The 98508-nt window shown below is 39.1% G+C and carries 78 protein-coding genes and 1 pseudogene; 32 read left to right on the top strand and 47 right to left on the bottom strand.

Annotated elements, in window-relative coordinates; translation table 11 throughout:
- The first annotated feature begins 44 nt into the window (after positions 1 to 44).
- From LNTAR_RS17510 to LNTAR_RS27305, 10 genes are all read left to right on the top strand, one after another.
- The gene (locus LNTAR_RS17510; RefSeq protein WP_337998509.1) at positions 45 to 1409 is read left to right on the top strand and encodes a Gfo/Idh/MocA family oxidoreductase; all 1365 of its coding nucleotides are present in this window, start codon (positions 45 to 47) and stop codon (positions 1407 to 1409) included.
- The gene (locus LNTAR_RS17505) at positions 1406 to 2485 is read left to right on the top strand and encodes a pyridoxal-phosphate-dependent aminotransferase family protein (protein ID WP_007280085.1); all 1080 of its coding nucleotides are present in this window, start codon (positions 1406 to 1408) and stop codon (positions 2483 to 2485) included. The genes LNTAR_RS17510 and LNTAR_RS17505 overlap by 4 nt, the downstream gene beginning before the upstream one ends.
- A complete protein-coding gene (locus tag LNTAR_RS17500; RefSeq protein ID WP_007280084.1) occupies positions 2485 to 3267 on the top strand; it encodes a LicD family protein in 783 nt (260 codons plus the stop codon). Before LNTAR_RS17505 ends, LNTAR_RS17500 begins: the two co-directional genes overlap by 1 nt.
- A 186-nt stretch (positions 3268 to 3453) precedes the next feature.
- Positions 3454 to 5220 carry an Hsp70 family protein gene (locus tag LNTAR_RS17495; RefSeq protein ID WP_007280083.1) on the top strand — a complete coding sequence of 589 codons (1767 nt, stop codon included), beginning with the start codon at positions 3454 to 3456 and terminating at the stop codon, positions 5218 to 5220.
- Between the two features lies 1 nt (position 5221).
- Positions 5222 to 7918 (top strand): hsp70 family protein, encoded by a 2697-nt coding sequence (locus tag LNTAR_RS17490; protein WP_007280082.1) that lies wholly within the window; start codon positions 5222 to 5224, stop codon positions 7916 to 7918.
- A 322-nt stretch (positions 7919 to 8240) separates the two neighbouring features.
- The gene (locus tag LNTAR_RS17485) at positions 8241 to 8930 is read left to right on the top strand and encodes a DUF1670 domain-containing protein (protein WP_007280081.1); all 690 of its coding nucleotides are present in this window, start codon (positions 8241 to 8243) and stop codon (positions 8928 to 8930) included.
- A gap of 155 nt (positions 8931 to 9085) precedes the next feature.
- Positions 9086 to 9871: a DUF1670 domain-containing protein gene (locus tag LNTAR_RS17480; RefSeq protein ID WP_007278865.1), complete on the top strand. Its 786-nt coding sequence runs from the start codon at positions 9086 to 9088 to the stop codon at positions 9869 to 9871.
- 670 nt (positions 9872 to 10541) lie between these two features.
- Positions 10542 to 12089, top strand: a complete 1548-nt coding sequence (locus LNTAR_RS17475; RefSeq protein ID WP_007280080.1) for a DUF1214 domain-containing protein — start codon at positions 10542 to 10544, stop codon at positions 12087 to 12089.
- Positions 12090 to 12555: 466 nt separating this feature from the next.
- Complete coding sequence (locus tag LNTAR_RS17460) at positions 12556 to 12987, top strand: hypothetical protein (RefSeq protein WP_007280077.1); 432 nt, start codon at positions 12556 to 12558, stop codon at positions 12985 to 12987.
- 14 nt (positions 12988 to 13001) lie between these two features.
- Positions 13002 to 13145, top strand: coding sequence for a hypothetical protein (locus LNTAR_RS27305; RefSeq protein ID WP_007280076.1), 144 nt, complete (start codon positions 13002 to 13004; stop codon positions 13143 to 13145).
- Positions 13146 to 13689: 544 nt separating this feature from the next.
- Here the strand turns inward: LNTAR_RS27305 and LNTAR_RS27300 are convergent.
- The 13 genes from LNTAR_RS27300 to LNTAR_RS17405 all read right to left on the bottom strand — a co-directional run bounded on the left by LNTAR_RS27300 (position 13690) and on the right by LNTAR_RS17405 (position 33637).
- Positions 13690 to 13863 (bottom strand): hypothetical protein, encoded by a 174-nt coding sequence (locus tag LNTAR_RS27300; RefSeq protein WP_007280075.1) that lies wholly within the window; start codon positions 13861 to 13863, stop codon positions 13690 to 13692.
- Positions 13864 to 13932: 69 nt separating this feature from the next.
- Positions 13933 to 14280 (bottom strand): cupin domain-containing protein, encoded by a 348-nt coding sequence (locus LNTAR_RS17455; protein ID WP_007280074.1) that lies wholly within the window; start codon positions 14278 to 14280, stop codon positions 13933 to 13935.
- 306 nt (positions 14281 to 14586) lie between these two features.
- The gene (locus LNTAR_RS17450; protein WP_157473663.1) at positions 14587 to 17571 is read right to left on the bottom strand and encodes a glycoside hydrolase family 2 TIM barrel-domain containing protein; all 2985 of its coding nucleotides are present in this window, start codon (positions 17569 to 17571) and stop codon (positions 14587 to 14589) included.
- Positions 17572 to 18183: 612 nt separating this feature from the next.
- On the bottom strand, positions 18184 to 19653 hold the full coding sequence (locus LNTAR_RS17445) for a sulfatase family protein (protein ID WP_007280072.1): 1470 nt from the start codon (positions 19651 to 19653) through the stop codon (positions 18184 to 18186).
- A 328-nt stretch (positions 19654 to 19981) separates the two neighbouring features.
- Positions 19982 to 20359: an IS3 family transposase gene (locus LNTAR_RS26020; RefSeq protein ID WP_007280071.1), complete on the bottom strand. Its 378-nt coding sequence runs from the start codon at positions 20357 to 20359 to the stop codon at positions 19982 to 19984.
- Complete coding sequence (locus tag LNTAR_RS26015) at positions 20352 to 20705, bottom strand: IS3 family transposase (protein WP_007280070.1); 354 nt, start codon at positions 20703 to 20705, stop codon at positions 20352 to 20354. The genes LNTAR_RS26020 and LNTAR_RS26015 overlap by 8 nt, the downstream gene beginning before the upstream one ends.
- A gap of 173 nt (positions 20706 to 20878) precedes the next feature.
- The gene (locus LNTAR_RS17435; protein WP_007280069.1) at positions 20879 to 21964 is read right to left on the bottom strand and encodes a hypothetical protein; all 1086 of its coding nucleotides are present in this window, start codon (positions 21962 to 21964) and stop codon (positions 20879 to 20881) included.
- Positions 21965 to 22677: 713 nt separating this feature from the next.
- A complete protein-coding gene (locus LNTAR_RS17430; protein WP_007280068.1) occupies positions 22678 to 24228 on the bottom strand; it encodes a sulfatase family protein in 1551 nt (516 codons plus the stop codon).
- A gap of 106 nt (positions 24229 to 24334) precedes the next feature.
- The gene (locus tag LNTAR_RS17425) at positions 24335 to 27622 is read right to left on the bottom strand and encodes a DUF7133 domain-containing protein (RefSeq protein ID WP_007280067.1); all 3288 of its coding nucleotides are present in this window, start codon (positions 27620 to 27622) and stop codon (positions 24335 to 24337) included.
- Between the two features lie 54 nt (positions 27623 to 27676).
- On the bottom strand, positions 27677 to 29173 hold the full coding sequence (locus tag LNTAR_RS17420) for a sulfatase family protein (RefSeq protein WP_007280066.1): 1497 nt from the start codon (positions 29171 to 29173) through the stop codon (positions 27677 to 27679).
- 17 nt (positions 29174 to 29190) lie between these two features.
- Positions 29191 to 31005, bottom strand: a complete 1815-nt coding sequence (locus tag LNTAR_RS17415; RefSeq protein WP_007280065.1) for a right-handed parallel beta-helix repeat-containing protein — start codon at positions 31003 to 31005, stop codon at positions 29191 to 29193.
- Positions 31006 to 31017: 12 nt separating this feature from the next.
- Complete coding sequence (locus LNTAR_RS17410; RefSeq protein ID WP_007280064.1) at positions 31018 to 32529, bottom strand: arylsulfatase; 1512 nt, start codon at positions 32527 to 32529, stop codon at positions 31018 to 31020.
- A 364-nt stretch (positions 32530 to 32893) separates the two neighbouring features.
- Complete coding sequence (locus LNTAR_RS17405) at positions 32894 to 33637, bottom strand: 3-keto-disaccharide hydrolase (protein WP_007280063.1); 744 nt, start codon at positions 33635 to 33637, stop codon at positions 32894 to 32896.
- Between the two features lie 538 nt (positions 33638 to 34175).
- On the opposite strand from LNTAR_RS17405, the gene LNTAR_RS17400 reads away from it, so the two are divergent.
- A complete protein-coding gene (locus tag LNTAR_RS17400) occupies positions 34176 to 34928 on the top strand; it encodes a type II secretion system protein (RefSeq protein WP_007280062.1) in 753 nt (250 codons plus the stop codon).
- Between the two features lie 181 nt (positions 34929 to 35109).
- On the top strand, positions 35110 to 36630 hold the full coding sequence (locus LNTAR_RS17395) for a hypothetical protein (protein WP_157473661.1): 1521 nt from the start codon (positions 35110 to 35112) through the stop codon (positions 36628 to 36630).
- Positions 36631 to 37602: 972 nt separating this feature from the next.
- Here the strand turns inward: LNTAR_RS17395 and LNTAR_RS17390 are convergent.
- The 14 genes from LNTAR_RS17390 to LNTAR_RS17330 form a co-directional block, all read right to left on the bottom strand.
- Positions 37603 to 37905: a hypothetical protein gene (locus LNTAR_RS17390; protein ID WP_157473659.1), complete on the bottom strand. Its 303-nt coding sequence runs from the start codon at positions 37903 to 37905 to the stop codon at positions 37603 to 37605.
- Positions 37902 to 38219 (bottom strand): hypothetical protein, encoded by a 318-nt coding sequence (locus LNTAR_RS17385; protein ID WP_007280058.1) that lies wholly within the window; start codon positions 38217 to 38219, stop codon positions 37902 to 37904. The genes LNTAR_RS17390 and LNTAR_RS17385 overlap by 4 nt, the downstream gene beginning before the upstream one ends.
- 83 nt (positions 38220 to 38302) lie before the next feature.
- Positions 38303 to 38488, bottom strand: a complete 186-nt coding sequence (locus LNTAR_RS17380; protein ID WP_157473657.1) for a hypothetical protein — start codon at positions 38486 to 38488, stop codon at positions 38303 to 38305.
- Positions 38489 to 38649: 161 nt separating this feature from the next.
- The gene (locus LNTAR_RS27295) at positions 38650 to 38796 is read right to left on the bottom strand and encodes a hypothetical protein (RefSeq protein ID WP_157473655.1); all 147 of its coding nucleotides are present in this window, start codon (positions 38794 to 38796) and stop codon (positions 38650 to 38652) included.
- Between the two features lie 59 nt (positions 38797 to 38855).
- A complete protein-coding gene (locus tag LNTAR_RS17375) occupies positions 38856 to 39224 on the bottom strand; it encodes a hypothetical protein (protein ID WP_007280055.1) in 369 nt (122 codons plus the stop codon).
- A gap of 33 nt (positions 39225 to 39257) precedes the next feature.
- Entirely contained in the window at positions 39258 to 39626 is a 369-nt protein-coding gene (locus tag LNTAR_RS17370; RefSeq protein WP_007280054.1) for a hypothetical protein, read from the bottom strand.
- Positions 39627 to 39792: 166 nt separating this feature from the next.
- Complete coding sequence (locus tag LNTAR_RS17365; protein ID WP_007280053.1) at positions 39793 to 41310, bottom strand: M56 family metallopeptidase; 1518 nt, start codon at positions 41308 to 41310, stop codon at positions 39793 to 39795.
- The gene (locus tag LNTAR_RS17360; protein WP_007280052.1) at positions 41307 to 41675 is read right to left on the bottom strand and encodes a BlaI/MecI/CopY family transcriptional regulator; all 369 of its coding nucleotides are present in this window, start codon (positions 41673 to 41675) and stop codon (positions 41307 to 41309) included. The genes LNTAR_RS17365 and LNTAR_RS17360 overlap by 4 nt, the downstream gene beginning before the upstream one ends.
- Positions 41676 to 41927: 252 nt before the next feature.
- Positions 41928 to 42242 (bottom strand): hypothetical protein, encoded by a 315-nt coding sequence (locus LNTAR_RS17355; RefSeq protein ID WP_007280051.1) that lies wholly within the window; start codon positions 42240 to 42242, stop codon positions 41928 to 41930.
- Between the two features lie 51 nt (positions 42243 to 42293).
- The gene (locus LNTAR_RS17350) at positions 42294 to 43649 is read right to left on the bottom strand and encodes a sulfatase family protein (RefSeq protein ID WP_007280050.1); all 1356 of its coding nucleotides are present in this window, start codon (positions 43647 to 43649) and stop codon (positions 42294 to 42296) included.
- Entirely contained in the window at positions 43646 to 45106 is a 1461-nt protein-coding gene (locus LNTAR_RS17345) for a sulfatase family protein (protein ID WP_157473653.1), read from the bottom strand. Before LNTAR_RS17345 ends, LNTAR_RS17350 begins: the two co-directional genes overlap by 4 nt.
- Positions 45103 to 46563 (bottom strand): sulfatase family protein, encoded by a 1461-nt coding sequence (locus LNTAR_RS17340; protein WP_007280048.1) that lies wholly within the window; start codon positions 46561 to 46563, stop codon positions 45103 to 45105. The genes LNTAR_RS17345 and LNTAR_RS17340 overlap by 4 nt, the downstream gene beginning before the upstream one ends.
- Positions 46564 to 46574: 11 nt before the next feature.
- Positions 46575 to 48047, bottom strand: a complete 1473-nt coding sequence (locus tag LNTAR_RS17335) for a sulfatase family protein (protein WP_007280047.1) — start codon at positions 48045 to 48047, stop codon at positions 46575 to 46577.
- 99 nt (positions 48048 to 48146) lie between these two features.
- On the bottom strand, positions 48147 to 49520 hold the full coding sequence (locus LNTAR_RS17330) for an arylsulfatase (protein WP_007280046.1): 1374 nt from the start codon (positions 49518 to 49520) through the stop codon (positions 48147 to 48149).
- A gap of 201 nt (positions 49521 to 49721) precedes the next feature.
- On the opposite strand from LNTAR_RS17330, the gene LNTAR_RS17325 reads away from it, so the two are divergent.
- The 4 genes from LNTAR_RS17325 to LNTAR_RS17310 all read left to right on the top strand — a co-directional run bounded on the left by LNTAR_RS17325 (position 49722) and on the right by LNTAR_RS17310 (position 54902).
- Positions 49722 to 50324, top strand: coding sequence for an RNA polymerase sigma factor (locus LNTAR_RS17325; RefSeq protein WP_007280045.1), 603 nt, complete (start codon positions 49722 to 49724; stop codon positions 50322 to 50324).
- A gap of 5 nt (positions 50325 to 50329) precedes the next feature.
- Positions 50330 to 52576, top strand: coding sequence for a protein kinase domain-containing protein (locus tag LNTAR_RS17320; RefSeq protein WP_007280044.1), 2247 nt, complete (start codon positions 50330 to 50332; stop codon positions 52574 to 52576).
- 300 nt (positions 52577 to 52876) lie between these two features.
- Positions 52877 to 54271 (top strand): glycoside hydrolase family protein, encoded by a 1395-nt coding sequence (locus tag LNTAR_RS17315; RefSeq protein WP_007280043.1) that lies wholly within the window; start codon positions 52877 to 52879, stop codon positions 54269 to 54271.
- Positions 54272 to 54605: 334 nt separating this feature from the next.
- A complete protein-coding gene (locus tag LNTAR_RS17310; protein WP_007280042.1) occupies positions 54606 to 54902 on the top strand; it encodes a hypothetical protein in 297 nt (98 codons plus the stop codon).
- Between the two features lie 175 nt (positions 54903 to 55077).
- Here the strand turns inward: LNTAR_RS17310 and LNTAR_RS27770 are convergent, their stop codons facing one another.
- From LNTAR_RS27770 to LNTAR_RS17290, 4 genes and pseudogenes are all read right to left on the bottom strand, one after another.
- Complete coding sequence (locus LNTAR_RS27770) at positions 55078 to 55566, bottom strand: hypothetical protein (protein ID WP_007280041.1); 489 nt, start codon at positions 55564 to 55566, stop codon at positions 55078 to 55080.
- 93 nt (positions 55567 to 55659) lie between these two features.
- On the bottom strand, positions 55660 to 57540 hold the full coding sequence (locus LNTAR_RS17300; RefSeq protein ID WP_007280040.1) for a heparinase II/III domain-containing protein: 1881 nt from the start codon (positions 57538 to 57540) through the stop codon (positions 55660 to 55662).
- 50 nt (positions 57541 to 57590) lie between these two features.
- Positions 57591 to 58736 (bottom strand): annotated as a pseudogene (locus LNTAR_RS28005) (glycoside hydrolase family 88/105 protein).
- A 20-nt stretch (positions 58737 to 58756) separates the two neighbouring features.
- Positions 58757 to 61426 carry a hypothetical protein gene (locus tag LNTAR_RS17290; protein WP_157473651.1) on the bottom strand — a complete coding sequence of 890 codons (2670 nt, stop codon included), beginning with the start codon at positions 61424 to 61426 and terminating at the stop codon, positions 58757 to 58759.
- A gap of 528 nt (positions 61427 to 61954) precedes the next feature.
- Here LNTAR_RS17290 and LNTAR_RS17280 point away from each other — a divergent pair.
- On the top strand, positions 61955 to 64594 hold the full coding sequence (locus tag LNTAR_RS17280) for a glycoside hydrolase family 2 protein (protein WP_007280035.1): 2640 nt from the start codon (positions 61955 to 61957) through the stop codon (positions 64592 to 64594).
- A 126-nt stretch (positions 64595 to 64720) separates the two neighbouring features.
- Here LNTAR_RS17280 and LNTAR_RS17275 read toward each other — a convergent pair whose 3' ends face one another.
- The 7 genes from LNTAR_RS17275 to LNTAR_RS17245 form a co-directional block, all read right to left on the bottom strand.
- On the bottom strand, positions 64721 to 65308 hold the full coding sequence (locus LNTAR_RS17275) for a recombinase family protein (protein WP_007280034.1): 588 nt from the start codon (positions 65306 to 65308) through the stop codon (positions 64721 to 64723).
- Positions 65309 to 65498: 190 nt separating this feature from the next.
- Positions 65499 to 66938: a VWA domain-containing protein gene (locus tag LNTAR_RS17270; protein WP_007280033.1), complete on the bottom strand. Its 1440-nt coding sequence runs from the start codon at positions 66936 to 66938 to the stop codon at positions 65499 to 65501.
- A complete protein-coding gene (locus LNTAR_RS17265; protein ID WP_007280032.1) occupies positions 66935 to 68464 on the bottom strand; it encodes an AAA family ATPase in 1530 nt (509 codons plus the stop codon). Before LNTAR_RS17265 ends, LNTAR_RS17270 begins: the two co-directional genes overlap by 4 nt.
- Before the next feature lie 76 nt (positions 68465 to 68540).
- A complete protein-coding gene (locus LNTAR_RS17260) occupies positions 68541 to 69635 on the bottom strand; it encodes an AAA family ATPase (RefSeq protein WP_007280031.1) in 1095 nt (364 codons plus the stop codon).
- Positions 69635 to 70276: a hypothetical protein gene (locus tag LNTAR_RS17255; protein WP_007280030.1), complete on the bottom strand. Its 642-nt coding sequence runs from the start codon at positions 70274 to 70276 to the stop codon at positions 69635 to 69637. The genes LNTAR_RS17260 and LNTAR_RS17255 overlap by 1 nt, the downstream gene beginning before the upstream one ends.
- Complete coding sequence (locus tag LNTAR_RS17250) at positions 70273 to 70866, bottom strand: hypothetical protein (protein ID WP_007280029.1); 594 nt, start codon at positions 70864 to 70866, stop codon at positions 70273 to 70275. Before LNTAR_RS17250 ends, LNTAR_RS17255 begins: the two co-directional genes overlap by 4 nt.
- Before the next feature lie 66 nt (positions 70867 to 70932).
- Entirely contained in the window at positions 70933 to 71259 is a 327-nt protein-coding gene (locus tag LNTAR_RS17245) for a helix-turn-helix domain-containing protein (RefSeq protein ID WP_007280028.1), read from the bottom strand.
- Positions 71260 to 71395: 136 nt separating this feature from the next.
- Between LNTAR_RS17245 and LNTAR_RS17240 the strand changes: the two genes are divergently transcribed.
- Together LNTAR_RS17240 and LNTAR_RS17235 are read left to right on the top strand one after the other, a co-directional pair.
- Complete coding sequence (locus tag LNTAR_RS17240) at positions 71396 to 72550, top strand: hypothetical protein (RefSeq protein ID WP_007280027.1); 1155 nt, start codon at positions 71396 to 71398, stop codon at positions 72548 to 72550.
- Between the two features lie 713 nt (positions 72551 to 73263).
- Positions 73264 to 75243: a YagK/YfjJ domain-containing protein gene (locus tag LNTAR_RS17235; protein ID WP_007280026.1), complete on the top strand. Its 1980-nt coding sequence runs from the start codon at positions 73264 to 73266 to the stop codon at positions 75241 to 75243.
- Between the two features lie 165 nt (positions 75244 to 75408).
- On the opposite strand, the gene LNTAR_RS17230 is transcribed toward LNTAR_RS17235, so the two are convergent.
- From LNTAR_RS17230 to LNTAR_RS17185, 9 genes are all read right to left on the bottom strand, one after another.
- Complete coding sequence (locus LNTAR_RS17230; protein ID WP_007280025.1) at positions 75409 to 76272, bottom strand: hypothetical protein; 864 nt, start codon at positions 76270 to 76272, stop codon at positions 75409 to 75411.
- A gap of 498 nt (positions 76273 to 76770) precedes the next feature.
- Complete coding sequence (locus LNTAR_RS17220) at positions 76771 to 77430, bottom strand: hypothetical protein (RefSeq protein WP_007280023.1); 660 nt, start codon at positions 77428 to 77430, stop codon at positions 76771 to 76773.
- On the bottom strand, positions 77420 to 78007 hold the full coding sequence (locus LNTAR_RS17215; protein WP_007280022.1) for a hypothetical protein: 588 nt from the start codon (positions 78005 to 78007) through the stop codon (positions 77420 to 77422). Before LNTAR_RS17215 ends, LNTAR_RS17220 begins: the two co-directional genes overlap by 11 nt.
- An 11-nt stretch (positions 78008 to 78018) precedes the next feature.
- The gene (locus tag LNTAR_RS26725) at positions 78019 to 78528 is read right to left on the bottom strand and encodes a JAB domain-containing protein (protein ID WP_007280021.1); all 510 of its coding nucleotides are present in this window, start codon (positions 78526 to 78528) and stop codon (positions 78019 to 78021) included.
- Positions 78528 to 78893 (bottom strand): hypothetical protein, encoded by a 366-nt coding sequence (locus LNTAR_RS17205; RefSeq protein WP_007280020.1) that lies wholly within the window; start codon positions 78891 to 78893, stop codon positions 78528 to 78530. Before LNTAR_RS17205 ends, LNTAR_RS26725 begins: the two co-directional genes overlap by 1 nt.
- 89 nt (positions 78894 to 78982) lie before the next feature.
- Positions 78983 to 79375, bottom strand: coding sequence for a DUF2787 family protein (locus LNTAR_RS17200; protein ID WP_007280019.1), 393 nt, complete (start codon positions 79373 to 79375; stop codon positions 78983 to 78985).
- A gap of 30 nt (positions 79376 to 79405) precedes the next feature.
- Positions 79406 to 80239 (bottom strand): RecB family exonuclease, encoded by an 834-nt coding sequence (locus LNTAR_RS17195; RefSeq protein ID WP_007280018.1) that lies wholly within the window; start codon positions 80237 to 80239, stop codon positions 79406 to 79408.
- Entirely contained in the window at positions 80239 to 80718 is a 480-nt protein-coding gene (locus LNTAR_RS17190) for a hypothetical protein (RefSeq protein WP_007280017.1), read from the bottom strand. Before LNTAR_RS17190 ends, LNTAR_RS17195 begins: the two co-directional genes overlap by 1 nt.
- 94 nt (positions 80719 to 80812) lie before the next feature.
- The gene (locus LNTAR_RS17185; RefSeq protein ID WP_007280016.1) at positions 80813 to 82210 is read right to left on the bottom strand and encodes a beta clamp domain-containing protein; all 1398 of its coding nucleotides are present in this window, start codon (positions 82208 to 82210) and stop codon (positions 80813 to 80815) included.
- A gap of 191 nt (positions 82211 to 82401) precedes the next feature.
- On the opposite strand from LNTAR_RS17185, the gene LNTAR_RS17180 reads away from it, so the two are divergent.
- The 13 genes from LNTAR_RS17180 to LNTAR_RS17125 form a co-directional block, all read left to right on the top strand.
- Entirely contained in the window at positions 82402 to 83652 is a 1251-nt protein-coding gene (locus tag LNTAR_RS17180) for a hypothetical protein (protein WP_157473649.1), read from the top strand.
- Positions 83649 to 84467 carry a HEAT repeat domain-containing protein gene (locus LNTAR_RS17175; RefSeq protein ID WP_007280014.1) on the top strand — a complete coding sequence of 273 codons (819 nt, stop codon included), beginning with the start codon at positions 83649 to 83651 and terminating at the stop codon, positions 84465 to 84467. The genes LNTAR_RS17180 and LNTAR_RS17175 overlap by 4 nt, the downstream gene beginning before the upstream one ends.
- A 267-nt stretch (positions 84468 to 84734) precedes the next feature.
- The gene (locus LNTAR_RS17170) at positions 84735 to 86219 is read left to right on the top strand and encodes a type I restriction-modification system subunit M (RefSeq protein ID WP_007280013.1); all 1485 of its coding nucleotides are present in this window, start codon (positions 84735 to 84737) and stop codon (positions 86217 to 86219) included.
- Positions 86220 to 86299: 80 nt separating this feature from the next.
- Positions 86300 to 87565 (top strand): AAA family ATPase, encoded by a 1266-nt coding sequence (locus LNTAR_RS17165; RefSeq protein WP_007280012.1) that lies wholly within the window; start codon positions 86300 to 86302, stop codon positions 87563 to 87565.
- A 1-nt stretch (position 87566) separates the two neighbouring features.
- Entirely contained in the window at positions 87567 to 88253 is a 687-nt protein-coding gene (locus LNTAR_RS17160; RefSeq protein WP_007280011.1) for an RloB family protein, read from the top strand.
- Entirely contained in the window at positions 88250 to 89458 is a 1209-nt protein-coding gene (locus LNTAR_RS17155; protein WP_007280010.1) for a restriction endonuclease subunit S, read from the top strand. Before LNTAR_RS17160 ends, LNTAR_RS17155 begins: the two co-directional genes overlap by 4 nt.
- A gap of 1 nt (position 89459) precedes the next feature.
- A complete protein-coding gene (locus LNTAR_RS17150) occupies positions 89460 to 90410 on the top strand; it encodes a HamA C-terminal domain-containing protein (RefSeq protein WP_007280009.1) in 951 nt (316 codons plus the stop codon).
- Positions 90407 to 92941 (top strand): DEAD/DEAH box helicase, encoded by a 2535-nt coding sequence (locus tag LNTAR_RS17145; RefSeq protein ID WP_007280008.1) that lies wholly within the window; start codon positions 90407 to 90409, stop codon positions 92939 to 92941. Before LNTAR_RS17150 ends, LNTAR_RS17145 begins: the two co-directional genes overlap by 4 nt.
- A gap of 125 nt (positions 92942 to 93066) precedes the next feature.
- Entirely contained in the window at positions 93067 to 93684 is a 618-nt protein-coding gene (locus tag LNTAR_RS17140; RefSeq protein ID WP_157473647.1) for a hypothetical protein, read from the top strand.
- A gap of 2 nt (positions 93685 to 93686) precedes the next feature.
- Positions 93687 to 94505: a PDDEXK family nuclease gene (locus tag LNTAR_RS17135; protein ID WP_007280006.1), complete on the top strand. Its 819-nt coding sequence runs from the start codon at positions 93687 to 93689 to the stop codon at positions 94503 to 94505.
- A complete protein-coding gene (locus LNTAR_RS27760; RefSeq protein WP_007280005.1) occupies positions 94495 to 94716 on the top strand; it encodes a hypothetical protein in 222 nt (73 codons plus the stop codon). The genes LNTAR_RS17135 and LNTAR_RS27760 overlap by 11 nt, the downstream gene beginning before the upstream one ends.
- Before the next feature lie 10 nt (positions 94717 to 94726).
- On the top strand, positions 94727 to 98143 hold the full coding sequence (locus tag LNTAR_RS17130) for a DEAD/DEAH box helicase family protein (RefSeq protein WP_007280004.1): 3417 nt from the start codon (positions 94727 to 94729) through the stop codon (positions 98141 to 98143).
- Positions 98144 to 98192: 49 nt separating this feature from the next.
- The coding region (locus LNTAR_RS17125; protein WP_007280003.1) for a winged helix-turn-helix domain-containing protein at positions 98193 to 98508 on the top strand (316 nt) is incomplete at its 3' end.

The raw sequence follows: 98508 nt of genomic DNA, 5'->3' as shown, positions 1-98508 counted from the left end.
CTGTTATGATGGTTTTATAATGTTAACAAACATGGGATAGACTTATCAGTTCTCCAAAAAAGATCATCACATACGGAACATATGATATGTTTCACGAAGGTCACCTGCGCTTACTTAAGCGAGCCAAAGCTCTAGGTGATCATTTAATCGTAGGCGTCACCGACGAAAACTACGACCGTTCTCGAGGCAAACTCAACGTTATTGAAAGCACTGAAAAACGCGTCCAAACCATCAGAGATTTGGATTTTGTTGATGAAGTTGTTATCGAAACCCACAAAAAGCAAAAAGCCGAAGACATGCAAAAATACGGCATCGATATTTTTGCTATTGGCGATGATTGGGAAGGTTTTTTCGATTATTTAAACGAATTTACGGAAGTGGTTTATTTGAGTCGTACCGAAGGAATCTCAAGTACTCTCTTAAGAAAAGAGAATTACGACCTTATCAAACTAGGTATCGTAGGTCTAGGCGAAGATACGAAGGCTTTTATTGAAGAGGCTACTCATATCCCCAACTTACGAGTTAATCGCATCTACTCTTCAGACGTCAACGACCTTAAAAAAGTTACCAAAGAAGATAATGGTGTGAACTACGGCCATGATAACTATGATGAATTTTTGGACTCTAGTATTTCCGCAGTCTATATCGATACCGCTTTAGAGGAACACTATCCGCTTATTAGAAAAGCACTTGAAGCCAACAAGCATGTTCTCTGTGAAAACCCTCTAGCTCTTCATAAAAGTGAACTTAGGGAGCTACTCAATCTAGCAAAAACCAAAGAACTCCTGCTTTTATCTGCTATAAGAACGGCTTTTTTGCCCGCCTTTAACCAACTACTTAGTGAATTAAAAAATGGCTTGATTGGCGATATCAAGCAAGTCAAAGCTACTCGAACTTCTTCTTTCAAGGATAAAATTTATCCCGACACTTTCATGACTCAAGGGGCAACAAATATTCTATCTTCTTACCCCTCCTTACTCGTGAACAAAATCTTGGGTCGAAGTAAAGATATCACCTTTTTCGACCAAGGAACTGATAACTATGACGTTTCCAATTTAATCATCAGCAAGCACAAAAATGGTGGCATCGGCATTTCTAATGTGGCTACAGGGATTCAATCCAAAGGCGATGCAATCATTTCTGGAACTAAAGGTTATGTTTACATCCCCTCCCCCTGGTGGTTAACGAAAAAATTCAAAGTCAATCACGAAGATGACAACAAGAGTCAGACTTATAAATACGAATTCGATGGCTGTGGCTTGCGTTACATGATTGCGGAATTCGTCTCGCTCATTCAACGCGGTGAACGTAAATCAAAAATGTTATCGCCCAAAGATATGATTGGCATTAACCGTGTCCTTTTGGAATACAACGAACGTAAAATCAAACAATTAGAGAAAGCTCAATGATTTACCAAGACTACGCGATTTTCACTCCTGGCCCCGTTAAGATGTCGGAAGAGATCCTCAAGTTAGGAGCTCAGCAGACTCCTTATTTCAGAAACAGTGAATTTTCCAACATCACCTTTGATTGTGAGAAAAACCTTTTAGAAATGGTTAACGCTCCCGAAGGATCTCGAGTAGTATTCCTTACCGCTTCTGGAACAGCTGGCATGGAAGCCACTGTGATGAATTTGCTGACTCAAAATGACAAGGCCCTAGTTATTAATGGTGGTGGTTTTGGTGCTCGTTTTGTTAAAATCTGTCAAACTCACGCTGTGCCCCATCACGAACTCAAAGTCAAAGATACCAACTTATCTGATATTGCGGAAATCGCACCACAGGAAAAGTTTACTAGCCTAGTTGTCAATGCACACGAAACTTCTGTGGGACACCTCTATGACCTTAATGCCATGGGTGACTATGCCACTAAAAATGGCCTACTTTATATTGTTGATGCTATTTCCATGCTCGTCACTGACCCGTTGGACATGCAAGAATCAAATATCGATGTAGTGATTGCGAGTTCTCAGAAAGGTTTAGGCCTACCTCCTGGACTAACCATGGTTGTCTTAGCTCCTAAAGCCCTTGAGCAAGTTCAGGAGATCAACTCTCTTTATTTCAATTACAAAGATTACCTCAGCAATGGTGAACGTGGTCAAACTCCCTACACGCCTGCAGTGACGATCATGCTCCAACTTCATGGACGACTCGAACAAATCAAAAAACGTGGCGGTGTCGCTCAAAGTATTAACAATGCTCAAGAAGTCGCTCAATACTTTAGAGAAAGCATCAAAGGCCTCCCTCTCGCTGAATACAGCACCTACATGCCTAACGCAATGACCACTCTGACGCCAACTGATGGCAAGTCAGCCATGGACATCGTCAATGATCTAGAAGAGAAATACAAAGTCATGGTCTGCCCCAACGGCGGTCCAGAGCGCGACCTCATCTTCCGAGTTTCACACATGGGAGAAATGACCAAGGAATACACTGACATCCTTATCGATGCCCTCTACGATTACTACGGAAAAACGAGAAGCTAATGATAGAGCCTCAAGTCCTGCGCAAAGCTCAATTGATCATGCTCGACATGCTCATTGAATTCGATGCCGTCTGCAAAAGAAACCAACTGCAATACTGGTTGGATTCGGGAACTCTCCTCGGAGCCGTCAGGCACCAAGGTTTTATCCCTTGGGATGATGATATCGATATTTCTATGCCACTTGAGGATTATCTAAAGTTTAAAGAACTCGGCGCCGAAGAACTCTCAAAGAATATTTATTTGCAGACTTCGCAAAGGGACCCTGGATTCAATTTTGATTACATAAAACTAAGATCCAATAAGGCCAGTATCGTTGAGTTTCACGAAAAAGATCAAGAAATCAATTATCATCAAGGTGTCTTTGTGGATATCTTTCCCATGTTGAATATGGAAGACACAAAAGAAAACCAGAATGATTACGAAGAAACATTAAAAAAGATTCGTGACTACTCCGCTATTAGCCTTCATACTCCCAATGGAAAGAACCTGCCTAAGGAACGTATTCAGCTTACAGAGGCTCTCAAACAAAAGCACCTCGGCTGGGATGTCAGTAATTCAAAAGTGATCTACGGCGGAGAAATGCCCGATGTTGCTGCCGTCTTTGATAAAGAAGAAGTCTTCCCACTCAGCACACTAAGTTTTGAAGGACATCAATTCGCTGTCCCCAAGAACCCAAGTCATTACCTCGACGCGATCTATAGCTTCGATTATCGCCAACTGCCCCCAGAGAACCAACGCAAAATCCACGCTCATAGCATCAGTTTTAACGAGACCAGTTCCTAAGGCTTTTTAGGCAATTCAATTTCTGTTACTTTCAGATCCAGATTTTAAGTTAAAAAAGCTTCTGTTTTACCCCGTTTTTTATTTGCTCAAATCTAAGCGTAACTTGCCTTAAAAATTAGAAGGATTAAAATCTCCCAAATGAATTTATTTTTTGCGTAAAGCGCAAATCACTTTGGAGATATAAAGATGTCTGAAAACAAACGCTATATGATTGGCATTGACCTGGGGACAACCAACTCAGCTCTTGCTTACGTCGACACACAAGACCCCGACAAAAACATTCAAATATTAAATGTCCGCCAGATTATTGCACCTGGTGAAATTGACGCCCTCGAATCACTTCCTTCTTTCCTCTACTTACCTGACGACAATAGTGTCAATTCAGGCAAGTTTAATTTTGATGGTCAAGAAGATAATTCTTACTGCGTCGGAGCTTATGCACGAAAAGTTGCGAGTGATCAAGCCTCACGCGTGATTTCTTCAGCTAAATCCTGGTTGTGCTCGGCTGGTCAAGATCCCACCAGCGACTTTCTCCCTGCTATTGATGATGCCGAAAAGAAACTTTCTCCGCTTGAAGCCATGACGCGTTACCTCCAGCACCTCAAAAATGCTTGGAATAATCAAGTCGCCACTTCGCCTGAGGAATACATCGACAAGCAAGAAGTTATCCTCACTGTCCCCGCTTCCTTTAATGCTTTAGCCCGTGAACTGACCGTGATGGCCGCCGAAGCCTGCGGCATCTTCCCTAACCTTCTCGAAGAACCCCAAGCCGCTTTTTATTCCTGGATCAAAGAGAACGAAGATAACTGGCGCGAAAAAGTAAGCGCCGATTCCTCTATCCTCGTGGTGGATATTGGCGGTGGTACAACTGACTTCTCGCTCATTGGAGTCGATAACCAAGATGGCAATATGGAACTCCAACGTTTAGCAGTTGGCAATCACTTGCTACTCGGTGGTGATAATATGGACTTCACACTCGCTTACGCGATGCAACAAAAGCTCGGCAAGCGTCTCAACGCTCGTCAATTCAGTTCACTTGTGCATCAATGCCGTCAAGCTAAGGAACGCATCCTCGGCGAGGAAGCTCTCGAACGCATCGACATCACTGTTTTAGGCACGGGTTCTAGCCTCATTGGTGGAAGTCTCAAAACCGAACTCACTCAAGAAGAAGTGGATCGATTCATTATCCAAGCCTTCTTACCGGACTGTGAATTAGATGCAGAAGTTCAGCGTCAGCAACGCTCAGGCCTGCGTTCCTTTGGTCTCAATTTTGAATCCGATGCCGCAATTTCCCGTCATTTAGCCGAGTTCATTAAAACAAATGATAATATGCCAAAGACCGTGCTCTTTAATGGTGGTGTGACTAAGGCCAAGCAATTGCGCCAGCGCGTTAGCTCAATTATCAATTCTTGGACGGGTGAAGAAGTGGACATCTTAGCCGACTCTAATCCCGACCTCGCTGTGGCCAAAGGTGCCGCTTGGTACGCTTTTGTTCGCCAAGGTAATTCCATCCGCATTAAAGCCGGCTCCGCCCTCTCCTATTATGTTGGCCTCGAATCCTCTATGCCGGCAATGCCGGGTTTTGCTCCGCCAGTTGACGCCATTTGTGTCATCCCCCAGGGGGCCGAAGATGGCACGAGTTTTGATATCCCCATCGATGACCTCGCCCTGCTCGTTGGCGAAGATAGTCAATTCCGCTTTTTCTGTACAAACAATCGCAGTGAAGATGAGTTAGGGAGCATTGTTCAAGACGCCGATCTCGAACTCGAAGAACTTCCTGCACTTCACAAAAATTTAAGTCTCGAAGCTGATGAAGCACCACGCCTTATTCCCATCAATATGAAAGCTATTTTTACCGAGATTGGTACCGTTCAAGTTTGGGGTGAAGCTAAATCCACTGATCAAAAATGGCGTTTAGAATTTGATTTAGGTGAGGAAGGTAGCCAGCAGTAAAATGACGAATCGCTTCATTGTCGGTATTGACTTAGGTACAACCAACTGTGCCCTCTCCTACGTAGACTTAGAAACTTCTACGGAACCTCAGCTTTTCGAAATCGAGCAAGTAATCGCTTATGGTGAAAAACACCAGCAATACAACTTGCCCAGTTTCCTTTATCGCTGTGAAGAAAACGAGCAAAAGCAACTCGCTTTAGCTTGGGATAAAACACCCAAGTACGTCAGCGGCGAATACGCTCGGCGCTTTGGCGGTGCGAAAGCAGACCGTTTTATTCACTCAGCTAAATCTTGGCTCGTCCACAAAGCTGTGGATCGTGAGCAAGCTATCTTGCCTTGGGGTATTGAAGAAGATGAAAAAATCAGCCCCTTAGCGGCCTCCGCATTCTACCTCAAACACCTCCGCGAAGCTTGGAATCATCAATTCGGCAAAGTCAAAGATAAAGAGGGCTCGCCCTGCTTTCTCGAAGATCAAGAACTCGTCATTACGGTTCCGGCGTCCTTTGACGAAGTCGCTCGTGAACTCAGCTTAAAAGCCGCTTTTGAAGCTGGTTTTAAAAAAGTCACACTTCTAGAAGAACCCTTGGCCGCCTTTTACTCTTGGTTACAAGTGAATCAAAACTGGCAAGAAATACTCAAAAAAGGCGAACGCGTGCTCATCATCGATATTGGTGGTGGCACAAGTGATTTCTCGATGATTGAAGTCAGTGACGACGAATCCCTACGCAGAAATACTGTAGGACCGCACTTGCTCCTTGGTGGAGATAATATTGACCGCACGATTGCTTTTGAAGCACAAAGACGTGCCAAGAAAAAGTTCAATCAACGCGAAATGAGTTCGCTCATTCAAGAAGCTCGCCGTGCCAAAGAAAAAGTTCTTGGTGATGAACAAGTCGAAGATATCAATTTATCCGTTCATTCTGGTGGCAGTTCACTTCTCAAAGGCATGTCACTCATCAAATTTAAACGCAGCGAAATCCTCGACATTATTCATAGTGGTTTCTTTCCGCAAATTGCGATTGACGCAGAAGAACCCGATCGCAAAGTCGGCCTACGTACCCTAGACCTTCCCTATGAACGCGACCCAGCCATCACTAGTCACTTGTTATCTTTCTTGAGAAAAGATGCACAGGTGAGTGGCTACGATTCGATTAAATTCCCTGAGCATATCCTTTTCAATGGTGGGACAATGATTCCCCTCAGCTTTCGCGAACGTATCCTCAAGCAATTAGAAGCTTGGTCAGGGCAAGAGATCAATACGCTCAACTCAAAAGGCTTAGATATTGCCGTAGCTCATGGCGCCAGTGCATACGGCCTCAGTAAGAGTGGTTTAGGCACACAAGTGAAGGGTGGCATTGCCCGTTCTTACTTCCTGCAAATTGCTAGCGAAGAAGGCGATAAATTCATTTGTATCATGCCACGCGATACTGAAGAGCATAGCATACAAAGCTGTGACAAAGTATTTACCCTCAAAACCAATAGCATTGTGAGTTTCCCGCTTTATAGCTCAGAGACTCGCCTACAAGATCAAGCCGGCGATATACTCGCTAGTGACGCCGAGGACATTTCTGTACTCTCTCCCTTGAGCACCTCGATTTCCTACGGTAAAAAAATTCAAGACATACGTGTTAAAATCAAAGCCTCAGTCAATGAGAGTAATTCACTCGAAGTCTGGCTCGAAGCGATTGATACGGATCATAAATGGCAACTGCGTTTTGACTTGCGCCAACTTCACGAACAAGAAGTCTCGGAAGAAGTGCAAGAAACGATCACTGTTGATGAAGAACTTCTCACAAAAGCCAGCCAGTCTATCACTGAAGCCTTTACGGAAAGTGACTCCAAGTTACTCAAATCACTGATGAACAAGCTCGAAGCCGATCTCGAGCTCCCTCGAAAGCAATGGTCACTTGTCCTTTGCCGTCGCCTCGCCGATTTGCTCCTGGATTTAGATAGTAGCGAACTTCGCAAAAAAGCCAGTACAGAGGCACGCTATTACAATATCTTGGGCTTTATGATGCGTCCGGGCTTTGGCGATTCACACGATCAATTCCGCGTCAATAAACTTTGGCCCTTTTGGTTTAAGGGAGTCCAAAATAAAAATGATTTACAGAGTCAATGTGAATGGTGGACACTCTGGCGCCGTTGCACAGGAGCACTCAGCCGTGGACGTCAGGAACAAATGGCGCATAAACTCGCCACGGAACTCAATAGCAAAAAGAATGCCAATGCTCAGCTCAACCGCGAAATTAAACGTTGCCTCGGCGCTCTCGAATTAAGTCCGATCAAATTCCGTCGTAAAATACTCGGTGAATTTAATGAACGTGCCACACGCTTAGACGATGTCGAATTGTGGATGATTGCCCGCATGGCCGCCCGACGTCCTATCTACGCCCCACTCGACCTCGTTCTACCTGCTAAGAGTATCACTTCTCTCACCACACTGATTATGCAGACCAATCCCAAGAAACTGACTAATATGCATTACCTCTGCCTGAGTCGAGTCATGAGCCTAACGGGTAACCCCTCCTTAGATATAGCCGAAAAAAACCGCGAAGCCGCCATTCAATTCCTCAAGAAGAATCAGGCACCCAAACACTTTGCGCAAGCCATCCAAGAAGTCGTCGAAGAAAAAGTCGAAGATCAAAGCATCGTCCTAGGCGATAGCATCCCCATCGGCCTCAAACTCCACCAAGACTAACAAAGTTTTAAGCTCGTTCCCAAGCTCACTTTGGTCTCACCTGTAGATAAAAGCTGGGAGCCCCGCATTCTATGCGGAAGTTGAATACGAAGTCTATCAAAGTGATCAGATCGTTCGCAGTCTCACTGCAGTTAAAGACTTAATTTTTGTAAAGTTGGCAGTTGGCAGATCGGCTGCGCCTGCAGATCGTTCGCAGGCTCACTGCAGTTAAAGACTTATTTCCGATACGGGCGTATACCCGCTAAAGATTTAGGGCTCTAAAAATAGCATGGGACATCCCTTATATTAATTGTGAAAAAGCAAAAACAATAAGGAGTATCCCATGATATCAGATACAATAAATCGTAAAGAAGACAGTAGCAAACGACTTGCGCTCAGAAGTAATACCTCAACCCTGGTTAATGTCATTGTTGAGGGAACCAGTTGCTCACGCTTTGAATCAGAAGTCATAGCCGACAAAGCAGTGGAGGTATTTGGCATCGGCCCATATAGTCCAGACGCCGAACTGCAGCCAGGTCAAATGAAATGGAAGGCAATAAGTGCTTTGGAACCTGCGGGAAAACCTCTAGCAGCTTGTCAATTCAAAATCATCACCCTTACGGTTCACCAGCTTGAGGATGATCAAGAAGTGTATTTGAAGTATGGCCGCTCAGCCAAGCGAGCCAATCAAATTGTTCGGATGTGTGAGGAATGCTATGATCAGGAGTGTTTACTGACTCAGGAAGATTTAGCTTGCATACTGGATTGTGATGTAAAAACGGTGCGCAATGACATTCGTGATTATCAAAAGAAACATGAATGCCTTGTTCCAACCCGGGGAAACAAAAAAGATATCGGCCCAGGTATTACCCACAGAACAAAAGCCATAGAGAAGTTTATCCAAGGTGAATGTCCCGAGGATATAGCCCGTAATATGCAACATTCTCTCAGGGCTATAGAGCGTTATATCACATCTTTTTGTCGTATAGTCCATTATCAAAGCGAAGTTTCTGATACTTTGAAACATCCTTGATCGTAGGTGTTCATTAGCTTTGACCAACAATGCCTTGACCTTCGAGATCAGTATATGAAAACAGCTGCGTACCGTGAGCGCTTGGAAGAAATACAGACTATGGGCACCCGTTTTTGGGAAAGTGTAGACTCTAAAAAAAAGGCTGGGCAATAGACATGAAAGATAAACTCGTTAATAAAAAAGAGTCGAAACCTGAGCCAGCCTGGACTAAAAAGGATTTTAAAGCTGTACTCATGAATTTCTTTCTTCAGCATTGTCCGCAGCTCGGTGGCGAGCTCTTAGTAGAACGTCTTGTTTTAGAGCTCATTAAAACTATTGAAACCTATTATCCCGCAACAGAAAGAATGAAAATGGGACAAGCTTTGTGGTACGCAGTTGATGCCGCAGAAACAGCCGGTTATGGCAAAGCCCTTGAACGATGTAAGCTCGTTCCTGTTGTTTTAGATATGATTCACGATGATGATATTGAAGCGTATTTAGCCAAGGAGAAGAAACGTAAACGCAATATAACGAAGGTTGTTCGAATCTTTGATCAAACTTATCAACAGGGAGGCGTCTTAACCCTTGCTGATGCTGGCGCCATCATGGGGCTTTCTCCAAGTACAATCTCTTCATATCTAAGAGAATATGAAAAAGAACATAACAGATTGGTCCCTCGGCGAGGTACAATTCATGATCTTGGTCCCACGCTGACTCATAAGCGTATTATTTGTATAAAACATTGTTATGAAGGAAAGTCTATTGAACAAACCGCTCGGGAAACAACACACTCAGTTCGAGCTGTTACGCGATATACCAATGATTTCAAAAGAGTTCAGACTTGCTTAAAGGAAGGTTGGAAAGTCGAAAAAATAGCTGCCGCTACAGGATTATCGAAATCTTTGACTCAGGAGTATATAGATCTAATTGAAAATAAACCACAGGAGGAGACAGAAGGCTGATTAAGAGCTAAAATCAACTACAGGGTATGTTCCCTTGCGGGCATAGACCCTTATTTTGTTTCCACCGATTTTAGAATATTTCAATTATGGTGAAACCATTAAACTTTAAGTAGCTTAGGATGAAATCCTAAGACAAACAATGGATAAACATATCCCATGCCTTAAGGTATGGAACTCAGAAGACTTCTTAAACTGTACTGTAATCATCACGCAGAGGCACGGCGACGCAGAGTAAAACCATTACATTATTCCGGATTCAAAATTTATAATTTACCATTCATAATTAACTTTATTGCCCGTCGATGGCTGGCAAGCCTCGCAAGGATGGGGACAGCGTCCCTACACTTCCAACTCAATCCATACTTACGAACCGACCAATTCAAAATTTATAATTAAGCATTCATAATTGACTTTATTGCCCGCCGATGGCTGGCAAGCCTCGCAGGGATGGGGACAGCGTCTCTACACTTCTAAGTCAATCCATACTTACGAACCGACCAATTCATAATTTAAAATTGCTCTTCATTTTTCTCTCGCGAAGGTGCCAAGCCACGAAGTTTTTGCTTAATGCTTAAGTAAAAAAAAGAAATCACCTATTAAAAATATTAAGGGCGTACTTTATTGTTTCCATAATATTTTATCAACTGCTAGGAATTATGGAGATTCATTAATGAAAAGACTACTTACTTTGACAGCTATCACGGCTTCATTGTTATCGACTACATCTATGGCGACAACACCGACTGATCAAAACTTCAACGATACAGGTGACATCCTAGCTCGATCGGCACAACACACTAATATCGTGTACCAAGTTATGGTTCAGCGTGCGACTCAAGCCGCTATCTACTACATGCCTGCAGTTGCTCAGGTCGATTTTATCAAGGCGACTAAGCGAGCTGGTGGTGATTACGATACAGTTAACTTTATAACTAAACCCTTCGGTTCAGACAAAGGATTCCTAACTGCCAACGACACCACAGCCTATGCTTGGGGTTCGATCTCTACCAAGAAAGGCGCCATGGTTGTTGAAGTCCCTCCCATGACTAACCAGATAGACTACTTCGGTTCCTTTATATCAGCTTGGCATGTCCCGATGATCGATGTTGGCTCTAAAGGCGCTGACGAAGGTAAAGGTGGTAAGTATTTATTTCTGCCACCAAACTATGACGGCAAACACGGCACTGTAGATGAACTGAAAGCCAAAGCTTACATTATCGTTCCAAATATGGACGGTTATGATTGTTCTTTCGCGTTTCGTCCGACACTATTGAACGGCGCTACTCACGCATATGCAGGAAAACACGCTAAAAGTATTAAGATTTACTCACTTGAAGAAGCTCTTGCGGATAAGGTTGAAGCTACTGAGTATTTGGATGCGACTGATCTCGCCTACGACTGTCTTCCCTATTATAATATGACTTTCATTGAAGACATCAACGATGTAGTACAAAATAATCCCATACGTGAAAAAGATCGTGCTATGTACTCAATGCTGCAAAGCATCGGCATCAAAAAAGGAGAAGAGTTTAAGCCAACAGCCATTCAGAAGAAAGCTGCACTCGAGGGTTTAGAACTTGCTTACTCATACATGCAGAAGAAGTTCGTCACTGAGGGTGAAACGGTTGCTCCACTCTGGGTTAAAGATGGCAAAAAGCTATCTGAATGGTCCTTCTGGAATTTTGGCGCGCAAGCACAACTTGGCTTCCCCTTCGAAGATGGTGAAGAAATCCTAATCGATAAACGTGCCGCCTCATACTTTTATGTTACCTTCCTACCGAACAAATTGGGCGGTGCCACATTTTATTTAACGGGACTACGCGATTCTGATGGTAACTTGCTTAACGGTAAAGATACTTACAAACTGAATGTTCCTGCGGATGTCCCTGCTAAAGATTTTTGGTCAGCAATCGTATACAATATGGAGACTAAGAACTTCAACCGTGGTGTGGATCGTGTTGGTGCTTCGACTAAAGATCTAGATAAGATGGTAAAGAATGCAGATGGTTCGGTTGATGTTTATTATGCTCCTAACTTGGACAAAGTTCCAAAAGGCTACGAAGCTAACTGGGTGACTACAAAGAGTGCTACAGATGCTAGTGATTGGTTTTTTCTCTTCCGTCTCTACCGTCCAGAAACTAAAGACTGGTTCAAAACTTGGATACTAAACGACGTCGAAAACATTTCTAAAAATAATGATTATTTAGCTCTAGGATAACATAGATGTCAGAACAGTACTCAAATATAAAATGTTCGAATTGTCAAAGTTTGAAGACCAGAGTGATTCATCCAATCAATTCACGCCCTAGTAAAAGTGGGGTCTTATTTATTGGCTGGTTTTATCTACTTTTTCAGTGTGCCTTTTCGAAGAGTAAACTCATTTGCGATAGCTGTAATCACGAAGAGGCTTATAGTACAGTTTTATCTTGGCTCGCTCTATTTTCTTTGTTTTTCTTGATCATTATTATATTTAACAGCAATTGATAAATAGATGAAAAAGAAGAGTTTTAAAAGACATTTATCTGAGATTTTTTTGAAGCAGAATTTTGCTGAATTGAGCAAAGAGGATAAAAAGAAAGAACTCAAAGCTTGTTTTATCAATGATCTTAAATGGTTTTTACTCGCGACAGCATTTGTTTTGTGCATCTATTTATTAATACACTTTATTTAAAAAAGACTTAATTATGAAAACATTTAAAAAGATATTAAAATGGCTAGCTATTAGTTCTATGGCTCTCGTCTTGATCTTTGTTGCCCTCTTTATTATCAGCTTTACCTATTCACCCGAAGATATGGGAAAGAATCAAGCCTCGGTGGACTGGTTGCCAAGTTCGGCGTCAGAAATCAATTTTTATGAACGCGGTGGCTTCGGTTGGATAAAAACGTATAACTGTAAGATGAAGAAGAATGACTTCATGAAGTTTGCCGATGATAATGGCTGGGAGCTCAAAGAAGATAAGTTTGAGCAGCGTTTCAGGCAATACAATATTAGCGAAGAAGACATCATCGTTAAGCATGCTTTAAGCTATAGCAAAGTTTTTGCTAATAGTGGTGGGACTCGCGTCGTCTATGATATAGAAAATGAAAAACTCTACGTCTCCCTTAGTCAAAGGTAAACAAAGGAATTAAAATGAAACTCAAGTTATTGATTATTAGCCTTTTAACATTTAGTAGCTCGACACTACTTGCAGTTGAAAGTCCAGCAACGAAAACTTTGAAAATACGTTCACAAGACTTACAGCCAACCATTACTCAAGTCTCGGATTCAGTCTAGCAAGAGCCAAATTATATTTCCTAAAAGGCTCATTCTATAGTTTCACTGGCTTCCAAATCGACGATGGTTCGCGAGACTCGCAAAATGCTTCGGTAGTTATGAAGGATAATAATTTAGCTGAGGAAATTCAGCTTTATTCACAAATGTTCATTTCTATTGATAAGCATTCAAATTAAAACTGATTTAATCAGAGCAAAGAAAAAGCACTTACATCGCTGTAAGTGCTTTCTTGTTTTCGAGTGGGCCCTGAGGGACTTGAACCCGCGACCGTCCGATTATGAGTCAGTTTTTCGGATTACTTTGTAGTCTTTTTTTTACAATTTTTAGCAATTCCTTACTTAATCGGTAGCCTGTGCATATCACTTCATGTCGGTGCATGAAAAAGCAAAGTGCTACAAAAGTGCTACAGTTGCATCAAACAAAATAGAGCTTCAGAATTAATCCTCTAACATCACCCGTCGGCCCTTTTTAATAAGTCTGTATTCGTGCGGTGCCGTGGATGTCTTTGCCAGTTTTGAGTACGTTTCGGTATTCATGTGGACTACTAATTCGGTCTACGCGTATTAGCATAACTGGCAACTATCCATTGATCTACATCTATTACAAGGTTTCCTACTTCTTCAATTGCAAGGAGTAGTTTCTCTAGAGGTACATCAAATATAGATGCCCACCCCTTTAGGTTTTTACTGTCTGTAATATCTATACTAACTAAATTCATATTTATTCTCCTTCTATGATCAGATTTTATCTTGTACGAACTTTGACCAGACTATTTCATACTTGATTTTCAGTCAAAATATTCATCGTTAGGATCAAATGCAGGTATAGGGATATTAAGTATTTTCATTTTACCTACAGCTCTGTGTCTACAACCAGGTTTGATAAAAATAGTATGCAAGGGTTTTATAGGAACTTTGGCGCCATCTAGCTCCATGTAGGCATTACCCTCAACCTCTAAAATGACATATATCTCAGTCATTTTTTTATGGTAATGTACTTTTGCATCTTCACTAATATCAACGAGGTGTATTGAAGCTATTTTATTCTCAGGCATTACAAAGGCACGTTTTGTCAACCCGCATGGACAGCTGACCGCATCAAGGTTTTCAAAGTTTTCAATCATGTAGTTCTTCATATATTTCCCTTTATCCTTACTATATCGATCTAATGACTGAGCTTATCTATGATGATTATAAAATCATAAGAATATATCATTTTGGGTACCTAGTAAAATCCTTAGTAAGGGTCCATTTCATTACACCCGAAAAGACTAGAGTTCTTTTGATTGATGTTGAGTAGCAGCTATGGAGCCTCTATTGCAACCCCATTTTAGGGGATGGTGGATTAGATCCGACTCGATGTAAAAGTCACTTAACCGACTATATAAAACGGATGACTTCTAATATGAAACATAGCTTTGAACCCCAATCATATACTTAAATTACTTCACAACTATCTCATCAATATATGGACTTCTGTTTTCGATAGACGTCAAACGAATGGTATTTGCGCCTTTCTTCAGAGGGATTTTCACCCAGGACTTAGCGTAATTCGTGCCATGTCGAGTGACTGGAAAGAAGACTTTTGCTTTAATAACTTCACCATTTACCGTGAGTTTTAAGTAGCCCCCCTCCTGATCTTTTACGGCATGCCTATAACGAATTGCTAAGTTCACATCGCCAGCATCGCCATCATTTTCTTGATACCACTCAACGTAGCCGCCTATACTCTTTCCAAAGTCTATATAACCTTTACCATTAAACCAATTACCTCTAGTCGAAACTTTAACACCATTGAACTCTGCATCTTCGGCTTGCTCTCCACCACCCACTACAAGAGAATCTTCTACACTGCCCCAATACAAACCTTCATCATCAGAAAACTTTTCACTCATGCTAAACAGCAAGCGCTGGCCATCATAAACATAGGCTCGGACAGTTGTATCCTGCTCCACTAAAAAGGGTTTAGTGTAGAGGGTTTTAGGTTTAGTACCATCTATTGAATAGTAGATTTTGACATCGAAATCTTTTTTCTCTCCCTGAAGTGTAAGCAACTTATTATCGATACTAATTTCATTGGAAGTCATGAGTTGTTTTTCTCCACAGATCGCTGCTACGACAACATTTATATCACCTTTTTCAGATGTCTTTTTTAGGAACGCACGTCCTCGTCCAAAAAAGGTCGTCCTAGATGTCTTCCCATAGTTACTTTCTGTATTAATTGGATTACCACTTTCTAAGGAAAGAAGGCGTGCTGGACCCTCAACATAATAATGAATACGATTTTCTGCGTAAGGATTTAGCTCACCCTTTTTATCCAGTTGTTCTACTGTAACAACAGGACATTCGTCACCTGTTGTGCTCAACTTAAGTTGAGATGGAACGCCAGCGGTAGAGTGCGAAGTTCGTAAAATTTCTTTACCCTCTTTATAGGCTACAGCAGTGATAGTACCTGGTTCCCAAGGAACCATCCACTCACATTGCATTTCGTCCCACTTTCTTCCAGGCTTATCTTTTCCTAGTGAGATACCATTGAGAAAAAGCTCTACTTCATCACAATTGGAATAGACCCATACCGGAATTTCCGTACCCAATTCCATTTTAGGGTGCGTCCAATGCGGCAAAATATGAACCATGGGTTCTTGGGTCCATTGACTCTGATAAAAATAATACAGATCTTTTTTAAAGCCCGCTAAATCAAGTGCCCCGCCCATAAAGGCACGGAAGGGCCAGCCACCATGTACATATCCAGCTTCTCCTATATAATCGAAACCAGTCCAACGAAAGTGTCCACTATACCACGGTGTATCACGCATTAACTCCCAGTTTTTCCGGGCAGTAACCCTCACCATGGCATTATCGTAGGAGGAATTAAAAAACTGTTTACGATTTTCACGGTCATGTGGTTTAATACCATAGTAAGTAAAAATTTCCTTCTCAGTCAAATCTGGACAAGGGAATGGCTTATGTCGTTCATTCGGATAACCATCACGAAACCAAGTTTTAGTTCGGTAAAAGCCTCTGACCTGCCAAGTATGTGGGGCTTCCGTGGAGACAAATGGTTTATTCGGAGGTAACTGTTCAAAAAACTTCATGCTTTCACTAGCACCGTTGACGCCTAATACATCCATTTCCTCATCTCCGGAATGACCCGATGTCGTTAAGCGATAGGGATCCATTTCACGACATATTCTAACAAGATCCTTTGCTACCTCACCCTTAGTTTCATTTCCTAAACTCCAGATAAAAACACTAGGGTGATTACGATCGCGCTTTAACCAGGAACGCAAGTCTCGTTCCCACCAATCATTAAAAGCCTGTTTACCATAATCTTGCTGAGCTTTCTCTTCCCAACCATCAAATATTTCATCCATTACCAGTATGCCTATTTCATCACATAGATCATAAAAAACTGGTGTCTCCGGATTATGTGCTAAGCGAATCGCATTACATCCCATATCTTTTAAAAGTTGAATCTTCCAACGTTTTAACTCATCTGGTATTGCTGCCCCCACTGGTCCTGCTTCCAAGTGGTCACTCACACCTAATAATTTTATATTTTTACCATTGAGCCAAAAGCCTGTTTTTACATCCCATTTAATCGTCCGTATTCCAAAGCGAGTTACTACTTTATCACTTACTTTATTATCCACAGAAATCGTAGTAACGACTTTGTACAGGTTTGGGGCTGTTATATCCCATAACTGAGGTTGAGAAAGCAAAAAACTTTGTTTTTGAATCATTTTATTATGGGCTGCTATTTTCACTAACTGTGACTTTTCTGCCACTTTCTTCCCGTTGGGGTCCAACACAACAGCTTTAACTTCAGCGGTCACTGCGTTAGATGAAGTATTTAAAACCTCGCTTTCAACCACCACATCAGCTTGCTGTTTAGTGATCTGGGGGGTCGCAACCCAAACACCATCTTTTGCTATGTGCACAGCATCAGTATAAACCAAATTTACATGACCGTAAATTCCGCAACCATGATACCAGCGAGCCGATGGCTCATGACTATTATCAACACGAACGGCTATTACATTATGTCTAGGTTTTAGGTATTTGGATAAATCATAGCTAAAGCTAATATAGCCATAAGGTCGCTTACCTAAATAATGACCATTAATCCAGACTTCACTATTCATATAAACCGCATCGAAATCAATTCTCACACGCTTAGTTGAACTTATTTTCGGTAGATCGAACTCTTTGCGATACCAAGCTATCCCACCCGGTTTATAGCCTCCGCGGTCACCCTGAACGGCATCTTCAGAGTATACCGCCTCAAAAGCCCAGTCATGAGGTAAGTCAACTGCGTCCCAAGCAAGATCATTAAAATCAGATTCAATCGCTTGTCGGTTATCTGATAAGTTAAACTTCCAGTCTTTATTAAAAGGCACTTTTTGGCCTTGTGTAATTAATGCCATCCACAAAACGCAGAATGAAAATAAATGAAATATAGAATGATTATACAAACTGAACTCCTTATAATTTTATATAAAGAGTACACAAGAGCGAAATCATATTGACACGAATTCTACTTTTTTTCTGAAAAAAATAAAGTACTACAGACACTTACCTTCTTATTGAGCCTTTGATTCTTAAAATCACGTTTGTCATTACTGAAGTTAAGGCTGGCACCCCACACCTGGGTACCTGCACCAATTTCATCACTGTAAATATCACGATAAATAACTTATGACAATACACTTGCAGCTACCATTATCATTCACAGTATTACAATTTTCAAATCCATGTCTTCTGAACTTTTTGAACAGACTCATCAGCTGTAGCTAATCTTACCTTTTTTGAAACTTCCCCAATAAAATAAAAAAATCCAACCAAAACTATCTTGTATCGGGTCAATTTACCTTTACAATTAAGGTCTGCTAAAGGCCAAAAAACTACTGCCGATTACGCTAAATCGTAGTAAGCCCTAAACCTACGAATCGCCTTATCTCGAGTCCGAGGATAAGGCTTAGGTCAGTGCTTATTCAATCCACTAATATTCGGAGATATCAAAATTTAAAATACTCGCTTCACTTTTTCTTTTTTCTTGGAGTATGGCCCATATAAATATCCACGGGTGTTGTATTTTGTTGCTTTTCACCAGGTGTACTACGTCCATCATCAACATATTTTTGCAAAAGCTTAGTTAATCGACTAACTATTTCAGGATACTGTAAAGCAAGGTTTTTTTGCTCCTTAATATCATTTTTTAAATTATACAAAGCAGGTACTTTAGTTAGAATTAGCTTCCATTCATTATGACGAATAGCTAGCCCACCACGACCATTTTTATGTATAAAAGACTCCCAAATGGGCTTTTTGTTTAAACTCAACATGGCTGGTAAATTTGACACACTATCTTCTCCTGCATTATCGGGAAGTTCAGCACCTACTATTTCGGCACAAGTAGCCAAAAAACCCACTTGACTTACCGGAGTATCATTTAGAGCACCTGCCTTCACCTTAGCAGGCCATTTAACGATATATGGAACACGGTGGCCTCCTTCAAAAAGACTTCCTTTATATCCACGAAATATATAACTCGGATAATGACCCTTAGTCTGAAAGGCTTCATGTCCAATATACGTAGCACAACCATTGTCACTACTAATAATTACGAGTGTATTATGCTCGATATCATTATCTTTAATCGCCTTAATTACTTGCCCTATTCGATAATCTGTCTCCATCACGAAATCACCATAGAGCCCAAGTGATGATTTCCCAATAAATTCATCCGCAGGTGCACAAGGCGTATGAGGAGACGTCAACGAGAAGTAAAGAAAAAATGGTTTTTCTTGTTTTGAGAGCTCACTAATTTTTGCAGTTGTTTTTTGAGTAAGCTCAGTTAAAACATTGTTTACTTTGAATTTTGGTTCGATAGGCCCCGGACGACCATGACGATCTATACCCTGATTAAAGCTTAGATCAATATGCTCCGTAGGCTCACCAACAGCTCGATCATTTTCAATATAAATATAGGGAGGAAAATCTAAGGATGCACTTATCCCATAAAAATAGTCGAACCCATTGGATGTAGGTGTTTTTTTTATGGCTCTGGAATAGTCTATTTTTTTATTGTTTTTAGAATTTAATGCCCAGTTCATTCCTAAATGCCATTTCCCAATCATTGCTGTATTATAGCCATTTTCCTTAAGGAGCGAAGCTACTGTCATACGACCATCTTCTATTATAGCCTTTTTATAACCCGTCAAAACACCTTTTTTCAAAGAACTCCTCCAACTGTAACGCCCTGTCATCAAACTATAGCGAGATGGCGTACAAACTGATGCACTCGAATGGCAGTCAGTAAAGATCATTCCTTGCTGAGCAACTTTATCAATACTTGGAGTCGATATTAAACCATTAGGATTTAGGCAAGAAACATCACCATAACCTAGGTCATCCGCATAGATATAAACAATATTTGGCAACTTGTCAGTATTTGCAAAAAGAAAGCTTGTACTCATAAGTACTAAACTCAAGATAAATTTATTCATATTTTTTTACTCTTCTACTTATTTTAGTTTAATGACAGTTTACTTTTTTGGTATTCTGGCACTATGTATTTTCAATCAAAAATTTAAACACAGTTCAAACTCCTAAAGCGGAGTCTATGCCTACTCTATTGATCCTAATATCCATAAAAAAGAACCTCTGTATAAGAGGTCATTTTCTCTACACTTAATTATTAAGCTTTTTTAATTTTTAATCCTTTGAAAGGATAGTACACAAGGCTTAACTGATTCTTACACGAAAACATAAAAAACTGTCATCCAGCGAAAGTGGAACTCACCCCGTTTTACGAACGGTCAGTTAAGTAACTTTTTAGCTTGCTAATTGCTGTTCATATTGGTTTGGACTTAATCCACCAACAAAAGAATGTGGTCGATAAGAGTTGTAGAATATCTCAATATACTCAAAGATACAACTTCGGGCTTGAGGGACGTTATCATATTTGGTGAGGTAAACCTCTTCTTTTTTCAAAGATGCGAAAAAAGATTCTGCACAAGCATTGCCCCAACAATTAGCTCGTCGACTCATACTTTGCTGTACATCAAAACCTTTCAATAAACTCTGAAAATCATGACTTGCATACTGGCTTCCTCGATCAGAGTGATTGATCAAACCCTTAGGCTTTCCTCGGCCTTGCCAAGCCATCATAAATGAATCAATTACTAGCTGCCTAGTCATTGTCTCAGCCATGCTCCACCCTCCTATCTTTACGTGAATATAAATCAATCACTACCGCAAGATATAGCCAGCCTTGAGCGACTTTGATGTATGTAATATCTGAACACCACAAGGTATTGATTTTTTTAGGCTTAAAATCTCTCTTAATCAAATTAGGACAAATTGGTCGTTCATAATTTGAATCAGTTGTTATTTTAAATTTCTTTTCTGCTTTGGAGCGAATATTATTCTCTTTCATAAGCCTAGTAACTCTTTTATGATTACAATGGAAACCTTCTTCTTTGAGCTTAGATATCACATTTTGAGAGCCAAATATCTGCTTGCTTTCATTGTGTATGTTGAAGCAGCTGATTGACATAATGACTCTTTCTATGGTAGGAAAGAAATCAATATTCAATCAGCTGCTATTTTTTCATAGAGGATATATCAACACTGCCTTATTTATATTAGATGGTTTTTACAGCAAACTTCGAAGAACCTTACATTTTTATGTAAGAGGGATAAAGGCAATAGGTTTCTATCGTGAAAACGTTACATCATCTCTGGCTTAAGCAATAATTGGATCTGGGTGCCATTAATTTTTTCTATAGTGAAGTAATATAATTTCTGATCTTCTAAAATGACTTGGCTCATGCCCTTCAAGCCATTCGTGTTGATTTGATCCCAATTCCATAGAGAGCTTAAGCTGTTATCATCAAGTTGATAAAAACTATTTTGTTTTACATAAAAAAATGACGCTTGTACCCCCTGATTCGTGGGCTTGAGTCTCAATGATAATTTATTGCCTAGTCCATCACGCTCTGAGGTGAACTTGAACTGAGCTTTGCCGTCACAAGAAACGACCGCTGTTTTTAGTTCTTTATCCTCGATCCACTCGCCTTGCTTTTGTCGAATGCGAGCCTGGTAGGAAAATTTATATTGTACTGCTGGCATCAAGGTGATTTCTTTTAAATCAATCATGCCATTGGCCTGCGGATCAATTTTAAATTCTTGACTTATGTAACCTGGTGCGCTCATTTTCATGAAGTAGGGGATTCGGGATAAACCTTTAAATTCCACACTTTGACCAGATAGGATCTTTTTGTTTTTTATCTCGAGCTGTACAGTCGCATCAGCGCTATTACCATGATCCTGCCATAAATAATCATTATTGCTAATAAATAAAGCGCAGGTGAGCGACGCTTTTTGATCTTCGTTGCCAATGAGAATTACCCGTGACTTCAAATCTCGTAAATCCTTATTTTCGGCTTTTTCAAAAGTAAGGTGACCAAGATCGTATGTGTTGATTATATGTTTCTCTTGTGGGATAGCGGGCTTCGGTAAATTATAGGCCTCCAAAGCTTGGTAGCCATGAGCGTAAAACATTAACTTACGGCCGAAGTAGAGTGGTGTACAAAAACTGCTATCAGAACGGAAAGGTATACGGCTTGACACCTTAGCATCGGTGGGCTTTGCGATGTGTCCAATAATAACATCTCCGCGACCACGCCAGATGCGTGTGATAAATTGCGTTGCATTATCGACAGACTTCTCTGCTTCATAAACTTTATGTTCATCACTGGCATGCATTTCACTGCAAACCATCATCGCGAACAAGGTTAAAGACATTAGCTTCATATTTAGGTCTCCTTTTTATATTAATGGGGTCTACTTTAGGGTCTAGTGCACTATCAAGAAGTAACTGACCTTTTAATTTTTCTGAGTCAACTGAATGACATTTATAACACTGTTCTACTAGTACTGGTCGAAATTTATCTCAAAAAAAACTTCTATCAGCTGAAGTAATCGATTCTGCAGACGTCACTAATGACAGTCCCACTAGATACATAAATACAATTTCCCTCATCTGTTCACCACATTATCCTTATATAAGTTTTATAAAACTAGTTTAATCACTATCTTTGAGCCAAAATCAAACATGGCTAATAATAAAATTAAGGAACACGCTCAGTAAAAGATCAGAGGGTATTTACCTTGATAGATTCTCTAGTTTTTATGACTTTAATAATTAGTACACGCGAACTACTAACATACTGACAACTCATCTGAATTATTTATCATGAGATATAATATAATAAACAGAGGCGGGCTCTATAGACTTTAAAATCTATTTGGCTATAAAGGCTTTATAACAACTAAATAAAATGAGGTAAAAATACTAAAACCGTAAATTTATCTACGATAAAATCACTGGATTGGAACAAATATGTACCATGATTTTTACTCAAAGATCACTGAATTAGATAAAAGCCCGACAATCCTAGCTCCTTAGAATTATATTTTCTATGCGGAAGTAAGGACTTACAGTTTAACTCAAAAAAGCTTCTATTTCATTTTTGTTGTTGCTTGATTTCAAGTGTGACTTTTTTGCTTAATTGCTGTGATTTCATAAGCTTACCTCGTTTAAAGTCACTGATGATTTCAGGCTTATTTACTTTCAGCCAATCCCAAACAACCTTAGCTTTCACGGTACCTGGTTGTCGTTTATTTAAATCCTTAAGTCCAAAATCAACATTATTTTGTTTCCAGCCTGCTTCTCTTTCACGCATTGTTGCAAGTACACGTTTATATTCAGGGTTATTCGCTAGATTATTTATTTGATGTGGATCACGTTCTATATCATAAAGCTCTTCTACTTGCTTATTTTCTTCAAAGAAAGCTTTTTCATTTACCTTCAATTTACCTTTATCTTTTAGGTCTCTCATAACATGAACCGCAGGTCGATTCAAATCTAAATAAGCCTGTTTTGCATCTAACGAAACTTGCGGCATGTAGTTTTTAATATAAGCAAACTTCTTATCTCTGATTAATCGTGAACATTCATCCACTTCATCCCATATATCACGTGCAGAATGTATGAATTCTTTCTTACTTGTCACAGGTTTTCCGATAAAGGGAGTTCCTGTCATGTAGTCTGGAACTGCTGAACCAGAAAGATCCACTATTGAAGCTGTTATATCTAAAGTACTAAGAAGATCATCATTCAGCTTACCCGCCTCAACTAAGCCAGGCGCCCAAACGATTAGAGGAACCCTCACCCCTGGATCATATAAGTAGCCTTTCCCACGTATATTACAGCGACCATTATCACCAATGAATATAATAATTGTATTATTATAAAGACCTTTAGATTTAAGATCTTCCATCAATAAACCCACTTCCATATCCGCATATTCAATTGTATCTAAATAACATGCCCAATCATATCTGATTTCTGGTGTATCTGCCATGTAGGGTGGGAGTTCTATTTCATCTAGTTTGACAGGGGCCTTCGATTTATCACGAATATCCGCCCACCAGTCACCCCTATGAGTTACTTTTAATTGTATATGATTATAAAAAGGTTGATCATCGCTCGTAAAGCTAAGTTTTTTATCAAAGAGACCAAATTTCGAAACACCATCATACTCACCAAATGTATCTACCTTAAAATTACAGTCTACTTTCATACCATAATTAAAGACTTTTTCATGACCCAGTATTGCTGTGTAACCTTGCTCTCTCAACCAATAAGTCATTGGCATTAATGGTGTTGGTAAAGGTTTATCACGGTTACTTCTGTGATGTTGTGCATCAAAGGTGTTTTGGCTCGCCCCCACCATCATTGCAGAACGACTGGGTGAACATATAGAATTTGTGACGAAGCAGTTCGTGTAAAGAGTGCCCTCTTTAGCAAGTCTATTTAAATTGGGAGTCTTTACACCTTTCATGCCATAACACTCTAAGTCTTGGCCTATATCTTCCGCCATCACCCAAATAATATTGTAGGGTTCTGTTTTAGCTTCCACAGTACAAATCAAACTTAATATGCTGAAAAAAACAAAGATATTTAGTCTTATAGACTGATTAATTTTTATTCTACTTAACATTTTTTTACCCATTCTTTATATTTTTTCTAAATCTAAAATCTATGCTTAATTATAGTCTTCATTAGCGAATAAAACGTGAGCTAAATCGCATTTAAAAACTGTTCAACTCATCTTTTATTTAGTGCTTATTTAGCTTTTTTAGCTTTTTCAAAGTTTTTAAATACGCTAAGATGTCACGTAGCTCATGTTTTTTTAGCAAGAACTTCATAGGGGGCATAGTTGATATTGGTTTTTGACTTGTCTCAATATCCATTCGATTGATCTTGCGTAATTCATCTCCAATTTTAATACTTAAATAATTGGGCGTTTCCTTCATCAATATTCCACTGAGATGATCACCTGACTTTAAAGTCAGGTTAATGATTCCATAGCCAGATGCTATCTTTGCTCCAGGCTCTACCAATGATTGCAAGAGGTAAGTTGAATCAAACTTCCTAGCTATTTGACTCAGATCTGGCCCTGCATCGCCTCCAACAGAATTGACGGTATGACAACGTAAGCATTGAGCTGTTGGATGAGAATTAAACAAGCTCTTACCTTTATCGACGCTGCCTCCTTCCAAACATTCCATAAACTCCTTTATATCATCGTTAAGAGATGACTTATTACGGAAGTCTGTCACTGATTTATTCATGCCGTATTTGTCTGCTAATCTAAAAAGCTCCAGTTGGGCTTCCTCTGGGAACGTACCTTCTTCAAAGCGTGAAAACACTTCGTGAATAAGGTTTTTAGCTACATTGCTAGGAAGTAACTCTACCATTTCTAAGGATTTTTGAAGCACCCTTGGTTCAGCTTCTTGTAACAAGCGCTTAAATTCTTCAGCAGCTAATGGGCTATCATTTGAAGCAATAACCATTATCGCCTCTAAAGCTAAAAGGTTATTAGCTCTGGCAAGATTTTTTATCGTAGGTAAATAACTGGAATCTTTGGCCACTAAATGAAGCGCCGAAATACGTGTATTTTCGTTTATTTTGCTATTACGTAAAACGTCTGCAAGCAGCTTATTAGGCAGGTCAATTTTAAACCTCTGGGCAAGTTTAAGAAACTCAACCTGTAAAAGTTCATCTGAATCTGTAAAGTGTTTAAAAATGATAGTTCTGAGCTGTGTTCGTATATTGGGTAGCGTTCGTACTCCAAGGTCATAGTACAAACCATTTGATTTATCAATTTTCTTAGGTTTGTTCCAATTGTTAATTATATCTACAGCGATGAGTTTCTGTCTTTGACTTGTACGAGAACTTAATAAAAACTGCATGATATTTTCAACGTTTTTATCTGTACCCAATTGATTATTTAAATTAATTAATCGCGATACTGTTAAGTCATTAAACAAATGAACATCATTACTCACAAGTTCGTCTGCAGCCAATTTTTTAAGATTATTCAATGCTGATTTTTTAATTAATAAAATCGCTTCTTCCCTTAGATCTAGAGATGGATCCTGTAAATATAATGCCATTTTCGCTGAATTTTTACGGGCGAGGGCTAAAAGAATTACCATTCTTACTGAACTTAATTCATCTTTAGAATAGCTAACTAGTTTATCTTCCGAAGCACTCGTCAATGCCATGACGTAAGAATGCCTTTGAAAAGGATCCAATTCAGAGTTAGTTCGAATTTGCTCAATGATCAGTTCGACCATGCCAGAGTTATGAATTTTTGACAAGGCTATAGCTATTGATGTTTGGACGTAGGGTGATGCATCATTTAGAAGTGCTTTTATTTCTTCTAATTTAAATAAGTAGCCAATGTCACCCAGGCAGCTGACTGCCACATTTCGAACTTGTGCTTCTGAATGCTTTAATGCCTCAACTAATGCAAAAGTTGCTTTTGAGTTTTTTTCAAGCCGAGCAACTATCCCCAATCCCCAGGTCGCATGCATTGCTTTAGGTGAATCACCTACTTTAAGACTCTTTGAAAGAATACTTATCTCCTTACGTTGAGCTAACTCAATAGAAGCTCGGGTACGGATACGCATATCTTTTGAGGACAGTAGGTTCGCTAGTTCTTCAGAAGAAATAGTGTTAAAACCTTTTGCAAGAACAGCTTTTACTTTTGCTGCTTCCTGTTTCAAATTCGATTCGCGTGATCGAAGACTAATGATTCCACTATCTTTTGGTCGTACCCACCCTTCACCGTAATTAAGAAGGTGCAATTCACCATTAAGCCCAAACTCTAAATCAGAGACTGTGAGCCCAGAAGAAAAAACCTTTGCTTCATTCATCGAAAAACTTGCCCCTTTGGGACTAAGCTTGAATGAGTGCACTTTACAATTTGCTCTACCGCCTACATAATCAGCCAGAAAAAACGTATCTAAGTATTGCGTATTCAGTCCTGTTCCTGGATTATAAGTAAAACCACTCGGTCCACTGCTAATAAAGCCAATCGGTGGAAGATGGTATTCTCTTACATTCCCTTCTGTTTCCCACATATTTTCTTCATTCCAAGGCTTAAAAATACCCGTTAGATCCCCGGGATAAACGCTTGAATAAAAACTATGCATAAACTGAAGTCCAGAATCCCAACCACTATCGCCTTGCTCTATGCAGTAGACGACGCGAGCTTTATCTCCCATATCCGCGTTATTATCTACAGTAAATAATTGCCCCGAAGAGTTAAAGGCAAGTTCTTTTGGATTACGCAAATTGTGATAAAAAATCTCTAAGTCACTACCATCAACTTCCATTCTAAAAACGGCACCAGATGATACATCTTTTAGCACCTTGCCTTCTTTAGTTTTTAAGTTGAAACCACGATCACCTACCGTAAAATATAATCTACCATCTGGGCCAAGAATACAGCTATTAAGGTCGTGTCCCCAAAAGTTGTACCTAACGCCAAAACCATCTTGAAGCACTACTTTTTTATCCGCTTCACCATCTTTATTATGATCCTCTAAGCTCCAAATATTGGGAATACATGAAAAATATATTTTCCCTAATCCAGCAAAAACTCCACTTGCATTGCCATCCAGTGGATGATTAAAACCATCTGCAAATACTTTCACTGAATCAGCTTTACCGTCATCGTCATAGTCTTCAAGTAATTTTACGACTTCACTCACCTCGTTGAATTTTGTATAGTCATTTTTATGTTGCCATTTTTTCAACATAGCCATACGGTCTTCATTACTCTGACTAGCATTATCATCCAGCAGCCAATAACGGTTTTTACGGTTGCCAAAATTGCCGTTATTACCTAGACGCCATGCTTCAGTTACAAAAAAACGTCCCTGGTCATCTAAACAAAATGATGAGGGGCTTTTTATATCATTCGGGCGTGTCAAAACTTTAGCTTCCAAGCCTTTTTGTATTTTAAGGCCTGGATAAGCCGGTGACGGAATCGTGTCTGCGAAACAAAGTGAAATTAAGCTTGTACTTAATAAAAAAAGTGTAGTCCTTATCATTTGCATACCTTATTGTTTACAATTGTCTATTAGCTTCTTTAAGTATGAAATACTTCATTTCCCCTGACGCTTTAATTGCTCATCCCACCACTTTAAATAATCCTCATTACTAATCTGAGGTGACAGGCCTCTCGACTTCATAACTTTGATATAAAAATCCTTGAAAAATTTATCCCAGTAATCTTTGATTAAAGGTGACTCAATCAGTCTTCCCCCGTCATTAGTGTCAACTTCCCATTGATCTAAAGCTTTTCTCAATCTCAGAAGCGTCTGTGAATACTTTTTGTTATCTGCCAAGTTATACACTTCATCCGGATCATTAAGTGTATCATACAACTCTTCCACGGGGCGAGTTTCAGCCATAAACTGCGCTTGGATCTCATTTAACTCACCCTTGGAATGAAGCAACTCCATCAGAGTTAAAACTGGATATTCAAGTTTTTTATAAGCATTAAATTGTGTATAAGGTCTTTCCGGGTAATAATTGCGAATATACTTGAAGCGCTTGTCTCTAACTGCACGAATTTTATCATCTGTTTCATCGCATCTATCGCGTTGTGCATAGACATACTCTCTTTGTAAATTTTCTTGAAGGAAGTTCTGACCCTCAAGGTAATTAGGGGGCTCGACTCCCGCTAAACTCAACGTGGCTGGCATTAAATCTATTAAGCTCACCAGGCGAGACTCAATCTTACCTTTGCTCATACCCTTACCCCAGACAATCAAAGGAACTTTTATTCCTGCATCATAAAGCCACTGTTTCCCTCGTAACATTGGTCGTCCGTGATCCCCAAAGAAGAAAATTACTGTATTTTCCAAAGCTTGAGCTTCTTTCAGTTCCTCGATTAAATTCCCGATTTTCATATCTAGAAATTGTAAGGTCTCTAGGTACAAGGCCCAGTCCCTGCGTGTAATTTCATGATCAGGATAACAAAGAGGAACTTTGACATCATTTGGTGAAATGGGATTAAGCTTATCCGCAATAAAAGTACGGTGCGCTTCCGTGTAATTAATCTGAGCAAAAAAGGGCTTTCCCTTTCTTACACTTTTCCAAGCTGGACCATCCAAAATCTTAAGGTCTGATGGACAGTGAACATAGGCCCCCATAGACGAAGATCTTTCACTATCAGTTTTGTCAAAAACACCTTCAGGTTCCTTAAAATTAAAATCGGTTTTTTGCTTTGGTCCCATTAAAATACAATGATAACCAACATCCTGTAAATAATCACTCAATAGCTTAACTTCTGAGGGTAACTCATGACCATCATTGAGATGTGAGCGGTGATGATGTGCATTTATACTTGATTGATACATCCCAGTAAAGAATGCCGAGCGGGCAGTCGAGCACACAGGAGCGCTTGCAAAGGCATTCGTATATAAGGTTCCTTCACTAGCAAGCTGATCTAAATTAGGTGTCTTTATCAAGTCATTTCCATAGCAGCCAAAGTCGGGACATAAATCTTCCATAACCACCCAGATAATATTAGGTTTTGCTGTATCAGCAAAACTCACATAACTGAAAAATAGAAATAGGTAAGTAAAAATTTTCATTAGATTCTCCCTTCAGATTACCTAATGTTCACTTTTTCGCATTCAGCACTTAAAGAAACATCACTCTGTTGGATTTTTCTACCATACAAAATATTTCCTTCTAGAAGGATATTTTTACACTTTTCAAAATTAAATGCCTTTTGTTCTTTATTGAGAGGTTCAAATGTTCCACTTCTCTTAATTATGTTATTCCTGAAAATCAAGCCATCTACTGATAGTGCTTCAACCATGATGTTATCAAAGGTATTTATTGTGTTATTTTCAAAAACAATATTGCGGTGATAGAAGCCTCTTTTTCTTTTATCTTTGGGGATTTTTGGTGACACCTGAAAAACTGCACCTTTGCCCCCGTAGCACATATCTCCAAACTCATTATTGCGTATAGTCAAGTTCTCTACTTGACCTGCTTCATGCCAAACATGGGTGTCGCCTTCTACGAGAATCCCTGCCATCATTGATGAGAAACGACAATTTTCAACCAAGGCTTTTTTAAAGGTCGTAATCAGAATTGAACGGGCTCTATTTTCTTCTACTACACAATTATCAATGTGTAGCTCAGGCATCCATGTTATATTATTGGCCGCTGTGTCGGTATTTGCCAAATGCTTGACCTTGGATGTGAATTTAACTTCTCGGTAAGTACTGTTATATACTTTAACAGATTCAACAACAGCAGTACCTGATTCAAGTAACTCATCCTGACTGACAAAGCGAAGGTGATCTCCAGTCCTGGCAAAAACAAAACCCTCGTGTTGAAAGTGACTTGTCGAAAAACCAAGAGTGTAATCATCGATAACTTTGGTGACTAAGAGGTAATTGCCGTGAATATTAGTAGCATCATCTAGCATATGCTTAAATGTCGAGTTCTTAATTGTTAATAAGCCTCCACAATTCACAAAATGTGTTGCATCTGCAGTGGTACTAACTGTCCGGCCTGAACCTTCACGAGTGTGCACATTAAACTTATCGAGAGTTATGTTTTTTGTCCGTTCTGCAATCAGCCCCATACTTCCTGCGTGATATACTGTAATATCCTTTAGAGTGATATCGCTGTTATCAAATACTCTAAAGCCGGGCGTTAAACGATTTGTTGTATGTAACCCTTTACAAACAAATACTGATCCCTTCGGTGGTACTGCTTTGATCTTTGTACTTAAACGAAGATGACCATTTGCCAACTTGCGACATTTTATAACACCCCCTCTTCTTCCACCATAAGCAAAACCATACTTCTTTGTATTGTAGATGGGAGCAGACGTATTAGGATCCCATACGATATTTTGGCCGATCTCTTCTTTCCAGCCACGACCATAAAACACCAATTCCTCGTTCTCTATTTCATAAGGGTATTTTTTCTTGTCAATTGTTACATCCCAATACTGACCTTTAACACTGCCGCCCTGGACAAGCATTTCGGAATGAAACGTACGCTTCCAATCGACAGAAAAGTTATGCACCAAAATATTCTCTGAACCTTCGATGACAAAGGGGACTATTCTTCCATGGAAAAAAAACTCAGATCCTCCTCCGTCAACTTCCAGATTTTTGAAATTAAGCAAAGGAAATGCCATACGCTTCATACCGTTATCATTATTAGAGATTGAACAGTATTTTTCTCGTGCATACTCTGGATAAAAATCATAGTCCCCTTTGGGGAAGACGAGTTTCGCACGCTCATATTGACGACAGGCTTCTAAAGCTTTGTAAACTCCAGGGCTCGCATCCTCTCCAGGATAAACGCCGAAGTCCGCTACATTAATAACTTTAATATTACTCGCAAATAAATTCATCGAGCTAAAAATCAGAATAAGAGTTAATAGTTTTTTATACATTTGTTTTCTCACTTAGTTTAAATCTGGGCGTGTTGATTCTAACTGACTCAAAAGTTGCTTTTTTAACTTTTCTGCAAGTTCAGGAAATTGGGCTATAATATTATGACGTTCATCATTATCGCTTCGTAAATCATATAGCTGAAAGAGGTCTCGTTTACGGTCCACTTCGATCAATTTGTACCCCGTTTTACTGATAAGAGCACTCTTCCCCATCTGCCTTTGGTTCTTGCCTATGATCACATAGTCATGTTCTACAAGTTGCTTTTCACTCTTCAAGGTAGGCAAATATGATAATGAATCCTTCCCCTTAGGTACTTCCGCACCACATATCTCGGCTAATGTTGCCATGAAGTCATAATGAGCACTAAGGTGTTTTGTTTCTGTACCTTGTGCAATATTTCCGGGCCATCGCACAATCATTGGCACTTGAACGCCTCCTTGATAAACAGATCTCTTTAGACCTGCACGTGTACCAACGGCATTAAAAACATCACCGAAGTCAGAACTTCTCCATTTGTTATTATCTAAATCAGCTTTTTCACCATTAGCAAGAAGCTGCTTATTAAAAGAACGGGTCGGATCGTAGTATAATTCATGTCCATTATCTGAAGTGAAGAAGATAACTGTTTTGTCATCAATACCTTGTTTCTTGAGCTCTTTGACTATCTCACCAACATGATCATCTAAGATCTTAATCATTGTGGCATATTTTTTTTCCACAAAATTAAGATCAGCACGATCCTTAAATAGCGGATCAATTTCATTAACCGCAATGGGGCCATGTGGTAACTGGGTGGGATGGTATAGAAAAAAGGGACGCGATTTATTTTTTCGTATAAAGCTTAAAATCTTATCCAAAAAAAGATCTTGAGAATACACTGTTCCACCCCAACCTACAGGTTCATCCGAAGCGTCAGACGTTTTTCCACAAGTAGGACTATCATTACCTTCGATTAATATTTTTTTACCATTCTCCCAAAGGTAAGGTGGATAAAATCCATGAGCCCTAACATGATCATAATAACCATAGTGATAATCCCATCCATGGCGCTTCACTCTTTCATCCCATGTTAAAAAGCCACGATCTAACTTCCCTATTTGCCCTGTATAATAACCCGCTTTCGCAGCCATTTGAGCCAAAAACACTTCACTATCATCTATCTTAAGAGAGGTTTTTTTATGCTCCGCAAAGGCCATTTCATACTCAGCCAAAGACATCTGATTCATGTCATATTTAATCGGTAAACCAGCCCGATTATGACTCCATCCACCTAGGCGGCCATCATGTAATCCGCTAAGCAAGGTCCAGCGAGCTGGCGCACAAAAAACTGCTCCATAATAATTATTGAATTTCATCCCTTCTTCTGCCAAGCGATCAATATTTGGCGTATTAATAACCTTTTGACCATACGCTCCTAACATTTCTATACCTAAATCATCGGCAAATATCAAAATAACATTAGGTTTTTCTGTAGCTCCCAAAGAAAAACCCAGAAGTATTAATAATCGTTTTATTATCTTCATCTTAAGACCTTTTTTTCTTTAAGTACACATAGGACAAGGGCAACATGACATCACTGCCAGAAAAAATTCAATAAACCTCACAGGGCGAACAACACTAAGATATTTTTTCGGAAAAGACTAGCTGATAAAATGAGAACGGCATAAAGTAAGATGCTTATAAACTAGTAAATAATTCCTCTATCAAGTAAAGATTTAGGCTTGCTGGGTACATAGAATAAAAAAGCCGCCGTCAGTTCAGCACCTAAATAGGACAATTGGGTATACCTCTTTTAGCAATGAGACCATTTATAAAATGCCCCTTCCTGTAGCCCCCTTCTAAACAAACAAAGACTCATAAAGAGCCAGCGTCAGAAATAATCTATATCTACTCTAGCTCTCTCAGCTTTAATTTGCGGAATCTAACCGTATTCGAGCGATCACCAGAGCTCCTAAACAGTTCACTTCCGTGATGCTGAAGACCTATATAGCCCTCTGAATCTTTAACATCCATAACGTGAGTAGTGAGAATATCGTTAACAAAAATCTTTATATCGCTACCACGACATTCTATGCGGTATTTATTCCACTCTAAGTGCTTATATGCACTAGATCGCTCTGCGGTCCACTCTGGACTGTAGTTATTTTTGAAATCAGAATCAGGATTAGAGCGTTTCTTATGCTTAGGGTGAAGCCAAGCTCTTCGCCCTTGATCATAAAGACCACCACTCCATTTTCGACTAGAGGTATCCACTTCAGCTTGGTAGCCAACAGCTACAGAACCGGATTCATCTTTTTTTATTTGAGCACGAAAAATTACCCCAGAATTTGAAAGCTCTTTCACATCGGGCATTTTTACTTCCAACTCAAGTATAAAGTTTTTATAAGTCTTTTTTGTTAAATAAAACCAATTCTTACCACTCGACATTAAGCGTATCTCCTCACCAAAAAGCTTTGCTTCTCCATGCGGATATATATTCTGCCAAGCAGAAAGATCCCATTTAGTTAAAAGACCTAATTGGGGCGTAGAAGCTGGGCTATCGACGCCATTTGCCACTTGGCTATGGGCACAAATATTAAAGAAAATAACCGTAAGGGTACATAGTAGTTTAGTTTTTATGAGATTTTTCATATTATCAATATCCTTTTTAAATTATCGATACCTAACAACAAACCATCAATCGGCAAACCTACATTTAAGCTACCGTACTGAGGGGTTAATACTGAGTTAGATTTTATGTAAAAAAAGTACACATAGACTACCTACGTACTTACAAAATACATAAAGAAACTAACATAATCGATAGATCCACGCCCCCTTAAGAACATTCAGTTGGCGGATTAAACCAAACAAATATAACACAAAACTAAAAATCCAATAAAATCCCCCGGGGCAAGCCCTTCCGCTTAGACGGGCCATCGCTATGCCAAGCGGGGTATCTTCATTCTGGTCATATACCTAACATCCACCCACGGGTCGGGCAATTAAAGCCATCAAAGATTAAATAATCTTCGAAAACGGGCTTAGGCCTACAATTAAACAGAGGTGAAAAGTGACTTAGATGAGAAAATATGTCTGTGTCTGTGTCAGTTTATAAAAAATGATGTGTACTTCCTTGAAACGGTTCATCGATGAAAGTATTTTAACACTAGAAACATAATGAGGCACCATGAAAAAATTTACCCTGATAGAATTATTAGTAGTTATTGCTATTCTCTCTGTGTTAGCATCACTATTATTACCAGTTCTTTCCAGAGCTCGAAAAGCTGCAATTAGTAGCGTCTGCTTAAATAATTTTCGTCAACTAGGCACTGCGATGTCCATGTACTGTGGTGACAATTCAAGTAACTTCACAGCTCCTCCCGATGAAAGTCACCCATGGGATGAACTATTAAAGACATACGACGGACAAACTAGAAATACCAATACTTATTTTCATGAAGAATATGGAACGTCATTAAAACTCTACCACTGTCCTTCGGACAAAGTAATTAATGATGACGAACGCATCTTAAGATCATACCTTATTAATACCGGAGTTGACAACAGAACAGTAGTTCAAAATAAAAAGAAAAAGGGCTTATCTACAGGTGGTGGCCCAGTTGAAAAAGGTTCATACCCCCAGTGGTCAATGAAAAGTTCCCAAGTAAGATCTCCTCAGACAGCTATCTTATTAGGTGAGATAAATCCAGACGACATTGATAGAGCAGTTTTGGGATGGTCGGTCTCAGAAGGTTTAAGTCTTGACTCTGTTCGAGCTACAAGCTTCTCAAAAAAACACGACAAATACCTATTTGCTAATTACCTCTTTGTAGATGGTCATGTGAGCCCCACCAGTTTATTTCAGGTAATGTCTGAATCAGGTTCTGATCCAATGTCTAGCACTAATAAAACAGGTACATTACTTGATTGCCAGGACTAATACTTGATATTCTCGATACGAAACGAGGTGTTTACTCCTCTAGTAACCCCTCCACGGACTTAGGTGTGTGGCCAATGATATATAGGGGCTTTACGGTGTTTTATGGCTAATAATAAAAGTTAATAAATACATCAACAATACTTAAATAATAAAGAGATAATTAAGAATCATGAAATTTTTAATGACATTAATAATCAGTATGTCACCTATTTTTTTAAATGCAGGAACTTGGAAATCGTATGAAGTTACTTACGGATTTGACCCTGAGTTTAAAAATGGTCCTGAATTTCTAGCCGAATGGAAAAAGCGTGACCAAACAGTGTTTAAAACAAAAACGATTACACTAAAAATCCCTAGTGATATGAAGCCTGGCGAGAGAATTCGCGGTGTTATTGCTAGCAATAGATCATTTGAGGATTTTGCCCATAAAAACCGAATTGCCATGTATGATAAAACAGGGAATTTACCTTATGGTGGCCCACATAAAACAATGCTAAAGGAAGCGGCTAAGCTCACTGGCCACCCTGAACTAGAACATGCGGGAGCTATTGTTTACGGTACTAGTAATGGTGGTCGATTTGCCGCTCATTTCGCCCATTTTTGGCCCCATAGAACTCTGGCTGTTATCTTGGATCATTCTTGGACTAGCGGTTCTCCAAATAAGAAAGTTAGTACTTATGAATATGCACAACTCCCTATCTCTTTAGGTGTGCCATACTTTTTTAACTCGTCTCAAAAAGATGCAAAAGGAAATAAAGACCGTCGAAAACTTCACCATTCTTGGTGTAAAAGTGCAACGAAATCAGGCCAAGCCTGCACTGCGGTAATTTCCTGGGAAGATGTTGGGCATGGAGAACCTGGTGATAGAACACTTCAAGGAGTTTGGTTAGAAGATGTAATGACATTACGTGTGCCGGCTGTCATCCCAATGAATGGAAAACCCTATCAATTGCTGAAGGTTAATCCCAAAACACAAGGGGGGCATATGTCCGTGAAGATTTTCACAAAAGGTTTGATATCTCATTACTCAGATATAGCCGTAGGCCCTATAAAAAAAATCAAACCTGTCACTTGTTGGCTCCCGGGAGCCAAATCAGCTGCCTTGACCTTGGAGTGGCTGAAAAAAAATAAGGGGAAAGTTAAACGTGATTTTAGTCAAGATATAATCACAGCACCCCAATATCAAAATCTCAAACCGTACAATATGACTATATATAAATTTCTAAAAACCGGGAAATACAATTCGGCTTATAAGCAAATCAAAAAGACTCCCGAGCCGGATGATATCTTCCAGAAACAGTCTTACCAGTCATTAAAAAATCAGGTTGCCGATAAAATTCGCACACAAATTAAGCAGATTATGTTACTGCAAAAAGTGGGGGATGTATATCAACTGCAGGTGTTTTTACGTACGGGTAGCAATTTCAGAGGGATACCACCCTATGATGACCAGGCCTCTAAAGCAGTAGCTCTATTAAAAAGTAAAGAAGTACAGAAAGATTTAGTCTCTGGTCGCCAGTTTTATTACACGCTGGCTAAAATGAATAAAAAACGCAGTATGAACGACATTAAAATTTTTGCTAAAATCAGTCAAAGTAATCCCGACTCCCTGTATGCTAAAATGGCTAAAGTCGTTTCAGACAGATTAAGTGATGATCTCAATGCGCCTTTAGATATTGAATCCATACGGGCTCAGTTATAAAGTAAATCCTACAAAGTACAATTCAGTGCTTTGAGCCATAATACCACAAAGACATACGAATAACCTTAACTTTTGGTAGTAAAACTCTTATACTTGAACATAATGTTTAAAATGAGCTCATTACTGGAATTCGGTACTTCCAAGATATCTTCCGATTACAAGACCTTAACTTAAGGTATATCACTTGATCTAATGCTCTAAGCCAATCGTAATAATTGCCAAAAAAGATTTTGAAAATTGGATTTAACCTGTTGTCCTCATTCGTAACGTTTTGAACTGTGATATGCATTCACAGCCTTCTACCTCAAGTCATATTTCAGCATCACCTGAGCTCGCTCTTGAGTGATCTGATCTAAGATATTCATTCCTATATCAGCGATACTTTATGACCTGACTACTCCATAGTAGCAATTTCATTTTGTGTTTCTCATTATAGTACACTTGCTGTGTTAATTTACAGCTTAATTAACATCAGCTTATATTCATATTTATTCCCGGCGACAACTTCACAAAGACCTTATTTTTAAATCCCCTGTTTTTCTAGTAATGAAAATGTATAAAGAATCTTTGAGTTTTCGTCATAAGATTCATGTTGTAAGCTAGACACCAAATCAACAGTTTGTTTATCACCCTAAACGCTATGGCGGATGGGTAAACTGGAAAAATACTACCCCATTTACTACAATGATTTATATATGATTTAACAGTAGATTCGAGTAGAATTTTCTCTAAGACCCCTGCTTCAAAGATAAGATCTTGTATAGTATCATAAGAGGCGTGATAGGAACCAGTCCTTGTAAGAAGCTCGCCTAAAAAAACTTCAGTAGTTACTGAGGAAGCTAAGGGTTTGGTGAGATTAAAAATCTTTAAAACCTTCACCTATTATTAGCTACATAAAACTTTTAAATATTAGGGTACTTCCAAATTTAATACCTAGAGTATGGAACATATTACTTACTATAAAATCATAAATCAAAAACTTGGTTTTTTTAGCTTTTCTAGATCTTTTCGCAAATAGTCCATTCCTTTATGGCGAGATAAAAACTCATCTGCACGCTGCTTATCATGAGACACCCAATGTTGGTAAATTTGTTTTACATGGTAGCGCTTATCTCTTCGATCTGGGAGTCGGTCAACCCATTTTGATGCTAAGGCCGGATCTCGCCATGCTGCGGTCTCCAGGAAATGCTCTACGACTTTAACATTATCACGGCTGTTTGAATCATCGAGCCATTTAGCTGCTTTAGCTGGATCTGTTCTTGTCCATTTATTCATAATATCCATGACTTCCTCTTCATCTTTTTAGCTGAGTTTTGCAGGTACCAGTCTATAGCTTTATCTGAGTCTTTTTGAAGCCAACTATCCAAAATTTGCGATGACGCATCCTTATTTTTTTCACCACTTAAACTCATGGCCCATGCGGCGGCCTCTTCAGGTCGTTTCTTTACCCACAGATCTAAAGCATCCTTCCTATTGGCGCGTGATGATATCAAGCCTAAGTTATCATTTAAAAAGTATTCAAACTCATCTTTTGTACTTAGCGTACTTATAATACCGCCTAAGGCAATAGTTTTATTTGTACCCGACAAATCGACTTTTTTTAAGTGTTCAAAAACTTCCTCAATACTCGAGTTGGATAATCCTCCAAATATTGGACCTAAGCTAACTGACGCTACTTCACTGAGTCCACCATCACTATTTTTTTATTTATACACCAATCCAAGGCTGCTAAGGGATCATCCTTAGTCCAAGAAGACATGATTGCAGATATCGCGGAATAGCCCTCTTTCTTTCCCTTAACATTTGTTTCAAAATAATTGATTGCGGCTTGTGGGTTCAGTTCTGCGTATCTACTCAATAGCATCTCCATAGATTCAAGTGTTAGTTCAAAATCGTCAAATTCATTAAGGCTCAATAATGCACTTTCCAGTTCATTTTCATTTAGGCTATTTGTTCAACCGTATAACTCGGTTTTTCTAGCATAGTCAAAACGATCGATTGACTGGCCTAACATACTTTTTACTGCCAATAATGATGATAAGTTATTTTTTTACGTAGTACTTTCGTTTGGGCACCACGGTTTTTCTCGATTGATTTATTATTCACCCTTTGAATAGCATGCTTATTTTGTATATCTAAAACTCTACCTTGTTCCAAAGTACTCATATCCTTCCATAACGGTTGAATTCAATGGCGGCGGAACGATGTCACACTGGAATGAATGGTTAAGAAATAATTTTGTTTTTAATCGCTTTTTTGAATAAGTCTGCTAATTCTGAAACTGTTGAATATAGTTTTTCTTCTGTGATATACCCTGAAACATCAAACTCTAGTTTCATACTTCTTTTTTGCCTTGTATCCGTAAGCTCAATTGATACACAAAATTCTTCTTCATCAGTAAAACCATCTAAAGTCATAATTTCTATTAGAAGATCCTCATCATCAACCTCAAAGTCAACTTCTTCAATTTCCTCAACCTGTAGGTTGATCCTTTGATCTTCGAATATTCTACTGACTATTTGTTTAATTTTTTTGTAATCAAATTCTACTTCTTCAATGGTCAGCACCAATACTGTTTTTAATATCTTTTGCATTATTATTCCTTTCTTAACGACCGAGGTTAATTTTTATACCATAGTAACAAACGTACCAAAAAATAGTGATAACGCATATGCTTCTGCTAAATTTATTTCTTGCCATCCTGACAATCTGCTGATTAGTCGATTCCACAAAGATCGAGTAATTAACATTGAAATGAAAACGCTAATTATTAGGCATAAGACAATAGCTAATAATGCTACAAATAGATTTGTCACACCGAGATCTTCAATTAATAACTTAGGTGAATCAGCTTCTGTTAAAGGCGCTAATACTATGATATAAGCCATAAATGCAAATGTCATGGCAATATTATATTTTATGCTTACAGGTTTCGCATTTGCGTTCATTGTTGGGTTTCCGTTTTCTTTCATTGTTTCTATTGTTTTTTCGTTCATGTTTCCTTCCCTTTATTTTTTAATCTAAGCAAGCTGTACAAAAACAGATCGCACCAGCAATAATAACTTTTTTCATAAAGTCTCCAAGTTCACCTTTTCTTAAAAAGGCTAATCAATTAAATACAACTTCTGTATTCACACTACAGAAGTTGTAACTATTCTTACATCAATTCACGGCAAAATTTATTGTTGCCGTTTCTCCTCCACAGTTTAATGTGACTTTGTTAGTGAGTCCTCTTTTCAGTACTGATGAGAATACAACTTCATTGATTTGTATTGGAGTAGAAATAGTTTCTCCTGATGTACGAACTAAACCCAAATCGCCACTGAGTACTTCCCGGTTTATTAACTTTCCACTGATATGAACATCTCCGTTCTCTAAAGATTTAAGTGTATAATTTAATATATAACCAAATTCAATCGGATCTCCAAATTTTGGCATGGGCAACCCTTTCTTACGCGTCCAACTCACAGGAATTTTCCTCTCTCGATAAATCCCAAGGTCATTTTGATACCCCTCTTTAATAGTAAGAGGTCGAGCTGTGAACACAACTTCTACTCCGACTGACATATCAACAGTCATAATAAACTCCTCTACTGGAGTTGTAGGCGATTCTTTCTCGTCAGACGGAGCAAAGTATTCTGTGACTTTTTTCACAAGTGGAAAGCTCTCTGTACGGGCTGAGGTTTCTGCTGCAGTACATGTTAAAGTCGCACCAAGAGCAATTGCTAAAGGTAAATTAAACCTATTCGTTTTTTTCTTAATCATTTTCATTCTCCTTATTATTATGTTTTTGTTTCCTATTAACTGAATCAAGCCTTGATCCAGATAAAGCTTCTTTGTATTTAGGTTTTCTAAGACCTTAATTAAGGTGGCTCCATAAGCTTTGAAAGAACCGAGGATTCCAGTGACACAAGCATCGCAGCGCCCCTCTACCAACTCTTCTGTCTTAAATTTAAAAAACCACAAAAATGGATTGTACCAATTAAGAACTAGAGTCAATAAGTATATATAACTCCACCAATTATCTCTTTTTTTTAGGTGAACTAATTCGTGTAAAAACACATGCTTCAATTCTTCTTCATTTAAAATTTCCAAGAGATTAACCGGCATGATTACTTCTGGTCTAAGCAAGCCATAAAGAGATGGACTTGGCACATACTTAGTTTGACTTACTGAAACTTTATGTGAATAATTCACCTTCAATTTACATTCTTCAAATAAAGAAAGGATATTGCTGTCTGTAATGGGCGTACGAAGGCGTAACCTTTTTTTTTGCTTAAAATTCAAAAAATACACCCCTAATGCTACGACAATAAAACCACATAACCAAAAGTTAAATAAAAAATCTAATAGAGTAAAGGAAGGTGATAACGAGGGTTTTTCAGTGGGTTTTTCAGTGGGTTTTTCAGTGGATTTTTTTGAATACGGCACATGCTTTGTACCTTTTGTAAAAATCTCTTTTACAACCACATTTTTATCTATCACCGAATAGTTACTAGGCCAATAACCAACAACTAAATATCCTAAATATAAGCCAGGAAGCAGAAACCTAAGGTATACTAACTTATGTAACAATAACTTAGCAGAACTATTTAAATACTGGTTCATCAACAACAGGACCATAGTAACTAAAAACAGTAAGATAGTCCCTTGTACAAACGACTCGAATATGTAGTTCATATTCGATCGTCTTCATCTAATATCTTACGCAGCAAATCGGCTTCAGTCTTCGATATTCGTTTGCTATCCGCAAAATGCACTAGCATTGGTTTCAATGCACCACCAAAAAACTTATCTAAGATACCGTGACTTAAATCAGCTAAAAATTCATCTTCACTGACCTTAGCAAAATAACTATATGAACTCGCCTTTTTAACAACACCCAAAAAATCTTTTTTTACTAAGCGACCAAGTAATGTTCGTATTGTCTTAGGGCTCCAATCTACCTTATCAGACAAAAGTAAGACAATTTCTTTTGATGACAGTTCACAATTTGACGACCAGATTACCTGCATGACAACAGTTTCTGAATTTGAAATACTCACATTAACTCCTTGGATTACAGTTGTAGTCCTATAGACTACACATGTAATCCACGAATTCAACCTCAAAGTATTATATTTATGTTATATTATTGAAAGTTTATCAATCCAGCAACGCTAAAATATAATTGGATTATATATAATCAGATATAATTCTCCATCTCCAGACTGAGATATCGGCTACCGCATTCAAAACAACAAGTAATTTTACAGCTTTCAACTCCAAATAAAGTTAGTGAACATTTACGCTATAATTTAAAAATGGCTTCCGCCTATAAGGACATTAAATAAGAGCATTAGTGCATAAGATTCTGCCAGATCAATTTCTCTACAATCCGTTAAACTAACAATTAGCCTGTTCCATAGAGAGTGAATTATAAACATTGATAAAACAACCGCAATCATAAAGCATCTCAAAGCAATCATAAACGCCTTCACTTCATCATTAGGATACCATTCCTCGATTAAAAGCATTGGTGTTTCCGCATTACCTAATGGGCTCAAAAGTAAATAATATAAAATGACTGCAGCTGTCATTATCAAATTATATTTAGTTGTAACTTCTTTCATCTTATAATTCTCCAATTACATTAATCGTCATCACCAATTTTTATTCAAGTACTAATTGTCATCTCCCATTTCCTGCATTAATTGCTCAAGTTTTTCCTTTAAGATTTTAGTTTTTTCTTTATACTCAGGATTCATTATTAAATCATTCATTTCAAGTCGATCTTTTTTAATATTAAAAAGCCTATAAACATTGATTTTAGGATAGAAAATTAATTTGTAATCGCCATCTAGAACCATTCTTTGAAAGTCAATATATTTCCCATAAATTAAATCATACTGCGTTTTTCTATCGCCTCTAATAAGTCCCATAAGACTTTTAAAGTCGACATATTCTGGTTTTTCAACACCAGCTAACTCGAGTGTTGTAGGCATAATATCTTGAAGATAAATCGGAGTCTCAAATACGCTGCCTTTTTTCATTTTAGGTCCTGCTATAAAAAAGGGCACACGCATACTATGCTCATACATACTTTGCTTCCCCACTAAACCATGATTCCCGACAGCAAGTCCATGATCCGCGGTAAAGATAATATAGGTATTATCAGCCTTACCACTTAGCTCTATAGCCTTTAAGATACGACCTATTTGCTGATCCATATGCGTCGCCAAAGCAAAGTATTCTTGGCGATGTACTTTAACTGCAAAATCAGTTCTCGGTGTGGGCATAAGCCTTTCATCTCTCAACCTTTTAGGATCACAGCCTATTTCTGTATCATATGGATAGTTTGCCAAGAAGTTTTTAGGTACATCCATATCTTCTAAAGGGTACATATCTATAAATTCCTTCGGAGCTTGACGAGGATCATGAGTTGCATTGAAGGCGATGTACATGAAAAATGGTTTATTAACATTTTTGGCACGCTCTATAAAGTCAATACTATTATTCGCTACTACTTCCGACCAGTGAGTACCCCCTTCCCAAAAACCACCGCGTGATTTATCCCAAGGCTTCCAGCCATTCTTATAATCATCTAAACTTTTAGGTCGGTTATAACCTGAGCCATTTGGCATCCCTCCTCGCTCATCTTTAACGACATCAAATCTAGGTGCGCCTGGTACGTGCCATTTCCCTGTCATATATGTTTCATAGCCCGCTTGTTTCATATACTCTGACCAATGAGGCTTCTTCTTGATTGCTACTTTTGCATGGTTAACAAATGTACCTGAGTTCAACATGGCGCGGCTCGCAGCACAAACGGCTCCACTCCAAGCTCCCATATTATAGGCTCTAGTAAAACTTACGCCACTTTTTGCTAGCTTATCTAAATTTGGTGTTTTACAATTATAAATCCCATGTAAACCAGTGGCATCTATACTCATATCATCTGCAAATATAAAAACTATATTGGGCTTTTCTGATGCAATAAGACTAATTGAAAAGCTAAATAATATCACTAAAAACTTCATTGTTTGTTCCTTTTTCTATTTTTCTTTATACCCATTTTTTTTACACCTGACTCAGTTAATTGTAGCTCTTTAAGTTTTCGCTGAAGAACAACTTCTGCCGACGCTATCTTTGCAGCATAATCAGGATTTTTGTGCTCACTTTTATTCTGCCATGGATCTTTCAGGTTATCATAAAATTCAAAATCCATAGACTCATGAAATTTCACATATGTGTACTCTTTAGTTTTTATTCCGTAATGATTAGGATTTGATGTATAGTTATACCAAATAGCTTGGCGCCAATCATTTACTTCTTCTCCCTTTAACAAAGGAAGCATACTTACTCCCTCCATTTCAGATGGAGGGGTGGCTCCTACTAAGTCTAACAAAGTTGGAGCTATATCAATATTTGAACACAATTCAAAATTCTTATTATTTTTAATCAGCTTTGGGTAGGAAATAATGAAGGGCATTTTAATTGATTGGTCTAGTATTAATCTCTTATCATATAAGCCATGTTGACCTAGCCAATAGCCCTGATCTGAACCATAAATAACAATCGTGTTATCATTCAGATTATTATGTTCTAAATAATCGAGAACACGGCCGACATTTTCATCAACTGCAGTTATACATCTAATGTATTTTTTACTCATGTGTTGGTAGGCGGCACTCACCTGACCTGTCCAAGTATCGACTCCATCTTTACTCATTTCAGGTGTTGTAGATTTATACTGCCTTCTAAAATAGGAACGTGCTTTGGCCATTTGCCCAAAACAGCGATTTTTAAGCATTGGACTACTTTTAGTAAGGTCTTCATATAAATTAAGCGGTTCGGGTATCTGCGAATTTTCTAATAAAGATTCGTAGCGTTCCGGATAGTCGTAGGGGTAATGAGGTGCTTTAAAATTCAGCATTAACATGAACGGATCTGCGCTCTTATGTTTGCTTAACCATTCCAGGGCTTGATCTGTATATACATCAGTACTATAACCAGCCGTTTTTACAGTTTGGTTTTGTTCATCTAAAAACGAAGGATTAAAATACTCTCCTTGGTCATCTACTATTTTAAATTTCTCAAAGCCTTCTGGCAAGGAGTCTAAATGCCATTTTCCAACTAAATAGTTTTGGTAACCGAAAGCTTGTAACTCCTTGGGTAGCCATGGTGAACCTGCCTTTATTTTACCATGTAACTTCATCACTCCGTTCGTATGATTATACTGACCTGTTAATATACTCGCACGACTAGGGCTACATATAGAATTATTTACGCACATATTATGGAACGTCATACCTGACTTTGAAATCCTATCTATATTTGGCGTTTTTGCATGATCTTTTAACCATGAGCCATACGCAGAAATTGCCTCCAAAGCATGATCATCACTTAGTATAAAAACGATATTTGGTTTTTGAGGGTTAGCTAAAACAACAACGTGGCTCAGCATATAGATATAAGATAAGTACCTTAAAATCACTTTTGAGATCTATTAGATTTTGCTGTATTTGGATAGCCCTTTTTATGGACTTTGGATGGACGGGTAGCTTTTCTATCCCATGGGTTGGGTTTGCGCACAGTATATTTAGGATCTTGATCATATTCGGGAAACACATCAATCTTTTCACTTAAATCCTGTAAAATTGATTTATATTCTGGATTATCTATGAGGTTAAGCTTCTCTTCAGGATCATTCTTCAGATCAATTAATTTTACCACTTCACGATTTGAATCAATGAAAATCTTATAACGTTCATTCCGTAAAACCCTATCGCGAAAATAGAACTTATTTTCTATACCTTTATGGGTAAAGACTCCTGGTTCTGAGCCCATTGCCATTACCCAAGTTCTTGTTCCCTTCGTAGTATTTAGAAAAACCTCCTTAGCTGATAGACCATCATAAACATAAGATTGATCTGGTGTGACTCCGGCAAAATCTGCGAAGGTCTGATGCATATCTGTAAAATCGACTAATGCGTCTGTTGTCTTACCTTGGGGAATTAAACTAGGGCAACTGACTATAAATGGTGTATTTACACCGTTTTCAGTTGTCTGCATTTTCCCACCTTTAACAAGTTTTCCATGGCGTGTATTATTTATTTTAGTTGACGTACCGTTATCACTTGTCCAAACCACGATAGTGTTTTCTCTAAGCCCTAAGTTAGTTAGGTGATCAATTAATTTCCCGGTAAGATGGTCTATATACTTAACCATAGCTTTATGCTTGCTATACTTATCTTTAACACCTAACTCTAAGGGAGTGTTTACAAATGGTGAGTGCGGTAACACCATGGGATAATAAATAAAAAACGGATTTTCTTTATTTTCTGTAATGAAATTTAAAACAAATTCATTAAAAACATCTGGTCCAAATTTATCTTTATAAACCATCGTACCCTTTTTTGTGTGAATATAAGGATTCCAATAACGTTTTGAGCTTTTAAATGTATGAGATTTATCTTTTGCTGATTCAGCACCAGTCCACATGCAATATTCATCAAAGCCATGTTTAACCATAGCATCCGGTTGAAGTCGAAAGTCATTGATTTGCCATTTACCTGCAACGGCAGTTTTATATCCCGCAGACTTTAAAGTTTTCGCAATAGAGGGGTTGTTATCCCAATCAAAATAACCCACCCCCCAACGAGGTACATCAAAGTGATTTACCCAACCATTTCTAAAAGGGTACTGACCAGTTATTAATGCAACTCGACTAGGTGTACACTGAGGCATAGAGTAGGCATTTTCAAACATCAAGCCTTCGGCGGCTAACTTATCTATACGAGGAGTTTCAATATTTTCGCCACCATAACAACTTATCCATTCTTTTCCTAAGTCGTCTAATAAAACAAAAATAATATTTGGTTTCTCTAAAATATTTTGTGCCTTTAAATTAAAAAATGTCGAAAAAATAATGACAGATATAATTAGTCTCATCTTTAAACTCCTTAGTTACTTTTTTTTACTGACAGAGGGGATGACCATTTTAAACGACTTTTTAACAGCGATTCATCGCCATATTCCTTACCTTCAAAACTACTCTTAACCGATTCATGCCATTCTCTTAGTTCCTTTTTTAACTCGCTCACTAATTCTGGATACGATAAGGAGATGTCATTTTTCTCCGTAGGGTCATCTTCAATATTGTATAATTTATATTGCTTTCCGCCATTATTAGAAATTAATTTATAAGGGCCTCTATGCCAAGCAATCCGACCGCCAAACATTAGCCCTATAGATTTATTTCTTTGCTTTATATCCCCTTCTATAAGAGGCATCAATGATCTGCCATCTATTTCAAAAGTGGGTTGCGGGTGTTCTATTTTTAGAGCATCCAAAATCGTTGGAAGATAATCAGAAGTCACGCAAGGTAGATTAACTTCTTTGGGTGATTTAACTTTTGCTGGCCAAACCATAAGTCCAGGAACTCGCACCCCTCCTTCATAAAGGTCTCGTTTACGTCCTCTAAAGTGCCCCGCACTTCCATTGTCCGGACGAGCTTTATGCTCAGGTCCATTATCAGAACAAAACCAAATCATTGTATTTTCCTCAAGCTCTTTTGATTTTAAATGTCTTCGCAGGCGACCCACCTGTTTATCCATTGCCGTTATACATCCGGCATAATTACGAAAGTGGATTGGATGTTCTTTATACATTTCATGATACTCAGGACCTGCTACGCAAGGTAAATGTGGCGTATGAAACCAGACAACAGATAAAAAAGGCTTATTTTCATCGGAGGATTTATCTACAAATGAAATAACGCGATCCATAATCACTCTACTATCATCGCCTTCTAGGTTATCGGTGACTTTATCACCATTGATATCCCAATAATGAGTCCCAAAAAACTCGAACTCTTCACCTTCTTTAAGCGACTCCCACCCCAACTTTAAGGAGCTTCCTTCTTGAAACTTTAGGGGTCGCTTCATCGGATCGTATGTCGGTACTTTGGATTCAGTAACAAAAGCTGCATCATAACCATGTGAACTCGGTGGATTGAAGTCTTTTAAACGACCTTTCCCACCCCTGTTACCATCTTTTTCTGCATGTGTTAATGTTCCTAAGTGCCATTTGCCAAAGTGACCAGTCAGGTATCCAGCATCTTTAAGAACTTCGGGTAGAGTAACTTCTTCTGGCCTCAGAAATCCTTGATTAGCTCTCGGTATTCCAATCCGGTATGGATTGCGTCCAGTCAAAACACTTGCACGTGTCGGAGAACAAACACTAGATGCTGAATAAAACCTATTGAATTTCACCCCTTCAGCAGCCATTTGATCGAGGTGTGGAGTTTGTATAACTTCATGCCCATTAAAACCTGTATCGCCCCACCCTAGATCATCCGCCATTATTAAAATAATATTAGGCTGTTCAGTGGCACTTACTGTCAAACTTACCAACAACAATAAAAGTTTTTTCATACAAAATTCTCTTTAGTTTTATATTGATGTACACCCCACACTTACAAAACTGACACAGCTATAAAAAAATAATTCGTTACATTAAAAAGGTTCTATACACTAATCCGTAAGTCTGAAGCTTATGTGCTCTGAGGGTCGACGCACCTTTTTTATTAGTATACGTAACTGCTCGACCTTTTCAGGGTAACGAGACGCCAAATTTTGAGTTTCAGATACATCATCTTTAATATTATAAAGTTCAACCTTGAATGTATTTCCTTTTTTCACATCTAATAAAATAAGCTTCCAATCACCCTTTCGAATCGCTTGCTTGCCTCCTTTTAAAGAAAATTCCCAGTAAAGGTAACTATGTTTTTCCTGCCCCTCTTTACCTAGTAAGATTGGTACTAATGATACACCATCAGTATCCTGCTGTTCTTTTGCATTTGCAATCTCCCTTAAAGTTGGAGAAATATCCCAGAATGCTGATAAATGATCAGTAAGTCCACCAGCGGCAATTTTACCAGGCCACCACGCAATCATTGGAACTCGGATCCCTCCTTCATACAAATCACGTTTACCCCCTCGAAGTTCACCATTAGAATTAAAAGAATCAATCAGGTGTCCTCCTTCCTCCATAGCACCATTATCACTAGCAAACATAACCAAAGTATTTTCTGCTATACCTAATTGTTTCAACTTCTCAAGAAGTAATCCAACATTATAATCCATGTAAGATACCATGGCCGCAAACGTTGTTTTGGGCTCACGCTCAAACGAATAATGTGGGTGATCCTCGACAGGAAGAATTTGTTCATTTAGGATTGGTCGATATTTAGCCTTCCACTCTTCCTTAGCCCGTAAACTTGCATGCGGAATTTGTAGTGCTAAATGCAAAAAGAAAGGTCCTTTTTTTTGCCGATCGATATATTCCAACGCCTCATCAATAACTCGTTCTGAGCTGTAATTATCACCTTCATGAAGACTATTGTTTGGATAAGTAACTTTCTGCTCATTACGCCATAGGTAATTGGGGTAATACCAATGAGCCTGAGTGTGTGAAGTGTACCCAAAAAAATAATCAAAGCCCTTCGCTCTAGGAAGTGTAGAGTCGTCTGTATTACAACCTAAGCCGGATTTACCTATCATTGCAGTGTGGTAGCCTGCATTTTTTAAGGCTCTAGGGAAGGTCAAGTCCTGAGGATCTAAGCGCATTTGCGTGCTCCCATTCCCTCTGACATATGTTTGACCCGTATGCCTACCTAATAAAAGGCAGCTTCGTGAAGGGGCACATACCGTACTCCCAGAATAATGCTGAGTAAACCTTAGACCTTCTTCAGCCATATTATCTAAGTTTGGAGTCTTAATAACTTCTTGACCATAGCAACCTAAATCACCATAACCCAAATCATCTGCCAGAATATAAATAATATTAGGCTGATCTCCGGCGATCAAATAAAGTTGAAGAAAAGTTATAATAAATAAATACTTCATATCGGAGTACCTCATAGTTTTTCTTAGGAGTACCCTTTTTCATCATAGATGTGACAAATTTTAAAGTTTTATATTTTAAAAAAGGCATTTTTATACTAAATAAGCTTAGCTCATTATAAAATTCAGATAAAAATAAATTCTACTTATAGCTTTATTTATTGAACAGCTTATATATTTAGTAACTAGCTCGGAGAAGATAATATGAATAAAGATCAATGGGAAACTCGAGTAACACTCCTCGAAAAAATAAAAAACCGTTACGATGAATCAGCCTGGGAAGATTTTGTCTTTTACTACCAAAAGTTTATTTTTATGATTCTCAGAAAAATGAACTTGAGCATTTCAGAAGCTGAAGAACTCTCTCAAAAAATCATCATTAAACTATGGGACAAGCTCCCAGAATTTAATTTCAATCAAGGCAGCGGAAAGTTTCGCTCATGGCTCTGCACTGTTGTACGTAATCAAGCACGAAATTACATCAGAGATCAACAAAACTCAAGTAAACACAAGTCTGAACTAGATGAAAGCCCCAACCAGTTTCATGATATGCCCTGCACATCTGAAATCGAAAAAATCGCCGAAAAAGAATGGGCTATTTATGTCGCAAAGTTGGCATGGAAAAACATTCTAAAAAATTCTCCTGGCACATATTTAGATGTTTTTTCCTTACACGCTAATGGTAATACGGTAAATCAAATAGCCGAATCTACTAAGCTTCCCGTTAACACAATTCACGTATACTTAAAAAGATCCAGAGATAAACTAAAGTCTGAAATCAAAAGACTTAGTTCTGAATTACTGTAAAACTAATGACAAGCACACCACAGCTCCCCGATAACTTTTTAAATAACATCTATCACGAAGTAGATTCTGAGACTGATAGCGAAAGCCCTTATTGTCTCAAACAGGTACAACAAACATCAATTAAGCACTTCCCATATAAACTTTACGAAAAAATTGACCAGGGAGGCATGAAAGAAATCTACCGAGCCTTTGACGAAAGAAGCCAAAGGCAAGTGGCTTTAGCTTATATAAAAAGCAGTAACCCAAACGAAAAAGACTTAAGGTATTTCATCCAAGAAGCATGGATAACCGCGGGGCTACAACATCCAAATATTGTCCCTATACATGACATAGGAACCAACGAGGAAGGAAAGCCTTACTTTGCAATGAAGTTGCTCTCTGGAGAGAACCTGGCCAATATACTGAAACACATCTCCGAACCTGAATACAGAGAAAAATACAGTTTACGTAATCTCCTGGATGTATTCTCTAAGGTATGTGATGCTGTATCCTATGCACACTCACAAGGCGTCTGTCATCTAGACCTTAAACCCGAAAATATTCAGGTTAGTGATTTTGGTGAAGTCCTTTTAATTGATTGGGGTATCGCATTTATTAAAGATAAAAATAGAGACCACGATGAGGAGCTTTTTCAATCTGCTTCAGACACTAGACAAAACCTCATTCAAACTATGTTTGGAGCCATTAAAGGAACCCCTGGATACATAGCCCCTGAAGTATGGCTATGCGATAAAAATGAATTATCTCAACAAGCTGACATATATGGGCTCGGTGCCATTCTCTACTCTATATTATCACATGATCGTCCACCCCCTATCAACCCTATCAAGCCCAGCTTCCAATCTCCAATTAGAAAAGTGAATTTAATACAACTTTTCCCTGAGAAACATATCCCCCCTGCACTTAACGCCGTCGTAACTCATGCAATGGAACAGGACCCAAAACTACGGTATAAATCAACTGTAGAATTAAAAAAAGATATTGTTTCTTTTTTGAATGGATACGCTACAACTGCAGAACATGCAAACCTAGCTCGATTACTTCTATTATTCATAAAACGCAATACAAGCTTAGCCATATCCATATTAATTGCACTCATTTTCTCACTCTCAATAACTTTTGTCTTTATCCAAAAACTATCTCACAGTAGAAACATTGCTCTTAAAAATGAACAGAAAGCTATTGCAAACGAAATCGAAGCTGAAAAGTCATTACAGCTATTTCTCTTAGAAAGAGATGAGAAAATTAAACGAGAAAAAACTAGTGTCAAACACTACTTTGACCGTGCCAAAAATCAGTTTTACAACCATAACAATCACGATGCTTGGAATGAAATTAAAACTGCGCTAGCACTTAATCCAAAAGACTATCGCACCAACACACTGGCTCTAGCCATCCTCTTATCTCAACAACGCTTTCAAAAAATTGTTAATGAGTTTTCAATTCTAAAAAACACTGAGTATTACTCCATTGCTTTAGAGTTTTCCCATAAAAAAAATGATACGGAACAACTTGCTGAAAATGACCTCGAAGAGTTCCTGTCTAAAGTACAAAAATCATCCCTAGTGAATTACCAACTCGGTCACAGTAATATTTTCAATACAATTAATGCTGGAAAAAGCTTCATTGAAAATAAAAAACTCATCCGAGATCAATTCTCAAAACTAAACCCCGACGCCGAACTAACCTACAATGAACAAACTGACCATATAGTCATAAAATCTAAACGAGCAGTAAACCTAAGTCCGCTTGCAGGCCTTAACTTAAAAGGTTTAAACCTATCTCAAGCATTAGTCCTTCAAAGCTTAACTATAAAAAGCTTGAAACAGCTTACTTACTTAAACTTGATGAACAACAATCTTGAGCGCTTAGATTTTTTAGAAAACTTAACGCAGCTTCGCTACCTGAATCTCAAAAACAGCCTAACAGGTAATTTAAAGCAACGACTAACGCATAAACTTGACTACCTCAATGTCTCTAATACTACAACGCCATCTCTTAATCTAAATAAAACACCCGTAGTTATTTTAAATATTAGCTTTTGCATAAAGTTGGATACAGGTAGTATTTTCAAAACTACGCAGCCACCAAAACTAGTTATCATTTCATCAGAAAATGACACCAAAAAGTTTCGTGATTTATGTAAAGAGTACAATGTTAAAATCCTTTTAAATACACCCGCCACACCATTAAAAGAATACCAAATCTTAAAACAAGCTCGACAGGAAAATTTCATTCACAACGATTTTTAAACCGAACACTACTTAGTAGGTCAAGAAATATCAGTTTCCATCTGTATTTCAAATAAGCCCTAGGCCAGACTTTGGCACGAACTCAAAGCTTGCTCTATACACAGTTTTACAATCACTATGATTTAAGTACTCTTTTTTTTAAAAAGATGTCAGAACTACTCATAATACGTGTACTCACCTAACAACACGATAATCACTAAAGTATAAAATCACTTAATCTAGACACTGAGTAGTCAATATAGATTTCAAAGAATTATACATTGATATCGACATCTTTAAAAAAAATACAGGTATACAACTATGAGTAGTCTTTTTTCAAAATCTTGCCTAGTAAGCCTAATACTTGCTTCTATTAACATAGAAGCATCTGAAGTCAAGAAAAAAAAGCGTGTCCGTCCTCCTATTCCTAAAGAGTATTATCAACCAAACTACATTAAACCAGATGGCTTAGTTAAAGGAGCTCAATTTCAAGATTTAATTCTACCCGTTCCCATTCAAGCTAAACTTGAAGTAAATGCATGGGGTACAGCTGAGGTTTTACCTCGCGATCTAACTAACGGTATTGAAGATGAAGTCTATTCCTACTGGGGTGGAAATATTGTCCAAAGTCAAGATGGTGTCAATCATCTTTTTTGTTGCCGTTGGCCAGAAGACTACCGTAGAGGACATTTTGGATACCAAAGCTCAGAAGTGGTTCACGCAGTTAGTGAAAATGGACCTTTGGGGCCCTATAAGGTTGTTGATGTGATTGGACCAGGTCACAATCCTGAAATATATCAGGCGAAAGATGGATCTTGGTTAATAGGGGTGCTTGAGGATATCGGGACGTACAAAGCGCCCAGTTTAAATGGACCTTGGAAGCCACACATGCCTACCTTCACCCCACTTCACGCATCCAAGAACGTAAACTTACGGAATAGATCTTATGCGAAATGCGATGACGGCAGTGTTCTTATGGTCATCAAAAATGGCACTATTTGGCATAGTTCAGACGGAGTCAAGGAGTTCAAGCAACTGACAGGAGGTAGTGTATACTTCAAACCGAATCATCTCCCTGCAAAATATGAAGATCCTGTGATTTGGAAAGATGAAGTACAATTCCACCTCATATATAACGATTGTTTAAGACGGGAGGCCTATTATATGCGGTCACCTGATGGAGTTAACTGGCACGTAGATCCAGGTTTTGCTTATACAACTGATTTTATGAAATACGAAAATGGTCAACTCGAAAAATGGTACAAATGGGAACGAGTCAAAGTACGTTTAGACGAGTATGGTCGTGCAACTCATTTGAATTTTGCTGCTATTGACGTTTCTAAAAAAGAAGACAAAGGAAATGACAAGCACAGTTCAAAAAATGTCGTACTTCCTCTAAGTGTCTCTAGACGAATTTCGTTACTTGAGTCAACAAAAGCAGGTTATATCGATATTAAAATCAATGCAGAAAGCGGTTTCTCTCCCAATGATGACCTCGATCTTAGTTCTGTGAATTTTGGTTCGCCAAAAGATGTTGATTTTGGAAAAGGCATCCAACATCATAGCTCTCGAAAAGTAGGAGTCGATTTAATTTTAACATTTGATGCTAAAAAAATAAATCTAAGTCAAGATGATTTTGTTTATAAAATTCTAGTTGCCAACAAAAATGGCCAGCAAGAATTTGCTTACTGCAAAACCAAGCTAAGCTCTGAATAAATCACAAAGTAATTAATATGCCCGTAAAATTAACTTGCGGGCATATTCATCTTCAGTAATAAGCTAGAGTCAATTTTATCTAAAAATCAACTACTGACATTTACCCTAATATGATCTTACTATCAAGACTATATATGAATATCCTTATAAAACACCGTCGCCCTGTACCTCTTGGCCTTTATCAATGTATTGATTGTGGTAATACATACACAATTCCAATGAATTAATACCTATCTGTGATCGTTTCCATGATTATCCTCATCTAGAAAAACACTGGAAGCCTGTATTGATATATGTAAATGAACCAATTGTCTCAAACATACTGCTGTAGATAATGATTTTGTTAGATGACATAGAACAACACTCAAGTCTTCAAAAGCCAGTCATCTATTACACCTCTAAAGATGGAATACACTATGAACTATTCTCAAAGATTCCCGTATGGTCCCAAGAAGAACCGATACTTCTCGAAAACGGCAAGGAATTAAAAGCCAGTCGACTTGAGCGTCCAGAGGTATGTATAAATGATGCCGGCGAGTTTTCAGCCCTATTAGTTGCTGTGGGAGAAGAACCACGCAGTCACGATTATATTGTCATCCATCCCGTCAACAATTTCACTCCTAAAAATTAACCCACCTTCGCTTAGGCATTCAACAAAAAGGATTCCCATTAACTTTTTTATTCACCGCAGAAGTGATGTAAACATTATCTAAGGTCGGTGGCTAGTAGCGCAAATCAGCTCTATAGCCATTCAACTTTATTTTTAGAAATATTCAACAACTCCACATGTAATGTGGCTTCTATTATTAATTATAGTTCATTTTATCGAAGGAGCCATTCGCGACTATCACACTCTTATGATTAGAAATAATTATTTTTGAGTTCTTTGGTGAGGCTATGTTATTATTTTGGCAACGTAGTGCCCAAAAGAGCATCAGACCATCAAACACTTGCTCTTTTAAGACAATGTCTTCGTTTATAAATTCTTCAGACACAGTTAGGAATAGTGTGGTTTTGAGACCGTTACTTTTTTCCGGCGGACGAGCATATACGGAAGACGCTAACGATACTCCGCTACGACGCTTTTGCACATTCAGGTAGTCGACAAACTCCTCTAGGGCTAGACTGAGGTAGCGTGGAGTTCGGTTCGGTTCAATTTTGACCTCTTTACAAATATCAACACACACTAGAGCCCTTTCAGCAGATTCAGCAGATTCAGCAGATTCAGCAGATTCAGCAGATTCAGCAGATTCAGCATTTTTTGTGTTTTTCAGAGATATATTATTTTCCTCCACTCCTTTTTTAGTCCTGGACTACCTTCTGTAGGTAAATCCAGTACTCTGATTATATGTTTATTCAGTAATGCAAGGGCCTCACCATGTATGGGTTCAGACTCGGGGAAGTCCCCCCCCTAAATCATTTCTCTTATCACTTAGTTCTATACGTAGATTAATTTGCTGACCTGCTCTTGGCTCGACAGTCGTCGTGATCTCAATGCGCTTCAGGCCAGTGATCTGCTCATCTAATTGAAGTGGCGGAGGATCCAGCGATACAACCTTTATTTTTGTATCCCTATCAGAAAGATCCTTTAGGTAAAGAACCTCATTATCTTGACGGAGAATTGCACCACCTTTGACAATATCGACGTCACTGGTCGTCATAAACTGCCACGTAAGCTTTTGAGTTACGTCAGATGTTTCAACTTCATCTTCGATTATAAGTGATGAAGCCCCCTCTTTCACAAAACGGCGAGTAGCTCTTTTTACACCTCCTCCATATACTTCCGTCGTATTGAATAACACTTCTGGTTGTTCTCCGTTGTCCACCTTAACTAATGATGCGAAGCCATTTACATCGAATAATTCATTATTCACACTCAAGACACTATGTCCAAAGTTATTTTTTGACAGTAAAGACCAACGTTGAGCATTTTGGTCCATGGCCCATAGATTAAAGCCAACTTTCTCTAGATCATGATATTCCTGTAATCCCATATCAATACCCCAGCGCACACCATTGAGTTCAAAAACAAAGGAACCTGCATCCATATTCCCGTGACTTATCTTTGCTTTTCCGCCTTTGCACCCAACATAAAAACCATGTCCATCATTCTTATCACTGGTAAAAACAGCAATCGGGTTGGCTCCCTGCCCAGACCAAATAGTTGGTAGTTCTTCTGTTATTTTTTCTTGATACTGTGATATCCATGCCAAAGCCATTGAATCAATCGTTCCCAATTTACTCAACTGATCAACTGGCTTCAAAAATCGGTCTTTCTCAAAAAAGACACTATTTCCAGTTTTCGATGCAAACCAAGCAAGAATCGAATCTCCATTACTTTTACGTATATCTCGGCAGTCTGAATAATTGAATAATCCTCCAGATGGAGCCGTAGAGTACAGCTGGTAATAGGCACTTTCTTTAAAACCTGGAAAATCATAATGTCCAAAGTCGCGACCAAAAGCACTTTCGAGCATTGCTATAGTAATCACCGATCGACTTGTGGCATATCCCCAGTATGATGAACCTTCAGGATAAACGCCATCGGGACCATAGTGAACAAGAGCGCGTGGCAGCGCTTCCAAAGCTCGTTGAATCGTACTTGCAGAGAGTTCAGGCTCTTGCTCTGCAACAGCAATCGCAGCAGCAATCATCGCACCGTTACAAACCTGATTCCAGTTGTTTGTGGTTCTAACAATACGTGATTTTGCTCTCCCATCAGCTTTAAGTCCTTTATTTATTAGGGCATTTTGAGTAAATTCAAAAGTTGATTCTGGAAGATCTCCCGCTGTCCAATCTAAAGCGATTGCCACCCCTAATGACATACCTGCGACATCTAGAAAATGCGATGGATTCCAATCAGGGATCGAGCAGACCGCAATAAGCTCTTGTTCTATCCTCTTTAAAATAACGGGGTCTTTCTCTATAAGATAGACGACGCCTAAGATATCCATTCGTCGTGACATTCGGCCTGAAGTCTTTAACCTGCGACCAACCATCTCATACGCTAGGATTGGCTCCTTTAAAATATCATTCGCGTTATGGCGTATAGCTGCATAAATATTCTTACACACTGGATCAATCTTAATTTTTTTCTTCAAATCCGCTACTATTTGAGGTGTAAAGACTAAACGAGGATGATCTTTTGACAGGTTTTGCTGTACATACTCCACAGTAAATGGGTTCTCTAAGCTTGGTAATTCTTTCTCGATAGGAGACGCTATTATCGACATTCCTGACAGCATAACTGTAATAAATAATTTTTTCATTGAACGCTTACTTTATTTAATTTTTTATATCAATTTCATTTTCATGATTTTTAATGACTAAGTAGCTTGTACATCTCTGCCCCTGCGGCTAGAAAGGCTCCGATCCCATAGACCTCGGTCTTATCTGCAAATGAATCACCTGGAGCTGCACCAACGGGCTGTACGTGTCCAAGTATACCCTCATCAGTTACACAACGAGAAAGAGCATTCCAACCTTTTAAAATGACTGGCTCGTAGGTTTCTCGATCGAGTAAGCCCTGATTGATTCCCCAGGCTAAACCGAAGATAAAAAATGAAGCGCCACTCGTTTCCTTGACCGGGTAGCCTGTAACACCCCCTAAGATCCCCATTGACCATGTACCGTCTTTTTGTTGAGTTCTTTTTAAAGCACTAGCCATCTGCTTGAATACGGTTACATAGAATTCTCTACCCTCCCAGTCTCAAGGTAGATCGGGAATCATTAAGGCAAGACCACCAAATACCCAGCCATTTCCTCTTGCCCAAAAGATTTTCTCGCCATTAGTTTCTCGCTTCTTTATGTAACTCTTATCTCGCCAAAATAGCTGTGACTTTACATCCCATAGCATATCATAGCTTTTGTGGTACTCCACATCCATGAAATCCAAGTACCGCTTATCGCCTGTGACCTTTGCTAATCGCGCCCAAACGGGTGGAGCCATAAACAAGACATCACTCCAATACCAATGTTTTTTAGGTTTTTTCAAACTTGAATGTTTTTCGAGAATTTGATCAAACTGTTTTTGTGTTGGCTCCAGCATCGCGCTTTGGCCAAATTGCTCATAAAGCTTAAGGTAAAATTGCCCAACGGTATGGTCATCGGCGTGTTCAAGTCTGCGGTAGAGACTCCAACCGTTACGATTACCTATGTTCATTAACCAGTCAGTATATTTACTATCTTTGGAGATGGTACTCCATTCGTACATGCCAACATAAAGAGCACCACAATGCCATTCAAGGTCATGGTATTTTTTTGTATGATTCCACGAGTGGCGTTTGGCGGGTAATCCACGATATTCTCCCATTCTCTCAAAGGTATTTATTTGCCAATCAGCCACTTTTTTGGTAATCTGCCAAACAGACTCAGGCGTTACAATTGCATTGCTCCCATCCGCAAGTAAAACATAGTTAAATAATGCCGTAATAAGTACGGCTATTTTTGTTATATGATTAAACATCATTATCTTATATTTCCCCTTTAGTATTCTAAGTCAATAAAACGCATTGATCCCGCTGGAATTCGCAATTCAAAAACATTATTTTCAATTCCGATCGACTTTCCAGTCAAAATATCTTTGGCGCTTACAGGGCGTTTATTATGGAAATATATTTCCACCATACGTTCTTGTGGATCAAGATAGCCAGGATCAATCAGAATCAAGCGGATATGACTTTCATCAATGCGTATTGCACTCCATGCTACGCCACTTACCACAAGGGGCATTTTCTTCATGCCAGCTTTAGCTGAGTTGATAATCGTTTCCCCAAAATCAACGGCATCTATTTTAGTATTATTCACTAATCCATTAAGCGAATTACTCTCTGTATATTCAACACCTTTTTCCTGTAATTTCACAGCATATTCAGCGGGCGCAATGGGGATCATACCGTACGGTAATTCCGGCATAAAGTTTAACCAGCGATACTCAACCCCCATAGCCTTTGATAAATCATATTCATTAACAGAAGCTCCGCCCCAATGGACTTCCGAATTTGCAATAACCCGCTCAGAGTCCTCTTCCAGGTACTGGCTTATATCGTGACCCAATCCATGTGCCCGCTCTTCAATATCATGCGGTATATCCCTCATCAGGTGCCATGAACCAATAGAGAGTATATCCTTAGCCTCAGCGCGAGGTAATACACCCGACCCCATCAGAGCGATCAATAGCTCAAGTCCTGGTCCATCATGCCCTTCAAAACCCCACAACACTCCATAACGAGCACCATATGCAGCTTGCATCACACCGCTTCGTAAAAATGGAGATATAGTCTTTTGACGTCCGGGGGCGAGGGGACGCCATCCCGTTGGATTGTCATCAACCAAACGCATGCAATAATCGTTAATATACCCGCCTGCAAACATTCCTACGCGTCCAGCTAGGTTCAACTCTTGAGTTGTTGAATTTGTATCCTCTGTCGCAGGCAGTAACACATCGGAATACTTTCCTGATAGGAACATCTCACTCCATGGATGCATGTGAACTGTCGTAGCCCAGAATGTCTGTTTATAACGAAAAAACAGTTTAGCCCGTCCTTGCTTGCGACAAGCATCTACCAAGCGTGGCAGATACACATCTATAAAGTAATGAACACGAGGATCTTTTGTATCAGCCATTTCAGCATAGACGAAGCCATTGCAGGTATTGGGTGCAACCTCTAGTATTTTCTCAAGGGTGTCAACATTCATGAAGAATGGATCACCGCCATGTCCCGCCCAAATTGTAAACGGAGTCTTGTTCTTCTCAAAGTCTTCTGCTTTTTTGACAATGTCAGCATGACTATCATTATAAGGCTTACGTTTGTCACGTTTATTTCCGTACTCTTCGCCAACTACCTTAATGATCGCACTACGGTCATATTTTTCACTCCAGATATACTGTATCGATCTATTAACTTCATTAAATTTAAGTTCTTCAACTTCCTTTGGTATTTCTCCGCTATATGTCATAACCCACGGATTTTTTGCAGGTTTCTGATACGTAGGTGGAGTAAATCCCAGCACTTCTTTGTACAATTTTTCAAGGTTTGTAATGACTTCATCAGCCACTCCTACGGGATGCACGTGATCTTTCCACCAATCATCTTTTGTCAGATCAAATTCATATACACCATTGTCACCTCCAACTGATCCAATACCAAAAAAACGACCGGTGCCTGAGTGATAACAGAAATCAGCCATGGGAAAACGAGCCGACATATCACCACTCCACCCCATAAGTTCCCCTGTGGAATCGAGCAAATAAAATGTACGTCCAAATTGAAGCAGTATTTCGTCACGAGCAGGAGCTAGCGAAATACTACTAGAGTGTGCATAGCGTTGCTTAGTACGACTTATTGCTTTGCTCTGATCCTCTCTTGCGTCGTAGCTGGCAATCTCTTTAAACTCTCCATTCAGAGTACACATTACCGCGGAGTCATTACTAGAAATCATTAGGTCATCGCGACCGTCAGCATCTAAATCTGTTACACGAACATCCGTTATAATACCGGCAAGATATTTAGAGCGCTTTTTAGAAGACAAACTCGCTACTTTGTTTTTTAAGTCATTAGGATCGTGAAATCCAAATGAAGACCAGCCTAACTTGTCATGCTTCATGGTCATCACAAACAACAAAGGCTGGCCATCTTTCTTAAAATCACCAACCTCCAATTTACGGATCGCTCCAGCAAAGGCATGCTTATGAATTACTTTTCCATTCTTATTTAAAGCATAAACAACTTTATCATTACCCCCGGCAAAGATAGTTAGCTCATCACCATGTTTTAATGCAGCTACTTCATTAAACCGTATTTTATGGTCCCCGCTAAATCTCCACAGTAGGGAACCATCAGATTTCCAGCATGTTATAAATCCATTACCACAAGCTGATATAAGATCTTCTCTACCATCATCATCTACATCTACCGCTATAATCTCAAACAATACACCCGGCTTTTTTGTTGCATTTCGCCACAGCTTCTCACCTTCAAGAGTATAGCACGAAACACTCCCATCTAATTCCCCTAGATAAAGAACTGGCGTATCATTATGCATTGCAGAAATCCCTCGACGCAAGCCTTTATCATCGGTAACAAAACTTTTTGCATCGACACCATAACTAACAAAAAGAGCCGCTAGCATTGATAGATATTTCCTTAATCTCATAATTCACCTCTTTTATTAAAAAATCTTTTTTAAGTAGAGTACACAAGAACAATGTAATTCTTACAAAAATCATAATGATTTTCATAATATCATACACCTACCTCATATATACATAATTATTTCAAATAAAATAATGGTTGCTGAAAAGCTCAACTGTAGGATCAGAGTTAAGTAGATTCACCGCCAAACCGCAATAGTAAATCAAGTGACCTTTAAGGCGAAAACTAGTACAAAGAAAGAATCTGTATGAATGACTACTCCAATTAGGATGTCGCGTTACCTCATTAAACGCTATACATGATAAAATAGATCTGTGAAAATGTTGGAAATCCGATGGCTAATTAACCTTTGTACTAAGACCTTGATGCTTATCGTAGACAAATCACTACTTCATCCATCTAAATATTTCATTGAGCTTAGTGTTGAGTTAGGCATAAAAATCAAAGTAAAAAATAACATTTTTTGTAATATCTCTCTAATTCAAGTGTACAAGCTCATAAATAAAGTCAAACACAAGGAGTCAGACGCATGACATCGAAATCATTATTATATATCATAATAACGAAGAGCTTAGCCGTGGTTACCTTGGCCTTTATTCAGCCTTCAATTAATGCGGCTCAAAAATTTTCTACAGCAGGGTTTTATGCAGTAGAAGATAGTCAACGTACTGTTGAAAACTTTAACCCAGGCTGGCGCTTTATCAAAAAAGATGTACAAGGTGCAGAAAAAAGTAACTTTGACGATAGCACATGGGAAGCCGCAAACCTACCCCACGGTTTGGAAATTCTTGGAGAGAATGGTAGTGGAGGCCGCAACTACCAAGGCAAGGCTTGGTATCGTAAAAAGTTTGACGTCAAAAAAAATAATGGCCGTACCTTTATCTATTTTGAATCCGTAATGGGTGAAGCACAAGTCTACATTAATGGAAAAAAGGTTGCAGAACATTTTGGTGGCTATTTACCATTTGCAGCAGATATTACAGATGTCATTACGCTCGACGGAAAAAATAACACCATTGCGGTAATGACCAATAACTCCAACAGCAAACTCTACCCACCCGGCCAAGCACAAGACCGCTTAGACTTTGCATACTTTGGTGGAATCTACCGAGACTCATATCTTATCCAAACAAATGACGTACATGTGACACTTCCTGAAATAAGTACAACTATAGCTGGGGCTGGAGTTTTCCCAGCAACACTTGATATTAAAGGTAATACAGCAAAATTAGAAGTCAGGACAGAGATCAAGAACAATAGTTTACACAAAAAAGAACTCCTAGTACGCAACACCCTTGTCACTGCTGAAAATGAAAAAATTACCTCTATAGAGCAAGTTCTAACGCTAGAAGCAGGAGAAAAACAACAACTTTCTAAGCAGTTCACTGCCAATAATGTCCGCTTATGGCATCCAGACAATCCCTATCTTCATTATATAAAAACAGAAATTATTTTTAATAACAAAGTCATCGATAGTTTAAAAACTAAAATAGGTATTCGCCTCTTTGAAATGAAAGGAGCTGAAGGCTTATTTATCAATAGAAAATGGATAGGAAAAAAGCTTATCGGGGCTAATCGCCACCAAGACCATCAATACCTTGGTAACGCTCTCCCCAATTCAGGTCAATGGCGTGATGTTAAACTCTTACGTAAAGGTGGCTGCAATATAATCCGAGCTGGACACTACCCACAAGACCCCGCATTTTACGATGCATGTGACGAACTAGGTATGCTGACAACAACTGCGAATCCAGGCTGGCATTTCTATAACTTCAAAGAAAAAATATTCGAAGAACGACTCTATCAAGACACACGTAATTTAGTTCGCCGAGATCGTAATGTCGCTTCCATCCTTATGTGGGAAACTGCTATCAACGAATTCCCACGTCAGCCGGATTATGCAATGAGTACCATGCATAAGCTAGCACACCAAGAGTTTCCTTTCCCCGGTATGTACACGGTTGCGGACCACCACGAAGCTAAGAAAGGTGGACTGGATATGTATTACCATGGACATGATAAAGATGTAAACTCTTTCAACCGTGAATATGGAGATGGTGGCGAAGTTGACAACTGGTATTCACAAAATGCGTCAACCCGTGTTAATATGAAGTGGGGTGAAACCGCATTATTAAATGCGGCAATCAAGCAGACTAAGACACTCAATTATCGTCATTCAACAAGTAAGGTACGCCTTGGGGGGACTATTTGGTGTGGGATAGATCACTACCGTGGTTACCATCCAGATCCATTTATGGGGGGACTTCTCAACGCCGTTCGAATTCCTCGTACAACATACTACCTCTATAAAAGTCAATATGATGCAAATTACAAAGTACCAGGTATTGAAAGTGGTCCAATGCTACATATTGCCAATGAGCTAACACAGATTTCTCCAAAGGACATCCTTATATATAGCAACTGCGACGAAATCCGCCTAACATGGTGCGGGGATCTTATTGGAACAGAAAAACCACAACGAAAAAACTATGAGCATATGCCCCACCCTCCCTTTGTTTTTAAAGATGCTTTTGAATTTACAAAAGTTAAGCGCCGCGGTAAAAACAAAATCGACCCCGTTTTAATTGCTGAAGGTTTCATCAATGGTAAGCTTGTGACTCGTGTCGAGAAAAGGTACCCTCAACGCAGTGAACAGCTAAAACTATCACTTGGCGATGAAGGGCTAAATATGGTCGCAGATGGATCAGATATGATTCGCGTCTATGCTACTGTAGTTGACATCAATGGCACAAAGAAAGTTCTTGCCGATGAAAGTGTCTACTTTAGTGTAGTGGGAGCGGGTGAACTTATTGGAGGTCGTTTTAACAACGCAAACCCAACTCAAACAAGTTACGGTGTTGCGACAGCATTGGTTCGTGCTAGTACAGAAGCTGGAACAATTACAGTTACTGCTCATAGTAATGGACTTAAATCAGATGCTATAACGATCAAAACAGTTACTCCATACACTCCCCTTAACCTGAATGAAACCTATGTATCAGAATCAAAGAAATCAGATACAGAAACAATCCTTATCTCTCAAACAGTAGAAGTAAACGACTTGCCCCTAAACATACAGAAACTTCAAGGTGAGCTAAAAAAACTTCGCCAGGATATCGTGGGTAAAGACCAGACTATTATGGACCTCCGCAGTAAAGTCAAAGAGTAATCAATGAATTGAGTTCCTATAGTATTTGTATAAAATACTGAGCTCGCACGTTTCTTACAACAATGATTATGAAGCGTTTTTTTGGAACACTTTGGAAACGGGGTTTTTGGCCCGCACAGCTCATGCTTAATTTACAGGGGTTTTTGAAACGACCTTCAAGCCTCGATATACGGTGGATTTAGACGCACCGACTAACTTCGCAATCTCGTCATACCCCATGCCCTCAGCTCGTAATCTCAGTGCTTTCTTTAGGTCAAAACCTCGACGAGGACGGCCCAATTTCACCTTATTATGCCTAGCGCGTTCGAGTCCTGCGTGGACTCGTTCGCGTATGAGTTCCCTCTCAAATTCTGCTATGGCTCCTAGGAACGTCACTAACATTTTTCCGGCAGCTGATACCGTGTCTACATTCTCTGTAACGGACACAAATGACACACCGTGTTTCTGAAAGAAACTTAGTAGTTCCAGAAGGTGCATCGACGACCTAGCTAAACGATCCAATTTCCAAACGATTAAGGTCTTAAACCTACCCTTTCGTATATCATTTCTGAGTCGCTCTAGCCCTTCCCTACTCTCTTGAGCTCCAGACACAATATCTTCATACAATTCAACTTTTTGAATATCACGTAAGTGACAATATTTCTCGATTGCATAAACCTGGTTTTCCGTCGTTTGATCACTCGTTGAAACTCGACAATAAATAGCTGTTCTCATTTTTAGGCACCCTTATTAAATCATAATAAAATTTATGATACACAACCAGGAGAGCAAGCGTAGATTTCAGCTAAATAACTTCTTAAATGGCAAATTAAGACTTGAGAATCCACATCGAAAAATGAGGCTAATTTGAAGCAAAATAAGAACTACTTAGCGTTTAAATCTAAACAATACCACTCCCATTTAATCACGAAAGTTTACCGTTCTCAAACTTGAGTAACTCTGTCACACTTGATCCATCTGGGTTGTAGACCCACTTCCTATCAAAGTATTCCCGATTCTTATGACTATGAAAGTGGTCACCGATACAGAGCGAGTAGAAACTATTATTTTTAGCTTTAGCCTGTTGAATCTTGTCTACCAAGGGTGGTTCAAGGTCATTTAAAATAAAATCCGATACCACCAACATATCTGCATTTCTATACCCTTCCTGGTTCATCACTTCAGTGCCATGCTCAATGGCAGGTTCGACATCAGTCCCACCATTAAACGACATCTCCAGGAACTTCATTAAAGCTGACAATCTATTAGATCCCGCAAGGTCGATGGTCTTAATCTTAGTTGAAAACTCGATCACATAACAATTGCGATTCTCTTTCATAGACGTTTTAGCCATGTATAAAGTAATTGCTTTTGCTGTAGTTTCTGGTGCTCCATACATTGAACCGCTTGTATCAACAGCAATGATCATCGGTCCTTGTTCCTCGTCAGGCATTTCGATTTCTTCTTTCTTGCTGACCGTCTGTATACCACTCATATCAAAGCCCATGAGTCTTGACTCAGCATATTTGAGATCGAAGATAATTTCAGTCTCAGGATCGGTGAGCAACGCGAGTTCAGATGGAAGTAGATGCTCCAGTTCTTTGGAGAATTTAATGCCGGATATTTCTTCACATGAATTCGAACTAGACACTGATGATGACGTGGTTCGGCTACGTTTGATTTTATTTAACTTAGCTTGTTTGAGTTTACCAAGCAGCTTACAAAGGTCTTTAATACCGGGGTCCTTCTTCAGGGTTCCCAGCCATTTCTTCAGAGTCTCTAAGTTTTGTATACTGAGTTCGCTTGGGCCATCTCCACCAGCACCAGCTCCAGAGGCAAAATCAAAAACATCTTCCGGATCGAGATCCAGCTTCTCCAGTTCATCGGCGATGTCGTTGAGATTATCCATCCAGTCATTCATTTCTTGCTGAGTTTCATTCTGCAAGTTATCAAGCCGTTCCTGCTTCCAAGTGGATTGCAGGTCTCTAAGGCTCTTATGCCACTGCGAAATAAGAAACTGAGGCAGGACATTAACATTACCAGGTTGATCGTTTATCTGAGACAACTCCTGATTCCAGTAACTCTTCAGATCAGGAAGTTGGCATTTAGCTCGAAACTCATGAAACTGATTTACAGAAGACTTCAGACAATCGTTGCCCAACTTTCCTTCTGTAAGCCATTTTTCAGAAGCCTGAAGAGTATTCCAGTCACTACTAAACGGATTCTCTTCGGCAAGTGTTTGCTCCCATTCTCCAGCCTTCTCTTCAAGGGTTCGATTCACTTCACGAGTTAATGCAGGGAACCGTTCAAGCAAGTCCCCGTAATCATTCTGAATCGACTCTTCAATATTTTCGGTGGCTGTCATAAGAGTGACTCCTCGCACATGCTGATAAGGCAGTCACATTCTTTAATGCGCAACATTAGGCCATCCTTCTGATCGTGCATTCCCTTGATCGCAACCTTACACACCTGTTCAGGGACAAAGGGCGTATTAAGCTCGTCCTTAGCGACGACAATTTTACTTTGAAGGTATTCTAGGTTCTCACCGAGACGGACTTTCACATCTCCAACCTGATCACACAACGACTGAACGTAACCGATATCAAAGTCAGTGCGTCGAGTCCCCTTTTCAATAATGGTCTGAGCCGTGAATTCCGCATCGACATCATAGTAATCATCATACTCGTCAGTGTAGCCACCGCTGAGCTTACAACTACGTTGTTTGTGGAAGTTGCAAACTAAATCTTCGTAAATATTACCATTGAGATCACAGGGATTAAACTCCTCATCCTTTTTGATATATTTAGCATCAATTAACACTTCAATTCCTGGCCCATCTATAGTCTCTATACTACTCTTAAAATACTCTTGATCGTCGATGATTTCAGTCATATAAATATCATCATCCATAATGAGTTCATCATTAATTTCCGACTCCAGATCATTCATAGTTACATCTATTAAAGAAAGGTCTATATCAATGTTGATTCCGCAGTCTCTAACAGCTTTTTCAACAATCTTCTGTATCGGCTTATAATTTTCCTCTGTACTCCAAAGACAGTGACGGAGTAAAAGCACATCAGCATGATTAGTGGCACTGCGGTCACAGAAGAAAGCTGAAGCTTTGAGTAACGAGGCAGCACTCTTCCAACGACGATCAGAGACTTCAACTTCCTGTTCGTCGGGCAACTGTTGAATCTCATGTCGAATCAAGTGAATTACGTCCCAGGTCTCATTGGAGATCTTCACACTTTGAATCGGTGCTTGCCAAGCGTCAATTTCCTCAACTGAAATCGCCAACTCTTCGGGTATACGGGTATCAACCTCTACAACTGAACCCTGTAAAAGTTTTTCAAAATTATTCTTTCTACGGAGAGGTGAGACTGATAGCCTGATCAGCATGCGATCATAGAGGGCTTCAAGCCCTTGTCCTGGCTCAGGTGTTTCATTTGAAGCCGTTACCATAGAGATTAGCGGGACTTTAATACTCTTATTTCCATTACGAAAAAGACGTTCATTTGTGACCGTCAACAACGTATTGAGTACGGATGGCGAACTTTTCCAAATTTCATCTAGGAAGGCAATTTCCGCATCTGGAAGATACCCCACAATCATGCGTATATACTTATCCTGCTTCAATTGATTAAGTGAAATCGGCCCAAAGACCTCCTCCGGTGTACTAAAGCGGTGCATCAATGTTTCAAAATAATTAACATCTTTAAAAGCAAAACTGGCACGACGTGCACCAAGGCTTTTAGCGGTACCAGGAACGCCAAGCATAAAAATATGAGAACGGGTTATTGCTCCTAGTAGAATCAGAGCAATAATTTCTTCTCTTTCTAACAGGCCATTTTGTAAGTGCTTAATAAGTTGTTTTATTCTATTTTTCATGATATGAATCCTTAATGAATTTAACCATCCCAGCTAGGTGCTGGGTTGATTGGGTTGATTGGGTTGATTGGGTTGATTATTCTTCGAGTTTCTTACCGATGTAGTAGCGCTTTGGTGACTTGCCGATGGTTCGGAGGTAGCCATGGGCTTCCCATTCAGGCAATTTCTTCTTGAGCGTTTCGCGCGTCCAACCGATACTCTCATCGTCATCCATCATGTCGATCACCACCGTGGTCTCCAGAGCTTCAGAGGCAACTGCAGGTAAGTTAGTGGTGATGAATTTAGCCAGTGGGATATCTCCCGCGGGCAACTCCGCATAGCGATCATCCACAAGCGTCTCAAGGCTACAGATATGGAACTCACGGTCTGACCCCAAGTACATAAAGTCCGAATCGGGAGTATCGAAATCACGACACTCATAAATGAACTCAACTACAGGTCGCTGTTTACCGCTTTCATCAACGATGTGCTGATCGGTCTTCTTGAGTAGTACACCGAGGTTAAAGTTGCGCTGTAGATCACTGTGTCCGGCCATATTGGCGAAGAGGTTAGTAGATTGCTTTACATCTTTTCGTGTATGGTGAACTAAAACAACAAGCTTGCCCATGGACTTGAGTTTAATGACTCGCTTCAGTAACGCCTGAACCTCTTTTTTTGAATTCTCATTAATGAAGGAATACACTGCATCTAATGCGACTACGTCAATTTGATACTTGATGACATACTCCTCAATTTGATCGAAAACAAGATTAAGTATATCGACTCTTTTGCCAACTGATTCAGCAAGCATATCGGCGACACTGAGAATGTGGAATTCATCACTTTGCTTCTCACTGAGTCCTTTTCGAGACAAACCATATTGCCCCGATTCACTATCAACTAAAAGGCAACGAAGTTTTTTAAGCTCACGTCTATTTAATTTTTCGCCCTTTGACATCTTCTCTAAAAGACTATGTAGCCAAGAAGATTTACCGATTTTAGGGGGTGCTATCACCATCATAATACCTATGGCCAAAGCCAGATCTTCGATGGCAATCCCAGGATTTACTATCTCATCAGAACTCCTTAGTTTATTAGCTTCCATAGATCCTTTATTAGCACTAAAGGATTCTAATTTATCAGGATTTAAACCCAATTTTTCACAGCGTTTTTTAAATTCGTCGTAATCCATCAGATCACCTCCTGCATATTAACATGATCAATGTGTGAAAAGCTCACTTGAGCATGATCTTTGATTTGTAGATATAGTTTGGCAATGGCCGTGTAGGCATTGTCATCATCCAGTTCGCTACCAGTATGTAACACGAGACGAACTCTACGCCCACTCAGTGGGGAGATATCTAACGCATCAACGGTCTCCACATCTCCCCACCAACTACTGTAAACTACGTCTGTACGTTTAGTAGACCTTATGTTCCATTGCATATAATCTGCGTAGAACAGAACTGGAGAAACTATGAGTTCAGCTTCAAGATTTTTAACTATTTCTGGTGAATTTAGCAAACGATTAGTTTCTAACGTGGAGGCATTTTTATGCTCAAAGTTTAGGTTTCCTGAGCTATGTACCGCAACTGGAGTCTGAACAACACTGCTACCATTTATATCTTCGTTAACGTAGTAGCATAAACGTCCGTCTTCATCATAAAAAGTATATGCCCGAGTAGACCAGGAGTGACAAGGTGTGGACGGCAGGGCATTAAGCAGCATATTGGGTTTATTATCTATAGAGAAATCACTATCTAACTTCGCTTTAGAATCCTCATATTTTGATTTTAATAATTCGTATTTCTTCATTATTTTTTTCTTTTTCATAAAACTACTCCTGTAGTTATAGGGTTAGATTCTATATTTAGCGCTACACCAATTTGATGGTGCTTAGGTTGAACACTGCGAAACCAGCTATTCTGAGGTAGGCGTAATACAGATTTAAGGTCATCAGAAAAACCAAGGTCTTTAGCCATGCTGTTAATTGCATCGACAGGCGAGACAATTTCATATTCAAGCATAAATAGAAAGATTAATGGTGATATACATGGGGGTGTCACCAACGCTTCTAAGCCATAAGGTGTTTCAACGATAACGGTGCCTGGAAGAAGCTGGCAATTTATTGAATTTCCCCACCTATCAGGAGCTTGAGCGTCATAATTTTTACGTATTATTCGAAATGGACCAATTCGATAATAAAATGGATGTGGTTCAGCACGCGGAAACAGTTTACGAAATCTATTCTTGTCAGAAATAGATGACATAGCAGCTTGGTTGACTTTCCCTATTTTGATCTTTTGCTTTATAGCTGCCTTATCTTGTTTAAATCCACCTCTAGCGATAATAGCGTTTTGCCATGGATGATGTGGCGATGGAGAGGAGACGAGACTAATCTCACCCTTGTCACTTCGTATCATATTTAGCTCCTATAATTAAATTTCTTGTTGGTTCTATTTGATTAGTTTTTTCATTATTTTGTTGACTTATTCATCACCTCCTTGAATTAATCTCTGTTCAATCAGTAAGGAGATATCGGACTCTAATAACCGACATGCACGATTGATCTTAATGCGGCGAAGAGAACCTTGATCGATCAACGTATAGATAAAACGTTCACTGACACTCAGTCTTTTTGCTGCTTCTTTTACCGTTATCAGATTAGGAGATGATTTTATAGAACTTGGTGGCCCGTTAGGTTCATAATGTTCTAGGGCATTTTTGATGACATCAGCTCTTACCCCCTTTATTTGATCTTTTAAAATCAACGCGATAGCGGTAAGACTGTCATCACTAATATTTGAAGTATCCATATAGTTCCTTTATTATTTAATATTAATAATAAATAATATCATAAAACTCTTAAGACAAAGTATTTGCATATTCATTTTGGTTCGTTAGATTATTTAATAACGAACTATAGAATGAATTAGAAAAATGGAGTTAATAATGGAATATTTTGTAACCGATGAAGCCAGAGAAATAATTCAAAGTAAGGTAAGTGAAGATAAGAGCTTACACCAACGTGCCCGTGATTTAGGTATTTCATGGACAACGTTTTATAATTTGGCATTCAAGAATAGGACAACTATAAAAAGTAAAATATACGATATACTCGCCACAGATCCCTGTCTGAAAAAACATTTAATCCCTATAAAAGATGACCAGAGAGTCCCTAAAGTAATAGTTGATTTCTTAAAAAAACACACCCGTGAATACTATCAAAAGATTCCATGTATTTTAAAAAAATATCTAGGTGATATATCTCTTAGTGATGTAACTAAAATTAGTAACAAAAAAATAATTAGTTACTCGAAATTAAAACATGGAAGTTTAGATCAACAAAAAACAGCATCTCTTTATGAAGTTATAATAAGGGCATACACAACACTAAAGTGTCACCACAAAATTGATTTAAATAAAAACATAAAATCACTTTATGAAAAACAATTCGCCAAAGAATTAGAAATAGCACAATACATGACACAGAACTTCTCATGTAAAATGATTTCCATTGACGATGTCAGAAATAACGGTTTTTTATCATCATTAAAGAATTCTAAGATGCAAGTATATAGTGCTCCAAACCCATTCATTGATTCATGTATAAAAACTGACACGGCTTATAGTGGTAAAATATTTTATTTGAAAAACCTTATCACACGAGGAGTTTTAGTCATAAACAATACCCCTGCTATTGACTTGAATACTTCATCGAATGATGACATCATTTTTGCATTTACTAAAATAATCAATCCAAACACGCATTATAGTACCCAACACCATAAATCATACTTATCTTTTTATGGTCAAGGCACTATTGATATCAAATATAAAAAAGTAATTATATACGATTCTTATCAAACGCACATACACGTTATTTTAGAAAAACTTAACATTCCAAATGGTATATTTAGGAACCCGATCCAAATGAATGACAACGAAACTTTAGATGATTTTTTATGTAAAGCGGAGTTTGAGTTCAAACCGTATAATGAATCTAATATTATATTTGTAACTACAAAAGATCAATTTGGTCGATTGGCAGTCAAAGTAGAGATCCCATGGGATGAGACTGAAGCTATATGCAAGGGCTTTAGGTAGTCTCGAAAATCTAATTTTGTGAAGTCAAATAAAGAATTAGAAAAGAACTACTTATGACAATAGCCAAGACCTTTAAACAAAGAACAACAAAACACCTAACTAACTTATAAACAATAAATTACACTTGTTTTAGTACTATTCATTCATACTAGTTATGAAAGATCTACAGGATATGAAGAGGCAGACTATTGTGAGTAGCCAAAAGTTTTAATTATGTCTTTTTAAAACATTGCCTATTTTTTAGTTTTTAAGCCTATAGCTTGATACGCACTATACAATCAACACTTAAACCTTTCAGAGAATGAACCACTCTAAAATTCACCAGCCCCACTATTTTAAATAAATATTTTCAGATAATATATACAATATAATGTAGAGATACTGAAATGCTAAATATTCCTCTCAGTTTTGAGCTCAATATTTTGAAATTTAGACACCCTCACAACCATGATATGTAACTAACTTACTCACCATAATCATCTCAACATCATAATTTATTCCGACACACTAGGGATTCTGACTTGGATGACTATTTGGTAAGTATAATACAATAAATATAAAGACATAAATTCACTCACATATAAACACATAACAATAAGATATTAATAACCTTCAACAATCATCCCAAAATGATTATGAAGGATCTATAAGCCTTAGATGAAATCCAGTATTTCTCTAAGGCTTTTTTATTTTATATCTTATAGGATAATCCCATGAAAAAAAACCATAAATTATTTATATTTGGAAATGTTATTTTCCAACTCTTTATCAAAGCACTAAGTCGCAAGCGCAACATCTTTATTCGTCTTGACCTCAAGTTCCCTGCCAACGAAATTCTCTATAATGAACAAGGTTTATTAAACCAATTCCTAAAAGATTTCAGACAATACATGATTCGCCAATACTACAAAAAAGAACTAAAAGCATATTCAAAGAAAATGAGTACCTTCAGCCCCTACGGCGAAATCATCTATGCGTGGAAGCGAGAAAAAGACTCTAGTGATCACGGCCACTATCACCTCTTCATTCTCCTAGACGGACAGAAAGTAAACAATAAGAAATCAGCTGTACTTACTGCTAAAAGAATCTGGAATAATTTCTTTGATCCCGTAACAGAAGAAGACAAGAAAAAAGGAATTAAGTTCTACAATAATGGCTTAGTTAGCTACAGAAGTCATAATGAAGAAAACGGAATACGCCTAGACCAATACAACTACCTCACCAAGGAAGATAAAGAAAACGGCTTAAGCTATCCATCAAAAGATTTCCTCTTCTTCCTAAACTCCGCGATTAGGCAATCCCTCTACCTTGCGAAATCAAGAACCTCAGACTGTTTTGATAAAAATAACAATTGCTGGAGCACGTCCTCTCTTCCCAAGAAGACTGAGATCCACGAACCTTCAACTGAAGCCTTATCTCTTATGTTCGGAGAACGATTTAACAAAGAACAACTGATAGCTTTGTCTATGATCCTTGAAGGTATTAGCGTTAATATTGACGGCCCTGGAGGAACAGGTAAATCTCGTATCATCAAAGAAGCGATAGCTCTTACTAAGAGAAAAACATTAATTGTTTCTCCGTCAGCGTCAGCAGCACGACTAGTTGGTGGAATCACAATCCACAGCGCCTTTGCATTACCATTGGAAATACTAAAACCTGATCAAGTCCTCCCTAAGTTATCAGTAGAGCAAGAACGATTCCTTTCTTCAATCGAAATACTAATTTTTGATGAATCAAGTCGTATAAGACCAGACACCCTGTTACACGTTGACAGAAGGCTTAGACAACTACAAGATCCACAAAAACCTTTTGGTGGTGTTCAGATCATTATGGTAGGTGATATGGCTCAGGGTTCCGCAATTCTTAGCCCTACAGAATATAGAGAATATTATAAGCATTACGGATCTCTTTTCCCTTTCCATAGTGCTTCTTGGATTTCAGCTAGATTTAAAAGAATTGAACTAATCCAAAACTATCGACAAATTTGCCCTTACGAAAAACATTTACTTAAATGCTTTCGAGAGAAAACATTAAAAGTGATGCAAGTTGGCCCAGGGTTCAGCCTTGACCCCATCAAGTTCTTTAACGAGAAAGTGCGAGAAAGTTCAACGCCTCCTGATAATGCCATCTGCCTCTGTGCTACACGTAAGCAAGTGAAACGAATTAACGAAGCTAAAGAAAAAATACTTAAAGGCTCCACCATCACGCTTAAGGCTATTGAGAATAATGGTAAGTTCAATTACGAGGAACAAGAGGTTGACCGAATCATTAATTTAAAAATTGGTTCCAAGGTATTGATCACAGCTAATGTAAAAAATAGAGAAGGTCAATATAAATACGTTAATGGAGATACAGGTATTGTTAAAAAAGTCTCATCTTCAACAATCATTGTTTCTTTGGACAGAGGTGACGATGTTGCAGTTAAACGTTATTATTATAAAGACAATATCAATAATGAAGCTCAAGTTCAACAATTCCCAATTGCCCTTGCTCATGCAATTACCATCACTCGTAGTCAAGGTATGGAATTTGACGGACCTGTCCATATTGAGTTAGCTACCGAAATGAAATATAATGGCCTTACCTACACAGCTATTGGTCGTGTAAGACGTCTTTCACAATTAACAGTCAATCGCTCAATTACAAAACACGATTTTCATGTAGCTCCTGAAGTTGAAATTTTTTATGCTTAGCAGGGCATTATGCCCTTGCCTATAGAGATGTGCTGACAGCTTGAAATGAGAACTAGGAGCATCATGAAAATGTCGCGAGATCAAGGGTTTTATAGAAAGAGTTTTGCTTTATATCAAAAACTAAAAAAAGACAACCAATGATGATTGCCTTCCTTTTTTAGTCAATTAGTCAGAGAAAGCCACTCTGAAAATTGAACTACTTGTTGCTACTGTATCGGATGAGAATTCAATTAACTCAAAACTTTCATCGTTTGGATGAACAACCCATTTTAATGAAATTATTTCTCCCTCTTTATAAAAACCTGTTTCTAGGTATTCTGCAAAGAGGTTTTTCACTAAAACTTCTTGTGCTAAACGGAATTCTTTCCCGAGATTTTGACCTTCTTTTTGCATCGCTCTTCTTAAATCATACAACTTCTGATTTAATTCACTACTCTTCTCTTTCATTCTTTGAACTTCAAGCTCCATAGGTTTAAGCTTTTTATCATACACAGCTTTTTGCGCTTCGTATTTAGGGTTATTTCCGTTCAATGATTGAGGGAGTTCATTTGTTCTTACAAAGTATAGCTTCTCTGATACCTCTTTTAGCTTAGATCTTAAAATATTAAGTTCAGCTTCTAGCTTTTTAGTTTGAGATATCCCCTCTACTTGAGGTCGATTGGCTTGAAGAATCTTTAGCTCTTCCATGAATTTCTGAGACATGTTGCTTCGTACAATACTTTCTCGGATATTCTTATGCGTTTCAACCCCTTTAGGGTAATCTTTTGCCAGAGCTTTAGCGCGAAGACCTTCACTTATCTCACCGCTGAAGTTCACAAAAGTCTTCCCCCCCTTTTCTTCACTCGACCAATCTGTAGAATCAAAATTAGCATCTAGAACATTACCTATAGTCCCTTGAGGATAGCTATTCATTGTTCCATCCTTGACCAATGTTACATTAGAATCACCACAACTTGTCAGCAATGAAACCAATAGTCCAAAGAGCATGACTGCTTTCAACGAGTGTTTTATTATGTTATTTGTATTCATTTTAACTTTCCTTCTGGTTTTTTTATTAAAAACCAGCCCCTCATCCCAAAGAAAAAGAGCGTGGCTTGCTTCTTATGTAGCCCAGAAGAGGTTCGACCAAGAACCCACACACGAGTACACGCAAAACAAGTCACGCCCTAAATTGGGGCGTGACCTATCTCTTGTTTTCGTCCGTGTGTATAAATTTGGTCGATTTCTTCCGGAACGAAAATCATTAGATAGAATCTAAAATTATGTCGTTCAATATAACTCATGACCTTTAAAGTCAAAGAGTCTTTTAGTTTTCTATCTGACTTATCTTTTATAGAGTAAATACCTTTCGGCAATGGACGCAGATCCATTTATTTTCATCAGCGCCACTAAGTAATGTGAGGAAAGAATCAATCCTAGATTTTAAGCCTGAATTTCTCAAACTAGATTGAGCCTTAACTCTTTCCATAGCGTGTAAACGCCTTGAGCAAATAGGACATACGCAATTCTTTTTCATAGCATCCCCTCCTACGCAGTCTTTCCCGTCTCTGTTTCATCAGCTAAGGCCTCAGAACCCATGGGTTCAACTTTGTTCTCACAATCACCCTTGATGATATTACAGGTGTAGCATACGAAGCGATTGTCGAGATGAGAGTCAACATACTGACCTGCACGTTTACCGAGCTCTCTACCTGCTAAGTAAAAAGACGCTCCTGATAATGCGGCGTGGCCAACGACACCTAGAATTGGGCTTAAGGGTTTTACGTTATTTAAGACGCGAAAAATGCCTGCCGTCCCACACAGACGACCACCCCATTTCTTAAATTCGGGTTCGTTTTTAGGCAAAATCTTCATGTGTTTAGAACAGCCCGGACATTTTGGATTTTTCATAGTATTCTCCTTTTGTTTCTTGTTGGTTTTTGTATGATTCACTTGTGATTTCATACAACTTTTTTTATAATGGATCAGCGCTTCTTGCTGCCATCTATCAAAGATAAGAATGGCTTCACTACTCAATAACTCAGTGATGACTCTAATTTCTTCATCCTCATCAATGACAATAGTCATCTCAGGTTCAGACATCTTCAGCACAGCCCTCACGACCTCGTCAATCGTAGTTTGCTCAACCATGATTTTACGAAGTATTAAAATGAAGGAAGCTAAAAGAGCTGAGTTATTACAGGTCATGAGGGACACCTCCCACTAAGTGAATGACTTGAACTTTCGTTCTTCTTAATGGTTTTGACTTGAGGCTCTTGAACTTCTCACGCTTACGCTTGATACGATCCATTTGAGTCTTGCTGTAAAAAGATTCGCGCTTCCCACAAACTGGGCAGTCCGTATTTGTGATGTACAGTCTACTTATGGAACTGCCACATTTCTTACAGCCAATTGTCTTGGATTTAGTTCTACGAATTTTGAGTAGTAAATCAGCTTCTAAAGTCACAAGTTCACGCTTAGCTTTACAGCATTGATCCATGATCTTTTGAGAAGCCTTATCAAATATATTGCCCTCACCTACGAATGGTATGGCCATTGCCCTATCCCACTTGCAGTGCTCAGCCTCAAGATAATCACGTGCCTCCGCTTCAGAAGCGAACGGTTTAATTTCTACGAATTCAACACCCAAGGGCATGATTCCAATGTGCCCAGCATATGTATCATTCCCGTATTGCTCACACTCTTCTACTTGCAATTCTCGATGATGTTCTAAAAGTTCAGATTTACTTCCTCTGTAGGTGTAATAGTTAAATTCAGCACCCATAATTCACCTCCTTAGGCGGCTTGTTGTTTTGATATTGACATGAATCCTTCCTGCCGAAAACTCAGGAAATGATGTTTTTGTTTGTTTAAGCAATAGCCCACAATCAGGTGGTCAATGACCTCAACGCCGAGCAGTTCGCCAGCCTCTTGTAAGTTATTAGTTATTGTTCGATCCTGATGAGATGGAGTAAGGACTCCCGAGGGGTGATTATGAACCACGATTATTTTACTCGCGCCGTTAATCAAAGCTGGACGAAACACCTCTCGACAGGCTACGTGCGTGCGGTCAACTAAGCCACGACTCACTTCGCAGTAGCCAGTAATGAAGTTCTTAGTATTTAAAACAAGGACGATAAAAACTTCTTGCGCTTCATCCGCGACCCCAATCGTTTTGAGAAAATCAAACACGGCCTCTGGTTGATTCGCCTGAACAGGTTTTAGACCTGGTACAGGCTGACGAACAGCTTTTACCTCATAAGCCCAGTGTTCCTTTACGGGGAACTTAATCAGTTCTGGCTGCATTAGGCACTCCTCGGTTTATCAGGAGAATGTATTAGGCGCATGCCATGTAAGGGAAAAAGCAATTGTTTACACTGAGCCACATCTTGCTGATTAAGCTTAATTTTTATAGGCGTTAAATAATCTAATTTTTCATCCTTGCATTGATAGCTACTGGCTCTTAAGCAAGCCGCTTCCAACTCATAGCAGAGTTGATCATCTTCCATGACTTGTAAGCATTCAGTTGCGGGTAGTTCATTATAAAGCAATTCAATAGGATCTATTTCTTCATTCACGAGGTGGCTTGTAAGCGCACCATTGATAAAACTTTGAAATGGCAGCTCCATTTGAAGAACTTGCTTATTTAGGGTATTGGCAGTGATACGCATGGCGCACCTCCATTTGTTTGTGGGTTAATAATAAAAACCCGGGCAGCGTTTAACTGTCCGGGCTTGGTTAGAGAATATGTTCTTTGGAATTAGCTTGAATTGACCTCAAGGTCATAAATCCCCATATTGTAATAAGCTACAAAATTCTTTTGCCAAATCTTGAAGAGTTCCGCTCCATGAGCGATGGGGTAATTACGTCCGATGTGAGTAAATCTCTTGTGTTGAAAACCGAAGTCAATTTCTTTCACAAGTTCAGCGTATGGACCGTGGCCAACATATGCAAAATCAGTGATGTACTGAATAAGTTCTTGTTCATTCACACGTAATTCTACTGTGTGGAACCCACCCGAGTCAGCGGAATAGCTTGGGTCGCGAAAATTCAGCGTAAAAGCTGTTCGCCCGAGATCATTGTCAATAATAATCGCCGCTAGAATTTCATTGAGCTTCTTGTTCATGGGTAATAACAAATTTTGGATATTCATCTGATCGTCCTTATTTTTTTTGATAAATACTCATGCCACTTGCTGAGCTTTTCCCGCCTGACAAGTCTGCCAAGAAGTACAAGCTCCAGAGTACTGACATCCGCCACAAGCAAAGCTAGTTTCATGTGGGTAGTACATCTCTTGCTCAACGACTCTATCTGCCATATGCACCAACTGGATGAAACGATTAAAATCCGTTTGAGTACGATTGGTCATGTAGCGTGTTACAGTCGGAGTCTTAGCCTTGGTGATAACGTCGTATCTAAAGAGCGATTCACGACTATCTATCCCCTGGCGCAAAGCGTACAAGTAAGCCGTCGCTTGAAGGTCTTTATGGCATTTAATCGCAGGCCATTTGGAGGCGGAAGTCTTAAAGTCCACAATAATAATACGTCCCTTGTTCTCCACCACGGCATCAAACTCACCGATGAGTGGTTTTGAACCAGGCAGATTGACCCTAAAGGGAACATCAGTATCGACAACTTCATCATCGGGATCAAGATTCTCGGCTAAGGCCTGGAGCATCTCCTGACCCTTCAATATATAATCATCGATTTCCTTACCTTCGGCAAGAGGCACATCAAAGCGCGAGTCATTAACCTCAGTCTGAAGAGCGTGAGCGAAAAAGTCATTCAACTCATTCTCCTCGGGTTCTTGCATATCTTTATGCAGATTATAGAGATAACTTGCTCCTCGATGAAAAGCTTTGCCGAACACTAAATTCATCGGCACGAACTCTGGTATCTCCTTATAGATACGACCAAAAGCATACTGCATCGAACAAATATTGAGGATCGAATTCAGTGCGGAAAAACTCCAGTGGGGATCCTTGCGCAATTCAGCAAAGTTAAGTTCAGTATTCATTAAGCAGCCCTCTGATTCTGTAGCTGTTCAATGAGCTGTGACGCCTGCTTCTTAGAGATCTTCCAAATGGATTCGACACCGAATTGATTCAAGGCCATAGCATCGACTTGTTCTTGACTTAATCCACGCTCGGCACCAAGACGATTTAAAAACGTTGCTTGCTTTTGAGATATTTGTGACGGGGTATTTTGGACTCCTGAGTACTGACGCCCTGATTTTGCATTTTGTGTCGCTAGTGTTGAGTTAACTTGTGGAGCTACAGGGTGTTTAAGCGGGATATTTTGCTTATTAGCATAATGCGCAATTTCCTGTTCAACCGTATTTTCAAGTAATTCATAAGCATCACGAAAGGCTTGTTGAACTTCATGATTACTTAGGTTTTCAGGGATGTCTTTTTCAAGACTGCCATAAAACGAGTTAGAGCTATATTGTTCTTGGCCTGGGACCTTTTTACTAAAACTGATATTGATCTTTAACATAATGATTTTTCCTTTTTTAAATAAAAAGCCGATAGGATCGTGATGATCCTACCGGCTTAGTTGATACTGATTAATTGAATGCTTTGGCAAATACCTAAGCGGCTACTTTTTGCAGTTTACTAATCAGGACCTGAGTTTGCTGATACTCCTTGAGTTTCTTTAGAGTATCTTTCTCATAGGCTTTGAGCTGGCGCGCCAATGATTTTAATCCGGCTTGAGAGTCACGGATCAACTTGTGCGCTTCATCAGCCTTGGACTTAGCCTCAGCCTGGATTTCTAGGAGATGTTCAATCGTTTGATTAATCTCTTCAATAGCACTTACTTCTGTGTTTTCATTCATAATGGGATTTTCCTTTTGTTGAATTGTTTTTGTTGAAGTTTCTTTAGCTTTTGGCGCGCCATACTTTTCTTGAATGTGCGCCTTAATAACTTTGAAGTCGGATCCACGCTTCGGCATGATTACACTTTGGGTATTGGATGAACTTATACAGATCGGAGAACTAGCATCGGTAAGATGAATTTGGACGTCTCCATGAGCTGCAATTAATGCATCTAATAAGAAGTTTGGATCGACTGCAAAAGACTTGGGTGAGTCATTACTTTGAGCACCAACAATACTTGCGGCGCGTTGACCACTTTCATCGTTCACCGCAAAGATTAATTTATTGTCATGCCAATGTAGACTATGCTCACCTTTATCAGACTGAAGCTGACGAATAGTGTCGCAAAAGAAAGCCAATTCGCAGCCACTTAAGTCAATTGTCGATTCGTAGCTCTCGGGAACGACCGTTCGCCAGTTTGGATACCCCCCCTCAACTTGCTGACACTGATACAACCAGGATGAGTTCGCAATCTGAATCGTTTTATGATCCACTTTGATTAAACTCTCCTCTTCGAAAATCTTAGAGACTTTCAACACCTTCGTTAGAGGAATGAGGGTATCTTGCTTAACTTGTAATTCAGTTTTAATATTTAATAAGCGCCGACCATCAGTAGCCACAAGCTTATGTGCCTCCGAGTCAAAGAAAATGCTATTGAGCACATCTTTAGCCGGATCAGTCGATGCTGTGTTGTATGCACGACGGTAATTAACAATTAAATCACTTGCATCTAAGCCCTCAGTTGATTTGAGTTCACTTAATGTTTCGGGGTAATTGACTGAATCAATCGTGAGATAGCTTAAACTCATCCCATTAGAGAATTTCACTTGAAGTTTTTCTTCTTCATAACGAAGCACCACTGAGTCGCCACGTTTCATGCCCGCAACGATTCTTTTGAGTGTCTCGGGGCTAATGAGAAATTCACTCGGCGTACCCCCCTGTTCTTTAGAACGGTACACAAGCGTTTCACTCAGATTAGTTGCCGTGAGTTGAAAGCCCTTAGCAAAAATTTCGACACAAACCTGACTGAGAAATTTGTTACTACTCTTGCTGAGTACTCGAGCAAAATTGGTTTTAATTTGTTGCAGTTCATTGTACTTAAATTGAATCATATCTTACTCCTGTTGTTTAAATAAAAGCTTCTTACGCCCAAAAGCGTGAGAGGCCGCATAACTAAATAGTTAGTTCATAGGAGTGATATATATGTGACTTGGCATGAGCTACATTTTTGGTTTCGAGTTTCATCATGTTTATTTCTTAAAAAAACACGGGAAGAAAAATCATGGGTAGAGCAAAGAAAGAATTGGAAATTGATCCTGCATGGGGGCAACATATCTGTAAAATCTATGACCATATCGTTTCGATTGCGGGTAAACAATTTATCGTTTCAGGTAGAGGCACATCCTCTATGGATCGAGAAAAAAAACTTAAGGCGCTGAATAAAATCTTTCACAAGCGTGCTTCATTCGATTCGTATCGTGCTCGAACTGGTCAGCATGTTATCGAAATTCTAACTGCGGAGGAGCTGGCGCAGGCCAAAAAAAATCAAGATTATACTGAAAAGGAAGCTAAGATACGAGAAGACTTTTCCGAACAGCTACGGTGTTTACTATATAAATCAGAAAAACTAATGAAGCAGGTTTCGTGCGTCGATTCGATCAATAAATATGAGCAATACGATGATTATTCATTCCATTTATCACTTTGTATAACGGAGAGTTATGAGAGGAGATTTGCAGGTTTTGATTTGGATTTTGCCATTCAGCTACGTGAACTGCGCTTAAAAATTGAAGTTGAGCACCTCAAGCATGAACTCAAGCATCGTGATGACTTAAAAATCAAGATGACAGATGATACATGGGCGCAAGAGCAGGAAGTGTCAGCTGAAATTCTCGAAGACCTGGAAACTGAATTAAAGGAGGCAAGGAAACGATCAGTAACTATAGGTTGGTCAGATCATATCTGCGATGGTGAGTATGTCATTGAAATTGGTGAAAAGGTCTTTTTAAATATCGCTAGAACTAACCTAGGCGATCTTCAGCATCGGCATTTTTGGGAAGACCGGCGTTCGCACAAATTATCGGTGTATTCGGAAAGTCTTGGTCTTAGCAAATACGGAGGGGAATCAAGGCGGGCATTATTGGGTGAAGTAGTTATCGATGTTTTAAGTCCCTTCGACAATCTCGTAGCAGAGCAGCAAGTTTCTAATAATACTCCGTGGCCTAGTGGGCAAATAAAGGACTGGGAGAAGAAGCTGGCTAATTATGAGCAAGGCCTGAAAGAAATTTTAGACAATGACTCAATTGATAATAAGGCTAAAGAAATCCGTGATCAACAAATAGCCATATTTAAAAATCATATCCAAAACGCAAAAACAGAGATAATACTGTTGACCGAAGAAAATGAGCTTCTGTTTAAGCCTCTGGAACGTGAAGTTTTGTACCTGCAGCGTGAAATATCTCGATTGGAACCTAAGCTGAAGAAATACAAAAAACGAATAACGGAACTTAATAATCAGATACAAGCGGATGCGCTCAAGGAAAAAGCTGAATGAGTCAATTTAATGAAAAGTATAAATCTGACCCACGATCAAGTCGTGAAATTATACAGCTATACCGCTCCGAGATTGAGGATGATGATTCTTCTACGAGCTTGGCTACGGTTCATTACCGTAGCAGCCAAGAGGAGTTTGACCTGGGACTCGAATATTGCCAAAGTGAAGACCGCTGGGATCGCGCCACAGGTGCAGATGTACTCGCTCAGCTCGACTGGGAGAAAAAGGCATTTTATAAAGAAACCGTAGATGTGCTGTTGTCGCTCTTGTCAGATGAGAACACTGAAGTTCTCTATTGTGCTACAGTCGGACTCGGTCACCGACATGATGCTCGTGCCATACCTGACCTCCTAAAACTTGTGGATCATGAAAGCGAGGACGTACGCTATGGCGTGGTACATGGACTAAGCAGATATGAAGATCCGGGTGCGATTGCCGCTCTCATCACATTGAGCAAAGATTCCGATGAAGATATTCGCAATTGGGCCATCTTTGGCTTGGGCTCACAAATTGAAACCGATACACCTGAGATTCGTCAGGCTTTATTCGAGGCCTTAGATGAACCTCATGATGAGGCGCGTGGTGAAGCCTTGGTCGGTTTGGCTGAACGAGGTGATGAAAGAGTTGTGAGTGCCTTGCTAGAGGAATGGCAATTGGACTCGGTTGGGATTCTCAGCCTTGAAGCTGCCGAACTTATAGCAGATCCCCGTTTAAATGAAACTTTAATCGATTTACAAAAAAGCCTGAATCTCGATGACGATGCCCGCATGGAAGCACAACTTGAAAGAAGCCTTAAGGCCTGTGCTCAAAAATAAACCTCATGGGTTCGCAGGCGTGGGATTAAAAAACACTTGCTTGTTCAAGGACTACGGAGTTCACAGCGCATACACGTGAGTTCGTTTTAACTCTGCTGAACTGAAGAGCACTCCTATTGATTTCAGGTAACTGTCCAGTACCTTAGCGTAAAAATAAATCGGCGGGAGGTTCTGTCGTACGAGCATATGGTTTACCCCTGTGTTTATGATAAGAGTTTTGTTCGGCTCCCTCCCATCTAAAGAATTAATAATTTTACGGGAAGTGTTATGATTACGGGTGAGATAAAAAATAAGATTGATCGTATTTGGGATGTGTTTTGGGAAGGCGGACTCAGCAATCCACTCACGGTTGTGGAGCAGCTAACGTACTTACTCTTTATAAAAGGCTTGGATGAGCTGCAATCCACCAAGGAAGCCACGGCGTCCATGTTGGACTTACCCGTAGATGCACCGGTATATTCTGATGATCAGCGTGAGCTACGTTGGAGCGCTTTCAAAGAACTCGAAGCGCAACAAATGTTTTCTTTATTTACGCGAGTAGACGACTCTAATCCCGGTATTTTTCAGTTCATTAAAAATCTACATGGCGATAATGATTCGGCGTTCTCACGCTACATGACCGATGCACTCTTTCAGGTTCAATCTCCCAAGATGCTTCAGCGCGTGGTGGAAATGCTCGATGAAATCCCCATGCAGGATCGCGACACCAAAGGCGATATCTACGAATACTTGCTATCCAAGATTGCTACCTCAGGCACACTCGGGCAGTTCCGTACGCCCCGACACATTATTGATCTCATGGTTGATCTCATGCGTCCTACACCTCAGGATACAATAATTGATCCCGCTTCGGGCAGTTGTGGCTTCTTGGTTTCAGCTAATAATTACCTGCGTAATAATCACAAAGAAATTTTTACTGATGGCGCGCTTAATCATCACTTCAATAATGAGATGTTCTACGGACACGACATGGACTCCACTATGCTGCGTATTGGCGCGATGAACATGATGCTGCACGGAGTTGAGAACCCCAATATCGATCGCCGCGATTCACTCGGTGAAGAAAATAAAGATGAAAATAGTTACTCACTCATTCTCGCTAACCCTCCCTTTAAAGGAGCATTGGATTTTGAAGCCTGCTCCAAGTCGCTGCTCGCCATGTGCAAAACCAAAAAGACTGAACTACTCTTTCTCGCCCTCATGATCCGCTCGCTCAAGCTCGGTGGACGCTGTGCAGTGATCGTTCCCGATGGCGTTCTCTTTGGTTCGTCTAAAGCGCATAAACAAATTCGTGAACAGCTTGTCGAAAAACAAAACCTTGAAGGCGTTATTTCTATGCCCTCAGGTGTGTTCAAACCTTATGCTGGTGTGAGTACGGCTATCTTGCTCTTTACAAAAACTGATGAAGGTGGCACCGACAAAGTTTGGTTCTACGATATGAAGAATGATGGTTTTAGCCTCGATGATAAACGTGCTCCTATCGAAGGCTCCGATCTTCCTGATATTATTAAATCTTTCCACGAACGAAATAATGGCCAGGATGGCCAGTCCAGGACGGCACAGTCATTCTTTGTTCCCAAAGAAGAAATTATTGAAAACGGTTATGACCTCTCAATCAACCGCTACAAAGAAATTGTCTACGAAGAAGTTCAGTACGATGAACCCGAGATCATTCTCGATCGTATAGACTCATTGGAAAAAGATATCGTGGCCGGTGTTTCCGAGTTAAGGGAAATGGTAAAAAATAAGTAAATATGAGTTTTTTTCTCAAAAGACTTTGTTTTTAATATCTCGTTGCATACTTTAAAGTATAATTAAAGAGGTTTTTTAGTATGTTACTTAGTTTTACAGTTGGGAATTTTTGCTCCATTAAAGAGCCTGTGACCTTAGATATGCAGTCTATGGGTCAAGTAAGTGAACTCAAAGATAATGTAATTGTTTCGGGACAGAACAAGCTTCTTAGGTCAACAGTGATTTATGGCGCGAATGGCTCAGGCAAATCAAATGTTATTGAAGCCATGTCCTTTTGCAAAAATTATGTTCGTGATTCTATCCGGAATCAAGAAGGCGATAAAGTCAAAGATCTAGTCCCTTTTTTACTCGGTGATGAGAAAGGCGAAGACCCCTCATTTTTTGAGGTCGAATTTCTAATTGGAACTTCAAAATACCGTTATGGATTTGAATTAAACAGAGAAAGTATAGTTGGTGAATGGCTTTATGTCTTACCCGAGAAAAAACGCAAAGAGCGTGAATTATTCGTACGGGATAATGAAATTATTGAAGTTTCCAAATCTTTCAAAGAAGGCAAAGACCTAGAGGATAAAACCCGTGACAATGCGTTATTCTTATCTGTTTGTGCTCAGTTCAATGGTGCCGTCTCAAAAGAGGTTTTGACTTTTTTTAGAAACTTTAATGTTATCTCAGGTATCAACGATGATAATTACAGCGGCTATACATCGAGCTTTATTGAAAATGACTCTAATCGTAAGCTTGTTTTAGATTCTTTGAACCAAATTGGTTTGGGTATTGAAACTATTGTAGATGAAGAGTTAACTGAAGAGCGTTTGCCGCATGACCTTCCTGAAAAAATCAAACAGCATTTACTCGAAACAAAAGTTCTTTTCTTTGAACGCAGTCGCTACGATGATAAAGGTAAAAAATGCGGCAGCGTAAAAATCCCACTCAGCGGAGGCGAGTCAGCGGGTACACAAAAGTACTTTCATCTCATGGGACCATTACACGATACCTTGACCAATGGCAAGGTTTTAGTCATTGATGAATTGGATGCACGCTTACACCCCAAGCTAACCTTGAATATCATACGTATGTTTCATGATCCTCAGATCAATAACAAAGGGGCTCAGCTTATTTTCGCTACGCATGATACCAACTTACTCGCGTCACGACAGTTTCGCCGTGATCAGATATACTTCACGGAAAAGAATAATATTTCTGCCACTGAACTCTATAGTTTAGCCGAAGTCAAAGTTCGTAAGGATGCCAGTTTTGAGAAAGATTATTTGATCGGACGTTATGGTGCGATTCCCTTTATGGGTGGATTGGAGTTCATTAAGCAGTTTTCTGACGAGGAGATGTAGAATGGCTCAAAAGGGGAAGGTAGCAGGATCAAAAAAAGCTCTTCGGGAGAAAGCGAAAAAGCAAAAGCGTGGCTATCGACGGATGGAAATACGCAAGCGTTACCTAATAGCTTGTGAAGGTCAGGAGACTGAACCAAATTATTTTGCAGAAATAAAGAATCAGTTACCGCGTGATATTGTTGTTGTTCCGAAAGGAGATGGACGCAATACCCTCAGTCTGGTTAAATGGGCCGAACAGGAAGATAATAAGCTCAAAGCAAGTGATCAGGAAGCCGACGAAGTATGGATCGTAATGGATCGTGATAGTTTTGAGTCGCATCACTTTGATAATGCGATCAAATCAGCAGAGGCCAAAGGTTTTGAATTAGCCTGGTCAAATGAATGCTTTGAACTCTGGGTATTACTTCATTTTGAAGAGATCTCAGTATCTTTACCACGTGAAGCTATTTATCAAAAACTCAGCGCTATCTTCGGCTTTAATTACGTACGAGAAGGAAAAAATAAAAACCTCTTTCAATTGATTCGTGAATATGGTGGAGATGAAGAACTCGCTATCCAACGCGCCGAGCGTCTCTGGCTTCAAGCTAAAGAAGATCATGATGAGGGTACACCATACTCCAGTACGAATCCCGCTACCGGTATCCACAAGTTGGTTCAGAAACTTAATTCTCACCGGAGTGTAAAATGAACAGAGTTCTAATTGGAGATATTAGTTCACAAATAAGGGGCGTCTCGTATAAAAAAAATGATGTAGTAGACGAGCCTACTGAAAGGTATACACCCGTTATGAGGGCTAATAACATTAATGAAGGTTTTCTTAACTATGATAAGCTTGTTTATGTAAAATCTGAAGTAATCAAAGAACATCAGTTGTTACAAAAAGGCGATGTACTTATATGTGCCTCCAGCGGTAGTTTAAACCTCGTTGGCAAGGCTGGGAGCTTTTTAGATTCTACCTCCAGCTCATTTGGGGCATTTTGTAAAGTATTACGTCCGGATACTAAAAAAGTATTTCCACGATTTTTTCATTTTTATTTTCAGTCACAGGGTTATAAACGATCTATTAAAGCTTTAGCTGAAGGCGCCAATATAAATAACATCAAAAATGAACATCTTGATGATTTAAAAATCCCCCTTCCTTCTTTGGAAGAGCAAAAACGCATTGCGGCCATCCTCGACAAAGCGGATGAACTACGCCAGAAGCGCCGCGAGGCCATCTCCCAATGCAACGAATTCCTCAAATCCACATTTCTCAGCATGTTTGGCGACCCCGTCACCAATCCCAAAGGTTGGGACAAAATTATATTCGATGAACTATTAGATAACATTGATGGTGGCTGGAGCCCTAAATGTGAAACCTGGCCTGCCACATTGGATGAATGGGGTGTTATGAAGTTAGGCGCATTAACCACCTGTGAATACAAAGAAGAAGAGAATAAAGCTATGTTGCCGGGCCTGGAGACTAAATCAAATATTGAAATTCAGCCTAGAGACTTATTGTTCAGCCGTAAAAATACCCACGAGTTAGTGGCTGCTTGTGCTTATGTGTGGGATACCAGACCACAGTTAATGATGTCAGACTTAATGTTTAGATTTAAGTTCAAAGCTAGTGCGGAAGTCAATTCTATCTATATGTGGAAGTTATTGGTGAATGAAAGGCAAAGAAAAGAAGTACAAGCTTTAGCAAGTGGTGCGGCTGGCTCTATGCCCAATATTTCTAAAAAGAATTTAAAAACAATAAAGTTACCTATTCCTCCGATCGAACTCCAAAACCAATTTGCTGAGATTGCCAAAAAGACAGAATCCTCCAAATCCCAAATGCAGCAGAGCCTCAAAGAACTCGACGACAACTTCGACGCCCTCATGCAAAAAGCCTTTAAGGGAGAGCTGTAAGATGGACTTCAGTGATGATATTTCAAAAGCGATCAGTCGACTCGTACGTAAATCCCCTGGTGATATTTCTGCATACATAGATCACGTATGTCAATCACGAGAAGTCGATGGGACAAAAACAGAATCACATTTTCATTTTATCCAACTTGACGGTAACAAGCGTCCTAGAGTATCTGATTTAGTTGATTATATCGTAAATTTGATAGTTGACTATTCGATTCCTAGAAGTGAAATAGAAAAAGCTAAAAAAGAGCTGATGACGACAGGCAGTACTGCGAGCCTTATGAAACTACAGACCAAAGCTAAAGGCCTTTTTGCAGATGTCGTGAAAACTGGAGAAGGAGGTGAACTACTGCTGTATACACTTGTCCAAAAAGTTTTGAATCTTCCACAACTCATTTGTAAAATGCCATTAAAAACAAATTCTCAGCTTCATTATAATGGAGCTGATGGTGTACATGTGGATTATGATAAGGAAGCAGATTGCCTTGCCTTATATTGGGGGGAATCAAAGTTGTATGCAGACTTAGGCAAAGGACTATCGAGTTGCTTTGAAAGCCTTGCACCTTTTTTAATAAGTGAAAACAGTCAGAAGTCTCCACAAGAAAGAGATATTCAATTAATAAGTGACCACCTAGACTTAGCTGATGACAAATTACAGGATGCAATACTTGATTATTTTGATAAAGATCACAGGAACTTTAACAAATTAAATTATCGAGGTGTCTGTTTAATTGGATTCGATGTTGATCATTATCCTAATAAACCAAACCAGAAATCAATTCCAGAATTGCAGCTAGAGCTTAATGAGAGGGTTGATAGTTGGGTATCATCAATAAAAACACAAGTCACCAAACATACAGATTTATCGAGTTTTCATATACATGCTTTTCTGGTTCCTTTTCCCTCAGTAGCAGACTTTAGAGACAAGTTTCGAGAGGCCCTTAGATGAAACTCAGTTTTCAAGAAAAAATTCTGCAACGAAGCTCATTTTTGGATCAGTATAAATCCTTATTAATTTCTTCGGCTATAGAGGAATTTCCACTATCTAACACTGATGGCTATTGTGAAAACGCAGTTGATGTTGATTGGCATAATATGCTTTTTTTTGCAAGTGCACTCAGTAAAAGTGAACACCATGAGCATTGTGAAAAGGCTTTACGAATATGCCAAGTATGTCTAGGGTCTTCCCAAGTACAACCTGAGCATAAATATGCCGCAGCTATAATTTTGTGTGAACTAAGTAATTCCATGACTTTGGAGCTGGCCTATCAACGTGATTTACTTTCGAGAGATTTTGAATCGAATTTAAGCGCGGTACATAAAATGAATTTATGTAAATCAAAAATAAAGTTTTCGATTTGCGATTCAGCTCAAAAGATACTGAGTGTTAATCGTTTTCAAAAAGATGTCTATGAAAACTATATGGCTAATCAATGCCTCAGTATTTCGGCACCAACTTCTGCGGGAAAATCTTATATTCTTAAAAAGGTGATTATTGATTTAATAACTCAAGAGACGAATAATTATACCATTGTCTATGTGGTTCCAACTCGAGCGCTGATAAGCCAAGTAGAACAAGAAATGAAAGAGTTGTTGCAAGAGAACCTGATTATAGATGGATATGTAAGCTCTATACCTAATGCCCCTGAGGGCGGGAACAGGTTCTCCAAATATGTGTATGTTTTTACTCAAGAAAGACTTCACTGGTTTCGATCTTCCAATACTAATGTATTAATTGATTGCTTAATTGTTGATGAAGCCCATAAAATAGATGATGGCTCTCGTGGCTTATTACTACAGGAAAAGATAGAGGAATTAATTACTGACCATCCCGACATTAGAATATTATTTAGTAGCCCATTTACCTCTAATCCAGAGGTGTTGTATAAAGGCCTATTACCAACCGATCAATGTAAACCTATCAAAACAGACTTTGTGGCTGTTAACCAAAATTTATTTTATTTACGATCAGTTTACAGAAAGCCTCGAAAGTGGATCCTATCATTAGTTAATAAAAACGACCAAGTCGATTTAGGTGAAGTACTTTATGATTCAAGACCTGACACAGAGATAAAAAAAATTGGCTTTGCAGTAAATTACTTTGGGAAAAATGGAGGTAATTTAGTGTACGTCAATACTGCAGATGTAGCAGAAAAAGAGGCTATTTTACTATCTGAATTGTATACTGAAAACATAATTGATCAGGAAGTAAATGATTTAATAGATCTATGCTCAAATGTTATTCATAAAAAGTATACTTTAATGAAAGCTCTTAACAAAGGAATCGCGTTTCATTATGGAAGTATGCCGATGTTGATTCGCTCTGAAATTGAACGACTATTTGAGCTGGGTAAAATTCATACTTTAATTTGCACGTCTACTCTTCTAGAGGGTGTTAATCTTCCTGCAAAAAATATTTTCATTCGGAAACCCTCAAGAGGTGTAGGTAAACCCTTGTCAGCATCTGATTTCTGGAATTTAGCGGGGCGAGCAGGACGATTAGGGAAAGAGTTTCAAGGGAACATTTTTTGTATAGATCCAGATACGTGGGTTGAAAAAGTACCTTTAGAACGTGAAAAAAATATTATTGCACGTGCCGTTGATAAATTAGAAGAAAAATCAGTTAAAGATGAAATACATTTTTACATTGAACAGTCATTAACAAGTAAATACCCTTTTGATTTCAAGGCTGAAGCAGCTTTTAGTTATTTTTATCTCAAGCGTTTAAATGGACGTTTAGATGCAATTAATATTGCTTTTTTCAAGGATGTATTCCAGCGTGTTGATGAGCTGATCACATTACCACGAAAACACTTAGTAAATCACCCTGGTATATCTCCTATAGGTCAGCAACGGCTATTACAATATTTTATTAATTATGATAAAAACATTACGGATTTAATCCCTGCATACCCAGAAGAAGAAGATGCGCTTGAAAATTATATTAAAATTGTAACTAGGATAAGTAAATTTTTATCTGGAGATAATGAAGCAATTGCATTCTACCATGCACTGTTAATTGTAAATTGGTTACGTGGGATGCCGCTATCATACATCATCAAAAAAAACCAAACTTACTGGACTAAAAAAGATCCAAAAAAATCATTAGCGACAGTCATTAGAAAGTCTATGCGAGACATTGAAACAGTTGTTCGATTTAAATTTGTTAAGTTTATATCTTGCTATGTTGATGTCTTGCAAATAGCGTTTCAGCAGAAAGGAATAAATGAGCCCATCGATGAACTCAATAACTTCAAAATATGGCTAGAATTAGGAGTATCTCAAACGACGCAAATAAACCTGATTAATTTAGGCTTATCCAGGCATACAGCAATTGAGCTCTCCAAATTACTCCCGAAAGATGACATGAGCCTAACAGATGTTAAAAAATGGATGTTAGATCAGGATTTGGAAACGCTGAATTTTTCATCAATTTATATTCGTGAAATCGAATTAGTACGTAAAGATTTTCATATCTAAAAATTACTTGTAGGAGGTTATAAATGATCAAGCTAGAGGACTTAAATACGACCCTTCCAGACTCCACGAAAATCGATTTTTTCGATGTCTTTTGGAAGGTGTGGTCGGTTAACGGTTTTGGGACAATGACTAAAAAAGATACGGAGTTGTTAATTTTTTCTTGTTTGCAAGAGGCCTTTCCTGATAGTGATGTAATGACAAATTATGAATGGGCTCAGACTTTGCGTTTAACACCTGCCAAAATTAAGACAATGCGCCTTGACGCACATCTGAAATTTGGACACCTTTTTAAAGATGAACAAGATTTCTCAAGTCATTTCCTGAATATTCAAAACGTAGATTTAAAAGGTATTAAAACTGGTAGCGAAATTATAGATGTAACAGTTAGTTTTGTTGTAGAAGATCCCGTTATTCAAATGGAATTAGAACAAAAACTTAAAGACATTGGTACCTACCTTGATTTTCATCGTAACCGTGAAGTTGTAAAAATTCGTCTCATTGATTTTTTTCGAATAATGGCCGAGGAAGATGAACGCCTATTGATCAATAAGTGGCTCGAAACTAAATCAGTTGAGGAAGTTAAAGCTAAAGAAATAGCAACGAGAGTTAAAGCCAAAGAGTACTCTCAGAAATCTGAGCTTGACAAACTAATGGATTTTGCGGATGATCTTTCAGCATTTTGTCAGACGACAAAATTGACTGAACATTTGAAGAAAATATTTAAAAGTCAAGGAGAGCGCTAATTATGCTTTATCGTTTATCAAAATCTCCCGAAGGTAAATTTGACTCAATAGAGCCTGTAGCTTTTAAAGACTTTTCGCACCTTGGACATCTTGAAAAGGATCTTGAAAATATTATCGCAGCGAACCTTCTAGATGTACTTTTTGAAGATAATCAATTAATGCCAATTTTTCAGGAGCGAAAACGCCAGGAAGAAGCTGATATTTACGCACTGAATTCTAATGGTGATTTAATTATTTTTGAATTAAAACGTGGTACAACTGGAAGTAGTGCAGTTCATCAGGCTCTACGATATTGTGAACAAGCCGCACCATGGAATTATACTAAGTTACAAAATAAATACGATACGTATAGAAAAAATAATGGTTTAATACGAGTTGATTTAAGCGATGAACATCAACAAAACTTTGACCTGGATACCGCCTTGGAAAGTCATGAATTCAACCGAAAACAACTACTTATGGTTGTTGGTAGTGCAGGCAACCGTGATTTAATTCAAACAATTGATTACTGGAAAAAACAAGGTTTATCCTTGGATTTTGTCCCGTATCGTGTTTACGAAATAGGCGACGAGCAGTATTTCGAATTCTTCTCTATTCCTTATGACCGTCACTCAAATCCTGCGGAGGAAAAGGGAGTGATTTTCGATACTTGTCAGAGTTACATTAAGGATGCGACATCGTATATGCTTGAAAATAAGAGAGTAGCTTCGTTTGGAGACCAGAAAAAATTAGTTAACTATCTCAATAAAAATGATATGGTTTTTTTGTATCATAAAGGAAAGGGTATTGTTGCTGCAGGCAAAGTTAAAAGTGAAATTTGATAAAGCAAAAGATGCAAATTATCGGGAATTAGAATTTTTAACTACTATTAATGATATTGAGAAGCCTAAGTCAATGTCAGCGTCTAAAGTCAAACAAGTTCTCGATAAAGGTTTTTATTGGGCTAGAACTTTAAAAGTACCTTACTTATCAAAAGATGAATCTTTGGTGCTAGTTAATAGTTTGAATAAGCAATTTAAAAGTAAAGGTTAAGTTTTTCAGAATGAGTAACTTCACTTTCATAAAAGATATTTTCCCAGAAGTCTACGAACTAGGGGTCAAAGCCGAAGAGCATTTGAAGCAGGATAAACGCGCTTGTGCTTTTTATTGTCGATTGACACTGGAAGTGGCGGTGAAGTGGCTCTTTATCAATGACCCTAATTTAATACAGCCCTACAAGCCTAAGGGCTTGGGGGAGTTTGTCTATGCACCCGGATTTCAGCAGCTGGTTCCACGTGATGTTAATGACGGGGTACATTTTGCAATCAAAGTGGGGAACCATGCGGCTCACAGCAAGGGTGCGCTCCGTGAGTATGAGTTGGTAACGGCACTGGAGGCGGTGTTCAGCTTTGTGAAGTGGCTGGCGCATTATTATACCGATGCGGAAAAGAATATAGCTTTTGATCTCAAAAATATTCCCGATCCCACGGCTGAAGTCAAGGGCTTGAAGCAGGAAGAAGCCAAGCAGTTGGCGCTGAAGTTTAAGGATCATTTCCAGAAAGAGCTGGATCAGGCGCGTGAACGCGACGAAGAAAATCTGAAGCAGGCGAGCCTGCGCTCTGAGCAGGAAATCAAAAATCTCAAGGCTGAGTTGGCGGCACTCAAGACGATCAACGAGCAGGAGACATTTGAAAGTGACTTTGACCCCAACGAAGAAGAGACGCGTACGCTCTATATCGACTTGTTGCTCAAAGAAGTTGGCTGGAACTTAGAGGGCGCTAACGATAAGGAATATAAAGTTACCGGCATGCCCAAGGCGGGTAAAAATAAGAGTGGTATAGGATATGTGGATTACGTGCTTTGGGGGGATAATGGTAAGCCCTTAGCAGTTGTCGAAGCCAAGCGTACTATGCGTGATGCCAAGGAAGGAAAGCAGCAGGCTAAACTGTATGCTGACTGCCTTGAAAAGATGCACGGTCAACGACCGATTCTTTTTTACACTAACGGTTTCGAAACCTTCATCTGGGATGATACGCAGTACCCCGATCGATCCGTTTATGGTTTTTATACAAAGAAGGAGTTGGAGACGCTAATTGAACGGCGTTATCAACGCGCCTCGATTTATAGCTTGAGTGTAGATAAAAACATTGCTGGGCGTCCGTATCAGGAACGAGCAATTAAAAAAGTTTTAGAGACCTTTGAAGAAAAGCGGCGTAGAGCTTTGTTGGTGATGGCGACGGGTAGTGGTAAAACGAGAACTGCGGTAGCCTTGGTCAAATGCCTGACTGAGGGCAATTGGTGCAAACGTATTTTATTTTTAGCCGACCGAAAAACGCTGGTGGGCCAAGCTATGCGCAAGAGTTTCCGTCCCTACTTGCCGAACCTCTCCATGGTGAATCTTCTCAAAGAAGAAGAGAATAACAAAAGTCGTATGGTGTTCAGTACTTACCAAACGATGATCAATAAAATTGATGTTCTCAACGAGGATGGGACGCGGCAGTATGGCGTGGGTCATTTTGATTTGATTATCATCGATGAATCACATCGATCAATCTATAGTAAATACGGCGCTATTTTTGATTACTTTGATGCGAACCTAGTTGGCTTGACGGCAACACCCCTGGACCAGCGCGATCGTAATACTTTCGAAACATTTGATCTTCCCGATGGTCAGCCTACAGATGTCTACAGCTTAAAAGATGCCGTCGATGACAAATTCTTAGTTATGTACAAACTGAAGAAACCGGATCTTAAGTTTCCAAGTCGTGGTATTAAGTACAGTGAGTTGCCACCAGAAGAACAAGCGCATTATGAAGAAACTTTTACCGATGAACTCACGGATGTAATACCTGAAGAAGTGAAAGGTGAAGCGGTCAATAAATGGTTGTTCAATGAGGACACGGTACGCAAGGTTTTAGACAAGCTCATGACTGAAGGCATTAAGGTTGAAGGCGGAGATAAACTGGGGAAAACCATTGTCTTTTGTCGTTCGCGTCAACATGCGGAGTACGTGGTCGAAGTTTTTGATAGGATGTATCCCGCTTACTCTGGTCACTTTTGTCAGGTTGTTCACAACAAGTGTTACGATCCTCAACAGACTATTTTAGATTTTGAAAAGCCACAGCTGATGCCGCAAATTGCGGTGTCGGTGGATATGATGGATACGGGTATAGATGTACCCGAGGTAGTGAATCTGGTGTTCTTCAAATCGGTGAAATCGAAATCTAAGTTCTGGCAAATGATTGGGCGGGGAACACGTACCTGTGAAAACTTGTTTGGCCCAGGTAAGGACAAAAAGGATTTTCGAATATTTGATTATTGCGGCAACTTCGACTTCTTCAAAGTCAATGCCGAGGGTTTTGAAACGGGCGCGCCGGAGAGCCTGATGCAAAAAATGTTTAGGTGCCGAAGCCGATTAGCTTACTATCTGCAGACGGCAGAGTTTCAATCGGTGCCTGAGACGCAAGCCTTGTGGGAAGAGTCGATTTCTTGGATTCATGAGCAACTTTCAGGCATTGATTGTACGGGTGCCTTGGTTCGTAAACATCGTCGCAGTATTGAACTTTTGTCGACAAAAGAAGAATTGCGTTGCCTGAACGAAAGTAAGTTGAGTACACTCATTAAAGACTTAAGTTCTTTACCCATGCCGGGTCAGCGTGAAGAAGAAATGAAAAAACGCTTTGATGTTCGCATGTTGAACCTGATGATTGCTATAGTTGAGGCGAGTAAGCAAAAACAGCCTTTGATTAAGGGAGTGATGAAAACCGCCGAAGATTTACGTCAAAAAGCGGGTATTCCCAGTGTTAAGGCTAAGCTTGAGTTGTTGAATCGTGTAGTTCAAAAAGAGTTTTGGAAAGATGTGAGCTTGGATACGGTGGATTACGTACGCAAGGAATTGCGCGAATTAATCAAGCTACTCGATAAAGACGATGAGAGTCAGAAAATTTATCACACAGATCTTAAAGATACGATTACTAATCCTGATGAGACTTGGGAAGAAGGTGAAAATTACGGCGATGAGTATGAAAACTATAAAGAGAACCTAAGGCGCTATTTCCTAGCTCACCCGGATTTAGCGGCGGTCTGGAAACTACAAAATAATAAACCCTTGGGTAACGAAGATCTAAAGGAACTAGAGGGGGTCGTTTACAGCTCAGTAGTATCTGATCGTGAACGCTTTGAAGAGAACTGTGAAGGTAAGAGCCTGCAAGCTTTTGTAAGGTCTTTAATCGGTATGGATGAAAAAGCCGTTTCGGAGGCCTTTAGTGACTTCCTAGATACCCACGCCTTCAACGCTAAACAGATTGACTGTATCAAGATCATAATGGATCATTACATCAAAAATGGTTTTATGTCCAAGGCGTTCCTGCAGGAGCAGCCGTTCAAGGGCTTCTCGGGAGGTTTTATCGGCCTCTACGGCCAAGATAACGCGCTGAAGCTGGTGAGTGTTATTAATGAGCTCAATGAGGGCGTGATGTGATAACCCTTCACGGGGATAATAAGTTTCGGATAAATGTCATGGAGGACAAATGAATAAATTTAAACAGGCAGCAATTGCAGTGCTTCAGGAGAGTGGTGAAGCGCTACATTACAGAGAGATTACCAAAAGAGCGCTCCAGTCGGGCCTTTTAGAGACTGATGGACGGACTCCAGAGGCTTCAATGAACGCACAGATTTCTACTGAGATTAAGCTTGAAGGCAATAACTCAACTTTTGTGAAGATCGCAACGGCAACTTTTAGCTTGAATCCTAATCCCCCGAGTGACGATAAACCGTCGATCAATGCAGGATTCAAAGAGAACAGTGAGAAAGTCGGCAGTGGTTTCATTGGTAAAGCAGGCGAAC

The organism is Lentisphaera araneosa HTCC2155 (assembly GCF_000170755.1).
In the GTDB taxonomy this organism is placed as follows: domain Bacteria; phylum Verrucomicrobiota; class Lentisphaeria; order Lentisphaerales; family Lentisphaeraceae; genus Lentisphaera; species Lentisphaera araneosa.
The sequence above is the reverse complement of the archived record's forward strand: the minus strand, read 5'-3'. Positions and strand labels throughout refer to the sequence as shown.

Coding starts and splice junctions, on each gene's coding strand:
- LNTAR_RS17505 (WP_007280085.1), top strand. CDS start 1,406: ATGATTTACCAAGACTACGCGATTTTCACTCCTGGCCCCGTTAAGATG.
- LNTAR_RS17365 (WP_007280053.1), bottom strand. CDS start 41,310: ATGAACTACATATTCGAGTCGTTTGTACAAGGGACTATCTTACTGTTT.
- LNTAR_RS17455 (WP_007280074.1), bottom strand. CDS start 14,280: ATGAAGAACTACATGATTGAAAACTTTGAAAACCTTGATGCGGTCAGC.
- LNTAR_RS17230 (WP_007280025.1), bottom strand. CDS start 76,272: ATGAATACAAATAACATAATAAAACACTCGTTGAAAGCAGTCATGCTC.
- LNTAR_RS27300 (WP_007280075.1), bottom strand. CDS start 13,863: ATGAATTTAGTTAGTATAGATATTACAGACAGTAAAAACCTAAAGGGG.
- LNTAR_RS17220 (WP_007280023.1), bottom strand. CDS start 77,430: ATGACCTGTAATAACTCAGCTCTTTTAGCTTCCTTCATTTTAATACTT.
- LNTAR_RS17325 (WP_007280045.1), top strand. CDS start 49,722: ATGAATAAAGATCAATGGGAAACTCGAGTAACACTCCTCGAAAAAATA.
- LNTAR_RS17500 (WP_007280084.1), top strand. CDS start 2,485: ATGATAGAGCCTCAAGTCCTGCGCAAAGCTCAATTGATCATGCTCGAC.
- LNTAR_RS17300 (WP_007280040.1), bottom strand. CDS start 57,540: ATGAAAAAATTATTTATTACAGTTATGCTGTCAGGAATGTCGATAATA.
- LNTAR_RS17250 (WP_007280029.1), bottom strand. CDS start 70,866: ATGATACGAAGTGACAAGGGTGAGATTAGTCTCGTCTCCTCTCCATCG.
- LNTAR_RS17410 (WP_007280064.1), bottom strand. CDS start 32,529: ATGAAGATAATAAAACGATTATTAATACTTCTGGGTTTTTCTTTGGGA.
- LNTAR_RS17420 (WP_007280066.1), bottom strand. CDS start 29,173: ATGAAAATTTTTACTTACCTATTTCTATTTTTCAGTTATGTGAGTTTT.
- LNTAR_RS17320 (WP_007280044.1), top strand. CDS start 50,330: ATGACAAGCACACCACAGCTCCCCGATAACTTTTTAAATAACATCTAT.
- LNTAR_RS17275 (WP_007280034.1), bottom strand. CDS start 65,308: ATGAGAACAGCTATTTATTGTCGAGTTTCAACGAGTGATCAAACGACG.
- LNTAR_RS17340 (WP_007280048.1), bottom strand. CDS start 46,563: ATGAGACTAATTATATCTGTCATTATTTTTTCGACATTTTTTAATTTA.
- LNTAR_RS17290 (WP_157473651.1), bottom strand. CDS start 61,426: ATGAGATTAAGGAAATATCTATCAATGCTAGCGGCTCTTTTTGTTAGT.
- LNTAR_RS17415 (WP_007280065.1), bottom strand. CDS start 31,005: ATGTATAAAAAACTATTAACTCTTATTCTGATTTTTAGCTCGATGAAT.
- LNTAR_RS17245 (WP_007280028.1), bottom strand. CDS start 71,259: ATGGATACTTCAAATATTAGTGATGACAGTCTTACCGCTATCGCGTTG.
- LNTAR_RS26020 (WP_007280071.1), bottom strand. CDS start 20,359: ATGGCTGAGACAATGACTAGGCAGCTAGTAATTGATTCATTTATGATG.
- LNTAR_RS17200 (WP_007280019.1), bottom strand. CDS start 79,375: ATGAATATCCAAAATTTGTTATTACCCATGAACAAGAAGCTCAATGAA.
- LNTAR_RS17485 (WP_007280081.1), top strand. CDS start 8,241: ATGATATCAGATACAATAAATCGTAAAGAAGACAGTAGCAAACGACTT.
- LNTAR_RS17480 (WP_007278865.1), top strand. CDS start 9,086: ATGAAAGATAAACTCGTTAATAAAAAAGAGTCGAAACCTGAGCCAGCC.
- LNTAR_RS26015 (WP_007280070.1), bottom strand. CDS start 20,705: ATGTCAATCAGCTGCTTCAACATACACAATGAAAGCAAGCAGATATTT.
- LNTAR_RS17350 (WP_007280050.1), bottom strand. CDS start 43,649: ATGAAGTTTTTAGTGATATTATTTAGCTTTTCAATTAGTCTTATTGCA.
- LNTAR_RS17375 (WP_007280055.1), bottom strand. CDS start 39,224: ATGCAAAAGATATTAAAAACAGTATTGGTGCTGACCATTGAAGAAGTA.
- LNTAR_RS17265 (WP_007280032.1), bottom strand. CDS start 68,464: ATGAAAAATAGAATAAAACAACTTATTAAGCACTTACAAAATGGCCTG.
- LNTAR_RS17390 (WP_157473659.1), bottom strand. CDS start 37,905: ATGAATAAATGGACAAGAACAGATCCAGCTAAAGCAGCTAAATGGCTC.
- LNTAR_RS17460 (WP_007280077.1), top strand. CDS start 12,556: ATGAAAACATTTAAAAAGATATTAAAATGGCTAGCTATTAGTTCTATG.
- LNTAR_RS17370 (WP_007280054.1), bottom strand. CDS start 39,626: ATGAACGAAAAAACAATAGAAACAATGAAAGAAAACGGAAACCCAACA.
- LNTAR_RS17160 (WP_007280011.1), top strand. CDS start 87,567: ATGGCTCAAAAGGGGAAGGTAGCAGGATCAAAAAAAGCTCTTCGGGAG.
- LNTAR_RS17400 (WP_007280062.1), top strand. CDS start 34,176: ATGAAAAAATTTACCCTGATAGAATTATTAGTAGTTATTGCTATTCTC.
- LNTAR_RS17425 (WP_007280067.1), bottom strand. CDS start 27,622: ATGATAAGGACTACACTTTTTTTATTAAGTACAAGCTTAATTTCACTT.
- LNTAR_RS17450 (WP_157473663.1), bottom strand. CDS start 17,571: ATGGCATTAATTACACAAGGCCAAAAAGTGCCTTTTAATAAAGACTGG.
- LNTAR_RS17145 (WP_007280008.1), top strand. CDS start 90,407: ATGAAACTCAGTTTTCAAGAAAAAATTCTGCAACGAAGCTCATTTTTG.
- LNTAR_RS17490 (WP_007280082.1), top strand. CDS start 5,222: ATGACGAATCGCTTCATTGTCGGTATTGACTTAGGTACAACCAACTGT.
- LNTAR_RS17155 (WP_007280010.1), top strand. CDS start 88,250: ATGAACAGAGTTCTAATTGGAGATATTAGTTCACAAATAAGGGGCGTC.
- LNTAR_RS17175 (WP_007280014.1), top strand. CDS start 83,649: ATGAGTCAATTTAATGAAAAGTATAAATCTGACCCACGATCAAGTCGT.
- LNTAR_RS17310 (WP_007280042.1), top strand. CDS start 54,606: ATGATTTTGTTAGATGACATAGAACAACACTCAAGTCTTCAAAAGCCA.
- LNTAR_RS17130 (WP_007280004.1), top strand. CDS start 94,727: ATGAGTAACTTCACTTTCATAAAAGATATTTTCCCAGAAGTCTACGAA.
- LNTAR_RS17270 (WP_007280033.1), bottom strand. CDS start 66,938: ATGACAGCCACCGAAAATATTGAAGAGTCGATTCAGAATGATTACGGG.
- LNTAR_RS27295 (WP_157473655.1), bottom strand. CDS start 38,796: ATGAGTACTTTGGAACAAGGTAGAGTTTTAGATATACAAAATAAGCAT.
- LNTAR_RS17430 (WP_007280068.1), bottom strand. CDS start 24,228: ATGGGTAAAAAAATGTTAAGTAGAATAAAAATTAATCAGTCTATAAGA.
- LNTAR_RS17495 (WP_007280083.1), top strand. CDS start 3,454: ATGTCTGAAAACAAACGCTATATGATTGGCATTGACCTGGGGACAACC.
- LNTAR_RS17190 (WP_007280017.1), bottom strand. CDS start 80,718: ATGTTAAAGATCAATATCAGTTTTAGTAAAAAGGTCCCAGGCCAAGAA.
- LNTAR_RS17205 (WP_007280020.1), bottom strand. CDS start 78,893: ATGCGTATCACTGCCAATACCCTAAATAAGCAAGTTCTTCAAATGGAG.
- LNTAR_RS17355 (WP_007280051.1), bottom strand. CDS start 42,242: ATGAAAGAAGTTACAACTAAATATAATTTGATAATGACAGCTGCAGTC.
- LNTAR_RS17185 (WP_007280016.1), bottom strand. CDS start 82,210: ATGATTCAATTTAAGTACAATGAACTGCAACAAATTAAAACCAATTTT.
- LNTAR_RS17165 (WP_007280012.1), top strand. CDS start 86,300: ATGTTACTTAGTTTTACAGTTGGGAATTTTTGCTCCATTAAAGAGCCT.
- LNTAR_RS17195 (WP_007280018.1), bottom strand. CDS start 80,239: ATGAATACTGAACTTAACTTTGCTGAATTGCGCAAGGATCCCCACTGG.
- LNTAR_RS17135 (WP_007280006.1), top strand. CDS start 93,687: ATGCTTTATCGTTTATCAAAATCTCCCGAAGGTAAATTTGACTCAATA.
- LNTAR_RS17435 (WP_007280069.1), bottom strand. CDS start 21,964: ATGAAGCTAATGTCTTTAACCTTGTTCGCGATGATGGTTTGCAGTGAA.
- LNTAR_RS17235 (WP_007280026.1), top strand. CDS start 73,264: ATGAAAAAAAACCATAAATTATTTATATTTGGAAATGTTATTTTCCAA.
- LNTAR_RS17445 (WP_007280072.1), bottom strand. CDS start 19,653: ATGAATAAATTTATCTTGAGTTTAGTACTTATGAGTACAAGCTTTCTT.
- LNTAR_RS17330 (WP_007280046.1), bottom strand. CDS start 49,520: ATGAAGTATTTATTTATTATAACTTTTCTTCAACTTTATTTGATCGCC.
- LNTAR_RS17335 (WP_007280047.1), bottom strand. CDS start 48,047: ATGAAAAAACTTTTATTGTTGTTGGTAAGTTTGACAGTAAGTGCCACT.
- LNTAR_RS26725 (WP_007280021.1), bottom strand. CDS start 78,528: ATGCAGCCAGAACTGATTAAGTTCCCCGTAAAGGAACACTGGGCTTAT.
- LNTAR_RS17240 (WP_007280027.1), top strand. CDS start 71,396: ATGGAATATTTTGTAACCGATGAAGCCAGAGAAATAATTCAAAGTAAG.
- LNTAR_RS27305 (WP_007280076.1), top strand. CDS start 13,002: ATGAAACTCAAGTTATTGATTATTAGCCTTTTAACATTTAGTAGCTCG.
- LNTAR_RS17140 (WP_157473647.1), top strand. CDS start 93,067: ATGACTAAAAAAGATACGGAGTTGTTAATTTTTTCTTGTTTGCAAGAG.
- LNTAR_RS17150 (WP_007280009.1), top strand. CDS start 89,460: ATGGACTTCAGTGATGATATTTCAAAAGCGATCAGTCGACTCGTACGT.
- LNTAR_RS17280 (WP_007280035.1), top strand. CDS start 61,955: ATGACATCGAAATCATTATTATATATCATAATAACGAAGAGCTTAGCC.
- LNTAR_RS17255 (WP_007280030.1), bottom strand. CDS start 70,276: ATGAAAAAGAAAAAAATAATGAAGAAATACGAATTATTAAAATCAAAA.
- LNTAR_RS17260 (WP_007280031.1), bottom strand. CDS start 69,635: ATGGATTACGACGAATTTAAAAAACGCTGTGAAAAATTGGGTTTAAAT.
- LNTAR_RS17475 (WP_007280080.1), top strand. CDS start 10,542: ATGAAAAGACTACTTACTTTGACAGCTATCACGGCTTCATTGTTATCG.
- LNTAR_RS17215 (WP_007280022.1), bottom strand. CDS start 78,007: ATGGGTGCTGAATTTAACTATTACACCTACAGAGGAAGTAAATCTGAA.
- LNTAR_RS17405 (WP_007280063.1), bottom strand. CDS start 33,637: ATGAAAAATCTCATAAAAACTAAACTACTATGTACCCTTACGGTTATT.
- LNTAR_RS17315 (WP_007280043.1), top strand. CDS start 52,877: ATGAGTAGTCTTTTTTCAAAATCTTGCCTAGTAAGCCTAATACTTGCT.
- LNTAR_RS17395 (WP_157473661.1), top strand. CDS start 35,110: ATGACATTAATAATCAGTATGTCACCTATTTTTTTAAATGCAGGAACT.
- LNTAR_RS17170 (WP_007280013.1), top strand. CDS start 84,735: ATGATTACGGGTGAGATAAAAAATAAGATTGATCGTATTTGGGATGTG.